The following is a 114,474-nucleotide window of genomic DNA, read 5'->3' as shown; positions in this document are numbered from 1 at the left end:
GAGGGCGCCTTCTCGTCCGGTTCCAGCCGGCCGATCAGCGCCCGCATCGCCCCGGTGCGCCACATCAGTTCCGGGAGCACCGGAAGCTGGAAGAGCAGGATGTAGTACGAGTGCAGGAACTGCCGCAGCGCGTTCACCAGCCGCTTCGGTGACGGGCTGCTGAGCTGGTCGCGGAACCAGGCGCCGGCGTGGTCGAGGCTCGGCCCGGAAATCGAGGTGTAGGAGGCGATCCGCCCGCGCAGCCGGTCACCGGTGACCGCGTGCCAGGCCTGGATCGAGCCCCAGTCGTGCGCGAGCAGGTGCACCCGGCCCCGGGGCTGGACCTCGTCCACCACCGCGGCCAGGTCGTCCACGAGCTGGTCGAGCAGGTACGCACGGCGCAGCCGCGGCTTGTCCGACTCACCGGCCCCGCGCACGTCGTAAGTCACCACGCGGTGTCGTCGCCCCAGGTCCGCGACCACGCCGTCCCACAGCGAGCTGTTGTCCGGGTAGCCGTGCACGAGCACGACAGTCGGCCCGTCCGGCACCCCGCGCACCCGGACCGAGAGGCGGACACCGTCACTGGCGATCACCTGCTTGTGAGACATGCCGTCATGTTAGACAACTAGTCAACAGTGGCGCCGGACCGACCACGTTCACCTCGACGGCGGTTGCCCTTCCCGCCGAGTTCGTTTCGCCGTCCGGAAAACCCGCTCATGACAGTGTTTTCGCTGGTTCCACGGGAAACCACGGCGTCGCTGTCCACCGTTCGGTGGACAGCCGGATTCCACTGGCCGGACGTCCCGGGACCACGTCGGCGGCCCCAGGATGAAGCCATGAGCACAGCGGTGCGAGTGCGCGGACTGCGCAAGGAGTACCCGGACCACCTCGCGGTGGCCGGAATCGATCTGGACATCCGCCACGGCGAGGTGTTCGCCCTCCTCGGCCCGAACGGGGCGGGCAAGACGACGACCGTGGAAATTCTGGAAGGACACCGGCGACGTACCGGTGGCGAGGCGCGCGTGCTGGGCGAGGACCCCGGCAGCGCGGGCCGGGCGTGGCGGGCGCGCCTCGGCATCGTGCTGCAGACGGCCACCGACGCGGCCGAGCTGACCGTGCGGGAGACCGTGCGCCACTTCGCGAGGTACTACCCGAACTTCCGTAACCCGGAGGAGGTGATCGAGCAGGTCGGGCTGAGCGCGAAGGCGGGGGCGCGGGTCAGGTCGCTGTCCGGCGGGCAACGCCGGCGGGTGGACGTGGCACTCGGCATCGTGGGCCGTCCGGAGCTGCTCTTCCTCGACGAGCCGACCACCGGCTTCGACCCGGAGGCCCGGCGGCAGTTCTGGACGCTGATCGACGGACTCGCCGACGACGGCACCACCATCGTGCTCACCACCCACTACCTCGACGAGGTCGAGGCGCTGGCCGACCGGCTCGCGGTGCTCGCCGGCGGCGGGCTCGTCGCGGAGGGGACCCCGGCAACGCTGGGCGGGCGCGAACGGGCCGATGCCATCGTGCGGTGGACCGACGAGCGCGGAAACCACGAGGAGCGCACCGCGTTCCCCGCGAAGCTCGTCACGCAGCTTTCCGGCGACGGCAGGGAGCTCGCCGGCCTCACCGTGACGCGGCCCAGCCTGGAGGACGTCTACCTGGACCTGATCGGGGAGAAACCGTGACCACGACCGCACCCGTTCCCGGCCCGCTGAGCCTCGGCCTCGCCCGCGGCTCGTTCGAGCTGCGGCAGTTCTTCCGAAATCGCGAGCAGGTGGTGTTCACCTTCACCCTGCCCGCGGTGCTGATGGTGCTGCTCGGCTCCATCCTCGACGGCCCGACCACACAGGCCGGGCTGTCCTCGGGGCAGCTGCTCGCGGCCGGCATGATCGGCGCCGGCATCGTGTCCACCTCGTTCACCAGCGTCGGCATCGGCATCGCCGCGGATCGGGAGACGGGTGCGCTGAAACGGCTGCGTGGCACGCCGATGCCCCCGGCGGCATACTTCATCGGCAAGGTGGTCATGGTCGCGGTGACCAGCGTGGCGCAGACCGTGCTGATGGCCGCGGTGGCCATGCTGCTGTTCGGCCTGGAGCTGCCAACGGACCCGGAGAAGTGGCTGACGCTGCTGTGGGTACTGGTGCTCGGCATCGTGTCCTCGACGCTGCTCGGGATCGCGATCAGCTCGCTGACCCGTACCGCCAACGGCACGGTGGCCGTGGTGCAGCTGGTGTACCTGGTGCTGCAGTTCATCTCCGGGGTTTTCATCACCCCGATCACCACCCTGCCGAAGATCATGGTCGACATCGCGTCCTTCTTCCCGCTGAAATGGATCTGCCAGGGCTTCCGGTCGGTGTTCCTGCCGCCGGAGGCCGCAACCCAGGAGATGGCGGGGACATGGGAACTGCCGATGGTCGCACTCGTTCTCGGCGTGTGGTGCGTGGCCGGGCTCCTGCTCGCGAGGGTGACGTTCCGGTGGACGAACGAAGTACGGTGAACCGCACGGACGACGCCTGGCGGCGTTCGTACTGGGCCTGGGAGGTGCTGTTCGCGGTCGCCTGCGTGGCGACCGCGCTCCTGGTGCTCTTCGACGATCCGGCGCCGGCGGCCAAGGCGGTCGCCGACGGCGCGATCGCGGCAATGGCGCTCGGCTACCTGGTGACCGGGCGGCACATCGTGCAGGGAGAGGACAACGGCACGGCCCGGGTCCTCGCCTCGACCGCGCTGCTCCTGCTCACCGCCACCGCGATCTTCGCGGCCACCACCGCCAGCTTCGTGCTGTTCTTCACCGCTCCGCTGCTGTTCATGCTGCTGGAGCTGCGCCCGGCAGTGGTGGCGACGACGCTGCTGATCCTGTGTGAACCGGCCTCGGCGGTCCTCGCCGGTGGCTGGGACTCCCCGAACCTGGTCATCCTGCTGCCGATGACCGCCATCCTCCTGGTTTTCAGCGTGCTGGCCGGCAAGTTCACCAGCGACGTGCTGCGGGAGAGCAGCGAGCGGGCCCGGCTGATCCGCGAACTCGAGGAGAGCCAGGCGGAGGTCGAGCGGCTCTCGCACGAGGCGGGCACCGCGGCCGAACGGGAGCGGCTGGCTCGCGAGATCCACGACACGCTGGCACAGGGCTTCACCAGCATCGTCGCGTTGACCCAGGCGATCGAGTCCGAACTGGACACCGACCCGGCCGCGGTGCGCAAGCATCTGGCGCTGGCCGGGGCGACCGCGCGGGAGAACCTGGCCGAAGCACGCACGATGGTCGCCGCGTTGACACCGTCCGAATTGGCCACCGGCTCGCTGCCGGATGCCGTACGGCGTCAGGTGAACCGGCTGGCCGAGGAGACCGGTATCGCCGTCGAGTGCGAAGTGGACAGTGTGCTGCCGCCACTGCGCACCGCGACCGAGGTCGTGTTGCTGCGGGCGGCGCAGGAGGCGCTGGCCAACGTCCGCAAGCACGCCAGAGCGTCCCGGGTGCACGTGCGCCTGTCCGCCGTGGACGGAACAGTACGGTTGCGTGTGGACGATGACGGCTGCGGTTTCTCCTCGCAGGCACCCACTTCCGGCTTCGGGTTACGCGGGATGCGCTCTCGGGCCGAAACGGTGGGCGGTCGGCTGACCGTGCGGGCGGGCGAGAGCGGCGGCACCGGGCTGGAACTGGAGGTGCCCGCATGATCACGATCATGCTCGTGGACGACCATCCCGTGGTCCGCGAAGGCCTGCGCGGGATGCTCGAAGCCGAGGCGGACCTCACTGTCGTCGGCGAAGCCGGTTCCGGTGACGAAGCAGTGGCGCTGGACCGCGTGAAGCAGCCGGACGTGGTGCTGATGGACCTGCGAATGCCCGGCCTGGACGGGGTCGGGGCCATCCGCGCGATCCTCGCCGAGACACCCGCGCGACGAATCGTCGTGCTGACCACTTACGAAACCGACGCCGACATCCTGCGCGCTGTGGAAGCTGGTGCGGCCGGCTACCTGCTGAAGGACGCTTCGCGCACCGAGCTGGCCGGGGCGATCCGCGCGGCGGCGCGTGGCGAAACCGTGCTGGCGCCGTCGGTCGCGGGCAGGCTGGTGCACCGGATGCGGAATCCGGAACCGGTGTCCCCGCTGTCCCCGCGGGAGGTCGAAGTGCTCCGGCTGGTGGCGAAAGGACTGACCAACGCCGAGATCGGCCGCGCTCTCCACATCGGTGAAGCGACCGTGAAAACCCATCTGCTGCGGGTGTTCGCCAAACTCGAGGTGTCCGACCGCACGGCGGCGGTGACGACTGCGCTGGACCGGGCTCTGCTCGGCTGACCCGTCCGGGCAGAATGGCCCGCATGCTGGACTCGACCGAACTTGCCCTGTACCGCCGGCTCGCGCGTGAACAGGCGGTCGGCCGCGCTCCATCACTGGTCGCGGCCGTGGTCCGGGACGGCGAGATCGCCTGGTCCGGCGCCCGCGGTCGGGTGGGCGCGGACCGTCCGACCGACGACACGCAGTACCGGCTCGGCTCGATCACCAAGACCATGATCGCGACCGCCGTGCTGCGCCTGCGCGACGAGGGCAAGCTCGAGCTGACCGATCCGCTGGAGCGGCACCTGTCGGGTACCGCCTTCGGGTCCGCGACCATCGCGCAGCTGCTTTCCCACACCTCCGGGCTCACGTCGGAATCGCCAGGCCAGTGGTGGGAACGCTCACCGGGCGCGGACTGGGCGGCGCTCGCGTCGAGCCTGGAGAAGGACGCGACGAAACTGCGGCCGGGCTTCAAGTTCCACTACTCGAACGTCGGCTTCGGCGTGCTCGGCGAACTGGTGGCACGCCACCGCGGCCGCTCCTGGTACGACGTCGTGCGCGAGGAAATCCTGACCCCGCTGGGCATGCACCGCACGACCCCGCACCCCGAAGGCGCGCACGCGGAGGGCTTCGCCGTGCACCCGTTCGCCGACGTGCTGCTGCCCGAACCGTCGCCGGACGCCGGCGCGATGGCCCCGGCGGGTCAGCTGTGGTCCACGATCACCGACCTCGGCCGCTGGACGTCGTTCCTCGGCGGGCACACCGGCGGGGTGCTGTCCGGGGGCACCCTGGCCGAGATGCGGACGATGAACACCGTCGACGACACCGAGGTGTGGACGACCGGTTTCGGGCTCGGCCTGATGGTGGCGCGCCACCAGGGCAGGCACCTGGCCGGGCACACCGGCTCGATGCCCGGTTTCCTCGCCGCGACCCTGATCGACGCGGCCACCGGCACCGGCGCGCTGTGCCTGGCCAACTCCACCTCCGGCGTGGGCATCACGACGCTGTGCCTCGACCTCATCGGCATCACCGAGGAACGGGAACCCGCGCTGCCCGCGGAATGGCAACCGTCCACTGTGGATCCGAAGCTGCTCGCGCTCACCGGACTGTGGCACTGGGGCCCGACCCCGTACCTGCTGCGCGTGCAGAGCGACGGGCTGCTGTCGCTCGATCCGGCCACCGGCGGCGGCCGCGCCTCCCGCTTCCACCCGACCGGCCCGGACCAGTGGCTGGGCCTGGACGGCTACTACGCGGGCGAAACGCTGACCGTCGGCCGCGGACCGGACGGAACGGCCGACCATCTGAACCTGGCCACGTTCATCTTCAGCCGCACCCCCTACGATCCGGCCGCCCCGATCCCGGGCGGGGTGGACGAAGCCGGCTGGCGCTGAGCCCGCGGACGTACCCCGGCCACCCGGTGATCCGGTTCTGCTCCCACATCGCGGACAGCGGGCCACCGCCGTCAGCAGCGTCGTCCCGACCTGAGAGACTGGCCACATGACCGACGCCGAGTTGAGCATCCCCGCAGACCTCAAGCCGGCCGACGGCCGCTTCGGCTGCGGACCCTCGAAGGTCCGCGAAGAGCAGCTCGTCAGCCTCGCCCGCTCCGGGTCCACCTACCTGGGCACCTCCCACCGGCAGAAGCCGGTGAAGTCCCTCGTCGGGCGGGTTCGGGCCGGCCTGTCCGAACTGTTCTCGCTGCCCGAGGGCTACGAGGTGATCCTCGGCAACGGCGGCACCACCGCGTTCTGGGACGCCGCCGCGTTCGGGCTCGTGCGGGAGCAGGCGCAGCACTTCACCTACGGTGAGTTCTCCTCGAAGTTCGCGACCGTGACGAACAAGGCGCCGTTCCTCAAGGACTCCGTCGTGGTCAAGGGCGAGCCCGGCAGCGCGCCGGAGATCGCCTACCAGGCGGGCGCCGACCTCGTCGGCTGGGCGCACAACGAGACCTCCACCGGGGTGGCGGTGCCGGTGCGCCGTCCGGCGGGCAGTGCGGGCGCGCTGGTCGCGATCGACGCCACCTCGGGTGCCGGCGGCCTGCCGGTCAAGGCCGAGGACTTCGACGTGTACTACTTCGCGCCGCAGAAGTCGTTCGCCTCCGACGGCGGGCTGTGGATCGCCCTCGCCTCGCCCGCCGCGGTCGAGCGGATCGGCGAGCTCGGCGGCGGCGACCGCTGGATCCCCGAGTTCCTGTCGCTGACCACGGCGCTGGACAACTCGCGCAAGGACCAGACCTACAACACCCCCGCGGTGGCCACGCTCTTCCTGCTCGCCGAGCAGATCGAGTGGATGAACGGCCAGGGCGGGCTCGACTGGACCACGGCGCGGACCAAGGAATCCTCGGGCCGGCTCTACGAATGGGCGGAGAAGACGTCCTACACCACGCCGTTCGTGACCGATCCGGCGCTGCGTTCGCAGGTCGTGGGCACGGTGGACTTCGCCGACGAGGTCGACGCCGCCGCGGTGGCGAAGGTGTTGCGCGCGAACGGCATCGTCGACACCGAGCCGTACCGGAAGCTGGGCCGCAACCAGCTGCGCATCGGCCTGTTCCCGGCGATCGACCCGGACGACATCACCCAGCTCACCCGCTGCATCGAGTACGTCGTCGAACGCCAGTCCTGACCCACCCCCTCGTGAGTGGTGAGAACCGGTCTCACCACTCACGAGGGTTCAGGCGAGGGCGCGGCTGGGTGGCAGCCGTGCGGCGCGGGCCGCGGGGTAGGCCCCGGCGACGGCGCCGACCACGGCGGACACCGCGATCCCGCCGATCAGCGCGAGCGGCGGCAGTACCGCGGGCCAGCCCTGGCTCAGTGCGTACCCGGCGGTCGCCAGCACGCCGATGAGCACCCCGACGATCCCGCCGAGCCCGGACAGCAGCACCGATTCCGCGAGGAACTGCCCGCGGACCTGCCGGCGGGTCGCGCCGAGCGCCCGGCGCAGGCCGATTTCCCGGCGTCGTTCCAGCACCGAGATCACCATCGTGTTGGCCACGCCGACGCCGCCGACCAGCAGCGCCACCCCACCCAGGCCGAGGAACAACGCGCTGTAGCTGTTTTCGGTCAGCTGCTGCGCTTCGAGCGCGTCGGAGGGACGGCGGACGTCCACCTCCTCCGGTGACGCCGGGTTCAGCGTCGCGCCGAGCACCTCACGCACCGCGGGCACCTGCGATTCGTCGGCACGGACGTACACGGTGGTCGGATGCCCGTCGAAGCCGAGCAGCGCCTGTGCGGTGCCCCAGCCCACCAGCACCGACCGTTCCACCTCGGGCGCGAGCGGCATCGGGCCGAGCACCCCGGCGACGGTGAACCAGCGTCCGGCCAGCCAGACCTGCGGTGGCCGGGCCGGGTCGACGTGGTCGACACCCAGCCGCGCGGCAGCCTCCCGGCCGAGTACGACGACCGGGAACTTCTCGTTCGCCGGCCCGAGGAACGCCCCGGACACGATCTCTCCGCCCAGTACGCCGAGCAGCTCCGGATGCGCCGCGTACACCGACAGCCCGGACGTCTCCTCGGCCGGTATGTGGTCGTTGCGGCGCACACTCTGGCTGGTCAGCCCGAGTTCCGCGGCGGCCTGCACCGGGCCGATCCGCAGTGCCCGGTCGACCGCGCCGTCGGGCAGCGTCGCGTCCTCCCCGAACAGGGTCTGCCCCGGCGCGGCGGTCAGCAGGTTGGTACCGAGCGCGGCGAGCCGGTCGTGGATCGCTTTCGCGCTCGACGCCGGGATCGCCAGCACCGCGACCATCGCGGCCACGCCGATGGCGATCCCGAGCGCCGACAGCACGGCCCGCACCGGGCGGGTCCGCATCCCGTGCGCCCCGAGCGCGAGCACGTCCCGCACCCCGAGCCGCGCGGGCGACGGCACCGGTGGCGGTTCCGGCGGCGAGGCGGGCGCGGATGGTGGTGGCGGTGGTGGTGGTGCGACCGTGGTCATCGCGGCCCGCCTTCCCCGCGGACGACCGGACCGGCCAGTGAAGCACTGTCGCCACCGGCAATCGGACCAGCGGTCGACCCGCCGTCCCCATGCACGAGCCGCCCCTCGGCCGGCGCGTCACCACCGGCACCACCGGCGATCGGCCGCGTGACCGGATGGCCTGCCGCGTCCCGCACCTCGCGGACCGGGACCGAGACGACCGGCGTGACGACCGGCGTGACGACCGGCGTCCGGTGCCGCGGCTGCCTCGGGGTTCCTCGGGTGCCGGGGTGGCCGGTTCCGGGGTGCCCGGTGTCGCGTTGCAGGGTGCCGTCGAGCAGTTCGATCTGGCGGGGCAGCCCGGCCGCGATCTCCCGGTCATGGGTGATCACGACGATCGTGGTGCCGTCCGCGCTCAGCTCGCCCAGCAGTGCGAGCACCGCGGCGCCGGTGCCGGTGTCGAGGTTCCCGGTCGGCTCGTCGGCGAGGAGGATGGCCGGTTCGCTGACCACCGCGCGGGCGATCGCCACCCGCTGCCGTTCGCCGCCGGACAGTTCGCCGGGCCGGTGTTCGGCCCGGTGCGACAGCCCGACCCGCTCCAGCGCGGCCATCGCCCGCCGTCGCCGTTCGCGACGCGCGACACCCGCGTACAGCAGCCCGGTGCAGACGTTGTCCACCGCGCCGAGCCCCTCGTCGAGGAAGAACTGCTGGAAGACGAACCCGATCCAGCGTGACCGCAGCGCGGCCAGCCTGCGGTCCGACAGCGTGGCGACGTCGTGCCCGCGTACCTCGATCCGCCCCGCGGTCGGCCGGTCGAGGGTGCCCATCAGCTGCAGCAACGTCGACTTGCCCGAACCGGACGGGCCCACGATCGCGGCGAGCTCGCCCTCCGCGAGCGACAGCGAGACGTCCCGCAGCGCGGCCACCCCGCCCGGATAGGTGCGTGCGGCCCCGCGCACGGCGAGCACCGGCGTCACGAGGTCGTCACCACCCGCATGCCCTCGGCCAGCCCGGTCCCGGAGACCTCCACCTTGCCACCGCTGAACAGCCCGGTCTCGACCCCGATCAGCCGCTGCTGCCCGTTCTGCTCGACCTGCACCGCGTATCCGCCCTCGGCGAGCGCCAGCAGCGCCCCGACCGGAACGGCCAGCACTCCCTTGTGGACGTCCTTGGTGAACCGTACGGTCACCGGTGCCGAATCGAGCGAACCTGCCGCCTTCGGGTCGTCCAGCCGCACGGTGACGGTGATGGTGAGCTTCCCGTTGGGCTGGCCCGCGGCGTCCTTGCCCGGTTCGGCGACGTGGCCGACGTCGGTGACCGTGCCGGTGGTCCCGGTCCCGTTCACGGTCACCGCGACCTTCGCGTCCACCTGCGCGAGCTGCTGTTTCTCCGCGTCGATCTTCACCTCCACCGAGCGCGCCGTACCGGTCGTCTTCAGTACCGACCCCTGCGCCGGACCGCCGAGCTGCCCGGAGGCCTCGGACACCCGCAGTTCACCGGCGGCGAGTACGACGTCGCCCTGGCCGAAGGTGCCGGTCCGCTCGGCGCCGAGCGACTTCTGCCACCGCTTCACCGCCGCGGCGGTCGCCGAGGTGAACGAGGTGTCCGGCGTGCCGAATCCGCCGAAACCCAGTGCCCGCAGGTTTTCTTCCAGTTCCTTGACGTCCTCGCCCTTGTCCACGCCCACCGAAAGGTCGCGGTAGAACGGCAGGCTGCCGTAGAACAACGGCACCGGCTTCGCGTCCACTCCGTACACGGTGTCGCCGCGGGAAAGCTTCGACCCGGGTGCCGGCAACCAGGTCAGCGTGCCGGATTTCCGTCCGTTCACCGCGGTTTCCGAGCCGTAGCCGAGGGTGCCTTCGGCCTCTTCCTCGTCGCTGAGGTCGGCCTTGACCACCTCGGTGGTCTCGACCGGCTTCGGTCCGGCGGCCGGGGCGGACGCGCCCTCGGCCACCCGCGTGAGCACCACGACAGTCGTCGTGCCCAGTACGACGACCGCCGCCGCGACCGCGACGAGCCAGCGGGCCCGCCGGGACTTTCCGGTCACTTCGAGCCCCCCGCCGCGGCCGGCGCGGCGTCACCCATACCGCAGGCCTTGGCCGCCTCGCTGAACTTGTCCTGCTCCCCGGCCTTGATCCCGGGCATCATCCGGGCACCGCCGTCCGGATTCGGGTCCGGCATGTCGACACCGTGCTCACGCATGCACTTGGCCTGCTCACGGGCCTCGTCCAGCTCCTGCGGGCTGAGCTTCTTCGGCTCGCCGCCGTTGGGCAGGAAGTGCTTGCAGGTCTCACTGGCCTTCTCCAGCTTGCCGTCGCCGCCACCACCCGGCAGGGCGATCGTGACGCCCTGGCCGTCCCCCTTCGGATCGGGCATGTCGATGCCGTTGTCCCGCATGCATTTCGCGTACTTCAGCATGGCCTGTTCACGGTCGGCGTCGGTGCCGCCGCTGCCGCCCGTGTCGCCGGCGGCCGACGAGCTCGGGGGCGACGAGATCGACGCGACCTTGTCCCCCTCGTCGCCGCCGCTGCCGCACGCCGACAGCACCAGCGCCGCCATTCCGGCCAGAGCGGCCACCGCTGACTTCCGCATTGCTCCTCCTTCGTCACCCCGGGTCGTCCGACCCGGTGGGCGAAGTTCTACGGAACCGGCGATTCCGGCGCGGTAAGCGAAACCGCTTATGCCGCGCTTATCCGCCACCCGGTAGAAATGAGCCGGTGCGGGTACTGGTGGTGGAGGACGAGCGGCTGCTCGCCGATTCGGTCGCCGAGGGCCTGCGCCGGCTGTCCATGGCCGTCGACGTGTGCTACGACGGGCGGCAGGCGATGGAGCGGGTGGGGGTGCACGGTTACGACGTGGTCGTGCTGGACCGGGATCTGCCGCTGGTGCACGGCGACCAGGTGTGCGGGGCGCTGCTGGAGCAGGGCGGGCAGGCGCGGGTGCTGATGCTGACCGCGGCCGCGGACGTGATGGACCGCGTCGCCGGGCTCGGCCTCGGTGCCGACGACTACCTGACCAAGCCGTTCGTGTTCGCCGAGCTGGTGGCCCGGGTGCAGGCGCTCGGCCGCCGCGCGCGGCCCGCGCTGCCGCCGGTGCTGGAACGCGGCGACGTGGTGCTCGACCTGCCCCGGCACCAGGCGTCCCGGGCCGGCCGGTTCCTCTCGCTCTCGCCCAAGGAGTTCGCCGTGCTGGAGGTACTGATGCGAGCCGAGGGTGCCGTGGTCAGCGCCGAGGAGCTGCTGGAGAAGGCCTGGGACGAGCACGCCGACCCGTTCACCAACGCGGTGCGGGTCGCCATGATGACCCTGCGCCGCAAACTGGGAGAACCGCAGGTGATCGAGACCGTGCCCGGCGCGGGCTACCGGTTCGGCGTGTGAAGCGCATGCGGCTGTCCATCCGTACCCGGCTCACCGCCCTGTACGGCGGGCTGTTCCTGCTCGCCGGGCTGGCCCTGCTGGTGATCAACTATCTGCTGGTGAACAGTTCGCTGCCGGAGGCGGCGGGGTTCGTCGCCACCCGCCCCGTCGTGGATCTCACGCAGTCGGCCGGCTCCGCCGTCCAGATCAGCCCGGCGCTGCCCGCGCGACCGGCGCCGTCCGACACCATCACAGCGGTGTCGGTGGTTTCGGACTACCGCTCCACCACGCTGTCCACGCTGCTCGTCGGGTCCGCGATCGCGTTGCTCGTCGCGGCCGCGCTGGCGGTGTTCTTCGGCTGGATCATGGCGAGCCGCACGCTGCGGCCGCTGCACACGATCACCTCCACCGCACGGAAGCTCGAAGCGGGACGGCTCGACCGGCGGATCAACCTCGACGGCCCGGGTGACGAGCTCAAGGAGCTCGCGGACACCTTCGACGGCATGCTCGACCGGCTCGGCGAGGCCTTCGACAGCCAGAAACGGTTCGTCGCCAACGCTTCCCACGAGCTGCGCACTCCACTCGCCGTGCAGCGCACGCTGATCGAGGTTTCGCTGGCCGATCCGCAGGCCGGTCCGGAGCTGCGCAAGCTCGGCGAGCACCTGCTGCTCACCAACGAACGCAGCGAACGGATGATCGAGGGCCTGCTGGTGCTCGCGCGCAGTGACCGCGGGCTGGCCAGCCGGTCTCCGGTACGGCTCGACCAGGTGGTCACCAGCGTGGTCGAAGCGACCGCCGGGCAGGCCGCGGAGGCAGGCGTGACCGTCGAGACCCGGTTGCCGGCACGGACCGTCGCGGGCGATCCGGTACTGCTCGAACGGCTCGTGACCAATCTCGTGGTCAACGCCATCACCTACAACACCCGCGGGGGCTGGGTGCACGTCGAGGTCGGCGGCGATCCGGCGCTCACCGTCCGCAACTCCGGGCCGGTGGTGCCCGCCGAGGCCGCAGCCGGGCTGTTCGAGCCGTTCCGGCGGCTGGACGCGGAGCGCACCGGGGATGCACGCAACGCGGGGCTCGGCCTGTCCATCGTCGCGTCGGTGGCGCGTGCGCACGACGGTGAGGCACACGCCCGGCCAGGCACGCGGGGCGGGCTGGTCGTCTCGGTCCGGCTGCCGCCGCACGGGTAATCCACTCGTTCGTGACGGAACGTGTCCGGCGTGTCACGGCACTCGCCTCACCGGCGCGGCTGAGAAGATGATCACCTGCGGCGGCGGACGCCGGGCGCCTCGGCGCGCCTCACCGGTCAAGCCGACGCGCCGTTCTAACGTGGACACCCACAAAGGTGAAGACCGGGGAGGCGAGAAATGCGGGCGTTGCGGGTGGTCGGGTTGCACGAGGACGGAAAGTCCCTCGTGCTCGAGGACCCGGCGAGCCGTACCCGCTTCCTGCTCCCGGCGGATGAGAGGCTGCGAGCAGCGGCGAGGGGGGACATCGCCCGGCTGGGCCAGATCGAGATCGAGTTGGAGAGCCAGATGCGGCCACGCGAGATCCAGGCGCGAATCCGCGCCGGCGAGTCCGTCGACCAGGTCGCGAGCAGCGCGGGTGTCTCGGCACAGCGCGTGGAGCGGTTCGCCTACCCGGTGCTTCTGGAGCGCTCCCGCACGGCGGAGCTGGCGCAGAGCGCGCACCCGGTCCGCGAGGACGGGCCGGACGTGCAGACCCTCGGCGAGGTCATCGCGTACGCCTTCGGGGTGCGCGGGCACGACTACGGCCAGGCCCAGTGGGACGCCTGGCGCGGCGAAGACGGCAAGTGGGTCGTGGTGCTGCGCTGGAAGGCCGGGCGCTCGGACAACCGCGCGCACTGGTCGTTCTCCCCCGGTGCACACGGCGGCACGGTGCACGCGCTCGACGAGAACGCCGAAGTCCTGCTCAACCCGAACGCCTACCGGGCGCCCCGCACCGTGCGCGCGCTCGAGCCCGCGCGCGATGCCGTGGTGCAGCCCACGCTCGACTCGACCGACGAAGTGCCGGAGATCGAGGGTCCAGGGGAACGGGACGAGGACGACGACACCCGCGAGATCCCCCGCGTGCCCGGTGACGAGGACGGCGCCGAGCAGCCGCGCACGAAGCCCAAGAAGAACCACCCGATCGTGCCGTCCTGGGAGGACGTGCTGCTCGGGGTCCGCACCCAGCGGGGCTGACCCTCAGCCGTCCAGCAGGGCGGCCAGCGACGGCGGCGCCACCTGCCGGTAGGCCTCGCGCACGATGTGGTCCACCTCGGCCCAGTCGACCTCCACGTCGAGGCGTACGCCGAGCCAGCCGCGGTGCCCGACGTAGGGCGGGCGGAAGAAGCGGTCCGGCTCGGTGCTCACCAGCTCCTCCTGCACATCGGGCGGCGCGGCGCACCAGAACGCGAGCCGGTCGTCGTGGTGGCGGGCGGCGTACATCACGAACGTCGTGCGCCCCCGGACGAACCAGGTCGGCTCACCGTGGCTCAGCCGCTCGGTGACCTCGGGCAGGGCCGTGCACAGGGCTCGCAGTTCCTCCAGCGGTGCCATCGGCCCAGTATCGGCCGCTCACCACACCGTCGCCAGCACACCGGCCCAGGCCACGACCAGTCCGCCACCCACGCCGTACACGGCCCAGCGCAGGATCGGCACGCGGCGGCCCAGCCACAGCGAGGGCACGATGCCGCCGGTCACCACGAGAGCGGCGACCACGGCGAGCCAGCCGCTCGTCTCGCGGGCGAGGGTGCCGGCGAGGGCAAGCATGGCGACGACGACCACGATGGCGGAGAACAACGACACCGTCAGACCGGTGAACCACGGCGTCGGCTCGGGAGCCGCGCTCGACCGGCCCGCCCGGCGTGGCCCCCGTTCGCGGGCCGGCGGCTCGATCACCGTCTCGGCTCCGGTCACCGGATCGACGAACCGGACCTGCGTGCCCATCACCGCCGCCAGGCGGACGGCGAGCTGACGGCCGCGCTGGGCCACCACCGCACGCGCGGCGTCGGTACCCGCTTCGGCTCGCGTCACGGCGGACGCGACGCGCGCCCATTCGTGCAACGCCTCGGCGAGGTCCGCACCGATCGCGAGCCGCCGGGGGTCGACCTCCCGCCCCTGCTCGCCGCCGGGCCCGGCGAGCACCGCGTGCTCGCCCCGGATCCGCAGCTCCATGGTGTCCTTCCGCGCCGGGAACGTCCGGCGAATGCCACCTTAGTGGGGGATGCCCCTGCCGGAATCGCTCAACCCGCGGCGACCTCGTGGAAGGCGATGGCCGCCGCGGTGGCCACGTTCAGCGAATCCACGCCGGCCACCATCTCGACCCGCACCGCGACGTCGGCCGCCGCGATCGCCTCCTCGCTCAGCCCCGGGCCCTCGGCACCCAGCATCAGCGCGATCGGGCCGGGCAGCTGGTCCCGCAGCCCGCGCAGCGGTATCGAATCCGGCCGCGGGGTGAGCGCCGCCACCCGGAAACCACGGTCGCGCAGGACATCCAGCCCGTCGGGCCACGCGTCGAAGGACGCGAACGGCACCCGGAGCACGTGCCCCATCGACACCCGCACACTGCGCCGGTACAGCGGATCCGAACAGCCGGGCCCGAGCAGCACGCCGTCCACGCCGAGTGCGGCCGCGTTGCGGAACAGCGCGCCCAGGTTTTCGTGATCTCCCACGCCTTCCAGCACCGCGAGCACCTTCGCGCGGTCGACGATCTCGCCCACCGTGGGCGGAACCGGACGGTCCGCCACCGCCAGCACGCCGCGGTTGAGATGGAAACCCACGACCCCGGCCATCGTCTCCGCGGACGTCACGTAGGCGGGTACGTCCAGATCCGTGAGCGCGCCCTCCAGCTCGCGGACCCGACGATGTACACCGAGCAGCGCACGCACCGGGTACCGCGACGCGAGCAGCCTGCCGACCACCACCGTGCCTTCCGCGATCACCAGTCCCCGCCCGCCCGGGCGGTCCGGACGGCGGTCCGCTGTGGACAGGTCGCGAAAGTCGTCGAGCCCCGGATGGGCGCCGTCCTCGGTGAAGATCAGTTCAGCCACATCGGACAGTCTCGCATCCGCGCCCAGCGGCGCCTGCTGGTCCGAACGACCGGCGCCCCGTGGTACGAACGGCGGATTCCGCTCCGGCGGTCCACCCCCCGTGACCGACAGCACCAGTTTGGCCGCTAGCCGCGGCGCACCGGCTGTGCGACGGTGGTCGGCCTGGCAGTCCCCGCCCCGGACATCCGCGGACAGCAGCCTAGGAGCGCGTCAAGACATGGGTACGGATCTATCGGCCACTCCACGCCTTCTCGACCGCGGACGGTACCGCCGCAAAGTGCAGCGATGTCTCGACACTCTCGCCCGGATGCTCACCGATGGGAGCTTTTCCTTTCCCCGCAAGAACATCGGGCTCGAGGTGGAACTGAACCTGGTGGACGGACGGCTGCGTCCGTCGATGACCAACTCGGCGGTGCTGGAAGCACTGGACGATCCGTCGTTCACCACCGAACTCGGTCAGCACAATTTGGAGCTGAACGTGCCGCCGCGGCCGCTGGCCGGAGATTCCGCGCTGCAACTGGAAAACGATCTGAACGCCTACCTCGGCAAGGCGGCGGGCACGGCGACCGACACCGGGTCCACCCTCGCCATGATCGGCATCCTGCCCACCCTGGCCCAGGAACACTTCGACCAGAAATGGCTCACCAACAAGACGCGTTACTCGTCACTCAACGACGAGATCTTCGCCGCCCGCGGGGAACGGCTCGCGCTCACCATGGACGGTGCCGCTCTGCCCGGCGCGCAACCGGAACGGCTGCGCAGCTTCGCCGAATCCATTCTCCCGGAGGCGGCCTGCACCTCGGTGCAACTGCACCTGCAGGTGGCCCCGGAAGAGTTCGCCGCGCACTGGAACGCGGCGCAGTGCCTGGCCGGCCCGCAGATCGCACTCGCCGCCAATTCGCCTTTCCTGCTGGGCAAGGCGTTGTGGCACGAAACCCGGATCCCGTTGTTCCAGCAGGCCACCGACACCCGTCCGGAGGAGCTGAAGAACCAGGGAGTCCGGCCGCGGGTGTGGTTCGGCGAGCGCTGGATCACCTCGATCTTCGACCTGTTCGAGGAGAACGTCCGCTACTTCCCCGGTCTGCTGCCGGAAACCGACGAGGAGGATCCGCTCGAAGCGCTGGAATCCGGGCAGGCACCACGGCTTTCCGAACTCCGCATGCACAACGGCACGATCTGGCGGTGGAACCGGCCGGTCTACGACGTGGTCGACGGCCTGCCGCATCTGCGGGTGGAGAACCGCGTGCTGCCGGCCGGACCGACGGTGGCCGACATCGTCGCGAACGCCGCCTTCTTCTACGGTGCCCAGCGCGCACTGGCCGAGCAGGAGCGTCCGGTCTGGACCCAGATGTCGTTCCAGGCCGCGGAGGAGAACCTGTACGCCGGCGCACGCAAGGGGTTCGACGCGCAGCTGTACTGGCCGGGCATCGGCTGGATCCCGCCGGACGAGCTGGCCCTGCGCGTCCTGCTGCCGCTGGCGCACGACGGCCTGCGGCGCTCCGGCGTTTCCGACGAGGCCCGCGTGCGTTACCTGGGGATCATCGAACGCCGGTGCCTCGCCCGGCGCAGCGGCGCGGCCTGGCAGCGGGACTACGTGCGCCGCGCGGAGGACCAGGGTGCCGACCGGGAGACGGCGCTGAACCGGATGCTCGGCCGGTACCTGGAGCTCTCGGCCGGCGGTGAACCGGTGCACACCTGGCCGCTCACCGACTGAGTACGGCACCTTTTCCCCTACAGTGTTTTTCACCGGAAGGGGGTGGGTGCATGCCGAAGGTGCTCGGTGGCTCACTCGAAGCCCATCGCCGCGAGGTGCGCACGCGGGTGTTCGCGGTGCTGCGCGAGCAGCTCTACGAACGCGGGTTCGACGCGGTCACGCTGGCCGGCGTCGCCGCGGCGGCCGGGGTCGGCCGCACCGCGCTGTACAACCACTTCCCGGACAAGGAAAGCCTGCTCGTCGCTTTCGTCGAGGAGGAGGCGGCGCGCTACGTCGACCGGCTGCGGGACGCCGTGGAGGCGGAACCGGACCCGGTCGCGCAGCTGGCCACGTTCGTCCGGCTGCAGCTGCGCGTGCTCGCCGAACACCACCTCCCGCCGGGCACCGCGCTGGAGTCGGCGCTCGCGCCCACGGCGTACCAGCGGATCAGCGCGCACGCCGACCCGATCACCGGACAGCTGCGGGCGGTGCTGCTGGCCGGCGTCGACGCGGGCAGCTGGCCCGCCCAGGATGTGGACGTGGTGGTCGCCATGATCACCGCGGCGCTGGGCAGCCGGCAGGTGATCGACGTGCCCCCGGAGCAGCTGCCCGAGGTGATGGAGACGGCCGTGCGGTTCGTGCTGCAGGCAGTCGGTTCGGTGGAGATTTCCGGCCCCGCGCCGGATTAGGCTGGCCTAAGCCGGAGTTGGGGCCTACGCTCTTTCTGACAGCTTGTCAGATCGACGCCGGAGGGCCACCATGTCGATGACCGCGGACCTCGACGCACCCCCGTTCTCCAAGCGCCTGCGCGCCTCCACCTGGACGGTGCACCAGAAGGCCAACCACTCGCGATACATGGGCGCGTTGTTCGGCGGGGAACTGCCGCTGGCGGGCTACACCCGGCTGGCTGTCCAGTACTACTTCATCTACCGGGCCATCGAGCGCGCCAGCGACGCGATGACCGCGGACGCGGTGGGTCGCGAGTTCGTGTTCGACGAGCTGCGCCGGCTGCCCGCGCTGGAGAGCGATTTGGCACATCTGCTCGGTCCCGGCTGGCGCACCGAGATCCGGCCACTGCCGGCCACCGAGGCCTACACCGCGCGGATCGCCGAGGCGTCCGGCTGGGCCGGCGGCTACGTCGCCCACCACTACACCCGCTACCTCGGCGACATCGCCGGCGGCCAGGCCATCCGGCGGCTGCTGGAGAAGAAGTTCGGGCTGACCGCCGACGGCGCGCGTTTCTACCACTTCGACGCGATCGGCAGCGCGCCCGCGTTTCGGGACCGGTACCGGGCGAAGCTCGACGTGGCACCATGGACCGACGCGGAACGCGACCGGGTGATCGGCGAATGCACCGTCGCGTTCGAACACAACATCGCGATCTTCGACGAGCTGGCCACCGAACTGGAGCTGGGTGCGGCCGCGGAGGGATGAACCCGGTCACACCACGTTGACCTCCAGCTAGCTGGAGGTACGAGGCTCGGTTTCACATCGCCCGCGTGCGGGTACGCCGTGTCGGTCCGTGGGACGACACTGCCCCCGCTCGCCGGGAACCCCGGTGTGCTACTAGGTTCGACAGTACGAACTTGCGTCGAAGACAGTTAGGAGGGCCAATGGCCCGCTACGAGCTGCCCGAACTCGACTACGACTACGGCGCCCTCGCGCCGCACATCTCGGGCGAGATCAACGAGCTGCACCACAGCAAGCACCACGCGACCTACGTCAAGGGCGCGAACGACACGCTGGACAAGCTGGAGGCGGCTCGCGAAGCGAACGACTTCGGTTCGATCGTCGGCCTCGAGACCACGCTGGCGTTCAACCTCGCGGGGCACGCCAACCACGTCGTCTGGTGGAAGATCCTCTCCCCGGAAGGCGGCGACAAGCCGACCGGTGAGCTGGCCGCCGCAATCGACGAGGCGTTCGGCTCGTTCGACAAGTTCAAGGCCCAGTTCACCGCGGTGTCCACCACGATCCAGGGCAACGGCTGGGGCGCGCTCTCCTGGGACCCGATCGGCAAGACGCTGATCACCCAGCAGCTGCGCGACCACCACAACAACCTGATCCTGCCGACCGTGCCGATCCTGCTGGTCGACGTGTGGGAGCACGCGTTCTACCTGGACTACAAGAACGTGAAGCCGGACTACGTCAAGGCCCTGTGGAACGTCTTCAACTGGGCGGAGATCAGCAAGCGCTTCGACAACGCGGTCGCCGGCGGCAACGGTCTGCTGCTGAGCTGAGCGCGTCACGCTTTCAGCCGAACGGGGCTCCTCCATCCGGAGGGGCCCCGTTCGTATTTCGCTTGACCTCGAGTGCACTCGAGGTGTGAGAGTGGGTGCATGGACGTCGACGCCTACCTCGCCCGCCTGGACCTGCCGGTGCCCGCCGCGGCCGATCTGGCCGCCCTGCGTGTGCTGCAGGAGCGCCATCTCGCCCGGGTCCCGTTCGAGAACCTGAGCGTGCACCTCGGCGAGACGATCGAGCTGACCGAGGAAGCACTGTTCGACAAGATCGTGCGCCACCACCGCGGCGGATTCTGCTACGAGCTGAACGGCCTGTTCGCCGCGCTGCTGCGCGAGCTCGGCTTCGTGGCCACCCTGCACGCGGCGCAGGTCTTCGACGACGACGGCGTGCCCGGTCCGCCGCTGGACCACGCCTGCGTGCTCGTCCGCATCGAGGGCGAGCAATGGCTCGTCGACGTCGGCTTCGGCCGCTTCAGCAGGCAGCCGCTGCGCTTGTCCGCAGTGGACCCGCAGCCGGACTCCGAAGGCGAGTACCTGCTGTTGGACGCACCCCACGGTGACGTGGACGTGCTCCAGGACGGCGTACGCCAGTACCGCGTGGAGCGCCGCCCGCGCCGGCTGTCCGACTTCGCGCCGATGGCCTGGTGGCAGTCGACGTCTCCGGACTCGCACTTCACGCAGAGCCTGACCTGCTCCCGCCCGACCGCGCAGGGCCGGGTGACGCTGTCCGGCGACCGGCTGATCGAGACGGTCGACGGCGTGCGCAACGAGGTGGAACTGCCCACGGAGGCCGCGGTCCGGCTGGCCTACCGCGTCTACTTCGGCCTCCGGCTGACCCGCCTGCCCGTACCACCCGGCGACCATCCCTTGACGACCCCGGCGCAGAACCCGACCATGAACCCGACCTGAGGCGGAGCTTCGCGAGCCGGCCGGCCTGATCGGCCGCGGACGCACGGAGCCGCATCCGACCGGAGTTGCACCTGAACGGAGCCGTACCTGAACGCAGGCCCCACATGAACGGAGCCCCGCACCCGGGGTTCCCAGGTGCGGGGCTCCGTCCGTTCCCGAACTGACTGCCGCTCCCACCACGAAGCGGACATGTATGAGGTTAGCCTAACCTCACCAGCCTCCGCAAGACCGTCTCTCCGGAGACCCGGGTCTCACTCGTCCGAGTGAGACCTTGGCATGCCGAAAAGCCGTGGAGGCCTCCTTCAGTTCCCGAAGGAGGCTCCACGGCCGGCAAGCGGGTGGGTCAGCGCTGGAGGATTCGCGGGCCGGTGCGGAAGCGGCGGACCGGCAGTGCCACGCCGCCGCGGCGGATCAGCACCAGCGCGCACACCACGGCCGCGATCAGCGAGAGCGCGCCGCCGATGTAGAACGGCGAGCGCCCGCCGAAGGTGTCGGCCATCCAGCCGGTCATCGGGCCGCCGATCGGGTTGCCGCCGATCAGCACCAGCACGTAGAGACCCATCACGCGGCCGCGCATCTCCGGGGACACGGACGTCTGCACCAGCGTGTTCGCGGTGTTCAGGAAGGTGATCGTCGCGAAGCCGAGCGGGATCAGGCCGATGCCGAAGGCGAGGTAGGTCGGCAGGAACGCGGTGATGAACTCGAACAGGCCGAGTGCCGCACCGGAGATCACCAGCAGCCGCACCCGCGGACGTCCCCGGATACCCCGCCGCGCGGACGCCAGTGCCCCGGTGAACGTTCCGGCCGCGACGAGCGTGGACAGCAGGCCGTAGCCGTCGGCCTCGGTGTGGAAGACGTTGGCGGCCACGATCGGCAGCGACGTGAAGTAGGTGATGCCGAACGTGCTGACGAAGAACACCAGCACCATCACCGTGATCAGGTCGGGCCGCCGTCGCACGTAGCGCAGGCCCTCCACCAGCTGTCCCTTCGCCCGCGGAACGGCAGGGCCACGGAACAGCTTCGCCGGATTCATCAGCGCGACGCCGGTGATCACCGCGATCGTGCTGACCGCGTTGGCGATGAACAGCCAGCCGGTGCCCACCCAAGTGATGGCGAACCCGGCGATCGCCGGCCCGACGATGCGCGCCATGTTGAAGATCGACGAGTTCAGCGCCACCGCGTTGGCCACCTGGTCGCGGCCGACCATCTCGGCCACGAACGACTGCCGCGTGGGCACCTCCATCGCGGAGGTGACGCCGAGCAGCACGCACAGCAGGTACACGTGCCACAGCTGGGCCACGCCGGCCAGGTCGAGCACGCCGAGCAGGACGGCCTGCACGCAGTTGGCCGCCTGGATGATCATCAGCAGCCGGCGCTTGTCGACCCGGTCGGCCAGCACACCGGCCCACAGCGACAGCAGCAGCGTCGGCGTGAACTGACACGCGACCGCGACGCCGAGCGCCACCGGGTTGTTGCCGGAGAGGGTGAACACCAGCCAGTCCTGGGCGATGCGCTGCATCCAGGTACCGATGTTCGAGATGACCTGGCCGGTGAAGAACAGCCGGTAGTTGCGCACCCGCAGCGAGGAGAACATGCCGCGCCGGTTCGTCTTCGCCCCGGGCTCCGGATCGGCCTCCCCGGCCGGCTGCGCCTTCGGCTCGGACTCCGGTCCCGGCTCCCCCGCCGGCGTTGCGTCCGGCCGCGACACGCGGCTCGGTCCCTCCGCCGCATCCGCTTCTCGCCGCGACGCGCGGTCTGGTTCACCTGTGGGTCCCGCTTCCGGCCGCTGTGCGCGGCCTGCCCCACCCGCCGGCGCCGCCTTCATCCCGGCGTCCGGCCGCGACGCGCGGTCTGTTCCCTCCGCCGGATCCGGTGCGGAGTCCGCCTCGGCGTCCGGGCGGTCCGTGGGGGCGGCGGGGCCTGGCGGGGCGGACGGTGGTGCCGTCTCCCGGGTAGCAATGGTTTCGGTCGGACGTCCTGTTTCGCTACCCGTGGCCCTCACCTGTGCTAGTTCCCCGCCATCCTGTCGATGATCTCCGCGGCCCGGGAGAGCACCTCGCGCTCTTCCTCGCCGAGTTCGGCCAGTTGCCGGTCCAGCCACGCCTCCCGTACCGAGATGGCCTTGCGCACGTACGCCAGCCCGTCGTCGGAGAGTTCGACGATGGCCTGCCGGCCGTCGGTCGGATGCGGGCGGCGCTCGACGAAACCCTTCTCCTCGAGCGCGGCGATCACCCTCGTCATCGAGGGCGGCTGGACGCCTTCCTTCGCGGCCAGCCGACCTGGGGTCAGCGGACCGCACTTGTGCAGGGTGGACAGCGCGGCGATCTGCGTCAGCGAGACGTCGTCGCCCACCCGCTGTGCCCGGAGCCGGCGGTTGAGCCGGACCACTGCGAGACGCAGGCGGCTCGCCAGGGAGCGCTCGTGCGGATCGCCGGACATATTAGTTAGCATACCTCACGACCCCGTCCGGCCGTTCCCACGAGTGAGCGAACTCGCGCCGGTCAGGACAGCGCGGCCTGGATCGGGCCGACCGCGAAGTAGGCGACGAAGGCCACCGCGATCACCCACAGCAACGGGTGCACCTGCCGGGCCCGCCCGGTCACCGCGCGGATCACCACGTAGCTCACGAAGCCCGCGCCGATGCCGTTCGCGATCGAGTAGGTGAACGGCATGACCACGATCGTCAGGAAGGCCGGCAGCGCCACGGAGAAGTCGGTGAAGTCGATGTCGCGGACCTGCGCCATCATCAGCGCGCCCACCACGACCAGCGCCGGCGCCGCGGCCTCGACCGGGATCACCTGGTAGAGCGGGGTGAGGAACATGGCCGCGAGGAACAGCACGCCGGTCACGACGTTCGCCAGCCCGGTGCGCGCGCCCTCGGCGATCCCCGACGCGGATTCCACGAACACCGTGTTCGAGCTGGCCGAGCCGAAGCCGCCGGCCGCACCGGCGAGCCCTTCCACGAACAGTGCGCGACCGACGTTCGGCAGCTGCCCGTCCTTGCCGACCAGCCCGGCCTCCTTGCCCAGACCGGTCATGGTGCCCATGGCGTCGAAGAAGTCGGCGAGCACGAGCGTGAACACCAGCAGCACCACGGTGATGATCGGCAGCCGCGTCCAGGCCCCGAAGGACACGTCGCCGACGAGCGACAGATCGGGCAGCCCGACGACGTTGTCCGGCAGCGCCGGGTAGCCGAGGTTCCACCCCTTCGGATCGGAGCCGTTCGACGGGCCTGCCTTGACGATCGCCTCCACCACGATCGCGAGCACGGTCGAGCCGAGCACCCCGATCAGGATCGCGCCCTTGACCCGCTTGGCGACGAGGATCGCGGTGAGCAGCAGGCCGACGACGAACACCGCGGTCGGCCAGGACGCGATCGAACCGTCGATCCCGAGACCGACCGGCACGGTGGTGTTCGCGGCGTCCGGCAGCCGGCGCACGAATCCGGCGTCGACCAGCCCGATGAAGCAGATGAACAATCCGATACCCACCGCGATGGCCGATTTCAGCTGCGGGGGCACCGCGCGGAACACCGCGGTGCGGAAGCCGGTGAGCACGAGCAGCACGATGATCACGCCCTCGATGACCACCAGCCCCATCGCCTCCGGCCAGCTCATCTGCGGGGCGATGGTGACCGCGAGCAGGCTGTTGATGCCCAGCCCGGCGGCGATGCCGAACGGGTAGTTCGCGACCAGGCCCATCAGGATGGTGAGCACCCCGGCGACCAGCGCGGTGACCGCGGCGACCTGCGGTACCGGCAGGATGTTGCCGAGCACGTCCGGGTGCGCGGACGGGGTGTTCGCGGCGAAACTGCCGATGATCAGCGGGTTGAGCACCACGATGTAGGCCATCGTCACGAACGTGACCACGCCGCCGCGGATCTCCCGCCCGGTGTTCGACCCGCGTTCGCTGATCCTGAAGAAGCGGTCCAGAGTGGACCCGGCCCGCCGCTCGCGCTGTTCCGCCATTTCCCTGCCTGTCTCGCTGATCGCCCGGGTAGGCTGCACCCCGTGGATGAACCGACCGATGCCCCGGACGTTACGGGCTCGTTGCGGCACACGCCGGAGCTGCCCAAGCGGCTGACCGACCTGACGCCGGTGGTGATCGTAGGTACCACGCTCTGGCTCGTCGCGCTGGTGGTGCTGTTCTTCTTCACCCACGGGGTCTGGGTGCAGACCGCGCTCGCCGGGGTCGTGCTCGGCCTGATCGGCTTCGGCATCATCTTCTGGCAGCGCGCGGCCGCCCGCCGCGGTTCGAGGTCCGCCCAGCGCCTCTAGCCACTCACGAGGTCAGTTCAGCAGCGTGCGAGGTGCCGGGTCCTCCAGCAGCGCGGTGATCCGGTAGCGCTCGGCCCACTGGTCGCTCGCCCAGGCGAACGCCCTCGCCAGGCCCTCTGAGGTGTCGGCGGCGTGCAGCCGGTCCTCCGACCACCACGCAGCGTCGTGCGCCCGGCCGTCGACGGTCACGCTCAGCGAGTCGTGCAGCAGCACCCCGCCGGACGGCAGAGCCAGCCCGAGCTGGTCTGCGACGAGCACGAGGGCGGGCAGATCCGCCCAGGCCGCGTATTCGCCGGCGCTGGTCACCTCGGCGGGCAGGCCACTCGCCGTGGGCAGGTCGAGCAGTTCGGCAAGCCGTTGCGGATCTTCCGGCGCGACCACCATCCGGCCGGGCGCCAGTACCGCGGCGAACCACGGAGCGTCGAGCACCACGGCGTCCCCGGTCACCGTGCCGTCCGCCGTCCGGACGCGGGCCGGCGCGTCGAGGTCGGCCACTTCGACCGGCGCGGACACCAGGGCGGCGTGCGCGCGGGCGACCAGACCGGGCGCCGGAGTACGCGCCGGATCGCCGAGCCGGTCGAGCAGGTCGCTGACGTCCTCGGCAGTGGTGAGGTCCAGTGCGGTCCGCACGCCGGCGACCTGCAGCAGATCGGTGCTGAGACCGAGATCCGGGACCACGTCGTACAAGCCGGCGAGCCCGGTGGCCGACGGCATCCGCCATGCGCCCGGCGGTTCCCCGGCCAGCAGAGCGTACTGGCCGAGCCACCAGGCGGCGTGCCCGTCCGGCGTGTGCAGCGCCTGCCAGGTCTCCGGACGTGCGGCCAGCAGCCGCAAAGCGGCGGGCCAGGCGTCGTCCGCGACGAGGTCGAGATCCCGTACCGCGACGACGGTCGCCGGCTCGTATGCCTCCCACCACAGGTCCTCGTCCGGCAGGTCGTGGTCGGGCTCGTGTGGTTCCTCGTCGCGGACCACGGCGAACGAATCGAGCACTCCCGTGGCCACGAGCGTCGCGGCCGGCCAGTCCTCGGCGAATTCCTCGTCGAGCACCGCGAGCGCACCATCGGGTTCGAAGACCTCGGGGTCGAAAATCTCCAGCAGCGGCGAAGTGGGCAGCACGAGTTCGGCGGCCCGGCGCCATCCGTCCACTGTGGGCAGCGCGAGCGCACTCGCCCAGCCGGGCGCCTGGTCACCACAGTCGGCGACAAGCCGGAGGACCGCACCGGCGAGCACCATTCCGTCCGAACCAGACCGAACGTCCTGCACACTGCGTTCCACGGCGTACTGCAGCTGCTCTGATTCCAGCAGCTGCCGCGCGTCAGCGTCCTTGGCGCCCAAGCGTTCCAGTAACGGATGCGCTGCCGCGGGATGAACAAGCCGCAGCCCCGGAACATCCACATCGGACAGAAGCTCGAGCAGTTCCCCGCTGCCTTCGAGAAGCAGCGCGCCCCGGGCGCCGGGCAGGGTACGACCGTCGGACATCGGCACCGGCAGCCCTTCGAGCTGCGCCGGAGCGAGCGCGTGACCCTCGACGGCTTCGGCCAGCATCGCGTAGAGCCGACGCCACCAGTCCGGCTCCCGGTCCAGCCCGGTCAGCAGTTCCAGGACGTCGTCGATTCCCCACTGTTGCACGGAAACCGGCTTCAACAGCGGCGCTGCCGACGGTGGAGTGACCACCAGCCCCGGCACCACGTCGGCGAGCAACCCGGCCAACCCCGGCAGATCGACGTCGAGCACCCGCGCCTTCCGGCCGGACACCAGATCACCGTCCACAGTGGATAACCACGGCTCCGAGGTCAGTACGCCGAAGAGTAGATCGCGGAGCTGGGAATCCACAGTGGATTTGGGGAATCCGGCCTTCGGCACGAGCGCGAATCGGTATTCAGGTGGCAGCGCCCGCAGCAAACCGGCGTACTCCGCGGCCGCGGTGTGCAACGCGTTCGTGAGCTCGTCACCGGGCTGGACTCGTCGCCGCGACGGCTCCAGCGGCACTGCCGCGATCAACCGGGCCGGGAGGGACAGTCCTTCGTCGGTGGGAGTCGGCGCGTGCAGCACGTCCTCCTCGAGTGGACGGGGCGCTCCTTCCTCGTCCACCGGGACCGCCCACGAACCGTGCATCAGCCAGCGGTCAACGCCACGCGGGCCACGGATCTCCACGACCGCGTCGCCCGTTCTGGTCCACACGCGACCGTCCACATCGGCCTCGCCGAGCCAGGGCAGGGCGAGCAGCAGGTCCCCGACCTCGGCGGCGAGCTCGTCGAGCAGTGGCCGTCCCGGCTCCCGCAGCGGCAGCCGGACTTCGGTGTCGTATCCGGCAGGTGGTTCCCCGGCAACCGGGAACGGCAGCCGCAGCACCGGAACCTCGCCCGGACGGCCGGATTCCTCCCGGGTGCGCCGGGCCGAAAAGCCGACCGCCCCGGTCGTGGACACCACGCGCGGTTCGTCGGTGACGGTGAGCACGGCGGCGAACCCGATTCCGAACCGTCCGACCGCGGCAAGCCGCTCCTTGCCGGACGCCCGCAACGAAGCCAGCGATTCGACCCCGCGCGCGTCCAGCGGCGCACCGGTGTTCGCGAACCGCAGCTCACCGTCCACAACGGACGCCCGGATTCGCCCGGGCACCCCCGCCGCCTGCGCCGCGTCGGCCGCGTTCTGCGCGAGCTCGACGAACAGCCGGTCCCGATAGGCGCCGACCCGCAGGTCCCGCTCGGAGTTGGCGTCCTCGGTGAACCGCGTCGGCGAATCCCGCCAAGCCGCCAGCACCGCAGAACGCAACCGCCCCGTCCCGAACGGATCCGGCGCCCCGGCGCCCAGCCCGACCTCACTCACCGGAGGGCGTCGCCCCCGGCAGCACCTTCACCCGCGGGGTTTTCGCCCGCGGGGTTTTCGCCCGCGGGGTTTTCGCCCGCGGGGTTTTCGCCCGCAGGTGCTTCGCCCGCAGGGTCTTCACGGCGAACTTCGGCACTGGCTGTGTCACCGGCTTCGCCATCGACACCCGCGGACGCCTTCGTCTCGGCTTCCGGCGCGTCGACAGTCTCCGGCTGAGCAGACACACCGGTGTCGGCCACCACGCCGGCCTCCGACGAGACAGGCGCACCGGGCTCCGCCTCGACCTCCAACGGCGCAGACACACCGATACCCGGCGCCTCGCCAACCTTCGGCTCGGCCTCCGCAGACGAGGCAGACGCACCGGCCCCCGCCTCGCCAGCCGCTGGCACCTCACCAGCCTCCGGCTGGGCAGCCGCCTCCGCTTCCGCGGGCTTTTCGGCGCTCGTTCCCGAGCCCGGTTCCGCGGTCGTCTCGCTCGCCTGCTCCGTCGGTTCTTCCGCCGTGCCGCCGGGCTTCGGCTCCTCGGCGCCGGCTTCCGACGCCCTGCCGTTCTCGGGGGCCGGCGCCGTGTCCGGGCTGAACTCGATCAGCGAGTCGTCGTACACGAGCTCGGCCACCGGGACCGAGGAGGTGACCTCGACCTGCACCTCCGAATGCGCGCCGCAGCCGTACTGGACGTCCACGACGTGGCCGTCGGCCGGGGCGATGTCGTTCGCGCAGGCACCGAACCCGGCGCGCAGCGAACCCGCGAGCGGAACGAAGAACCCGCAGGTACCGCAGGTCGCCGGGGCGCTGCGGGCCATGTCCGAGCGCGGGCCGAACTCGCCGCCGTGCCAGCGGGCCGCCGCGTCCAGCCGGCCGTGGCGCGAGAGCACGTGCACCCGGCCGAGACCGGCCTCCAGCGCCGCCTCCTCGACCGCCGGATCGTCCGACTGGAGGTACGCGGGCACGATCCGCGGGTCGTCCTTGTCCGTGGGGAAGAGGTCGCCCACCCCCAGGTCGCCCGCGCGCACCCGCTGGTCCCACGGCACCCACGTGGGCGCCACCAGCGCCTCCGGACCGGGACGAAGCGACAGCTCACTCACCGTGACCGGCTCGTCCGGTCCGGCCACCGCGACGGTGACCGACCAGCGCCAGCCTCGATACCCGGGCACCGAGGCCTCGAACAGGTGACTCAGCGAAACGGCGTCCTCCCGCTCCACCCCGACGTGGTCGCCGACCTGGTCGGGCGGAGCGTCCGCCAGCACGGCGGCCCGCGCGACGTCGTCGGCGTCGGCGAGCTTCCGGTGGAGAGAGCCGTCGTCCAGGGTCAACAGCAGCGTCATACCGTCAATTGTGCCGCACGCATCCGCGACGCCCGTGCCAGGCTGTTCCTCGTGCGAACCAGGAACGTCCTGCCCCTGCTGGCCATCGCTGTGCTCGGCGGCTGTGCCGGTACCCAAGCCACGCCCGCCCCGGCCGAACAGCTCGCCGTGCAGGTGCTCGCGACGCTGCCGCACGACACCTCGGCGTTCACCGAGGGCCTCGAATTCTCCGGCAGCACGCTGTACGAAAGCCGCGGGCTCACCGGTCAGTCCGCGCTGACGGCGGGGCCGGCCGGCGAGCGACCTGCCAACGAGGTGGCCCTGCCGCCACCGCTGTTCGCCGAGGGCGTCACCGTGCTCGGGCCGAAGCTGTGGCAGCTCACCTGGCAGGACGGCGTCGCCATCGAACGCGATTCGAGCACGCTCGCCGAGCTGCGCCGCGTGCCGTACGAGGGCGAGGGCTGGGGCCTGTGCCACCAGCCCAGCGGACGGCTGGTGATGAGCAACGGGTCATCGGAGCTGACTTTCCGTGACCCGCAAACGTTTGCTGCCACCGGTTCCGTCGACGTCGGCGAGGATCAGCTCAACGAGCTGGAATGCGTTGGTGACACGGTGTACGCGAACGTCTGGAAAACCGGCACCATCCTCCGCATCGACGCCAGGACCGGGCGGATCACCGGCCGGATCGACGCGAGCGGCCTGCGTACACCGGTCCGTCCCGGCGAGGACGTGCTGAACGGCATCGCCGCGGTACCCGGTACGGACGAGTTCCTGCTCACCGGGAAACTGTGGCCGTCGACGTTCCGCGTGAAGTTCGTCGGGGAAAATCGGCGAACCGGCACGTGAGCGGGCGGAACGACCCCCGGATGAGGCAGGATTGAACCGTGGCACTCTTCGGCTCGCGCTCCGGCTCCGGCAGCCCCCTCGGTGGGCGGCCGGGCAAAGGCCGTGGCCGCAAGAGCAAGCGCCGCTGGACCCCGGAGCCCAACGCCACCCAGGCCCGCTCCTGGCGAGAAGCGCCGCGGCCGACCAGGGTGGACCAGGCCGTCGACCCGCGCACGCGGCAGGTGCCGCCGGACTATGACCCACCGCTCCCGCCCGACCACCCGCAGCCCGGGTATGAACCGCCACCTGCCCAGTCCGGCTACGACCAGCCACGCGCTCAGCCCGTCCGCGACCAGCAGCGGTTCCAGCCGGAAGGCCAGCGGGCCCGGCCGGAAGGCGAGCAGCCCCGCGCGGGTCGCGACGCCTTTGCGCCCGAGCCGCCCCGCGCACGTCCCGACGGCTCCGCAGCCGAGCCGCCCCGCGCACGTCCCGAGACCTACGCAGCCGAACCACCGCGCGCACGCCCCGAAGACTTGTCGCGCCCTCGTCCCGACGCCTTTGCGGCCGAACCACCCCGCGCGCGTCCGGAGCGCATCCCCCCGGATCCGCCGCGGGCCCGGCCCGGAAGCTCCGCCGCGGAGCCGCACGTCGGTGCCGGTAACCGCGCTCCGCATGATCCGCGGGGCCGGACCGAGCACCTGCGTCCGGAGACGCGCAGTCCGTTCTACGACGATCGCCCGCCTCGGGCCACCGCCGACGAGGCGCCCACCGGCGAAGTTCCGGTGGGTCGCCGGCCACCGCCCTCGCGCGGGGCGCGGCCGTATCCTCCTCGCGACCACCGCACCGAGCCGGTCCGCCCGCGGCCGGACGACGATCGGCCCGGCAGCGGCGAGTACGAGCACTACGACACCGGTGGTTACGCCGGTGAGCCGCGGGTCGGGCAGGATGCGGAGGAAGCGTCGCGCACCACGGCGGTCCCGGGCGCCGGATCGGTGCCGAAGCTGCCGAAGAAGCTCACCGTCACGCGGGTGGCCGCGTTGCGCGGCCGTCAGCTGAGCGGGCAGGCCATCGGCGTGTTCCAGCGGGCCACCAAGGCCGACGGCGCGGACAAATCCGGGCTCACCTCCCTGATGTACGCGGTGATGCTGAACTACGCCAGCGACGCGGCCATGGCGATCGCGCTGGCGAACACCCTGTTCTTCGCCGCCACCAGCGGCGAAAGCAAGGGCAAGGTGGCGCTGTACCTGCTGATCACGATTGCTCCGTTCGCGCTCGTCGCGCCGGTGATCGGCCCCGCGCTGGACCGCATCCAGCGCGGGCGGCGGCTCGCCATGTGCGTTGCCTCGGTCGGCCAGGGCCTGATGGCCGTGGTGATGGCCCTGCACTTCGACGACTGGCTGCTCTACCCCGCCGCGCTCGGCATGATGGTGCTGTCGAAGTCGTTCACTGTGCTGAAAGCGGCTGTCACGCCACGCGTCGTTCCGCCGGAGATCACGCTGTCCAAGACCAATGCGCGGGTGACCGTCTTCGGTCTGATGGCCGGCGGCGTGTTCGGTGCGCTGGCCAGTGGGGTCAACAGTTTCTCCGGTTCGGCGGGGGCGCTCTGGTTCACCGCCGCGATCTGCGTGGCCGCCGCGGTGCAGTCGATGCGGATCCCGTCCTGGGTCGAGGTGACCGAGGGCGAGGTGCCCACGTCGCTGTCCGCGCATCCGGAGCCGAAGCAGCGCAAGCAGCGCCAGCCGATGGGTCGCCACATCGTGGTCGCCTTGTGGGGCAACGGTTCGGTGCGCGTGCTCACCGGTTTCCTGATGATGTTCGCGGCCTTCGCGGTCAAGGCGCAGACCGAAGGCAGCGGGCACAGCCCGTTCATGCAGCTGCTCCTGCTCGGGGTGATCGGTGCCGCGGCCGGGGCCGGCGGGTTCATCGGCAACGCGCTGGGCTCCCGGCTGCAGTTCGGCTCACCGGATCAGGTCGTGGTGGGCTGCGTGGCGGCCGCCACGCTCAGCACGCTCGTCGCGACGCTGCTGCCGGGGCTCGCCACGGCGGCGGTCGTCGGCCTCGTCGGCTCGACGGCCAGCGCGCTCGCGAAGGTCAGCCTCGACGCGGTGATCCAGGGGGACCTGCCGGAGCAGTCCCGGGCGTCGGCGTTCGGCCGTTCGGAAACGGTGCTGCAGCTGGCCTGGTGCTTCGGCGGGGCGGTCGGGCTGCTGCTGCCGCCCACGTACTGGATCGGCTTCCTGGTGGTCACGCTGCTGCTGGCGGTCGGGCTCACGCAGACCTACCTGGTGCGCCGCGGTGGTTCGCTGCTGCCCGGACTCGGCGGCAACCGCCCGCTGCGGCCCGAGCCCACCGGCAGCTTCCCCGTGCAGGGCCGCCGGTAATCTTCCGGGCATGCGACGTTCCCGTGTGGTGGCCGTGCTCGCGGCCGGTGGTTTCGCGGTGGCCGGCTGCTCCGCGCCCGGACCGGCCGAGGTGACGTTCTACGGCGACGGGCACACGATCCGCGTCGGCCCGATCGGCAACTGCGATGTGCGGACCGGCGTCTGCGGGGCCAATCCGGGTGCGGCGGGCACGCTCACGGTGCGCCCGGGCCGTTCGGTGCAGATCTCGGTGCCCAAGGAGGTCGCCGAGACGCCGTGGAAGGTCACCGTGCAGTACGTGGACGGCGAAGGCAGGCCGCAGCCGCTCAAGGAGGAGATCATCACCTCCGGCGACCGCTACGCCTACACCGCGGCACCGCCGTCGAAGGATGACCGGATCGTGGTGGTGGAGATCGCCCAGGCCTCGGTGATCAGCCGCACCGGCGACCCGAACGACGCCGAGGCGATCACCACCGCGCTGTGGTCACTGCAGGTGCGGCCGGACTGAGCCGGCACCGATCACGGGTCGAGGTCGCGGGCGACCGCACGCATGATCTCGGCGATCTGCTTGGTGTGCTTGCGGTCCGGGTAGCGGTTGCGGCGCAGGTCGGGCTGCACCTTCAGCTCGAGCAGCTTGATCATGTCCTCGATGAGGCCGTGCAGCTCCTCGGCCGGACGGCGGCGCGCCTCGGCCACCGACGGCGGCGGATCGAGCAACCGGACGGAAAGCGCCTGCGGCCCGCGGCGGCCGTCGGCCACCCCGAACTCGAGCCGCTGGCCGGCCTTGAGCCCCTCGACCCCCTGCGGCAGCGCACCCTTGGGGATGTAGACGTCCGCGCCACCGTCCTGCGTGACGAACCCGAACCCCTTCCCCGCGTCGTACCACTTGACCCTGCCGGTCGGCACTTCCCTCACCAGTCCTTCTGCTGTGCTGCTCACGACGAACGCGCCCCGGGCGTACCCGAGGCGCGCGTTCGGTCAAGCTTATCTCGCCACAGCCACTGGGGAGAAGCGGATACGGCGGTTACCCTCGCCCCATGGACAACGCAGCGAAACAGACCGGCAAGCCGTTCCTGATGCGGATCGGCATCGGCCTGTTCGGCGTCGGCATGGTCGCGGTGCTGGCGGTGTTCGTGATGTTCGCCGCAGGTCTGGAGAACCTGCCGGTGTGGCTGAGCGCGGCTGCCGGGCTCATCACGCCACTCGGCCTGCTGCTCGGCCTGATCGCCCTGGTCCGCGAGGCCCGCTCGGCCAAAACCGGCTGACCTCCGCCTCGCCGGGACCCGCCGCCGCGACCACGGCCTTCGCCTGCCGCTGCGGCCACGGCCGTCGACCCAGCCCGGCGCGACCACGCCGTCGACCGCCGCTGCGGCAACGGCCTTCGCCCGCCGCCGCGGTCACGGCCGTCGACCCAGCCCGGCTGACACCTCGGCCACGACCACTGATCCAGCCGGCCACGGCCACACAGCCAGCCCACACAGCCAGCACCGCCGCCGAACCAGCCCGCCACTTCCACACGGCCAACTCGGCGACGGCCACCTCCAGCCCTGCCGCCGAACCAGCCCGCCACTTCCAGTCCGACTACCAGCCCAGCCCGACGACAACCTGGGCCCCGGCCACTGACCCGGCGAGCCACGGCACCACGGCACCACGGCCACCTCCAGCCCCGCCACAAGCCCCGCCCGGCGAGGGTGCGGCCACCTGCCAGACCACTTCCGGAACGCAGCCCGGCGCGACTACACCCCGGTGCAACGCCTTCCCCGCAGCGAAACCACGACCGACTCACCGTCCGGCCGATCCCCCTGGGACCAGCCCGGACTACCGCCCGGTCACCACACCCAGCCGCTCAGGCGAACTCCCCCTCCTCAAGCTGCCTGTCCGGCGAACCGGGCGGCGAACCACTCCGGGAACTCCGTCAGCGAGTCGAACACCACGTCCGCACCCTCGGCCGACAGTTCCTCGCGCGTGCACGGTCCGGTGGCGACCGCCACCGCGGTCGCGCCGGCGGCGCGGGCTCCGCGGATGTCGCCCAGGTGGTCGCCGACGTAGACCTGTGCCTCGTGGTCCAGCAGGGCTTCCGCCTTGCGGGTGGACCACAGTTCGCCGATCACCTCGTCGACTTCGAAGCCCAGTGCGTCGACGTGCAGCTGCGCGTTGGGGCCGTACTTCCCGGTGACGACGATCGTGTGCCCGCCTGCCGCACGCACCGCGCGCAGCGCCTCGGCCGCGCCGGGCAGTGCGACCGTGACCGGCACGACCACGTCCGGGTACAGCGCACGGAACCGGTCGATCAGCCACGGAATCCGCTCCTCCGGCGCCTCGAAACCCCGCAGGGCGTCGTCCAGCGGTGGGCCCAGATTCGCGGCGAACCGCTCCCCGTCGAGCGGCAGGCCTGCCTCCACGCCGAGCGCGTTCATCGCCGCGGCCATCCCCGGTCGCGGATCGATCAGTGTCATGTCGAGGTCGAAGCCCACGGTCAGTCCCACACCCGCCACGGTAACCGGCCCCACCGACAATTCCGGAACCGCTGTACACAGCCGTCGGACAGGTAAAGGTTCTTGACACCGTCCTGAAGCGTGTCAAGCTGTTCGTGTGACGAGCTTCACCGAGCGCACCAAGGCTTCGCTGCGCGAAGCCCTCCTCGACGCGGCCGCGGAACTCCTGCCCGACCACGGCCACCGCGCGCTGCGGATGGCCGACGTCGCGGCCCGTGCCGGTGTCAGCAGGCAGACCGTCTACAACGAGTTCGGCAACAAAGCTGCACTCACCCAGGCGGTCGCGCTGCGCACCGCGGCAGAGTTCCTCGACGGCATCCGCTGCCGATTCGAGGCCGCCGGAAGCCTCACCGCGGGGATGCACAGCGCGGTCGTCTACACGATCGAACACGCCCGGGAAAACCGTCTCGTCGCCGCGGCACTCGGCACCGAGGCCGGCGAGGACCTGCTGCCGCTGCTCACCACGCGGGGCGAGCCGATCCTCGCCGCGGCCGCCGATCTGGCGGCCAGGCAGTACCTCGAACACGAACCGCGGCTGTCCGCCGAAGCCGCCGCGCTGCTCGCGGAAACCGCGGCGCGGCTGTCACTCAGCCACCTCGTGCTGCCCACACACTCCGCGACCGACGCGGCGGACGCCGTGGTCGCGGTGCTCACCCCCGCCATCGACCAGTTCGTCCACAATGGAGTGCAACGGAAGGGCCAGCCATGACCGAGACGCTTCCCGAACTGCGCAGCGGGTTCTCGTCGCTGCGCAGGGGCGGGCTCAACTGGGATTCGTTCCCGTTGCGCCTGTTCGTCAAGGGCAACAAGAAGTTCTGGAACCCGGCGGACCTCGACTTCAGCCGTGAGCGCGAAGGATGGGAAACGCTCACCGCGGAACAACAGCGTTCCACCATTTACCTGGTCGCGCAGTTCATCGCCGGCGAGGAGGCGGTCACCGAGGACATCCAGCCGTTCCTGCGGGCGATGTCGGCCACCGGGCGCTTCGGCGACGAGATGTACCTCACCCAGTTCTGCTTCGAGGAGGCCAAACACGTCGAGGTGTTCCGGCGCTGGATGGACGCGGTCGGGCTGACCGACGACCTGCACCCCTACGTCGCGGAGAACCCGCACTACCGCAAGCTCTTCTACGAGGAGCTGCCGCGGTCGCTCCGTGCGCTGGAAGACGATCCCAGCCCGCTCAACCAGATCCGCGCGAGCGTCACCTACAACCACGTGATCGAGGGCAGTCTCGCGCTCACCGGTTACTACTCGTGGCAGCTGATCTGCACGCAGAACCAGATCCTGCCCGGGATGCAGGAACTCGTGCGGCGCATCGGCGACGACGAACGGCGGCACATGGCCTGGGGCACCTTCACCTGCCGCCGGCACGTCGCCGCGGACGACGCGCTGTGGGACGCGGTGCAGGAGCGGATGGGTGAGCTGCTGCCGCACGCGTTGAACATGATCCAGTGGGTGCAGGACCAGTTCGAGGAAGTCCCGTTCGACAACGATCCGGAGGAGCTCGTCCGGTACGCCGCCGATCGCGCCCAGCGCCGGCTCGGCGCCATCGAATCGGCGCGCGGAACACCGGTCGAGCAGATCGATCTGGACTACTCGCCCGAACAGCTGGAGGACACCTTCGGCGAGGAGGACGAGAAGGCGCTGGCCGAGGCGGCCGCCGCCGCGAAAGCCTGACCACGCGGCGGCCGTCCACTCGGTACGTCCACTCCGGACGTCCACTTCGGACGGCCGCCGTCCGGTCAGGCGTGTCGCTGCGCCGCGACCTGCTCCAGCCCGAGCAGGGTCACGGACTGCTGGCGCATCTCGACCTTGCGCACCTTCCCGGTGACGGTCATCGGGAACTCCTCGACCACGTGCACGTAACGCGGGATCTTGTAGTGCGCCAGCTTGCCCTGGCAGAACTCGCGCACCGCTTCGGTGGTCAGCGGCTCGGCGCCTTCGCGCAGCCGGACCCAGGCCATCAGCTCCTCGCCGTACTTCGCGTCCGGTACGCCGATCACCTGTGCGTCCAGCACATCCGGGTGAGTGTAGAGGAATTCCTCGATCTCGCGGGGGTAGACGTTCTCGCCGCCGCGGATGACCATGTCCTTGATCCGGCCGGTGATGTTGACGTAACCGTCGTCGTCCATCACCGCGAGGTCACCGGTGTGCATCCAGCGCGCGGCGTCGATCGCCTCCGCGGTCTTGTCCGGCTCCTCCCAGTAGCCGAGCATCACCGAATAGCCGCGGGTGCACAGCTCGCCCGGCGTTCCGCGCGGCACGGTGAGCCCGCTCTCCGGGTCGACCACTTTGGACTCCAGATGCGGACCGACCCGGCCCACCGTGGACACCCGGCGCTCCACCGAATCGTCCGCGCGGGTCTGGGTGGACACCGGGGAGGTCTCGGTCATGCCGTAGCAAATGGACACTTCCGCCATGCCCATCCGGTCGATCACCTGCTTCATCACCTCGACCGGGCACGGCGAGCCTGCCATGATCCCGGTTCGCAGCGACGACAGGTCGTGCGTGGCGAAGTCCGGATCGTTGAGTTCGGCGATGAACATGGTCGGCACGCCGTAGAGCGAGGTGCACCGTTCGGCCGCGACCGCGGCGAGCGTCGCCTTCGGGTCGAACCCGGGGGCCGGGATCACCATGCAGCAACCGTGGCTCGTGCACGCGAGGTTGCCCATCACCATGCCGAAACAGTGGTAGAAGGGCACCGGGATGCACACCCGGTCCGCTTCGGTGTAGTTGCACAGCTCGCCGACGAAGTAGCCGTTGTTCAGGATGTTGTGGTGGCTGAGCGTGGCGCCCTTGGGAAAACCCGTGGTGCCGGAGGTGTACTGGATGTTGATCGGATCGTCCGCGGACAGGCCCGCCTGCAGCTTCGCCAGCAGCGCCGGATCACCGCCGCGGCCGGCGTCCATCAGCTCCGCCCACGAGTGCGTGCCCAGCAGGACGACGTACTCCAGGCCAGGACACTTCGGGCGGACCTGCTCGATCATGCCCGCGTAGTCGGAGGTCTTGAAGCTCTCCGCGGCCACCAGCATCCGCACGCCCGCCTGGTTCAGCACGTACTCGAGTTCGTGCGACCGGTAGGAGGGGTTGATGTTGACCAGGATGGCGCCGATCTTGGCCGTGGCGTACTGCAGGATGGTCCACTCCGCCCGGTTCGGCGACCAGATGCCCACCCGGTCGCCCTTGCCGATGCCGGTCGAAACCAGCCCGTGGGCCAGGGTGTCGACGTCGGCGGCCAGCTCGCGGTAGGTCCAGCGTTTCCCCGGATCCCGGTCGACCAGCGCGTCCCGGTCGCCGAACGCGGCCACCGTGCGGTCGAAGTTGTCGCCGATCGTGTCCCCGAGCAGGGGGACGTCGGAGGTTCCGGAGGCGTAGCTCGGCAGGGCGGGGGTGGCGGGCATGAAGTCCTCCCGGACGGTCGTCGTCGACGCGGCCGAGTCTAGCTCCGCACCACCGGCCCGGCCGACGACCGGCGGGGTCCGGTGCCGGTTCCGCTACGCTCGGTGCGGGTTGTTTCGCATTGTTCGCGCGGGAGGGGACGGGGACGTTGCCGGAGGAATTCTCCCTGGGCTGGACCGAGATCGACGTGGCGGTGCAGCGCAGCGGCCTGCCCGCGGCCTGGCATCCGTTCGAGATCCGCAGCGCGGGCCGGACGATGACCGAGCATCGCCGGCTGGCCGAGCAGGCGTGGCAGTCCCTGCGCTCACGGGGCCTGGCGGACGCCGAAAAGCTCGACCCGGACGTCGCGGACACGCTGCGCGCGTGGACCCGTCCCGAGGTGCTGATCATGGTGCGTGCACTCGAGGTACCGGAGAACTCGGTCCGCTACCGGGCGTGTATCGGCGACGGCCTGGGCGTCTTCTCGGAAGAAGTGGACGGCGGGGTGCATTTCCGGCAGATCCGGCCGGAACGGCTCGTGGAGACGGTGCTGAGCATGTTCCCGGACTACCTGCCGCTCCCGGTCCCGCCGATCGCGATCGCGCAAGCCGCACCGAGCCGCGCGCAGACAGCGTCGGACCACTCCGACCTGGACTTCACCTCCGACGCACCGACCGTGTCGCGCCGTGACAAGGCCACGCTCGCCGAGTACTCACGGTGGCCGCTCCACCGCTTCTGCACCGTCGACCTCGCGCTGCGTCCCCGCAACAGCACCCTGAACGCGCTCCCGACCGTCACCGTCGTGGACACCGACGGCGGCCGGTACCTGATCTTCTCCGAACCTCTTCGAGACGGCGGATTCCGCCGCCAGTTCACCCCGTCCAACGGCTCCCACCTGCGGAAGTGGCTGTTCGAAACCATCAGCGACGGGGTTCGGTAACGCGGGACCATGCGCCGAGGCACCTCGGGCGGCGCCTGCGCCGATCCCCACGTTTCACCCCCACCGCGCCCGCTTCACCCGTAGTGTGCACTGTGTGACTCGCCGCTTCGTGATCCTCGCCTGCCTCGCCGCACTCGGCTGCACGCTGGCCGCCTGCGACAGCTCCACCGACGGCAGCGCCAAGCCGGCACCGTCGAGCTCGCCCGCCCGGTCGAGCACGCCTCTGGCCGGCTTGGACCCTTGCCAGACCCTGGACAAGGCGCTGGCGGGGCAAGGCTTCCCGCCCTCGGAGCCGTCGGCGGCCTACCCGAAGCAAGGCTGTATCGCGACCAAACCGACTTTCGGTAGCGCCGGCTTGCTGCTCCAGGACGGCCGCAGCTACAAAGACAACATCTCCGATCCGAGCACGACAAGCACCGGCGACGTCAATCATCGGGCTGCGATCCTCGAACGTAAGCCCGTGGACTCCGTTGGTGACTGCGTGGTCGATCTGGAAGTCAAGCCGAAATCACGTGCAGTAGTCGGAATGTCTCTCTCCAGCGGCTCGACCGACCAGTCCTGCACATCAGTCCGTCAGCTCGCCGAAGCAGCAGAACCCTTGTTGCCCAAGTAGAACCACTCGGAACAGGATCCGATGCCGCGGAACGAAGCCCTAGTACTCCAGCCGGACTTCGTGATCGGGGCTGGTGGGGGGGGGGGGTGCCTGGAGATGGGTGCGGCCGACAGTTGATCATGGTTGGTTGTGTGGACTTCCCAAGATCGCCTGACGGCCGCAGGTGTGAGCATAGACCCTGTCCGGTGGCGGGCGATGTTCGATGAGCTCATGGGGCGGATCGCGGGCCGGTTCGGGCGGGTCGAACCGCGTCGTGGGGCGGAGAAGTTGTTGCTGGGGTTGATGTCTGAGTTGCCGCGGAAGAATTGCTGGACCATCGCCGAGTATGTCGGGGACCCGAGCCCGGACAGGTTGCAGCATGTGCTGGCGCGGGCGGTGTGGGACGCCGACGCGGTACGCGACGACCTGCGTGACTACGTGGTCGAGCACCTCGGTGAGACTGACGCGGTCCTGATCGTGGACGAGACCGGGGATGTGAAGAAAGGCAGCCACACGGTCGGGACGCAGCGCCAGTACACGGGCACTGCTGGGCGGATCGAGAACTCCCAGGTCGCGGTCTATCTGACCTACGCCACCACCGCGGGACACGCCTTCGTGGACCGGGCCCTGTATCTGCCGAAGTCCTGGACCAGCGACCCCGAACGCTGCCACGCGGCCGGAATCGACGAGAACATCGCGTTCGCGACCAAACCGGCGCTGGCCACCGAGATGATCGCCCGCACCCTCGACGCCGGAATCACGGCGTCCTGGGTGACCGGCGACGAAGTGTATGGCGCCGACCCGCACCTGCGCACGGAACTGGAACACCGTGGTGCCGGCTACGTGCTGGCCATCGGACGCGACCGCCGCGTCGCGACCGGAGTCGGCACCTTCCGCCCCGACGACCTCGCGGGACGGCTGCCGAAACACGTGTGGCAACGCTTCTCCGCCGGTGCGGGCGCGAAAGGACACCGCTACTACGACTGGGCCCTGATCGACATCGACCCTGACACCACACCGGCGGGACACCGGTGGCTGCTGATCCGGCGCAACCGCCGCACGAAAGAACTCGCGTTCTACCGCTGCTTCGCAGCCACTGCCACCGCGCTGCCCGTTCTGGTGCGGGTGGCCGGAACCCGATGGCGCGTCGAGGAATCCTTCCAAACCAGCAAAGGACTCACCGGACTTGACCAGCACCAAGTCCGCCGCTGGACCTCCTGGCACCGCTGGACCATCCTGGCGATGCTCGCCCACGCCTTCCTCACCATCGTTGCCGCCACCGAGCGCACCCGGCAAGCGACCTCGACCGACTGGATTTCCTTGACCTGCAACGAAGTCCAGCACCTATTCGCCACACTCGCCATCACACCGATCACCGACATCGCGCACCGACTACGCTGCTCGATCTGGCGCAGACAACACCAATACCGAGCACGGCAGGCCCACTACCAGCGACAAGCCACCCGAGAACCATGAACATCACGATCTACGGCTGGAGTACTAGAATGAAAACAAGTCCGTGGCGCACGCACTCAGGAGGGTGGGAACATGGCAAGCGAATCGAACTTCGACGGTCCGCCCGTCGACACCGGTGCGGTCAATCCGGCCGACCCGGGCAGTCTGCTGGCCATTCCGACTGACGCGGCAGGAGCACAGCGACTCAACGAGGGGGCCAAGCAATTCAAGGCGCTGGCGCAAAGCGGCGGGTTCTCGATCAACGAAGCGGGTTTTCGCGCCTACGAGAAGATCTGTCACGAGTTCCTTGATGGGTACAGCGGAATGAACTTGGAGCTTGCCTTCCTCAGGAAGCCGGCAAAAATGGGAAGCAGCGACTACTCGGTCCAGGTTGCGAACTTCAACACACAGATCGCCGATGGGGAACCCGTAGACCAAGCGCTCATTCCGAATATGAACCTTCTCAAAGAGGGTTTCGAGAAAATCCTGGAAGCCCTGAAGATCGCCCGCAAGAACTACAGGGAAACCGAGGACGCGCATCAGCAGGTCTTCGCGAAGGGCTTGGGAGAGGGGTCATGAACGAGCCACGGGCACAGCACCGCGAATACGAGGCGGACTACTACAGTCACACGCACTCCCAGCTGTCGCAGCAGGCGGCTCCCGGCCGTTTCGGCGCGGAGGACCAGCAGAACGTCCGGGACGGGGTCGACGCGCGGACGCAGCAGGCGGCCGCGAACTACTCCGTCACCCAGGGGCAGCATCTCGTCGAGGGGCAGACGCTGCGGGGTGACGGGCCGGCACCCGACGCCAATTACGCGTCGCACGATCACCAAGAGCTGTACGACATGGTCCACACCGACATGGACGCGGGCGATATCGACGCGAAAGGGCGGGTCGCCAACAAGCTCGGCAACTGGCTCGCCGACATTTCCAGTTCGCTCAGCAACGCCTCCAGCGCGGCCGGCATCGAATGGCAGGGCAGCGGCGCGGAAGCGGCTCACGGGTTCTTTCAGCAAACCGCGAAGTACACCACGCAGACCGCCAATGCCGCGCAGTTGAGTTCGAACCGCTATTCACAGCAGTCCGCGGCCGCCGACTACGCGCAGAAGAACATGCCCGAGCCGACGGGGTTCAACCAGGACGCCGAGATGAAGAACGTCATGCAGGCGTTCTCCGGCGGCGACCCGCTCAAAGGCGCGGCCATGGCCAGCCAGATGCAGGCCAAGCAGCAGCAGGCGGACGCCGCGCACCAGCAGGCGACGCAGGTCATGCACGGACTCGACAGCACGTACCACGAGACGTCGACCAGCCAACCGGCCTACACTCCGCCTCCGCAGCTCGGCGGGACGGACAACAGCACGCACATCAGCAGCGCGTCACCGGTGACCGCGACCGGCGGAAGCGCCTACAGCGGCCCCGGCGGCGGCGGGAACTTCTCGGCCACGGGCCAGCCGGTCGGTCCCGGCGGCAGCGGCTTCACCCCGCCCGGCAGCACTGTCGGCGGCGGCAACGGCGTCGCCCCGGGCCCCGGTGCCAGCACCGGCTCCGGCGCGTTCAACCCCACCGGCACGGGCCCCGGCGGCTTCCGCGGCCCGACGGCGCCTGGCGGGATCGGCGGACGGCTCGTCCCCGAAGCCCTCGGCCTCGGAGCCGGCGGCGGGAACCTGGGCAACGCGGGGCAGGACACCCCACGCAGCCGGCCCGGCATCGGCACCGGACGCTCGGGCGGCGGCTACGCCGGCAACCGCGTCGCCGGCGGCAGCAAGGGACCGGGTGGCGTCCCGGAAGAAGGCGGCGGAAACCGCAGCGGCAGCGGCAAGGCCGCCGGCCTGGAGCGCGGCGCCACGGCGGCCTCCGAAGCAGCCAAGGCCGGCAAGAACGGCGTCGCCGGCGGAGCAGCCGGAAACGGCAAGAAGAAGGAAGAGGACAAGGAACACAAGAACAAGGTCCCCACCCAGATCGACCCCGACGAGGTCTTCGAGATCCGCCCGGAACGCGGCCCCGACGGCGAGAAGATCACCCCGCCGGTCATCGGCGGCTGACCCCCAGCCGGGCCGGCGGGATGGCGAGCCCGTCCCGCCGGCCGCCGAGCCGGGTTCTACGGCCTGTCCACCGCGAAGACCCGCCGGTAGCGCTCTCGTGAGGTCCGGCGTGCGGTTTTCGCCCGCGAGGTGCAAAGGCCCCGCCAGTGCCGAGTGAATGCAGCCGATCCCCGCGACGAGCGGTATTTGAAGTAGATGGAGTACCTCCCGCACGCAAGACAGACCGGCAAAACCCGGGGAAACCCCTGAGGTTTCGTCGGTTGCTCGCCGGTAGCGTGCACGGTATGCGGTTCTACGTGGTGGACGCCTTCACCGGTGATGCGTTCGCCGGGAATCCGGCTGGGGTCGTGGTGCTCGACGGGCCCGCTGATCCTGGCTGGATGCAGCGGGTGGCGGCCGAGATGAAGCATTCGGAGACCGCGTTCGTGCTGCCCTCCGGAGACACCACCGGGCTGCGCTGGTTCACGCCGGCCACCGAGGTCGATCTCTGTGGGCACGCCACCGTGGCCGCCACGCAGGTGCTCGGCGGGGAGCAGACCTACGACACCCGTTCCGGTCTGCTGCGCTGCACCAAACATGCCGACGGCTGGATCGAGCTCGACTTCCCCGCCGACGAACCGCGCGCGACCCAGGACGACGTCAGCCGGATTCTTCCCGGGTACACGCCGAGCTACGTGGGGCGCGCCAGGGAGAACCTGTTCGTCGAGCTGGGCACCGCCGAAGAGGTCCGCAGGGCCGAGCCGGACCTCGACGCGCTCCGGGACACCTGGACCGGGCGCCTGGTCGTCACGGCCAAGGGTTCCGGCACCGATTTCGTCAGCCGGTTCTTCGGGCCCGGGGTCGGCGTGGACGAGGACCCGGTCACCGGGTCCGCGCACTGCTGCCTCGCGCCCTACTGGAGCCGGAAACTGGGCAGGACCGCGCTGGTCGGCGCGCAGGTATCGGCACGGGGTGGCGTCGTCGCGACCACCGTCGACGGCGACCGGGTGCGGTTGCGCGGACAGGCGGTCACCGTCGTGAGTGGGGAGTTGCACGTCTGATGCGTCTGGTCCTGAACCTCATCTGGCTCGTCTTCTCCGGCCTGTGGATGGCGCTGGGCTACCTGGTGGCCGGCGTCGTCTGCTGCATCCTGATCGTCACCATCCCGTTCGGCATCGCGTCGTTCCGGATCGCCGCCTACGCGCTGTGGCCGTTCGGACGGACGGTGGTGGACCGCCGGGACGCGGGCGCCGGCTCGCTGCTGGGCAACGTCGTCTGGTTCGTCTTCGCCGGGCTGTGGCTCACCATCGGGCACATCCTGAGCGGGATCGCGCTGTGCATCACGATCATCGGCATCCCGCTCGGCCTGGCGAACTTCAAGCTGATCCCGGTTTCCCTGATGCCGCTGGGCAAGGAGATCGTGGACCTGCCCTAGTTGCGTGTCTGACAGATGTTTCCGTCGGTTGCCGCTGGCCGTGTGGTGGTCTCAGTTGCTCTCGGATGCGCAGTGGGCGTTGGTCGAGGATCTGCTGCCGGTTCGCACCGGTCGGCGTGGTCGTCCGTTCTCTGATGCTCGGGCGATGGTCGAGGGGATCATCTACCGGTATCGATGCGGGTTGGCGTGCCGGGATGTGCCGGCGGTGTTCGGTCCGTGACAGACGATCTGGACCTGGCATCGCCGGATGACCGGCGACGGTATCTGGGACCTCGTGCTGCCGCGCCTGCTCGCCGAAGCAGACGCGGCGGGTCTGGTGGATTGGTCGGTGTCGGTGGATTCGACGATCGCGCGGGCGCATCAGCACGCCACCAACATCACCCGACTCACCAGGGGGCGGCGACAAGGCTTACTCCTCGCGGACGATCCGTGGGCATCTGCGCGACCGCGGGATCACCGGAACGTGGTCGAGTGACGATTCAACCTGCTCAAGCAATGGCGTGGTCTGGCCACTCGCTACGACTGTCTCGCCATCGTCTACCGATCAGCGGTAGTCCTGCATGCGGTGATCACCTGGACCAGAGCATTGTCAGACGCACCCTAGTCCACCGGGACGAACGGCAGTCGCACCACCAGGCACGGGCCGCCGACGAACAGGCCGCCGTCGATGCCGAGGGCCTTGCCGCCCGCGTACAGGTACGGGGCCTCGATCTGGGTCGGGTGGATGCCCAGCTGGTCGGCGATCACGCTGTGGCCGTGCACGATCCGCGTGCCGCCCAGTGCGTCCAGCAGGTGCTGGGCGTTGTCCTCGCCGTCCGGGCCGCGGAAGGCGTAGCGGGTCGTCATCCGCCGCCACACGTCCCACCACGCGGCCAGGTCGTTGCCGGTCAGGATCTCGTGCACGGAGGCGTTGATCGACTCCAGGTCGTCGCCCCAGTCGAGGTACTCCAGGGTGTCGGAGTGCATCAGCAGGTGGTCGTCGGCCAGTGCCATCAGCGGCCGTTCGGTGAGCCATTCGATGTGCTCGGGAGTCAACCGGTCCTGATCCGACAGCAGGCCGCCGTTGATCTCCCAGCTGCGGGCGAAGCTGCGCGGGCCGAAGTCGGACGGCACCGCGCGATCGCCGAAGTGGTACATCCCCAGCAGCAGGATCTCGTGGTTGCCCAGCAACATCTGCACCGACCCGCCGGCGTCGGCCGCCTGCTCCTGCAGATCCCGGACCAGGTCGATGACCCCGACGCCGTCCGGGCCGCGGTCGGTGAAGTCGCCGAGGAAACACAGCCGGTCCTGCTCGCCGGTCCACGTGCCGTCGCCGTCGACCAGTCCCTCGGCGCGCAGTGCGTCGACGAGTGCGTCCCGGTGTCCGTGGACGTCCCCCACCACGTACAAGCTCATCGTTCGACGATAGGCCCTGTTCTCGTCCGGGTGGCGGTCAGCCTTGGCCGAACGGGTCCTCGGTTCGCCCGATCAGGTCGGCGACCGAGTCGAGCACCATGGTCGGACGGTACGGGTAGCGGTCCACCGACTCCTCGGTGGAGATGCCGGTGAGCACGAGGATCGTCTGCAGCCCGGCCTCGATGCCCGAATGCACGTCGGTGTCCATCCGGTCGCCGATCATCAGGGTCGACTCCGAATGCGCGCCGAGCCTGCGCAACGCGGACCGCATCATCAGTGGGTTCGGTTTGCCCACGTAGTACGGCGAGCGTCCGGTGGCCTTCTCGATCAGCGCGGCGACCGACCCGGTGGCCGGCATCGAGCCCTCCACGCTGGGACCGGTGGCGTCCGGGTTCGTCGCGATGAACTTCGCGCCGCGTTCGATCAGCCGGATCGCGTTGGTGATCGCGCTGAAGCTGTACGTGCGGGTCTCACCCAGCACCACGTAGTCCGGATCGCGTTCAGTGAGCACGTAACCGACCTCGTGCAGCGCCGTGGTCAGCCCGGCCTCGCCGATCACGAACGCGGTGCCGTTCGGCCGCTGCGAGTCCAGGAACCGCGCGGTGGCCAGCGCCGAGGTCCAGATCGACTCCTCGGGGATGTCCAGGCCGGTGCGCAGCAGCCGCGCACGCAGATCGCGCGGGGTGTAGATCGAGTTGTTGGTGAGCACCAGGAAGTCGATCTCGTTGCGACGCAGTTCGGCGAGGAACTCCTCGGCCCGTGGCACGAGCTGCTCCTCGCGCACCAGGACACCGTCCATGTCGCTCAGGTACGTCCAGCGGCGTTCGGTCACCTTCTCGTGCCCTCGTTTCTCGATCACGCCAGCCCAGCTTCTGAACCGTATCAGTCGGCGGCCGGGTGTACAGCCACCGTCGCGGCCTTGACCGACAGCGTGACCGGCGATCCCGGCTCCAGTTCCAGGTCCGCGACCGCAGCCGGCGTGAGGTCTGCCGACAGCCCCGCCGCCCACGGCGGGCCGCCGGCGACGCGCAACCGGATCACCGGTCCGTGTGGTTCCAGCCCGGCGACGGTGACCTCGACGGTGTTGCGCGGGCTGCCGTGGTGCTCCCCGTCGTGCGGGTACACCGACACCGCGCTGGGCTCGAACACCGCGACGGCCGCCTGGCCCACCACGACGTCCGGGGCCGGCAGTCCGGTGATGACCTCGCCGGACGCGGTGCGCAGCCCGTCCTCGGTGGCGACCCCGGCGACCAGGTTCAGCCCGGCGATCCGGGCGGTGAACGCGGTGCGTGGCGCACCCAGTACCTCCCGGGTCGGACCGCGTTCGACGATCCGGCCGCCGGCCAGCACGGCGACGTGGTCGGCCAGCGCCAGTGCGTCGAGCGGATCGTGGGTGACCAGCACGGTCGTCGGCCCCTCGCGCAGCACCCGGCGCAGCAGCCCTCGGATCGCCGGTGCCGAGTCGACGTCGAGGGCCGCGAACGGTTCGTCCAGCAGCAGCAGCTCCGGCGACGAGGCCAGTGCACGGGCGATCGCCACCCGCTGCTGCTGCCCGCCCGAGAGCTGCCCCGGCCGGCGTTTCGCGAACTCCGCCGCGTCCACTTCGGTCAGCCACCGGAGCGCGGCCTCGCGCGCCCGCGCACGGCTCTGCCCTGCCGAACGCGGGGCGAACGCGACGTTGTCCACGGCGGACAGGTGTGGAAACAGAAGCGCGTCCTGGGAAAGCAGCCCGATCCGGCGCTCGTGTGGTGGCAGGTCGACGCCGGGGCCCACCAGCTGCCGTCCGGCCAGCGTCACGTCGGCGCCGTGCACCGGCAGCAGCCCGGCGAGGCTGCCCAGCACGGTGGACTTTCCGGAACCGTTGGGGCCCAGCAAGGCGAGCACGGAACCGGCAGGCACGGTGAACTCGACGTCGAGGGCGAAGGTGCCCCGGGAAAGCGCGAGGCGCGCCGAGAGCGTCACCGCAGACCGCCTTCCCACGAACGCGGCCGGGCCACCGCGATCACCACGATGGCGACCACGATGAGCAGCAACGCGAGCGCCACCGCGCTGTCGATGTCCACCTCGGCCTGGTTGTACACCTCGAGCGGCAAGGTACGGGTGACGCCTTCCAGGCTTCCGGCGAAGGTGATGGTCGCCCCGAATTCGCCGAGCGCACGCGCGAAACTCAGCACCATGCCGGAACCGAGCGCGGGCAGCAGCAGCGGCAGCGTGACCCGGCGGAACACCGTCCACGGGCGCGCGCCGAGCGTGGCCGCGACCTGTTCGTAGCGGTCCCCCGAACCACGCAACGCACCTTCCAGGCTGACCACCAGGAACGGCATCGCCACGAACGTCTGCGCGATCACCACCGCGCCTGTGGTGAACGGCACCTGCTCGCCGATCAGCCAGTTCACCAGCTGACCGAGAAAACCCTTGCGGCCCAGCAGATACAGCAGCGCCAGCCCGCCGACCACCGGCGGCAGCACGAGCGGCAGCAGCACGACCGAGCGCAGCAGCCGTACGCCGGGTACGCGGGAGCGGGCCAATACCACCGCCAGCGGCACCCCGAGCACGACACACGCCACAGTGGACAGTGCGGCGGTCGTCACCGACAGCTGCAGCGCGTGCAGTGACGACGGAGTCACCAGCAGCGAGGGGAACCTGGTCAGATTCGTGCGCACCAGCAGGCCGACGACCGGCAGCACCACCAGCGCCAGCGCGAGGACGGCGGGGAACCAGAGCACGAGGGGAAGACGCGAATGCGGCGGCCGGGAACCGGCCGCCGCACCCGAACCGCCCCTACCGGGCCGTGCCAAACCCGACCTTGGTCAGCTCCGCCTTGCCCTGCGCACCGAGCACGAAGTCGGTGAACTGCTTGGCCAGCGCCGCCTGCGGCGCGTCCTTCACCGAGGCGATCGGATAGTTGTTGACCGCGCCCGCCGACTCCGGGAAGTCGACCTTGTCCACCTTGCCCGACGCGGACGTGGCGTCGGTCACGTACACCAGCCCGGCGTCCGCGTCCCCGGACTGGACCTTCGTCAGGACCTGCTTCACGTCTTTTTCCTCGCTCGCCGGCTTGAGCGTGGTTCCGGTGCTCTTCTCCACCTTCTCGGTGGCCGAACCACACGGCACCTGCGGCGCGCAGACCACGACGGTGAGCCCGTCCCCGGCCAGGTCGGCGAAGGACTTGATGCCCTTCGGGTTGCCCTTGGCCACCGCGATGGCCAGCTTGTTGGTGGCGAACACGGTGGGCTGCCCGTCGATCACGCCACCGTCGACCGCCTTGGTCATGTTCTTCTCGTCGGCCGAGGCGAACACGTCCGCCTTGGCCCCGTTGTCCAGCTTCTGGACCAGGGACGAGGAGCCCTCGAAGTCGAAGGAGACCTTGACCCCCGGGTGCGCGGCCTCGAACTGCTTGCCCAGCGCGGTGAACGATTCGGTCAGCGAGGCCGCGGCGAACACGGTCAGCGTGCCGCTGCTCGGCGCGGGCGCCGCGCTCGATCCCGGACCGGCACTGCTGCTGGGCTCGTCGCCCGAACTGCACGCACCCGCGAGCAGGGCGACCGCCGTGGTGCCGGCAGCGACTAGGGCGAGCTTCTTCATCTGCTTCCTTCCGGGGTTTCCACCACGACGGTGGTCGCCTTCACCACGGCCACCGCGAGCACGCCCGGGCGCAGCCCGAGCTCGCGAACGGCTTCGGTGCTCATCAGTGACACCACTCGGTGCGCCCCGCACTGGAGCTCGACCTGGGCCATCACCTTGTCGGCGACGACCTCGGTGACCAGCCCGACGAAGCGGTTGCGTGCGGAGCGCCCGACCGCCGACGGATCCTCGGGACCGGCCGCCTGCGCTCGGGCGAACCCGGCGAGCTGGGCCCCGTCGACCACCTTGCGGCCGGCCGCGTCCTCGGACGCGGTCAGCTGGCCGGCCCGGACCCACCGGCGAACCGTGTCGTCACTGACGCCGAGCAGCCGGGCGGCCTCGGACAACCGAAATTGCGGCATGGCCGGAACATTATCGCCGCAGATGCGGAAAAGCCATGCGGTCGCCGATTTTCCGGGTAACGCTTCGATCATTCAGCGCGGCCCCGACGGCAGGCTTTCCCGTGCCCGCCGCGACCGGCCCGATCCGGCGCTGGACAAGGGATTCCGCACCGGTCCCACCACGTGGAAACCTGGCACGGAGAAAACCGGTGACTTCGGACACGATGCACCTCTGCTTTTCCGCTCCGGCCGAGCTATCCTGGGCACAATGACCGCAGTACATCTCGGGTTTCCTCGCGTCCCCGGTACACGAGGTCCCGCCAGCGCGCCCCGTCCCGAGCATCCCGGTCTCGTCGACTCCTTCGGTCGCGTGGCGACCGACCTGCGAGTCTCCCTCACCGACCGGTGCAATCTGCGCTGTACCTACTGCATGCCGGCCGAGGGGCTCGACTGGCTGCCCGGCGACCAGGTGCTGACCGACGACGAGCTGGTGCGGCTGATGCGCATCGCGGTCGAGCAGCTGGGCATCACCGACATCCGGCTCACCGGCGGCGAACCGCTCCTGCGCCCGGGCCTGGAGGACATCGTCGGACGGGTCACCGCACTGCGCCCGCGCCCGCGGGTCTCGATGACCACCAACGGGATCGGACTGGCCAAGCGCGCGAGCGGGCTCGCCGCGGCGGGGCTGGACCGGATCAACGTCTCGCTCGACACGATCGATCGCGCACGGTTCGCGGAGCTGACCCGCCGCGACCGGCTCCCGCACGTGCTGGCCGGGCTCGCCGCCGCGCGCGACGCGGGCCTCACGCCGGTGAAGATCAACTCGGTACTGATGCGCGGGCTGAACGAGGACGAGGCCGCGCCGCTGCTGCGATTCTGCCTGGACGAGGGCTACCACCTGCGGTTCATCGAGCAGATGCCGCTGGACGCCCAGCACGGCTGGGACCGCGCGGACATGATCACCGCCGAGGAGATCCTGGCCAAGCTCGGCGAGCAGTTCGAGCTGTCGCCGTTCCCGGCGGCCCGCGGTGGCGCCCCGGCGGAACGCTGGCTGGTCGACGGCGGACCCGGTGACGTGGGCGTGATCGCGTCGGTGACCAGGCCGTTCTGCTCCGCCTGCGAGCGCACCCGGCTGACCGCGGACGGCGCGGTCCGCTCCTGCCTGTTCTCGAACGACGAAACGGATCTGCGTTCCCTCGTGCGCGCGGGCGCGCGCGATGAGGAGGTGGCGGACGCGTGGCGGGCGACCATGTGGCGCAAGCTCGCGGGCCACGAAATCAACGAGGCCGGCTTCGCGCAGCCGATCCGGCCGATGAGTGCGATCGGCGGATGACCATGCCAGCTCAGCAGGCGGTGACGGTCGTCGTCCGCTACTTCGCGTCCGCACGGGCCGCGGCCGGCCTGGACGAGGAGAAGGTGGAGCTGCCGGCGGGCACCACGGTGACCGGCGCGATCGACGCGGTGCGCGCGTTGCACCCCGGGCAACTCGCCCGGGTCCTCGAAGCCGCCAGCTTCCTCGTGAACGAGGTCGCGGTACGTGACCGATCTCGCACCCTCGGTGACGGTTGCCGGCTCGACGTCCTCCCGCCGTTCGCCGGCGGCTGAGATTCCCGCATCCCGCCACTCACCCGGCTGAGTGCCGCACAGAACGGCGAAGTGCCGCGATCCGGCCGGTTGGTCCGGACCACCGCAGAGCGCGTCGCAGCCACGCTGAGCGGCATTCGCGTTTAAACCTACTCTCCGAAGCAGTTCGCTCACGGCGTATTCAAGCAGTTTCCCCAGAACCACTCCGACTGCACTGGCGAGGCACTACGGCAATGGTTAAGGTACCCGCGCTTTAGCGGTACGAATGGCCCCTTGACGTCTTATGGACGTGACCCAAGCCTCACGATCCGTGAAATATCTCGGCCAGAAAACGGCCTGATAACGGCGCTCTGACCTGGGAGAACATGCGGATCGAAGGAAGGTTGCGCGTGTTACTGTGATGTAGGTCACGGTCCATATGATTTCCGATCACGGCCATCGTTACGTACCGTCGCTTTTCGGTTGGCCCCGAACCGACCAAGCAACACCGGGATTCCGTAGCGCCCAGCCCTGTCCGACGGATCCCGGACCCATACCCCGAGCGAAAGCATTTCCGGACAGGGACGAGGGGACGAGGACGACACGCCGTGTGCCGTCCGCGTCTGCCGCCCGGCAACGGGCGGACGGGCTCCCAACCCGACCCACAGCAGCAGGCTCGTAGGCGCAGGAAGCGAGATGTTTTCAAATGTCGTACCGAGGCAAGCACCGCAAGATGTCCGCTGCCACCCGCACGATCGCCCGCGTCGCTGTCGCGGGTATCGCGGTCGGCGCGCCCCTCGCCATCGCCACGACCCCCGCGTCGGCGACCGACTGGGACGCCATCGCGCAGTGTGAGAGCAGCGGCAACTGGAGCACCAACACCGGCAACGGCTACCACGGTGGTCTCCAGTTCTCGCAGAGCACCTGGAAGGCCTATGGCGGCAGCGGCAGCGCGGAGAACGCTTCGCGTGAGCAGCAGATCGCCGTGGCCGAGCGTGTCATGGATGCCCAGGGCCCAGGCGCGTGGCCGGTGTGCAGCAAGAAGGGTGGCAGCACTTCGTCGTCCTCCTCGCACCACACGACCAAGCACAGCACCAAGTCGTCGTCCAAGTCCACGAAGAGCACCACGCCGAAGAAGGTGACCAAGCCGGTCGCCGCGCTCGGCAGCTCGAACCCGAACGGTGACTACACCGTCGTGGCCGGCGACACGCTGACCAAGATCGCGCAGAAGTTCAACGTCCAGGGCGGCTACCAGAAGCTGCAGGACCTGAACGAGAAGTACGTGCCGAACGCCGACATGATCGCGGTCGGCCAGAAGCTCGCCACCAAGTGATCCTCGGCCTCCTCGGGAGGCCGGCACCGGTGCAGCTTCCGCTGTAGTCCGAACGAAAGGGCCCCACCGCGTCAATCCCCTGGCGGTGGGGCCCTTTTCGGCGTCAAGGCCGGCTCAGGGCGAGTTGACCCATTCGTCGGTGCCGTCGGTGAAGTGCTGGTGTTTCCACACCGGCAGCCGGGCCTTGACCTCGTCGACGAGGTCCGCGCAGGCGGTGAACGCCGCCCGGCGGTGGTCGGCGGCGACGGCGCAGGCCAGCGCGATGTCGCCGATGGTCAGCGCGCCGACGCGGTGGCTCACGGCGACCGCCCGGACGCCGGTCCACCGGGCAGCCAGCTCGGCGACCACTTCGGTGAGCACATCGCGTGCCGTGGGGTGTCCTTCATAGGTCAGGTCCCGCACGCCCTTGCCGCCGTCGTGGTCGCGGACCACGCCGGCGAACGTGACCACGGCGCCGGCCGCGTCGTCCGACACGAGCCGGGCGTGCTCGTCCACCGACAACGGCTGGTCGCTCACGTCGGCACGCAGGATCCGCACCCCGTGCCCGGTCGCGCCGGCAGCAGGACCGGGCCGCGGGTGGTCGCCGCCGGCGAGCTGGTCGACGGCGTGGCCGAGAATGTCCTCGAGCACGCGCAGTCCGTCCTTCACGCCGCCGCTCGACCCCGGCAGGTTCACCACGAGCGTGCGGCCCGCGACCCCGGCCACTCCACGGGAGAGGACCGCGGTGGGGACCTTGGGCAGACCGGCAGCCCGGATGGCGTCCGCGACGCCGGGCAGCTCGTGGTCCAGTACGCCGCGGGTGACGTCCGGGGTCCGGTCGGTCGGCGAAATGCCGGTGCCGCCGGTGGTCAGCACGACGGCGACGGGCTCGGCCACCGCGGCCCGCAACGCCACGCCCACCGGATCGCCGTCCTCGACCACCACCGGCGCGGGCACGTCGTAGCCGCGCTCACGCAGCCACGCGACGATCACCGGACCGGTCTTGTCCTCGTAGACACCCCGCGCGGCGCGGTTGGACGCCACGATCACCCGGGCACGCCGAGGCGCGGCCGACGCCACCCCTTCCGCGGCCGAGGTACCCACGGCGGGAGACGGTGCGTCGCCGCTGCTCGGCACCGTTCCGCCACCGCTCTCCGCCGACGTCCCAGGCACCACCCCGCCGCCCGTCGCTCCGGAAGAAGGTTCGTCGCCGATGGTCATGACTGCCGCTCCCAGGTGCCGGTTTTGCCGCCGTCCTTGCGGAGCAGGCGGACCGCGTCGAGACTCGCGGCCGGGTCCACCGCCTTGATCATGTCGTGCACGGTGAGGCCGGCGACCGCGACCGCGGTGAGAGCCTCCATCTCGACCCCGGTGACGTCGGTGGTCTTGGCCGTGGCCGTGATGTGCACCGCGGACCCGGCCAGCTCGAACTCGACCTTCACCCCGGACAACGCGATCTGGTGGCACAGCGGGATCAGCTCCGGCACGCGTTTGGCCGCCATGATCCCGGCGATCCGCGCCGTGGCCAGCGCGTCGCCCTTCGGCAGGCCGCCCTCGGCCAGCAGGCCCACCACCTCGGTGGTGGTGTGCACCGTGCCACCGGCCAGCGCCGTGCGGGCGGTCGCCGTCTTGCCCGAAACGTCGACCATCCGGGCAGCGCCGGTTTCGTCGACGTGGCTGAGTTCACTCACGCCGCCGAGGCTACTGCGCCGGGGTCAGCGCGGGACGGCCTGCTCCGCGCGCACGGCGTTGCGCACCGCCTCGGCGACCGCGGGCGCGACCGCGTTGTCGAACACACTCGGCACGATGAACGACGCGTTGAGCTTGCCGTTGTCCACCACGTCGGCGATCGCGTCCGCGGCGGCCAGCAGCATGGTGTCGTCGATGTTGTGCGCGGCGGCGTCGAGCAGACCGCGGAACACGCCGGGGAAGGCCAGCACGTTGTTGATCTGGTTCGGGAAGTCGCTGCGGCCGGTGGCCACCACGGCGGCGTGCTTCTGCGCCTCCAGCGGGTCGACCTCCGGGTCCGGGTTGGCCAGCGCGAAGACCACCGCGTCGGAGTTCATCGTGGCCACCTGCTCGGCGCCGAACAGGTTCGGGGCGGAAACGCCGATGAACACGTCCGCGCCGACGAGCGCGTCGTGCAGCGTGCCGGTCTGCTTGCCGGTGTTGGTGTGCTCGGCGATCCAGGCGAGGTTGTCGTCCAGGTTGCCGCGGTCCGGGTGGACGATGCCGTCGATGTCCGCGGCGACGATGTCGCCCGGGTTCCGGCTCAGCAGCAGCCGGATGATCGCGGAGCCGGCCGCGCCGACCCCGCTGACCACGATCTTGCAGTCCTCGAGCCGCTTGCCGACCACCCGCAGCGCATTGCGCAGCGCGGCCACCACCACGATCGCGGTGCCGTGCTGATCGTCGTGGAACACCGGGATGTCGAGCTGCTCGCGCAGCCGCTTCTCGATCTCGAAGCACCGCGGCGCGGCGATGTCCTCGAGGTTGATCCCGGCGTACACCGGGGCCAGTGCCTTGGCGATCGTGATGATCTCCTCGGTGTCCTGGGTGTCCAGGCACACCGGCCAGGCGTCCACGTCGGCGAACTTCTTGAACAGCGCCGCCTTGCCCTCCATCACCGGCAGCGCCGCGGCCGGGCCGATGTTGCCGAGGCCGAGCACCGCGGACCCGTCGGTGAGCACGGCCACGGTGTTGCGCTTGATGGTCAGCCGGCGCGCGTCCTCCGGGTTCGCCGCGATCGCCTGGCACACCCGCGCGACACCCGGCGTGTAGGCACGGGAGAGGTCGTCACGGTTGCGGAGCGCGACCTTCGGGCTGACCTCGATCTTGCCGCCGAGGTGGATCAGGAACGTCCGGTCGGAGACCTTCCGCACGCGCACACCCGGCAGCGAGTCGAGCGCCTGGGTGATGTCCTGCGCGTGGTTCTCCGACAGCGCGTTGGCGCTGATGTCGATCACGATGGTGTCGGCGTGCGATTCGACGACGTCGAACGCCGTCAGCACCCCACCGACGCGCCCGACGGCGGTGGTGAGATCACCGGCGGCGCTGGACGAAGCCGGGGCCTCGACCCGGACAGTGATGGAATACCCGGGACCGGGAACCGGCATGGCACTTCTCCCCGCTGAGCCTGGAAAGGTAGGACGGTGCCGAATTTAGTCCCGTGACCACGGCCACCCGACGCCAACCGGGTGACTCGCCGGTAACTTCGCGCTCGTGAGTGCCGGGTCCGGTGAGCACCGGCTCTGCCACTGACGAGGTGGGTCAGCGGTTGATCTCGGTTTCCGGGTGCACGTAGGGCACCTGCTCCAGGGGGAAGGTCAGGTCGCCGAAGGGGGACAGCGCGCCCTGCCGGTCGGACGACAGCTCGGTGACCGGGTGCTCGCCCGGTTCGGCCGGCCAGGTCGGGTCGATGCCCTTGTTCGTGCGCTTCTCGCCGTTGGCCACTGTGTCCTCCCGAGACCCTCTTCCGACTGCTCACCCACAGTCTGCCCGAACGCCGCCCGCGCCCGCGCACCCGCCCGGTATCCTGGAGTTCTATGCCCGCGACCTCTCTGGCGGACTGGCTGCGTGCGGAGCCCGACGAGGCACTCGCCGAGCTGCTGCGCACGCGTCGCGATCTGTCCACGCCCCCACCGTCCGACACCACCGTGCTCGCCACCCGCGCCGGGACCCCCGGATCGGTCGCCCGAGCCTGCGAAGACCTCGACACCGCCACCCTCGCGGTCCTCGACGCGCTGCTGGTCGCGGGCGCCGACGCGGCGACCGTGCCGGTGTCCGAGGTACGCGCGCTCGTCGGCCGCGACGTCGCGGGCTCGCTCGCGAAGCTCCGTGCCCGGGTACTCGTGTGGGGCGCGGACGACGCGCTCCGGGTGCCGCCCGCGGCCCGCGACGCGCTGGGGCCGTTCCCGGCCGGGCTCGGTGCGCCGTCGCCCGCGCTGGCGGCCACCGACGTCGAGGCCCGGCTGGCCGAGGCCGGGGAGGACGAACGGGCCGTGCTCACCGCGCTCGCCGCCGGCCCGCCGATCGGCCGCACCCGGGACGCGAGCTTCGATGTGTCGCTTTCGGACGCGGCCACGCCGGTGCAGAAGCTGCTCGCCCGCGGCCTGCTGCTGCGCCGCGACGACCAGACCGTGGAGCTGCCCAGGGAGCTGGGACTGCTGCTGCGCGGCGGGGTCGCGTTCGAACCGGCCACGCTGACCGAACCGGAGCTGCCGGTCCATCCACATCGGACGGACACGGTGGACGAGACCGCGGCCGGCGAGGCGATGGAACTGCTGCGGCAGGTGGAATCCCTGCTCCGGTCCTGGTCGCAGCTCCCGCCGCCGGTGCTGAAGGCAGGCGGGCTCGGCGTGCGCGAGCTGAAGAAGCTGGCCAAGGACCTCGATGTGGACGAACCACGCGCGACGCTGCTGGCCGAGCTGGTCGTGGGCGCCGGGCTCGTGGCCGACAGCGAGAACACCACGCCGGAATGGGTGCCGACCACGCTCACCGACAGCTGGCTCGCTTCACCGGCGGTGCAGCGCTGGATGACGCTCGCGCAGGCGTGGCTCGAACTGCCGCGGCTACCGGGCCTCGCCGGCGGGCGGGACGCCAAGGACAAGCCGATCGCGCCGTTGTCGGAAGAGCTGCGGCGGCCGTTGGCCCCGGCCGGGCGGCGGCGGGTGCTCGCCGCGCTGGCCGAACTGCCCGAAGGCGCGGGAGTGAAGAGCGTCGACGAGCTGGTCCAGGTGCTGGCTTGGCGGGCGCCGCGGCGTGGCGGCCGGCTGCGGGACGAGACCGTGCGGTGGACGATGGCGGAGGCGACCGCACTCGGGCTCGTCGGCCTCGGCGGACTGACCACGGGCACCCGGCTGCTCCTGGACGACGACCGCGCGGGCGCCGTGGAAGCCCTGCACGACGCGTTGCCCACGCCGGTGGACCACGTACTCGTGCAGGCCGACCTGACGGTGGTCGCGCCGGGCCCGCTCGAGACCGACCTTGCCGCCGCCATGGCCGCGGTCGCCGACGTCGAATCGGCCGGGCACGCCACGGTCTACCGGGTCACCGAAACGTCCGTGCGCCGGGCACTCGACACCGGGCGCACCGCGGACGAGCTGCACGCGATGTTCCGCGACAAATCGGCCACCCCGGTACCGCAGGGACTCACCTACCTGATCGACGACGTGGCCCGCCGCCACGGCCGGTTGCGCGGCGGGGCGGCCGGATCGTTCCTGCGCTGCGACGACGAAGCGCTGCTGGCCGAAGTCCTGGCCCATCCGGTCGCCGGAGAGTACGACCTGCGAATGATCGCGCCGACCGTGCTGATCAGCTCGGCCCCGCTGGCCGACGTGTTGGAAGCGTTGCGGGGGGCGGGTTTCGCCCCGGCCGCCGAAGGACCGGACGGCCGCGTGGTCGACCTGCGTCCGAGCGGGCGCCGGCTGCCGGGCCGCGCCCGCACCGCCCGCGCGCGCCCCGGCGAACCCGCGGTGCTGTCCGAAGAACAGGCCACCCGCATCGTGTCCAACCTCCGTGCCGGTGACCAGGCGGCGGCCCGCCGGCGCGGTTCCGCGGTACGGGCGCCCGGAGGTGGCGGCAAGGACACCACGGCGACCCTCGACCTGCTGTCCCGGGCGACCCTGGAACAGCGTGAGGTGTGGATCGGTTTCGTCGACTCCCGCGGCACGGCCAGTCAGCGCGTGGTGCGCCCGCTGCGCGTCGGCGGCGGCGTGCTGGAAGGTGCGAACCAGGAGCGATATCCGTTGCACCGCATCACTTCCGCGGCGCTGGTGGAAGACTGACCGGCGCAGTTCGGGCCGGCTGAGGGAGTTCGGCCTTCGCGAGTCCTGGAGGGAAGATGATCCTGCCGGCAGTGCGTGATCCCCGCATGGTGACCATCCGCCGAGGTGGCTCGCTGACCGACTCGGATCACCAGTTGCTCGCGCTGTGGGCGGCGATGTGCGCTGAGCACGTCCTGGACTGGTTCGAACGCGAGCAGCCCGGCGATGCACGACCACGGGAAGCGATCGCGGCCGCCCGGGCCTGGGCGAGCGGCGACCTGCCGATGATGCGGGCGCGCGCGCTGGGCGGGCACGCGATGGGGGCCGCTCGGCCCCTCGCCGGGGCAGCCCGCTTCGCCGCCTACTCGGCCGGGCAGGCCGCCTGCGTCGGCCACGTCGCGGAACACGACCTCGGCGCCGCGGCGTACGCGATCAAGGCCGTGCGCAGCGCGCACCCGGACGCCCCCGAGACAGGCCGGGCCGAACGCGACTGGCAGCGCGACCAACTACCCGACCCGATCCGCACCCTGGTCCTCGAAGACCAGGCCCGCCGCGACAGCATCTGCTGGTCGGCCTTCTCCGCCTGAAACGCCGACGGCGGTCAGAGACCGCGCAGACCCAGCAGGACCCGTTCCATGAAATCGCGCGAGGATCGGTCTCCCAGGATGAGTTCGGTCTGGTGCAGCAGGACCAGGCCGATGTCCGCCATGTCGCCCACGAGTACCTTCACCACGCCGAGCGGCAGGTGCAGGTGGGCGGCGATCTCGGCGACCGACCGGGTGTCCAGGCACAGGTCGCAGATGCGCCGGTGCTCGATGGAGCGCACCCCGCGGTAGCGGCGGCCACTGTCGCTGGTCGAGACGAGTGCTTCGAGGGCCAGGTTGTGGTCCGAGCGGGTCCGGCCCCGCGTGCGGGCGTACGGGCGGACGCGCGACCTCGGTTTGGCCGGCGCCGGGTCATCCGGCTCCGGCCCGCCCCCGCTCTCCACGGCAGCGGACCAGAACTGGTCCAGATCGGACGCCGCCCGGTCCTCCGGCTCCTCCGCGAGCGCGTGCCGGCTGAGGCCGGACGGCGGCGGCTCCTCCGCGCGGTGGCGGCGGTACGCGGACTCCTCCGGGACCATCCGATCGTCCGCACCCGGCGACCCGGAGCTGTCGGCGTACTCGTCGAACGAGTAGGGGTCGGCTGCCGGCGGAGCGGGCACCGGCTCCTCTGCCAGCGGCGGGGCGGGCGCTGGTGGAGCGGGCACCGGCGGGGCGGGCGCCGGCTCCTCGGTCAGCGGTGGAACGGCCCGGCGCCGCCGCCTTGCCGGCGGTGGTTCGGGGGCCGCGTGGTGACCGCGGGACTCCGCGGGTTCCTCGCTGTGGCCGGATTCCCCGGTGTCCCAGCCGTCGTCGTAGTCCGGAGGCGGGGGTGGTGGCGGGGTGGGACGGGGCGGATGCGGGCGGCGATGCGGCAGCATCGTCTTCAGCGTGCTCAGCTCGTAGTGGCTGGGTGAGTCGAACGACTCACGGTCGGTGCCCCGGTGCAGTGCGTCCCAGGCACCCGTCTCCTGCTCGCCGAAACCCGAGATCCTCACCCACGCACCCCACCTTGCAGCTGGGCCCGCAGCTCGGGCGTGATCTGCTGGCCGACCCGCTCCACGAGCAGCGTCATCTCGTAGGCCACGGCCCCGATGTCGCACGAGGGCGCGGCCAGCACGGCCAGCGACGACCCGTCGGACACCGCCATCAGGAAGAGGTACCCGCCCTCCATCTCCACCACGGTCTGGTTGACCCCGCCCGCCTCGAAGCAGCGGGCGGCGCCCTGGGTGAGGCTCACCAGCCCGGACGCGACCGCGGAGAGCTGCTCGGCGCGGTCCTGCGGCAGGCCGTCGGACGGGGCCAGCAGCAGCCCGTCGGCGGACACCAGCACTGCGTGCGCGGCACCCGGGACCCGGCGCACGAAGTCCGAGACGAGCCAGCCGAACGTGCCCTGTTCCGCCGGCCGGCCGGAATCGGTCCCGGGATAGGTCACTGGCCCTCCAAGCTGTCGAACGCTGCCGCGCACCCGCCCGTCACCCGGGCGGTCCTGTCCGCCCGGCCGGCGTGCGGACGCCGTCCCAGCGTATTCACCTGCCCGGCCATGTCGAGCGTGCGCCCGGGCAGGGTACGCGTACTTCCGCGCCTACGTCGTGGGGACGCAGGCGCGACCACGCCATCGCGGGTCACTCGGTCGTGCCGCCGGAGGGCCCGCGCGGAGGGGTGTCCACGCAGGTCACCAGCGTTCCGGCAGCCCGATCGAGGTCCTGCCGGCTCCGGCCGGGGCGAGCGGGAGACAGTCTCCCGGCTCCGGCCGGAGGCACCACTCCCCGAAGCGGGTGAAGACCGCGGAGTTCACTCCAACGGCCGCATCCGGCTCCGGGTACCCGGGTTCAGCCTGCCCGCAGTGCCGTGTCGTGCGCGATCGCGTGCTGGACGACGGAGATCAGCACCTGCTTGGCCGAGTCCCGTTCCCGCGCGTCGCAGGCCATGATCGGCACCGACGGGGAGATCGTCAGCGCGTGCCGCACATCCTCGATCTGGTGGTGCAGCAGGCGGTCGAAACAGTTGATCGCCACCACGTAGGGCAGCTTCCGGTTCTCGAAGAAGTCGATGGACGGGAAGGCGTCGGCCAGCCGCCGGGTGTCCACCAGCACCACCGCGCCGATCGCCCCGACCGCGAGGTCGTCCCACATGAACCAGAACCGGTGCTGGCCCGGCGTGCCGAACACGTACAGCACCAGGTCCGAGTCGAGCGAGATCCGGCCGAAGTCCATGGCGACCGTGGTGGTCGTCTTGTCGGGCGTGGCCGTGACGTCGTCGTGCCCGACACTCGCCTCGGTCATCATGGCCTCGGTGGTCAGTGGATCGATCTCGGAGATCGCCCCGACCATAGTCGTCTTACCCGAACCGAACCCACCCGCGACGACGATCTTGGCCGACGAGGTCGGACCTGTGTGCGGTGTGTTCGCGTCGGAGTCAAATTCTCCGAAGCCCACTGAGCACCCTTTCCATGAACTCGATACTGGGGCGGTCGCCCGCGGTCGTGCTGCTGGAGGTGTGCACCAGCACCAGGCCGAGTCCCGCCACGTCACCAATCAGCACCCGCACCACGCCGAGCGGCAGCCGCAACAGCGCCGCGACCTCGGCCACCGACCGGGTGTCCAGGCACAGATCGCAGATCGACCGGTGCTCGGGTACCCGGACCCGGTCCAGCACCCGACCCTGGTCACTGGTCGAGACCAGTGCTTCGATCGCGAGGTCGTAGGTCGGCTTGGTCCGGCCGCGCGTGCGGAAGTAGGGCCGCACGAGCCCGGAGGTCTCCACCTCGGTCACCGGCGGCTCGCTCGCGGCCTGCGCGGGCAGTGCCGCGGCGAGGTCGTTCGACGAGGGGCCGGGCGAACCGTCGTGGGCCGCGCTGAACGCGGCGAACTCGGCCGAATCGTAGAGCGGCCCGCTGGCACCGCCGAACAACTCCGAACCGGGTCCGCCGAGCAACCGGTCGCGGTACCCGGGCACGGCGGTGATCCCCGGCTGCTGCCCGGCGTTGGAATCGGTCACCCAATTCGGCGGCTCGCGCTCCGGCTCCGGTTCGGCATCGGATTCGGCGCGGGCGTGCCGGGCCCGCCACTCGCGGTCGACCCGGTCGCGGAAGGACTTCCAGTCCTCCCGTTCCCGGTCCCGCTCACCCCACCCACCGGTGGAGTCGTCCCCGAGCCGGCCATCGCCCCGCAAGCGCCCGTCGTCCACGGCTCACTCCCTGGTTCCCGGCCCGCCTAGCGGCGGACCGCAGCGCCCTGCAGTTGCGCGCGCATCTCCGGGGTCAGCTGCTGCCCGACCCGTTCGACGAGCAACGTCATCTCGTACACCACCAGGCCGATGTCACTTTCCGGCGAACCCAGCACAGCCAGGCACGAACCGTCGGACACCGACATGAGAAAGAGGAAGCCGTTGGCCATCTCGACCACGGTCTGCGCGACCGGGCCGCCTTCGAACACCTTCGCCGCACCCCGCGCGAGGCTGGTGAGCCCGGAGGCCACCGCCGCGAGCTGGTCCGCGCGGTCCTTCGGCAACCCGCGCGAAGCCGCGAGAAGCAGACCGTCGGCCGAGACGACCACTGCGTGCGCCGCACCGGGAACCCGGTGCACGAAATCCGTGATCAGCCACGCGAAGCTACCCGCCGCGCCGCCGGCCGCCCTGCCGTTCGGCTGCGTCGAGCCGCCTCCCGGCTGCACTGCACCCGCCCGTGTCACTGTCGCTCCTCACTGCTGTCGCTCACGTACCCGGCCCCGGTGACTCGCACCTCGTCCTCGAGCCGGGCCTCCGCCGGCCGTTCCTTCAATGCGTGCCGTCCGGAGGTGTACCCACGCTGGAAGCTTGCCATCCGGCTGCGTGCCGCTGTCGCCGAGCGGGTGATAGCACCCGTTCCGGGCAGTCCGGCGGTCTCGTCGGTGAACGAGTTCTGCGGTTCGGCCTGCGCCTGGGAAGGGGTGATCGACCCGGGGACCAGGTACGCGTTCGGGATGCGCTTGGGCAGCCCGGCCGACGTCACTTCCTCGTTCTTCGACTCGAGCAGCGACTGGGCAGCCTGCCAGCCCTCGTCCGAGGCACTGTGCCAGCCTTCGTCGCCCGGGCCCTCCGGACCGGGGTAGAGCGGCGTCGCTTCGATCGGCTCCTCCTCGCGCGCGCCGGCCGGTTCGGCCGGCGCGACCGGTTCGCGCGGGGCGGCCGGTCCGGCGGGTTCCGCCGCTGCCGCCGTCTCGTCGCCGGTGGTGGGAACAGGACCGGGTTCGCCCTCGTCCCCGCCTTCCCCGGCTTCACTGCCCTCACTGAACCAGCGGGAGAGTACCGACTGGTAGATCGGGAGCCGCCGGGTCGGCACTTCGTCCTCGAGCGCGGACGCGCCGTCGTCGGCGGCCGGTTCGGGGGCCTTCGGCTCCTCCGGTGCCACGTACTTCGGTTCGCGCTTCGGCAGAACCAGCGGCGCGAACTGGGTTTCGGCCATGCTCGCCCCGTCGCCGTTGGAGTCCCGGGTGAGCGGGGCCAGGTCCTCGGCCGTCGGCCACGCCGGCGCCTCCGCGGCCGGGGTCTCCGGGCTCAGGAACGGTCCGGCCGCCCGGTTGCCCGCGACCAGGTCGTCGAGGCTGATCGGCTGGTCGAGCGGCACCAGGCCGCCGACCGACTGGGCAGGCACCGCGGGGGGCTCCGGCGCCGGTTCCGGTTCCCGGTTGACCGGCGGGAAGCTCGGGTGCGACACCTCGTTGCGGTTCGGCGGCGGCGGGGTGTGCCGCGGCGCCGACGGCACCGGGGCGGCGATCCGGAGTTCGGTGAGCAGTTCGGCGGGGACCACCACGCGGGCGATCACGCCGCCCTCGATGTCCTCGTTCTCCCGCAGCCGCACCTCGATACCGTGCCGCTGGGCCAGCCGGGCGACCACGTACAGACCCATCCGCCGGGTCACCGACACGTCCAGGTCCGGCGGATCGGCCAGCCGGGAGTTGATCTCGGCGAGCCGGTCCTCGCTCATGCCGACACCGTGGTCGGTGACCTGGACGGCGAGCGCCTTCTTGCGGGTCACCACGGCCCGTACGGTGATCTTCGTCTCCGGCTCGGAGAAGTAGGTCGCGTTGTCCAGCAGCTCAGCCAGCACGTGCACCAGGTCGTGGATCGCCAGGCCCTGCACCGCGACCTCGGGGACGGCGCCGACCTCGATCCGGGCGTACTGCTCGATTTCGGACACCGCGGCACCGATCACGTCGGCGGCGGGCACCGGCTTCGGCACCGACTTCGCGAGTCCGGCGCCGGACAGCACCAGCAGCGATTCACCGTTGCGCCGCAGCCGGGTGGCCAGGTGGTCCAGTTCGAACAGGCTCGCCAGGTGGTCCGGGTCCTGCTCGTCGGCCTCGAGCCGGTCGATCACGCCGAGCTGGCGTTCCACCAGCCGCTGCGAACGCCGGGAGAGGTTCACGAAGATGCCGTTGACGTTCTCGCGCAGCAGTGCCTGTTCCGCGGCCATCTTCACGGCCTGTTCGTGCACCACGTCGAACGAGCGCGCCACCTCGCCGATCTCGTCGCGGGAGGCGACCGGCACCGGGTCCACCGCCTTCTTCGAGGCGTTGACCGGATCCGGATCGTCCAGGATCGACTGCACGGTCTCGGGCAGCCGGGTGTAGGCCACGTCGAGCGCGGTGCGCCGCAGCACCCGCAGCGGGCGCAGCATCAACCGGGCGATCGCGAGCATCAGGATCAGGGCCGCGATCAGGGCGGCGAGCACGACCACGCCCCCGATCCAGGCGGAGCGCACCGCCGTGCCGGCGAGGCTGTCCGCCTGCGCGCGCAGCTGGGTCAGCAGGTTGCTCTCGACCGCGCGGAGCTTGTCCGAGGCGATCGTGGAGTCCTGGCTCAACCGCGTGGGGTCGATGTTGAGCGCCTGGTTCTGGGTCTGCTGGGCGACCGAGAACGCGGACGTCTCGATCCGGCGCCGGTCGTCGACCTCCGGACCGGAGTAGGTGTCGTTGTACAGCTGGACCTGGTCGTCGGTGGCGTTGGCGAGGAACACCGAGATCGAGGCGTCCCCGCTCGCCTCCGCGGCGCGGGTCTCGTCGAGCAGGCTGCCGGGGAAGCTGTTGCGGAACGCGGAGATCTGCAGTGCGCTGTCCCCGCGCAGGATGAATTCCTTGGCCTCGCTGATCGACTGCGTGCTCGTGCCGAGCCGGAGCAGGTCACGGTCACTGGTCGCGGTGGTCACCTCGCGGCCCAGCTGCACCAGCGAGTCGAGAATGGACGAATAGGTGTCCAGCGCGGCGAGGTCGGAATAAGAGGAGGAGCCGATCGCCGCGCGCAGCGGGCGCAGCGCGTCCAGCCGCTGCAGGCCGCGGGCGTAGCGGTCGCTGGTGGCCTGGTCGTCGGTGTGCAGGTTGACCGCCGCGTCCCGCAGGTCGTCCACCCCGCGGTCGACCTTGGCCACCTGCGCGTCGAGGCCGGCCTGGCGCAGTGGGTCACCGGAGGCGATCCGGGCCACCGCCAGCGCCCGCTCCCCTTCCAGGTCGTGCACCACGCCGGTCACCTTCTGCGCGAACGCGACCTGGTCGGCGGTCCGTCCCAGCTGCGCGGCCTCCCGTACGTCGTCGACCACGCGCAGCACACCGAGCACCAGCGCGGTGAGCGTCGGGATGATCAGGATGAGGGCGAGCTTCGACCGGAGCCGCCAGTTGCCCAGCGCGAAGAAGGAGCGTCGTCCGCTCGATCCGCTCTCTCGCGCAGGGGCCCCTCCCGCCCCCGCGGCGTCTTCGTTCGGCACCGCCGCACCACCATCGTCGTCCGGGCCCGAGGGACCCTGTGCTTCGAAACCTGCCGTGCCCGCGGTCACTCCCCGCACGCCTCCGGCAGCAGGCCCGGACCCGCCATGGTCCAGGCCACTGACCAGGTCATTACACCCTTACGGGTGAAAAGATCGACTTTCAGGTGCGGTTTCCCGTCACCCCGGGTGCGGAATCGGTTCAGCTCTGGCATGACGTTCGGTCCCCGCACGTGGTCGGTCGCTGGTCCATTCGGCCGAGGCCACCCTTGACCGGCTTCGCGCCGGCGTGCGCGGAGTACCTCTTCACAAGGCTGCCGCTCACTACATCGGTGGTCCACACCTCACTTGCAGGAGCAGAGGGTAGCGAACGCTTGGCGCATTTGTAACCCTCCAGATGTCGGCCCAGGTGTACCCGGGCAGCGGATCAAGGCATTCAGGCATCCACGGCTTGTCCGCACGACGCGCCACAGCAGCACAATCGCTCACCTGATCGAGTGACGCGAACCACCTCTGAACCGTTACTGACCACCCATTGTGAGTAACGAGGGTGGTTCTCTACAGTAGCCGCGTGACTCCGGACGATGAGCCACATACCTCCACCCACACATCTGGTACCCCAGGCGTGACCTCATCCGCATAGGAGCGACCTTGTTTGAAGCAGCCGCGAGCAACCAGCGTAGATACGGCAGGCGCGGTTTCCTGTCCCTCGCCATGGCGAGCGGCGTCGCGCTGACCGCGAGCGGCTGCGGCCTGCTCGGCGGTTCGGATGACTCGGGCAGCACGAGCGGCGGATCCGGCCTGGAGAAGGCGAAGATCAAGGTCTCCATCATGCCGACGATCGACGTGGCCCCGTTCCACCTCGCGGTGCAGAACGGCTACTTCCAGCAGGAAGGCCTCGACGTCGAGGCGGTCAACGCGGCCAGCGGCGCGGCCTCGCTTCAGAAGTTGCTCTCCGGTGAGGTCGACATCGCCTACGGCAGCTACACGCCGTTCTTCGTCGCCAAGAGCAAGAGCAACGCCGACATCAAGTTCGTCGCCGACGCCTCTTCGGCCGGGCCGAAGAGCACCGAGATCGTGGCGATGCCGAACAGCACGGTGAAGAACGTGCACGACCTGGCGGGCAAGAAGATCGCGATCACCGCGACCGACACCATCTGCGACACCCTGACCAAGTCCGTGATGCGCGACAACGGCGTGGACTTCACCGGCGTGAAGTGGGTGCCCATCGGCTTCCCGCAGATCGGCGCCGCGGTGAAGCGTGGCGACGTGGACGCGGGCTTCCTCACCGAGCCGTTCATCACGCAGTCGGCCAAGGACGACGGCACGGTGGAGATCATCGACACCGCGACCGGCGGCACGAAGGACTTCCCGACCGCGGGCTACGGGTCGCTCGGCAAGTTCACCTCCGGCAGCCCGAAGACCGTCGCCGCGTTCCAGCGTGCGATGGCGAAGGCCACCAAGGACGCCGCTGACCGCTCGAAGATCGAGCCGCTGCTGGTCAAGTTCTCGAAGGTCGACCAGGACATCGCCTCACTGACCAAGCTGCTCACCTTCCAGTCCACTTTGGACGCCCGGCGGATCCAGCGGGTTCCGGACCTGATGCAGCAGTTCGGCTCGATCCCGGCCAAGATCGACGTGGCCACGATGATCGTCCCGCAGGCGAACGCATCCTGACGTGCGTGTTGTCCGCAATCTGACCGGCCTGCTCGGTTTCCTGCTCATCTGGGAGGCGATCGTGCGGGCCGGCTGGGTCGATCAGACCGATCTGCCGCCGCCGACCGTGGTGTTCGCGCGGATCGGCCAGCTGCTCGGTGACGTCGAGTTCGTCCGCGACGTGGTGGCCTCGGCGCTGGCCTGGTTGATCGCGATGGCGATCTCGATCGCCATCGCGGTACCGGCCGGGCTGCTGCTGGGCAGCGTGCGCTGGCTGCGCGAGGCGACCAAGGCGATCGTCGAGTTCCTGCGGCCGATTCCTTCGGTGGCGCTGATCCCGCTCGTCCTGATCGTGATCGGCGGCGGCCCCGAGGCGAAGATCTTCCTCGCGGTGTACGCCTCGGTGTGGCCGATCCTGTTCAACACCATCTACGCGATGGCCGAGGTCGACCCGCTGCTCGTCGAGACCGCCCGCAGCTACGGCACCCCGCGATCGCGGATCCTCAGTTCGGTGGTTCTGCCGCACTCGGCGCCGTTCGTGTTCACCGGCATCCGGATGGCCGCGGCGATCTCGTTGATCCTGGTGATCAGCACCGAGTTCCTGGCAGGCGCGAAACTCGGCATCGGGCAGTTCGTGCTGGAGGCCAGCTCCGTCAGCGGACGGATGGACCTGGTACTGGCGGGCACCGTCGTCGCGGGACTGCTGGGCTTCATCGTCAACGAGGGGCTGGAACGGCTGGGCCGCAGGCTGTTCCGCTGGAACGAGGCCGACGAAGGAGCCACCGCGTGAGTGTGCTGGAAAGGCCCGTCCCGGCACGCTTGCGCGGCCGGGTGAGCCGCGGGATCAGCGGGTTCGCCCGCAAATGGCTGTTGTTCGTGGTGCTCGTGCTGCTGTGGGAGCTCGCGACCCGGCTGAGTGAGAGCGTGTTCTTCCCGCCGCCGAGCAAGATCGCGACGGCCGCGGTGAAGCTGTGGTTCTCCGGCCCCGGTTCGCAGCTGTTCCTCGGTGACGCGGTGTTCGAGCACGTCCTGCCCAGCCTCGCCAGGGTGCTCGGCGGGTGGCTGCTCTCGGTGGTGGTGGGTATCGCGCTCGGCACTGCACTCGGCCGCTCGCGTACCGGGATGGACTACGTGGGCCCGCTGTTCGCGTTCTTCCGCGCCATTCCACCGCCCGCGCTGGTACCGGTGTTCATCGTGTTGTTCCACATCGGACCGGGCATGCAGATCGCCACGATCATCTTCGGTTCACTGTGGCCGGTGCTGCTGAACACAGTGGACGGTGTGCGCTCGGTGGACAAGGTGAAGGTGGAGACCGCGCGTGCGTTCCGCACTCCGCGTCGCTACTGGATCGGGATGGTGGTGCTGCCCGCGGCACTGCCGAAGATCTTCGCCGGGCTGCGGTTGTCGCTGTCCATCGCGCTGATCCTGATGGCGATCTCCGAGCTGGTCGGTGCGCTCAACGGCATCGGCTACGCACTGTCAGCCGCCCAGCGGGCCTTCGACTACGACCAGATGTGGGCGTGGGTCGTGCTGCTGGGCATCCTCGGATACGGGTTCAACGCCGCCCTCCTCGCCGTCGAGCGGCGAGTGCTCGGGTGGCAGCCCGGCCGGAACTAGCACCTCTTCGGAAGGTTTTCTGATGTCGACCATGCTCGAGGTCTCCGGGGTTGGCCACCGCTACGGCACCGGCGACACCGCGCACGTGGCGGTGGACGAGCTGTCGTTCACCGTGGAAGCCGGGCAACTCGCCTGCATCGTCGGGCCGTCCGGCTGCGGCAAATCGACGCTGCTGCGCGCGATCGCCGGGCTGCTCCCACCGACCGCGGGCACGGTGAGCCTGCACGGTGACCGGGTGACCGGCGTGCCGGACGACCTCGCGGTGGTGTTCCAGGACTACAGCCGTTCGCTGTTCCCGTGGCTGACTGTGGGCAAGAACGTCGAGTTCCCGTTGCGCTGGAGCAAACTCGACAAGGCGACCCGGCGCGACAGGGCCCGCGAAGCGCTGTCGGCGGTCGGGCTGGCCGGCGTCGAGGGGAAGTTCCCGTGGCAGCTCTCCGGCGGTATGCAGCAGCGGGTGTCCATCGCCCGCGCACTGGCGAGTCGTCCCGCGCTCCTGCTGATGGACGAACCGTTCGCCTCGGTGGACGCCCAGACCCGGTTCGATCTGGAGGACCTGCTCCGCCGCGTGCAGACCGAACAGGGCACCACGGTGCTGCTCGTCACGCACGACATCGACGAGAGCGTCTACCTGGGCGACCGGGTGCTGGTGCTGTCGAAGTCGCCGGCGCACATCGTCGCGGACCTGCCGGTGGACCTGCCCGCCCAGCGTGACCAGATCACCACCCGCGAGTCCCCGCAGTTCGTGTCCCTGCGCGGCGAGGTGGCGCGGCTGCTGCACGGGCCCGCCGTGACCGCGGCGGCGGACGCGGCCGAATGGGAAGCCGCGGAGAAGGCCGCTTCGTCCACTGTGGAGAACGCGAAACGCTGATCAGGCCCCGGGAAACCACACCGACACGTCGGCGAGCGCATCGAGCGTACCGGCGTCGAGGTGCCCGGTGATCGTCTCGACCTCGGCGATCACCAGGGTCCGGCGGTCGATGCGGGAGCGGTAGTGGTGCCCGGAGAACGACAGTCCGGCCAGACCGAGTGCGGCTGAACCCAACGGCTTGACGTCGCCGCTGCCCTGGATCTTTTCGACCTTCTCGCAGCCGGTGGCGTCGCTCTTCTTGGGGAATCGCACTCGCACCAGTGAAATCGCCGCGGCGTCGCCGTGGCCGTCGCCCACTGCGTAGAGGCCTCGGTCCAGCGAGGTGCACCGGTGCCGGGCGAGGTACTCCCGTACCCGGTCGGTCGAGGCCGCAAGGCATTGCGCCTCGTGTTTCACGGCTTGGTCGAGCTGCTTGAGCTTGAACCGTCCGAACGTTTCGCTCTTCCGCCCGCGCTGCGCCGACTTGCGGCCTTCGGAAGTGCGGGTTTTCAGGCTTCGCCCTGGCAGCGAATCCGCGACTTCGCCGGAGAGGTTGCCGGGCAACGCTTCCGCCGCGGACCCGGCTTCCATCCCCGCCCCGCCCAGCCCGGCCACGCCGGATCCGACCGCCGTGCCGCTGCCGACGACGGTCACCAAGGCGACCGCGCCTACGAAGAGCTTTGCCCCGCCGCCCTTCTTGGGCGTGATCGGATAACGCGTGCCGTCCGGTCTCGTACGGATTTCCTGCTTCGCCATTGGTCCCTCCCCGGACACCGTGGTCGAAGCGGTCACCGTAGTCCGGGAAGGCGGCGGTGATCACGTTTCACCGCCGGAATCACCCGTTCGCCAGATGCTCAGTACAAGGTCTGCGGGTTCGGATCCACCTTCACGTGCACCAGGCTCGGGCCCTCCTCGGCCAGCGCGGCGGCCAGCGCCGGACGCAGTTCCGCGGCCTCCTTGACCGTCCTCGCCGAGCAGCCCATGCTCTGCGCCAGCGTCGTGAAGTCGATCCCGCCGAGGGCGGTGCCCGGAACCTTCCGGCCGCCGGCTGTCTCGCCGAGGATGCGGACCGCGGCGTACTGCTCGTTGTCCAGCACCACGAAGGTCACCGGCACGTGCTGCTGCGCGGCCGTCCAGAGCGCCTGCACGCAGTACATGCTGGAACCATCGCCGAGCACGGCGACCACCTTGCGGTCGGGCCGGCCGAGCGCCGCGCCGACCGCCGCGGGCAGGCCGTAACCGAGGGTTCCGCTGGCGACAGTGAGGAAGCCGGTGTCGGTGGCGGTGATCGGCAGCTGCTCGTGCAGCACGTTCCGGTGACTCGGCGTCTCCTCGACCACGATCCCGTTCTCCGGCAACAGTTCCGCGACCACAGAGTAGGCGAACGCCGGGGAGATCGGCGTGGTTTCGGCGGGTGCATCCGCTGGCGCGGGCCTGCCGGTCGCGGTCCGCTCGCCGACCGCGACCCGCTCGGTCAGCGCCCGGACGGCGTGCCCCGGCGTCGACCGGATCCCGGTGCCCTCGCCCGCCCGCGCCAGCACCTGCTCGTCGTCGCTCACCAGGTACAGCGGCGGGAGCGCGCGGTCCGGCTCACCTCGGTAGACGTGGTAGGTGAACGCCGGCGCGCCGAGCACCACCACGAGGTCGTGGTCCCGCAGTGCTTCCGCGACGGCGATCCGTTCCGGCTGCAGGAAACCGAGGAACAGCTCGTGGTCCTCCGGGAACGAGCACCGCGCGGACATCGGCGCCGCCCACACTCCGGCGCCGAGTTTCTCCGCCAGGGCAACGACATCGGGCACCGCGCCGTCCTGGTCGACGCTCGCGCCGACCACCAGCGCGGGCCGCCGCGCCTCGTCCAGCGCGGTCACCAGTTCGGCCAGCGCGTCCGGGTCGGGCGCGAAACCGGGCACCCGGTGCCCGGCCGGCAGCGGCATCGTCGCCTCGGCGTCCCAGTCGTCGACCGGCACCGAGACGAACACCGGGCCCTGCGGCGCCTGCGTGGCCACGTGGTGGGCGTGCGCGATGGCGGCGGGCACGTCCTGCGCCCTTGCCGGTTCGACGCTCCACTTCACGTACGGCTTGGGGAAGTTCGCCGCTTCCACCGCGCCGAGGAAGGGCTCGTCGGGCAACAGGGACCGGGTCTGCTGACCGGCCAGCACGATGAGCGGGGTCCGGTTGCGGTAGGCGGTGAACACGTGCCCGAGCGAATGCCCGACCCCACCCGCGGAGTGCAGGTTCACCAGCACCGGCCGGCGGGTCGCCTGCGCGTAGCCGTCGGCCATCGCGACGACGGCCGACTCCTGCAGCCCGAGCACGTAGTGGAAATCGTCGGGCCACTCGGTGAGGAACGCGATCTCGGTGGTGCCCGGGTTACCGAACACCGTGGTGAGACCGAGGTTCCGCAACAGCTCGCGAGTGGCGTCCCGGACAGTGCGAGTACCCATTGGCAGTCAGGGAGCCCGACGGGCCGGCTCCCCACCCCCTTTCCTCGGTACGTGCGGTCACCCCGCATCCGACTTGAGCACACCACCCTCGGCGGCGGCCACCGTCCGATGCTATGCCCCGCCCGGTGGTCCACGTTCACCCGCTCGGGAGTCTGGCGTCCTCACTTGCCGACACGAACGGTGACGTTCACCCCGCGCGTCGCGGTAAATGCACGTGCATGCGCATCTGCGCATTCGGCAAATGGAGGAATTTCTGCAATTTTCCATGTGCACAACAGCTCTGCATGTTACGTTCAGGAGTCCGGGAATTCGAACCGCCAGGGGAGGGCGCGTGCAACCGGACCCGAAGAACTCCCGCGCAATCCACTCGTCGTACTCGTCGGCTGCGGAGCTGTTCGATCCGGCGCACGCCCGACCGGCTGCCGGTTACCTCGTCGAACCGGACGAACTGAAGCGACACATCACGTCGCTCGAAGCTCTGCTCGATCGGGCCAAAGACGCACATTACCTGCTGACGAGTGCATACGAGAATAACACCCGCACCTCGGCTGACGAACCCGCGGCGACCCACGCGCTTTCGGCCGCCCGATCGCTGGGCAGGGCGTCCCAAGCGTCATTGGCCGCGATCGCATACCTCGGTTCACTCACCGACTCACTCCGGCGTGCGGCCGGTGAATACCAGAACACCGAGGAAGCGACCGGAAAGCTCTTCGAGAAATGAGGTTCCGGAGATCCGCAGCAGTGGCGTTCTGGAGTGCGCTGACTGTTTTCGGCACCGCCGCGTGCGGAAATCAGGCAATCGACGGGGTGGCGAAATCCGCGAACTCGAACAACGCCCCGCAGATCGCCGTGCCTCATCCACTCGACGTCACCCGCTACGCCGCCGCCCCCTGCAGTGCGATGGACGCGGCGCACCTCAGGAAGTTCAACGGACGAGCACCGGGCAGACCGGCCCGATCGTTCACCGGCGATCCGGCGTGCAGCTGGGATTTCGGCGGCCCACACGTCGTCGGCGGAGTCATCGTGGCACACGCCGACGACGGACTTCGGCTGCTCTACCGGCTCCAGCTGGTGGGTGAATACCTTGAAGGCTATTTCTCCCCGACCGAGGTCGCCGATTATCCCGCCGTCTTCCACAGCCGGGACGACGGTCGTCCAGACGGCGCCTGCACGCTCGGCGTGGGGGTGAACGCCCAGTGGTACCTCGTGCTCACCGTCATCGGCCGGCCCGGTGACGACTCGTGCACCGCGGTGCGGAACCTCGCGGGGGCCGTCCTCGACCGGATCGAGCAGGGAGGCTGAACCGTGGCGATGACCGGTCAGGAGATCTACCAGAACTTCGCCGAGGCGAACGGGACCGCCGCGCTCGTCGCGGTCGCCGATCTGCTCGGGCGGGTGCGCGGGCAGTACCAGCAGCTCGCCGGGGACCTGCGCGCGGCCGCGGCTCGGCTGGACGAGTCCTGGCAAGGCGGCGGCGCCGACGCCGCGCAGCGCGGGGCCGGCCCGCTGCCGCCCGCGTACCTGCAGGCGATGGACGGGCTGCAGCGGATGGAACAGCTGCTGCACGAGCACGCCGAGAACTTCCACCGGGCCCGCAACCAGGTCCAGCCCGTTCCCGAGCTGCCAGGATTCGCCGACGCGGTGCTCGGCGGTCCCGTCTCCGGCGTGAGCTACCTCGACCGGGTCGTCAAGGCACAGGAGACCGCGGCGAACAACGTCGCGGCGATGCGGACCTGGACGGAGCAGGCCACGCGCGGCGCCGCCGCCATGCCGGACGGCTACGGCACCACCACGACCGGTGAGACGTCCGTCCAGCAGAAACCGGCCCTGCCGCGGCAAGGCGCGCGCCATCCGGCAACACCACGGCCCGCCCCGGCCCACGACGACGTCTCACCGATCGATCACCGTGGCGGCACCCGGTCGCCGGACAACGCGGCCCCGGCCACCCACGGCCGAGACGAGACCACCTCGCGAACGGCGGGGACCAGCCTGATCCCAGATCCCGCGCAGGTCACCGAGACGGCAAGCACACCCGAGGGCGAGGTCCGCACACCCGACCGTCTCGCTCCGCCGGGCCCGGACAGCCCGCGTCGGGGCCCCGGGATCGACATGGGTCTTGACGCACCCCGGGCCCGCACCGCCGGCCACAGCCCCGTTCGCACCGCCGGGCAACGCCTCCCGTACCCCGCCACCCGGCAGTACCTCCCGAAACCCGCCACCCGGCAACGCCTCCCGTACCCCGCCACCCGGCAGCACCTCCCGAAACCCACCATCCGGCAACGCTTTCCGCACCGCGCCGCCCGAACCACCCGGCAACACGCCCCGCCACACCACCCCGCCCGGCGGCGAACCGCGCGGCGGCGGGGGTACGCGAGCCGCCGGCCAGTCCGGGCCGGCGACCCGTCCGGCAGCCACGGACAAGTCCTCCGCGCTGGCCGGCACTCCGCCGCCGTCACGAGGCAGGTCCGAGGAGAACGAGCACCGGCGTCGCTATCCCGTACGGGGCGAGGATCCGTTCGGGGCGAAGGAGGTGTCGTCCGAGAGCGGGGTGAAACCGGTGCCACCCGTCATCGGCGAGTGATGGTGTGGTTCGCCCGGCCCGCGGTCTTCCGGGACACCGAGCTGGCCGATCTGGTCACCACCCTCACCGGCGGCGAACTGCATCCGGTGCTGGCTCCGCAGCCGGTCTGGCGGGACTCGCAGGAGTCCCGGCACGCCGAGCTGGCGGTCCGGGAGCTGGTGCTCCGGCACGGCATACCTCCGTTCGACGCCGACGAACCCGAGCTGGCCGACCTGACCGCGCTGCTGACCCGGCCGCCGGAAGCCCGGTTCGGCTGGTTCGCGGACACGGTCCGCGACGTGCGGCTGGGCGTGCTCGTCTCCGGCAACCGGTGGTTCCGCGTCATCGCCGTACGCGACGAGGACGAGATCTTCGTCCGCACCTTCCGCGAGACCAATCTCGCGCGAGTGCTGGCCGACGTCCTGCCAGCCGGCGCCGAAGCGATCGGCGAGCCGCGACCGTTCAGGCCCGGCCTCTTCGACGCTCCGCCGGTCATGGTGGCCGAACTGTACGTCGAGTCCCGCGCGCCGGACGGCCACCACCTGTGCAGCGCACCGCTGCGCGTCTGCGACACCCCGGAGGGACGTTGGCTCCTGACCGGGTCCGGAGCCGAAGCCACCCTCGCACCGGCGGATCGCACGGATGTCGCAGCCGCGTTGGAAGCGGCCCGGGACCGGCTCGGATGACTCCCGCGTGCGTGTCCGCGCTGGGCAGGCACGCACGCGGGAGCGAGCGGGTCAGCTGCCGAGCAGACCGGAGAGCCCGGCGCCCTTGAACGAACCCCAGCCGGTGACCTGGTCGTAGCCGGTTCCGGCGCTGAAGCCGGTCGTGCCGTTGAAGTCGTTGTTGCCCTCGGTCACGTCGTTGAAGCCGCTGCCGTACTGCGCGCCGTTGCCGATGTCGTAGAACTTCGGGTTCAGGTTGCCCAGCGGGCCCCCGCTGACCTCGTTCTGCAGCACGGTGAAGCCCGCCCACAGCGGAGCCGCACCCGAGGTGCCCCACACGTTGCCGGTCTGGCCACCGGAAACGATGGTGTAGGCCGAGCCCTGCGCGGCGTCCGCCGAAACGTCCGGAACCTCGCGCTTGGTCGTGCTCTGCTTGCCCTGCCAGGACGGCGCGTCGAAGATCGTGGACGTGCCACCACCGCCGGCGCCACCGGAGGCGCCGTCGTTCCACGCGACCTCACCGTCGTAGCCGTTCGACGAGTCCACCGACAGCTGCGTGCCGCCGACGCCCGAGACATTCGGGCTGGACGCGGGGAAGTCGACCGCCTTGTCCTTCGAGCCGTTCTGGCGAGCGCAGTCGGTGGTGCCGTCGTCGCCCGCGGCGGCGAAGTAGCTGATGCCCTCCGCGGTGCCGGTGGCGATCGCCTTGTCCACGCTGTTGGCCGCCGAAGCACCCTCCGCCGCTTCGCAAGCACCCCACGAGATGGAGACCACCGAGACCTTCTTGTCCGACGCGATCTGCTGGTACATCGCCAGCTCGCCGGCGCTGGAGTTCTCCGCCTCGTACACGTAGGAGTCCGCCGCGGCGGCCACCGCGTGCACGACCTCGACGTCCAGGTCGACCTCGGTCTCCCCCTGACCCGGGCTGTCGTCGTAGCTCGTGCCGTTGACCGGTACGGTGGTCACCGAGCCGCCCTTGAGGCCGTACTTCGAGTCGTAGGCCGTGATGTCCGACTTGTCGTACCCGTCGAACTCGACGAAACCCACGCTCACCCCGGCACCGGTGGCCGAGAGATCGCCGGTGCCGTACGCCTTCTTGAGGATGTCCGGGGTCACCGCTTTGGCCGCGTGCGGGGCCTGTTCGGTTGTGGAGTGCTGCTGGACCGCGTGGTTGTCGAGCCCGACCACGGAGTCGACCACCGACGCCACCGACTTCGGCAGCGCCGGAGCGGAGTCGTTGGCGAAGAAGGTGCGGCCGGTGACCGTGTCGAGGTAATTCCCGATCCCGGTGTGGAACGCGGATTCCAGCTGGGCCGCGGTACCGGAGAAGGTGACCGCCTGACGGTTACCGGAAACCGTGATCCCGGTGGCGCCATTGTCTTTCAGGAATTCGACCGCCTGATCCGCCTCGGCCTGGGTTGGGCCGAATGCAGTAGTGAACTGCTGCGGGGTGAGGAAGTGGTGGTAGTTCGGCGAGGCCGGATTCTGCACGTCCGCGAGGAACTGCCGCAGCGCTTGCTGGTTGTGCAGCTTCAACGACAACGCGGCGGTGATCTGCCTGGCACCGTCGACATCGCCACTGCGTGCACTGGCGACGAGCGGCGCGTCATTGCCGGACAAGGAAATCAGCGGATCGGCGTTGGCCACACCGGTCAGCGAAAGGCACAGCAACGCCGGCAGCGGGACGGCCGCGGCGACGAGCTTGCGCATGCGCATGGCGATTCCTTCCATGGGGGACCGGGTCGAAACACTCCCGGCGGACCCGGAGCTCGACCCTGTTTCGCCGAGCATAAGAAACCGTCCGGACCGGAGGAACCTACTTTTGGCTGACCTTCGGAGTGGTTGGTTTTTGTTTCACCACGGCAATTTCCGGCCGTTTTAGGCGAGGTCGTCCCGATTCGCCCGGCTACCCCGGTGGGCCGGAACGGAAATATGCGGACAATCCGGTCCTCCGGGAGAAAAACCCGTTCCCGGATCCCGGGAATTCGGGGTGACGCGGGGTTTCAGCCCTTGACCAGCTCGGCCCACTCCCGCACCGCGGCCGCGTCGACCGGCGCTTCCCAGCCGTCCGGACGCACCGCGCCCCCCACGTGGAACCCGCGCACCCCACCGGCGCGCAGCAAGTGGACCTGTTGCGCACGCAGCCCGCCACCGACCAGCAGCTCCGGTCCGGCTGCGCGCCTGGCGAGCTGCTGCAACACCGGCAGACCGCTGCCGACGCCGTTCGGATGCCCCGCGGCGAGCACCGTGTCGCAGCCCAGTTCGGCCAGCACGCCGCACGCGGCGAGTGGGTCCAGGGCTCGGTCGATGGCGCGATGGAACGTCCACGGCTGCCCGTCGATCTCCTTCAGCAGCACGCGACAGGCGTCCACGTCGACCTCGGAATCCTCGGTCAGGAAGCCGAACACGAACTCACGGGCGCCGGCGTCGAGCAGCCCGGCCACGATGGCCCGCAGCGCGTCGATGTCCCCGGCAGCGAACGAGTTCTCCGCGCGGAGCATCACGCGGACCGGCAGGTCGGTGGCCGCGAGCACAGCGCGCACCGTCTCCACGGACGGGGTGAGGCCGTCGGAAGCCATGTCCGCGACCAGTTCGAGCCGGTCCGCGCCGCCCTCCTGCGCGCGCTCCGCGTCCTCGGCGCTCAGCGCGATCACTTCCAGCAGGGCGGTCGTCGAGCTCATCGGTCTTCCGTTCAATCCGAGTGCGGGGTGTCGTCCCCCCGGGAGTGCCGGCCGCGCCGGAACCCGCCTTGCAGGCTCGTCATCCGCTCGCGCACCGCTTCGGGGGAAAGCGAGAGTATCGGCCGCTGCTCGGGCACCTGCCCGGGGTCCACCACCTCGGCGACGCGCAGGAACGGCCAGGTGTCCTCGGCGCCGTCCTCCTGCTCCAGCTCATCCGGCGTCGGCCACAGCGGCAGCGACGCCGGCGCCGGCCCGTCGGCCGGCCCGTCCGGATCCACAGTGGGGAACGCCACGTCAGCCGGTTCGGGCGCCACCGGCGGCCACGGCGGCGGTTCGTTCTCCGGCACCACCCCCGGATCGCGGAACGCCTCGAACACCGGCTCTGACAACGTTTCTGACGGCGGCCCCGACTCACGCAGCGGTTCCGGCACGGACTCGGGCTCCGGCGGCAACGGTCCCGGCGGCAGCGGCTCCTGCGGCACCATTTCCGGCGGCAACTCCGCCGCAGGCTCCGGCGGCAACTCCGGCGGCACCGCCACCGCGGGTACCCACTGCGGCTCCGGCAACGACTTCGGCTCCTGCTGTTCGGCCAGCAGTTCCGGCGCCACCACGCGCGGTTCCGGCGGCGCGGGCGGCTCCCCCTCCGGCGCGGCGGAGTCGAACCAGCGCGACAGCACGTCGCGGTAGGCGGGCATCCGGTCGGTCGGCGCGTCGAGGTCCAGGTGAGACCGCTCCTCCTGCGCCGGTGGCCACTGCGGGACGTTCTCGACGACCGGTGCCCGCCGCGGCGGGCCTTGCTCCAGCACCGGGGTGAGCAGGGCGCCGGGCTCTTCCGGCTCGACCGGGATGAGCGGGGCGAGCAGCTCCGGCTCCGGCGCGGGTTCCGGTTCGGCCGGCTGCGGCAGTGGGGGTGCTTCGACGATCAGCGCGGCAGGCACGAGCACGGCCGCGGTCAGCCCGGCACCCCCACCCGGGCGCAGCGAAACCCGGATGTCGTGCCGGAGCGCCAGAGTCGCCACCACGTACAGGCCCATCCGCCGGGACACCTCGACGTCGACCTCCGGCGGATCGCCCAGCCGCTGGTTGGTGCGGTCGATCTCCGCCTGCGGCATGCCCGCACCACGGTCGGTGATCTCGATCCGCCACGCGCGCTCGGCGGTCCACTCGCTCTCGACGGTGACCGGGGTCGCCTCGCCGGAGTAACGGGTGGCGTTCTCCAGCAGTTCGGACACCACGTGCACGAGGTCGTTGACCACCTCGCCACGTACCGCCAGCGCGGGCGCCGGGCCCAGTTCGATCCGCTGGTAATCCTCCACTTCGGACAGTGCCGCGCCGATGATCTCGTCCGCGACGACCGGTCCGGAGTCCTCACGCACGAGGTCGGTACCGGAAAGCACGAGCAGGTTCTCGCTGTTGCGCCGCATCCGGGTGGCAAGGTGGTCCAGCTCGAACAGGCCGGCGAGCGTGTCCGGATCCTGCTCACCGGCTTCCATCCGGTCGAGCACCGACAGCTGCCGTTCGACGAGATCCTGGCTGCGCTGCGAGAGGTTCACGAACATCGCGTTGACGTTCTCGCGCAGCATCGCCTGTTCCGCGGCCAGCCGCACCGCCTCACCGTGCACCGCGTCGAACGCGCGCGCGACCTGGCCGACTTCTTCGCGCGTGAAGACCGGCACCGGCGCGACCGCGGCACGGTGGCGCAGGTTCTCCGGTCCGGGGTCGGGCTCGGTGAGCAGCCGCTGCACGGCTTCCGGCAGCCGATGGTCGGCCACGTCGAGCGCGGTGCGCCGCAGCACGCGCAGCGGCCGCAGCAGCGAACGCGCGATGATCACCGACAGCACCCCGGCGACCAGCAGCACGGCCAGCACGACGCCGCCGTCCCAGATCGTCGACGTGCGGGCGCGGGCGGCGAGCGTGTCGGTCTCCTGCTGCAGCTGGACGAGCAGCGCCTGCTGCACCTGGTGGGCCAGGTTGACCGTGTAGGTCGACGCGGTGTCCCAGCGGTCCGGGTCGAGCCCGGACAGCGACTCGTCGTTCTCCGCCTGGACCAGCGCCGATTCGACCATGTCGTTGCCGATGTCCACGACGAGCCCGATCACCGTGTCGTCGTACATCCGCTGCTGGTCGGGGGTGGCGAAGGTGCGGTAGTCGTTGCGGGCGGCGGCCAGCTCCGCCTCGGCGCCGAGCAGCGAACGGGTGCGGTCCCGGCTGAGCGTGCCCTGGGCCAGTGCCTCGGACATGACCGCCCGCTTGACCGACATCTGGTCCTTGATCCGGGCCAGCGCGTTGCCGGCCAGGCGCAGCCGCGCCAGCCCCCCGTTCGAGACGTCCGCCGCCGCAGTGTCACTGATGTCGAGCAGACCGGAGATCAGCTCGCTGTAGGAGCGGAGCACGGCGTCGGCCGGGAAGGCGGAATGCTCGGCGGAGTAACGCAGGCCGCCGAGCACGCCGAGCCGGTCGTCGCTCTGCTGCAGACTGCCCGCGGCGGTGGTGTCGAGCCGGGGCGCACTGTCGGAGAAGGTCTTCTGGAACGTGCCGATCGCCTGGTCCACCCGGGTGCGCTGGGCTTTGAGACCGGTCGTCGGGCCCTTCCGGCCGCCGGCCACGAACCGCACCGTGACGTCGCGTTCCCGCTGCAGCTGGTGCACCATTTCGGCCACCGTCGCGTCGACCCGGCTGCGCGAGGCGAACTCGGCGAGCTGCTGCGCGTCCCCCAGATCGCTGGTGATCCGCAGGCCGACCAGCACGACCACGGCGAGCGCGGGGATCAGCAGGACGGCGAAGAGCTTGGTGCGCAGGTGCCAGTTGCGCAGCCGCCACCGGCCGCCGACCCGCCGCACAGCGGGCTCCGTCGCGTCGCCCGATCGGGGACGCTCGTCGCGACGGATCACCTGTGCTTCCTTTTCACCGTGAGACCCCTACCCACGGACGTCATCGAGGGTGTCCGACCGCGACCCTACTGACGAGTAGGCCAGATGAGTGGAACGGAAAACCACCCTGGCGAGGGTACGGCCCTGCCCTGGATCGTATGGGTAGCGGCCCATACGATCCAGCACAAGGCGAAGATTCTCCCGGTAGGTGAGAGCACATGAAGGTGATCGGTCCGGCGTTCGCGCTGGTCGCGCTGCTCTTCGCGAGCACGGGCTGCGGGCTGTTCCAGTCTGCTGACAGTCCGCAACCACCTCCGCCCGAACGGACTACCTTGCGCGTCGGGGTAGCCACTCCGATAGACACCGCGCCGTTACGGATCGCAGCCGCCTCCGGGAAGTTCCGGGAGGCCGGCCTGAACGTCGAACTGGTCGACCTCGGCACCGACGACGGCGTGGCCAAGCTGACCTCGGGCAGGGTCGACGTCACGTTCGCCAGCGACGTCTCACTGTTCCGCGCTGCCGCGGCGGGCACCGCACTCCAGCTGCAGGGCGAGGCCTACACCTCGGGCGACAACACGATCGCCCTCGTCACGCTCCCCGGCTCGGACTACCGCGAGCCCACCTCGAAGAAGTCCCCGAAGATCGCGGTCGACCGCACGGACGACGTCGGCGCGCTGACCGCCCGCTCGGTGCTCGCCACCGCGGGCGTCGACCCGGCCAAGGTCCGCCTGCAGGCGAGCCCGTTCTCGCAGATGCCGGAGGTCCTGCAGTCCGGCGGAGCGGACGCGGCGGTGATGGTGGAACCCTTCATCACCCAGGCGGAGAAGGAGCTGGGCGCGCAGATCCTTGCCGACGGATCGAGCGGGGCGACGCTCGATTTCCCGGCCTCCGGCTACGCGGCGACCGGCGCCTTCGCGGCGGCGAACCCGCGTACGCTCGCCGCTTTCCGCCGCGTGCTCACCCAGGCCCAGCTCGCCGCGGCGGACCCGGCCACGGTCCGCGACGCACTGCCGTCGTTCTCCGACATCGACGCGACCACTGCGGCATTGATCTCTCTCGGCAGCTACCCGACCACGCTGTCGGCGACGCGGCTGCAACGCGTGGCCGACCTGATGCACAGCTCCGGGCAGATCCCGAACCGGCTCGACGTACAGGCCATGTTGCCCGTGGAAAACCAGCCGTAACTAGATGTTCTCGCCTGTCGGCTGAAGGCACACCGTACGGACGGGCGGCCCCGCGTACACGAGCACTGCGTCCTCTTCGCCGCAGCTTCTGCTCGACCGTTTGCCGTTGTGGACCACGGCGCGGGCTTCCGCGGACGGATCGCTGCACGCCACCTTGCTGATGGACGACTCGTCGTCGACGTCACGCAGGCACTCGCCGTTCGACACGTTCAGGGCCAGACACAACGTCCGCTGCGGCGTACGCGACGTACGCGAGGTGCCGTAGATCTCGAAGCGCACGTAGTCCTCGCCGTGACAGGAGGAGCGGCCGCGTATCACGTCGTCGACCCGGTACGTGGCACGGCTGTCCGAGCAGGCGGCGTCGTGGTAGCTCTGCGTGTCGAGGCCCGCCTGGCTGAGGTAGAGGCAACTGCCGGCGGACGGCGGACCGGCCGAGCGCGCGATGGCACCGACACCGAACGCAGCCAGCACGCCGAGCCCGAGCGCCAGCACGATGGCGCCCGCGATGAGCCCCTTCACCTTGCCCGAGAGCCTTCGCCGCGGCCCCGGCGACGAGAAGTGCCCCGGCGGCTGGAACGGGTTCGGAGCCGGCGGCGCGCCGAACGGTGGTGTGGTCACGGGGTCCCTCCTGCACAGGCCTCCGGGTCATCTTGGCATCCCCGCGACCCGGCGCGGGAGGGAACGTATAAAGGAGAGGTGACCGATGGCCCCTTGATCGTGCAGTCCGACAAGACCGTGCTGCTCGAAGTCGACCACCCGAAGGCAGGCGACGCGCGGATCGCGATCGCCCCGTTCGCCGAGCTCGAACGGGCGCCCGAGCACGTGCACACCTACCGGATCACGCCGCTGGCGCTGTGGAACGCACGGGCAGCCGGGCACGACGCCGAGCAGGTCGTGGACGCGCTCACGACGTATTCGCGGTTCCCGGTGCCGCAGCCGCTGCTGATCGACGTGGTCGACGTGATGGGCCGGTTCGGCCGGCTGCAGATCGCCCACCACCCGGCACACGGCCTGGTCCTGTCCACCACCGACCGCGCAGTGCTGGAAGAGGTGTCGCGGAACAAGAAGATCAGCCCGATGCTGGGCGCGCGGATCGATCCGGACACCGTGGTCGTGCACCCGTCCGAACGCGGCCGGCTCAAGCAGGCGCTGCTGAAGGTCGGCTGGCCGGCCGAGGACCTCGCCGGCTACGTGGACGGCGAGGCGCATCCGATCGCGCTGGAGGAGAGCGACTGGCAGCTGCGGGACTACCAGCGCGGGGCGGCCGAGGCGTTCTGGGCCGGCGGCTCCGGTGTCGTCGTGCTGCCCTGCGGCGCGGGCAAGACGCTGGTGGGCGCGGCCGCGATGGCGCAGGCCCAGGCGACCACGCTGATCCTGGTGACCAACACCGTCGCCGGGCGCCAGTGGAAGCGCGAGCTGATCGCGCGCACGTCGCTGACCGAGGAGGAGATCGGCGAGTACTCCGGGGAGAAGAAGGAGATCCGGCCGGTCACGATCGCGACCTACCAGGTCATCACGCGCAGGCAGAAGGGTGAGTACAAGCACCTGGAGCTGTTCGACACCCGCGACTGGGGCCTGGTCGTGTACGACGAGGTGCACCTGCTGCCGGCTCCGGTGTTCCGGATGACGGCCGACCTGCAGTCCCGCCGCCGCCTGGGGCTCACCGCGACGCTGGTGCGCGAGGACGGACGCGAGGGCGACGTGTTCTCCCTGATCGGGCCGAAGCGTTACGACGTGCCGTGGCGCGACATCGAGGCACAGGGCTGGATCGCCCCCGCGGAATGCACCGAGGTCCGGGTGACCCTCACCGAGGCCGAGCGCCTGTCGTACGCGACCGCGGACTCGGACGAGCGCTACAAGCTGGCCGCCACCGCGATGACCAAGATCCCGGTGATCAAGTCCATTGTGGACCGGCATCCCGGCGAGCCGACCCTGGTCATCGGCGCGTACCTGGACCAGCTGGAGATGCTGGGCGCGGAACTGGAGGCCCCGGTGATCCAGGGCGCGACCCGGAACAAGGAGCGCGAGGAACTGTTCGACCGCTTCCGCCGCGGCGAACTGCGCACCCTGGTGGTGTCCAAGGTGGCGAACTTCTCGATCGACCTGCCGGAAGCCTCGGTGGCGATCCAGGTGTCGGGCACGTTCGGCTCCCGCCAGGAGGAAGCACAACGCCTCGGCCGCCTGCTGCGCCCGAAGGGAGACGGCCGACAGGCCCACTTCTACTCGATCGTCTCCCGCGACACCGTGGACACCGAATACGCCGCCCACCGCCAGCGTTTCCTGGCCGAGCAGGGCTACGCCTACCACATCGTGGACGCAGAGGACCTCCGCCGACCACTCTGAACCGCGCCGGTCCGCGCCGGTTCGCGTCGGTTCGCGGCGGCCCGTCGGTTCGCATCGGTTCGCGCCTACCTGTGGTGGCCCGCGGCGGTTCGCGGCGGCCCGTCGGTTCGCATCGGTTCGCGCCTGCCCCGCACCCGCGTCTGCGGCGGCCCCCGATTCGAACCCGTACGCGGCGGTCCGCCGGTCCACACCTGCCTGCGGTGGCCCACGGCGGCTCGCCGGTCCGCATCTGGCCGCGTCGGTCCGCATCTGCCCGCGGCGGTCCGCTTCCCCGGTCCGCACCCGTCCCCGGCGGCCCGCGCCGGTCCCGGCGGCCCACCGATTCGCGACGGCCCGCCGGTCCACGTCGGGCCAACCGTGCGCCACCACACTTTCGGCCCAACGGCTGCCTCACACCTCACTTTCGCCACAGCCGTCCCACAAGCACCTCGCCACCTGCACTTTCAACACTTCACTCGAACGGATGAGCGACCAACCCTCTGGAAATTGTCGTACCCTCGAACTACTGTTCGACAAGCAGGAAGGCCGAACACCAGTTCGAGGGGAAGCTCATGACGATCGCACCGTTCCACCCCACCGGCGTCGCGGTCCCGCCGGTCCAGACGTTGCCGCCCGGGCGGTGGCACGGCCGGATCTGGGTCTCCGACGAGCCACTCGCGCGGCCCCAGCGATACCTCGAGTGCGTCGCGGAATTCGGCCGGTCCGGGTTGTGGCCGGTGCTGGTCCCGTTCGACCAGCGGTTCGCCGCGCGGGGTGAGGACTGGCTCGACGACCGGGGCCGGCTCGCGCCCGCCGGGCACCGCGTCGGTTCCGTGGATCCCGAGGCCGTCCTCGCGCGATGGTGGGACGCATCTTGTTGCGACGGTGCCTGCCTGCGCCCGTTCGGCGCCCAGTTCCCCGGCCTCGCCCGGCGTTCGCACCGCCGATGCGATCCGCTCGCCGAGGCCGGCAACACCGGCACCGTGCTCGCCGGGCGCTCGCCACATCGGCTCGGTCTGGTCCAGGCCGAGCGGCCGGCCGACCTCCCCGCGCTGATCGGCTGGACAGGCATGATCAAGTCCACCGACCGGGTCGCCGAACTGTCCGCCGTGCTCCGCAGCTGGGAGGACCGCTTCGGTGCCACGCTCGTCACGCTCGGTTTCGATGCACTCGAGCTGTCCGTCTCCGCCCCGCCGCGCACGCAGGCCCGCGCGCTCACCGTCGCAGCCGAGCACCGCGCGTTCAGTTTGCCGACCTACCTCGCCCAGCCCGGCAACCTGCGGGAGTACGCGAGCACTCTGGTCCACACCCGGCGCTGGCGGTTCTCGTGGGCGTGAGCACGCGGGCCGGTGAGCCGAAGTCATGAGACGGACGTCCGCGCGGCTGGGACAGCCGTCCCAAGCTCTGGTTCGACTGTCCGGAACCCGGCCGCGCGGTCGCGTTTACCGCAACCGTCCGCGCGGGAAAACCCGCCGGGGGAAGGCGGTGGTCGCGATCGCGGACATACGGGTCGGCACATCCGGATGGCGTTACCCACCGTGGCGCAAGCAGTTCTACCCCGAGGGCCTGGCGCAGCGACGCGAGCTGGAATACCTGTCGCGGCGGCTGAACTCCGTGGAGATCAACGGCTCGTTCTATTCACTCCAAGCACCGGGGAGTTACCGCGCGTGGCACGACGAAACTCCCTCCGGGTTTCTGTTCGCGGTCAAGGGCGGGCGGTTCATCACGCACCTCAAGCAGCTGCGTGACGTCGAAACCGCGCTCGCGAACTTCTACGCCTCCGGGGTGCTCGCGCTCGGGGACAAGCTCGGGCCGTTCCTGTGGCAACTGCCCGCGCGGCTCGCGTTCGACCCGGACCGGGTCGCCACGTTTCTCGCCGGCCTGCCCCGCACCACCACGGAAGCGGCCGCCCTCGGTGCGGGCCACGACGACAAGCTGAAACACGCGCCCTTCCTGGACCCCGGCACGGAACGCCCGCTCCGGCACGCTCTCGAGGTGCGGCACCCGAGTTTCGTCACCGGCGAAGCCCTCGCACTCCTGCGCGAACACCGGGTCGCACTCGTCACCGCGGACACCGCCGGCCGGTGGCCCTACCGAGAGGACCAGACCACCGACTTCAGCTACGTCCGCCTGCACGGCGCCACCGAACTGTACGCAAGCGGGTACCCGGAGTCCGAACTACGCGACTGGGCAGCGAAAATCACCGAGTGGCACGACCGAGGTCACCGCGCCGTCCACGTGTACTTCGACAACGACATCAAAGCCGAAGCACCGCACAACGCACACACACTCACCCGTCTGCTCGATCTCGCGGTCCCCGAAAGAGGTGAACCCCGCACACAGTGAGCGCACAGTGAGCGGCATCCGGTTGGCTAGGGGTAGCGGTGCAGGTGGTCTGCCTGTCGTCGCTGGGGGTCGGCAGGCAGATCACCGCACCGGACCCACCCCGAGACCACCACCCGACTGCGAACGCCACCCGCACCCCGCGGCGGGAGACGCACCCTCCCACCAGCCGCACGCGTGGCCCGTCCATGCTGGGGTGGCCGGTGGGGCGAGGCCGTTCCCAGCACCCGCCGACGCCGCCCGACCATCCGGGCTCGCGACGCCCGCCGCCCGGATCACGGGCACCGAACCGCACCCCGGAATCCGAGGTCGGACGCCGACCTCCAGACTCCGGAGGTCGGACGCCGGACTCCGGAGGTCGGACGCCGGACTCCGGAGGTCGGACGCCGGACTCCGGAGGTCGGAGGTCGGAGGTCGGTGCCTCCCGATGCCCACAACCCGCTATCAGGTGCCTGACACCCGGCGCCTACCCCGCTATCCGGTGCCTGACACCCGGCGCCTCCAGGCCGCTACCCGATGCTTGCCACCCGGTGTCCCCAAACCCACTCGACACCGCCAGCCGGAGTCCGGCGTCAGTCGCACGCCATCCGGCATTCGGTCTTTCAGCCACACCCTGCGTCCGCCACCTGGCGTGCCCACACCACCCGGCGCACCCACACACACGCCACCAGCACCGCCCACCGGCACCGGCACCGGCACCACCCGACCATTCGGGCGCACCCGACCCCACCCTCAGGCAACCGGCTCACCCCGCGTACTCAGCCCAGCCAAGGAACCCGCGCCGGAGAGATCGGCCTCAGCCGCCCACCAAGGTGGCCAGTTTCGCTCGTACGGTGTCCGCGTCCGGGTGGGACAGGGTGGTCAGCAGGCGGACCGAGCGCAGCCAGCAATCGCGGGCGGCGGCGGGGCGGCCTTGGCTCAGGTGGGCGCTTCCGAGGTCCGACAGGACGTCCGCGGCCTCGTACTCCTCGTCCATCGCGAAGAACATGTCCACTGCCTCGGACATGCACTCGATACCCTCCGTGTGCCGGCCCAGCCCCAGCAGCGCCCTGGCGCGCGTGGTGAGCGCGAAGCGGCCGATGCGCGGGTTTTCCGGCGGAACGAGCGACAGCGCTTCCTCCGCCAGCGACAGAGCTTGCGGATGGTCACCCATCGTCGCGCACAGGTCGCCCAGGGCGCGCAATACGTTCGTCTCGAAGCCGTCCAGGCGCAGTTCGCGGGCGATCTCCAGGGCGCGCATGCCATGCCGATACGCGGCGGGGAAGTCCTCCAGGTCGTGTGCGCTTTGCGAGAGGTTGTAACGAGCCCGTGCCTCGCCTCGCAGGGACCCGAGTTCCTGTTGCACGGCAAGGGCTTCTTCCAGATGACGCCGCGCCGACGGGTAGTCGCGGACGACCGCGTCGATCACGCCCAGTCCATTGAGGATCGCCGCTTCCCCAGCGCGATCGCCGGAGTCGCGGGTCGCACGCAGGGCCACCTCGTGCACCGCACGCCACTCGTCGACCCGGCCGCGGCCGGCGAAATAGGTGAAGAGCAGCCACGCCACCTTCCAGCAATGCGCGTACTGCTGGATCCGGAACGACCAGTTCACCACCGAAACCAGGTTCTCGTGCTCCGCGGAGAACCAGGCAAGACCCTCGTGATAGTCAGCGAATTCCAGACCACCACGCAGATCCTCGATCCCCAGGCTGTCCTGGAACCGGTCCGGCCGCATCGCCCAGGCCGCGTTCCGCGCGGTCACCAGGTACCAGTCGAGCAGCCGTCCGCACGCGGCGGCGCGCTCCTCGGCACTGTCCACTTGGTACGACAGTTCGAACGCGTACTCCCGGATCAAGTCGTGGAACCGGTACTGCCCCGGCTTCGGCTGGGCGAGCAGATGCGCGGAGACGAGCGCGCCCAGCGCCTCCCGGGTCTCCTTGCCCGTCCGGCCCGCGAGCACGACGGCAGTGTCCACATCGAACACCGGAACCACCGGCAACCCCAGCAGCCGCAACAGTCTGGCTGCGGGTGCCGGCAAAGCCCGGTACGAACAGGAGAACACCACACGGATGTTCGTCTCGTCCCCGTCCCCCAGGTCGAACGTGCCGAGGCGGCCGTGTTCCGCCGGCAGGGCAGCGACGAACTCATCCAGCGGAAGGTCCGGGAACTGCGCCAGCCGCACGGCGAGGATCCGGATCGCCAGCGGCAACCCGCCGCAGTACCGCACGAACCGCTCCGCCGCGGCCGGATCCGCTCTCACCCGCTCGACACCGACTGCCGACGCGAGCAGCTCCACCGCTTCTTCGTCGTCCAATTCGGACAGTGCGATGCGCCGGACACCGTGCGTGGCGGCGAGACCGCGCAGCTGCAGCCGGCTGGTGGCCACGACAAGGCAGCCCGGTCCTGGCACCAGCGGACGCACCTGCTCCGAGCTGTTCGCGTTGTCCAGCACCACGATCAGCCGCCGGCCCGCGGTGTGCGTGCGCCAGGTCGCCGCCCGCTCGTCGAGACCGCACGGAATCCGGTCGGCGGGCACCCCGAGCGCGGTGAGCATCGCCTCCAGGGCCGCGAGCGGATCCAGCGGATCACCGGCACCGAAACCACGCAGATCCAGAAACACCTGACCGCCGGAGAACCGGTCCGCGATCTGGTGTGCGAAGTGCACGGACAGCGTCGTCTTCCCCTGCCCGCCAAGGCCTTCCACCGAGGCAATCGGAGTGGACGTACCTTCGTCGAGCGCCTCGGGCACCAACGCGCGCAACGTCTTCAACGCCGCGGTCCGCCCGGCGAACGCACGAAGGTCCGCCGGCAGCTGGTGGGGCACCTGCGGTTCGACCGCCGGCCGGTAGCGCGTGGCATCGTCCCCGCCCAGTACGAGCCGGTGAGCACGCTGCAGTCCGGCGCCGGGATCGAGGCCCAGCTCCTCGGCCAGCACGGCGCTGATCCGCTGGTAGGTGTCCAGCGCCTCGGCCTGCCGCCCGGCGCGGAACAGGGCGAGCATCAACTGCTCGTGCGGGCGTTCGCGCAACGGATGTTCCCTGGTCAGCCGGCTCAGCTCCGGCACGATCGCGTCGTACTCGCCGACCGACAGCAGCGCTTCGGCCCACTGTTCGCGCACCCGCGCGCGCTCCTCGGCGAGCTGGCCCGCTTCCTCCCGGTGCAAGGCGTCCGATTCGACGTTCTGCAGTGCCGGCCCGCGCCATTCGGCCAGCGCGTCCTCGAACAACTCGGCCGCCCGCCGGTGTTCACCACGCTCGGCGGCCGCGCGGCCCCGTCCGGTGAACTGCCGGAAACGCAGCAGGTCCACCGCGTTTTCGTCGACTTCGAGCAGGTATCCGCCACGCTCGGTGCGGATCGAGACGCCCTCACCGAGCGCGCGGCGCAACCGCAGCACGTACGTCTGCAAAGCGCCCTTCGAACGACGCTGGTCGTCGGTCCACAGCCAGTGGCTCAGCAGGTCGACCGAGACGAGCCGGTTGGCCCGCAGCAGGAGCCCGGTGAGCACGATCAGCGGGCGGCTGCCGCCCAGCGGCACCACCTGGTCGCCGGCCAGCACCTCGGCCGGGCCGAGCACCCGGAAGTCCATTGGTTCCATTGTGAATGTCCGACGACCCGGACGGCACCCGGGTTCCCCGCCGCGATGGCATGATCGGCAGTCATGCAGGTCTACGCGCTGCCGCTGCGCAACCGATTCCGGGACATCACCGTGCGTGAGGGCGTGCTGCTCCACGGGCCCGCCGGATGGGGAGAATTCTGCCCGTTCGCGGACTACTCGGACACCGAGAGCGTGCCCTGGCTCGCCGCCGCCGTCGAAGCGAGCGACCGGGGTTGGCCGGCCCCGGTCCGGGACCGGATCGAGGTGAACACGACAGTCCCGATCGTGGCGCCCGAACGTGCCCACGAGCTGGTGCTCGCCTCCGGCTGCCGCACGGCGAAGGTCAAAGTCGCGGACAAGCGCGCCACGCTCGCCGAGGACTGCGCCCGCCTGGCGGCGGTCCGCGAAGCGCTCGGCCCGTCCGGCGCGATCCGGGTGGACGCGAACGCGGCCTGGGACGTGGACACCGCCGTGCACGCCCTCGGCGAACTGGACCGGGCGGCCGGCGGCCTGGAATACGCCGAGCAGCCCTGCCCCACGATCGACGACCTCGCCGCCGTCCGCCGCCGGGTTTCCGTGCGCATCGCGGCCGACGAGTCGATCCGGCGGGCCGAAGACCCGCTGAAAGTGGCCGTCGCCGGAGCGGCCGACGTCGCCGTGCTCAAGGTCGCGCCGCTGGGCGGGGTGCGCCGCGCCCTCGAGGTCGCCGAAGCGTGCGGGCTGCCGTGCGTGGTGTCTTCGGCGGTGGAGACCAGTGTGGGGCTGGCGGCCGGGCTGGCCCTCGCGGGCGCCTTGCCGCGGCTCGATTTCGCCTGCGGTCTCGGCACAATGTCGTTGCTGCAGGGGGATGTCAGCACGACCACGCTGTCTCCTGTGGACGGTTACCTCCCGGTGCTGACCCAGGCGCCGGAGCCGGACGCGTACGCCCCGTTCGCCGCGTCTCCCGAGGTGCGGCAGGCTTGGCAGGACCGGCTGGCGCGGGTACGAGCCGAGTTCCGCCGAGCGCCGCGGTGACCACCGGGCAGGCCAGAGCAGCAGACCGCCCCTGACGGGTTCCGCGACCTCAGCCGAACCAGCGCTGGGTGACCGCGGCGTATGTCCCGTCCTCCCGGATCGCGCGCAGCCATCCGTTCACGTAGTCCAGCAGTGGCCCGGGATTTCGCGGCAGCAGGTAGGCCTTCTCGTCGTCGGTGAACGGATGGTCCGGGTGCACTGCGCACAGCTGCGGATGCTGCCGGGCCTGCCAGCGCGTCTCGGACGCGTCGGTGATCATCAGGTCGGCCCGACCGGCGAGCAGCTCACCGAAGATCGTGTTGTTGTCCGGATACGGCACGACAGTGGCTCGCCGCAGCTGCGTGCGCACGTACTTTTCGTTGGTACCACCAGGATTGACCACGACGCGAACCTCCGGGCGATCGATCTGCTCCGGCGTCCCGAATCGTGCCACGTCCGCGCAGCGCGTGATCGGCGTCTTGCCGTCGCGTTGGTAGGACGTGCTGTAGGTGGCCAGCCGCGCCCGCTCCGCCGTGACCGAGATCCCGCCCATCGCGAGGTCACAGCGGCTTCCGACGTCGTGGGCGAGCTGCGCCCAGGTGGTCTGGACCAGGGTGGGCCGGACTCCGAGCCGGTGCGCGAGGTCGCCGGCCAGGTCGACGTCGATACCGCTCCACCGTCCGGCCGGATCGCGGTAGGTGAACGGCCGGTAATCCCCGGTACTGCACACGCGCAGTTCGCCGCGGGCGAGCACGGCGGCGGGCCGGCCGGGTTCGCCGCGCCCGGTCGCGGACGCCGCCGCGACACCGAACACGGCCAGCAGCACGACCACGAGCGCGACGATCTTCATCCGGTCATCTTCCCCGGCAAGCGCCCCGCGTCCAAGGGCTTTCCCGGGGTCTTTCAGGGTTGCCGGACCAGGGCCTTCTCCGGGCCGTTCCCGGATGTGGCCGGGGTGGTCCGGGGCGCAGGATTACCGGCATGACGAACCCGACGGACACCACCTACCAGCCGCAGACCAAGAAGCTCCACCGCAGCCGGACCGACCGGATGATCACCGGGGTCTGCGGCGGATGGGCCGACTACCTCGGCGTGGACCCGGCGATGGTCCGCATCGCCACGGTCGCCGCCACCGTGCTTTCCGCCGGGGTGATGATCCCGGTGTACCTCGCCGCCGTCTTCCTGACCCCCGAGGCCGGGGCCTGAGCCCCGGCCGGCCCCGGACGCGGAGGGGGCGACCGGGCCCGGCCGGGGAACCGGGGGCGGCAGGGAACCGGAGCGACGGGGAACCGGAGGCACAGTGAGCCGGGACGCGGGGAGACCCGGAGCGGCAGTGAGCCGGGACAGCAGGGAAACCCAGGGCAACAGTGAGCCGAGCGCACGGAACCGGGGCGGCGGGAGCCGGAACGACGTGGAACCGGCGGCACTGTGAGCCGGGGCGGGAGGGAAATTCGGGGCAGCAGTGAGCCGAGGCGCGGGAACCCGGGGCGGTGGAATACGTCTTCCCGGACATGAGTCCTCGATTGCCGGCAACGGCCTCGGTCGCGTTCGCGAGGATCGGGGTCTGTCTGCTCGGCGGGCTGCTGATCCTCGCGGCCGGCTGGGCGTCGCTGCTTTTCCTGGGCGTCAGCGCGACATGCTCGGACGACGGGGATTCGAGCGGTTGCGTCGGTGCCGTGCTGGCGGTGACGATCCCGATCGCGGTGGTCCTGCCGACGGCAATGGCCGCGATCGTGGTCGTCTGCCGCACACGGCAGCCCGCGGTGGCCTGGCGCAGGGGGCTCGGACTGCTCGCGGCGGGGGTGCTGACGACGATGCTGCTCTCGCAGCGGCGGGCTCTGACTTCGTGAACGGGCGAAACCCAGCCAGGGGAACGGGCGGCGCGAGAACGGGCGGTCGAGCGACCGGCGAGGCCGGGCGGGCCGGAAAGGGGAGCCCGGAAACCGACAGTGCGGGACCAGGCGACCAAGAACGGGCGGGGTAGAACGGGGAGCCCAGAAACGGACGGCGTGGCAACAGGCGACCAAGAACGGACGGCTGTTGCCCCACGCAGCCCGGGAAAGGGCGGCGCGGCAACACGCAAGCCCAAGAAAGGGCGACGCGCAGCAACACCCAGCCCAAGAACGGGCGGCCCGGCAATACGCGAGCCCGAGAAAGGGCGACGCGCAGCAACACCCAGCCCAAGAACGGGCGGCCCGGCAATACGCGAGCCCGAGAAAGGGCGAAGCCCGGCCCACCGGAGGGTGGACCGGGCTTCGCCGGGTAGTGCAGCCGAACTCAGAAGTCCATGCCACCCATGCCGCCGGTCGGGTCGCCGGCCGGAGCGGCCGAGGCCTTCTCCGGCTTGTCGGCGACGACCGCCTCGGTGGTCAGGAACAGCGCCGCGATGGACGCGGCGTTCTGCAGCGCGGAACGGGTGACCTTGGTCGGGTCCGGCACGCCGGCCGCGAGCAGGTCCTCGTACTCGCCGGTGGCGGCGTTCAGGCCGTGGCCCTGCGGCAGGCCCTTGACCTTCTCCGCCACGACGCCGCCCTCGAGGCCGGCGTTGACCGCGATCTGCTTGAGCGGGGCCTCGACGGCAACCTTGACGATGTTGGCGCCGGTGGCCTCGTCACCGGTCAGCTTCAGGCCCGCGAACGCGGCCTCGGCAGCCTGGATCAGGGCCACGCCACCGCCGGCGACGATGCCCTCTTCCACAGCGGCCTTGGCGTTGCGCACCGCGTCCTCGATGCGGTGCTTGCGCTCCTTCAGCTCGACCTCGGTCGCGGCGCCGGCCTTGATGACGGCCACGCCGCCGGCCAGCTTCGCGAGCCGCTCCTGCAGCTTCTCCCGGTCGTAGTCGGAGTCCGAGTTCTCGATCTCCGCGCGGATCTGGTTGACCCGGCCCTGGATCTGGTCCGCGTCGCCGGCACCCTCGACGATGGTGGTCTCGTCCTTGGTGATGACGGCCTTGCGGGCCCGGCCCAGCCACGACAGGTCGGCCTTGTCCAGGCTGAGGCCGACCTCTTCCGAGATGACCTGGCCACCGGTCAGGATCGCGATGTCCTGCAGGATGGCCTTGCGGCGGTCACCGAAGCCAGGGGCCTTGACGGCCACGGACTTGAAGGTGCCGCGGATCTTGTTGACGACCAGGGTGGCCAGGGCCTCGCCCTCGACGTCCTCGGCGATGATCAGCAGCGGCTTGCCGGACTGGATGACCTTCTCCAGCAGCGGCAGCACGTCCTTGACGTTGGAGATCTTGGAACCGAACAGCAGGACGTACGGGTCCTCCAGCTCGGACTCCTGACGCTCCGGGTCGGTGACGAAGTAGCCGGAGATGTAGCCCTTGTCGAAGCGCATACCCTCGGTCAGCTCGAGCTCGAGCCCGAAGGTGTTCGACTCCTCGACGGTGACGACGCCTTCCTTGCCGACCTTGTCCAGCGCCTCGGCGATCAGCTCACCGATGGTGCGGTCCGCGGCCGAGATCGAGGCGGTGGCAGCGATCTGCTCCTTGGTCTCGATCTGCACGGCGGCCTTGTGCAGCTGCTCGGTGATGGCCTCGACGGCGGACTCGATGCCGCGCTTGAGGCCGATCGGGTCGGCACCCGCGGCGACGTTGCGCAGGCCCTCGCGCACGAGCGCCTGGGCGAGCACGGTGGCGGTGGTGGTGCCGTCACCCGCGACGTCGTCGGTCTTCTTGGCAACTTCCTTGACGAGCTCGGCCCCGATCTTCTCCCAGGGGTCCTCGAGCTCGATCTCCTTGGCGATGGAGACACCGTCGTTGGTGATCGTCGGCGCGCCCCACTTCTTTTCGAGCACGACGTTCCGGCCCCGCGGGCCGAGGGTCACCTTGACGGCTTCGGCGAGGGTGTTCAAGCCGCGCTCAAGACCGCGGCGGGCGTCCTCGTCGAACGCGATCAGTTTGGCCATTGCGGTGTGGTCCTCCGGTATTGGGCGCCACCGCCGCGCTGTGCTTCGAGTATCTCAGCAGCGGCGGCAGCAGGACTCTTCCTCGGCCAGGCTCGGTGCCCGCGACGGACGACTGACCGGGTGGATCAGCCTCACCGTCCCGACCTTCAGGCGGGCGATCGGTGACCGCCTGCCTGGCACTCGACGGCGTCGAGTGCCAATACCGTGTTTAGCACTCCCCGGGGGCGAGTGCAAGAAGCGCAGGTCAGCGGCTCGGCTGGATCGGAATCGACGAGGGCGGTGGCTGCCGCGAGGACGACGGCCCTGGCGTCTGTGAACCGCCGGGACCGACCGGGATGTTCGGCGCGGTCGAAGTGGGGGTGTCGCTGCCACTGTCCCCGTCGTTCCCGCCGAACAGCAGGATCCCGCCGACGACGAGCCCGGCCACCACGACGACACCGAGCACGATCCACAGCCAGGTGAGCTTGCCGCTCTTGGCCGCGGGCTGGAACGCTGCGGCCCCGGTGACCGGTGACGGCGGACGCAGCCGCATCGGATCGCCGTAGGCCGGGTTCTGGTTCGGGTAGCCGTAGCCGGGCGGTGGAACCGGCTGGCCCGGGTAGCCGTAGCCGGGCTGCGGCTGGCCGGGGTAACCGGACGGGTTCTGCCGCGCCGGGTAGCCGGGCGCGGGCGGGGCGCCGTATCCGCCGAGGCCGGGAGCCACGGGCTGGCCGGGACTGCCGGGCGCGGGGTAGCCGCCAGGCTGCATGGGCATGCCGGGGTGCGTGGAAGTGCCGGGCAGACCGGGAGCGCCTTGGTACCCCGAAGGGGCGGCGTTGTTCGGACCACCTGGCGGGACCGGACCACTCTGCTGGACCGGTCCGCCTTGCTGGACCGGGCCGCCTTGCTGAGTCGGTCCGCCCGGCTGGGCCGGGCCACCGGACTGAACGGAACCAGCGGACTGAACGGGCCCACCCGGCTGCCCCGGCCCACCCGGCTGGCCCGAACCACCTGGCGCGGCGAAACCGGCGGCGACCGGCGGGCCGCCCGCGGGCTCGACCGGTGGGTGCTGCCCGGCGGGGCCGGGCGGGGTGTCCGAGCCGGCGAGCGGGCCGAGGGCGACGCGGGCCGCCGCGATCATCGCCACGCAGTTCGGGTAGCGGTCGGTCGGGTTCTTGGCCATGCCCTTGCGGATGACCTCGTCCACGGCGGGCGGCAGGGCCACGGCGCGGGACACCGACGGGGGTTCTCCGCCGAGATGGCCCTTGATGACCGTCGGCACGTCGCCGCGGAACGGCGGGTTTCCGGTCAGGCAGGCGAAAAGCACGCAGGTGAGCGCGTACTGGTCGGTGCGCCCGTCGAGCGGCTCGCCGCGCAGGTGCTCGGGGGCGGCGTAGGTGGGCGAGCCCAGGAAGTCACCGCCGCGGGTGCGGTGGCCGGTCGCGCCACGGCGGGTCAGGCCGAAGTCGGCGACGTACACGTGCTCGCGGGAGGTCTCGCGGCTGGTGACCAGCACGTTGGCCGGTTTCACGTCGAGGTGCACCAGTCCGTGGTTGTGCAGGGTGTCCAGTGCGTCGGCCACCTGGTCGAGCAGCGTCAGCGCACGCGACGGCGCGATCGGACCGCCGGAGACCAGGCCGGCGAGGTCGCCGCCGTCGACCATCCGCATGGCGATGTAGAGCATCCCGTCGAGCTCGCCGAAGTCGTACAAAGGCACGACGTTGGCGTGGTCGATCGCGGAGGTGTTGCGGGCCTCGTCGACGAAGCGTTCGCGGAACTCGGCGTCCGTGCCGAGGTGGTCCCCGATGACCTTCAGCGCCACCTTGCGGCCGAGCCGCACGTCGGTGGCCTGGTAGGTCACGCTCATGCCGCCCTTGCCGAGCACCGAGTCGATGCGGTAATTGCCCAGCCGCCGACCGGTGAGGTCCCCCGACACATCGCCTGTCACGCAGCGCAGCTTAACGCGCCGGTATCCGCTGCCACTGGCGGTTCGCCCAACCGGTCAGCAGGGTTGCCTCAGGACACCTTGCGGACGTCCGCGGCCTGGCTGCGGCCGTCGCGGCCGGACTGGACCTCGAACTCCACCCGGTCGCCTTCGTCGAGCGTGCGGAAACCCTCGGCCTGGATGGCCGAATAATGCACGAACACGTCCGGCCCTTCGGGGGATTCGATGAATCCGTAGCCCTTTTCCGAGTTGAACCACTTGACGGTGCCGACAGCCACGGCGCCCTCCCTCGAAACAACGATCCGCTGATCTTCCAGCGGTGCGGAAGTGCAGCTCACGCTACCGGAATCAGCGCACTCGGCAATGGGCAATCCGGCAGATTCCCCCTACCCCTTCGGGACCCGCCTGCTGCGTGCCTGGACCAGAACGGTGCCCGGACCGGCGAAGTCGAGGACCAGTCCTTCGCCGGTGCGCAGGGACTGCGGACCGCTCGGGTCGACCGCGCGCAGCCGGACCTGCAGGGTGTCCGGATACGCCAGCACGTACTCCGGCCGCACGGTCACCACCTCGCGCGGCGAAAGCGTGAACGAATCCACCGGACCGGGTGTGGTCAGCACGAGCGGCCCGGTGCCGCTGTAGTGCTCGAGGAACCCGGAGTCCGAGCCGAAGAGCTGCTGCAGCGGCGCCCATGCCGGGTCGTGGCGCACCGAGCCGGGCCGCGCGAGGACCGCTTCGCGGTGCACCGACCACCCGGTGCCGCCGGTCAGTTCGAGCGGGTAGACGTCGCCGGGACCGCTCGGGGCGAGGTCCACCCAGCCGCCGCCGGACGGCGCGGTGAACACCGTCCGGCCGGTCTTGCGTCCGCCGCGGGCCGGCGCGGACTCGACCACGCCGAAGCTGCTCGCCAGCATCGTCTCGGTGGCCGACTGCACGGCCTCTCCCGGCGCCAGCATGACCCTGGCCACGCCGAACCCGGGAGTGTGTCTGGTGTGCACCCGCATGTCAGCGTGCGGGGAGCGCCGTGACGAGCCGGCTCGCCAGCGGGGACGGATTGCGCGTCCGGGGGTGCACCGTGCCCGGCCCGGTGGAGTCGGACACGAGTCCCTCCCCGGCCCCGGCGGACTGGGCCGCGCCCTTCGCGACCTCGCGCGCCTGCCGCCGCACGCTGCCGGCAATGGCGGGCGACGGCTGCTGCCGAACCTGGACCTGCATGCGAACTCCCAGTACTCCCCGACTGTGCCGGGAGAGTGTTGCACGAGCGGGTGAGGGAGGCAGGATGGTCCAGGTGATCTCCGTCGACGCCTACCGGGAGATCGTGACCGACCTGCTCGGTCACGCCCCCGTCACGACTGTTCCGCTCGCCGAGGCCGCCGGGCTCGTGCTGGCCCGCGACGTCTTCGCCGGGGTGGCGCTGCCACCGTTCGACAACTCGGCGATGGACGGTTACGCGGTCCGCGCCGCCGACCTCGCCGGAGCGCCGGTGACCCTGCCGGTCGCCGACGACATCCCAGCCGGGCGCGTGGACATCAAGCCGCTGGCGCCGGGCACCGTGCACCGGATCATGACCGGGGCGCCGATGCCACCCGGCGCGGACGCGGTGGTGATGGTGGAACACACCGACGGTGGCACGGCCGACGTCCGGATCGACCGTGCCGCGACGGCGAACGACCACGTGCGCCGTACCGGCGAGGACGTGGAGAAGGGCAGCCTCGCGCTGCACGCGGGCACCGTGCTCGGGCATGCACAGCTGGGGCTCGCCGCGGCGATCGGGCTCGCCGAGCTGCCGGTGTACCAGCCGCTTTCGGTCCTCGTCGTGTCCACCGGGACCGAGCTGGTGACCGCGCCGGATCCGTTGCGGCACGGGCAGATCTACGAGTCCAACAGCGTGATGCTGGCCGCCGCGCTGCGGGAGCTCGGATGCCGGGTGGAGGTCGTGCGCAGTGTGGTCGACGACGTCGAGGAGTTCCGCGGGATCGTCGAGCCGAAGCTCGCCGGGGCCGATCTGCTGGTCACCTCGGGCGGGGTCTCCGCCGGCGCGTACGAGGTGGTCAAGGACGCGCTGACCGCACGCGGGGTCGAGTTCCGCAAGATCGCCATGCAGCCGGGCGGACCGCAGGGCAACGGCCGGTGGAACGGCGTGCCCGTGGTGACGCTGCCGGGGAACCCGGTGAGCGTGCTGGTGTCGTTCGAGGCGTTCCTGCGCCCGGCGCTGCGCACGGCGATGGGGCACTCCGGACCCGGTCGCCGCCACGTCCGCGCGCGGCTGACCGAGGACCTGTCCTCGCCGCCGGGCCGTCGGCAGTACCGCCGCGGTTTCTACCTCCAGGCCGAAGGCGAGGTGACCGGTGTCGTCGGCCCCCGTGGCGGGCCCGGTTCCCACCTGCTCGCCGCGTTCACCCAGGCCAACTGCCTGATCGTGCTGCCGGAGGACGTCAGCGAGGCCGCCGAGGGCGACGAGGTCGACGTCCTGCTGCTCTAGGCTCGGGGCATGGGCATCATCCTGTGGATCGTCTTCGGCGCGCTGGTCGGCTGGCTCGCGAACCTCGTGGTCGGCGGGCGGGAACGGCGCCGGCAGGGCTGCCTGGTCAGCGTGCTCGTCGGGGTGCTCGGCGCGGCGCTCGGCGGGTTCGTCTACCGGCTGGCCACCGGCGAACAGCGGCAGTTCGACTTCGACTTCCCCAGCTTCGGCGTCGCGATCCTCGGCGCGATCGTGCTGCTGCTGGTGTTGCGGCTGGTCAGCGCGGTGGCAGGCGGGCACCGCGACCGTGACCGCCGGTGATCATCTCCCGACGATCTGTCATAACGGGCGCACACAGGCTAGACTGGCCAGTTCCGCGCCCGGGTGCGTGCATCGTCGGGGGACGCATGCACCCGGGCGGCTTCCCGGATCAGCCGCGCGCCGTGTTCCGCGTCCACCAGCATCGGCACGGGTACCGAAGCGATGTCCCGGCGCCAGGCGCACAGCAGCCGGGTCAGCGAATCGGGTACCGCCATGGTTTCCTCGCCCTCTCGGCCCGGGCACCGGTCCCGAGCGGCGTTGACTACCGGGTGTCATCGGACTGTTCGACGCGGCGTTAGCGGGTTGTGGCCGTGGACACCGCCGCGGTCGCCCCCGGCACCGGGTACCCGCAGGCCGCCGGGCCAGGGGCGGACGGGTTCGCCCACCGGCGGGCGGTAGCGTGGGACGCCTGAATCGCAGGAGTACGACTTCCTTTCCACCCGGACGAAACGAACAGCGGGGAACCGACCCATGAGCGGCCAGTCCACTGGCAACCCCCTCGCGCACGCCATCGAGCTCGCCCGCGAGACCGTGCCGCCGATGCACCCCGCGGGACGCCCGTTCGTCTTCGGCGGTCTGGCCGCGACGCTGCTGTTGCGCCGGCTGTGGAAGCCGCTCGGCGTGGCGGGCGCGCTCACCACGGCCGCCACCGCGGCGTTCTTCCGCGAGCCGAAACGCGTACCGCCGCCGCGCGAGAACGTGGCGATCGCTTCGGCGGACGGGCTCGTGTCGCTGATCGAGGAGGCCGTGCCACCACCTGAGCTGGGCCTGCCCGCGCAACCGCGGATGCGGGTGAGCGTGTTCCTGTCGGTGTTCGACGTGCACGTCCAGCGCACTCCGGCGGCCGGGGTCGTGGAGAAGGTGGCTTACCGGCCGGGCAAGTTCCTCTCCGCCGATCTGGACAAGGCGAGCGAGGACAACGAACGCAACTCCGTGCTGCTGCGCACCGTCGACGGTCACGAGCTCGTCGTCGTGCAGATCGCCGGCCTCGTCGCACGCCGGATCCGGTGTGACGTCGCCGAGGGCGAGAAGGTGCCGGCCGGGCAGACCTACGGCATCATCCGGTTCGGCTCGCGGGTCGACCTGTACCTGCCGCCGGGCAGCCGCGTGCTGGTGGCGAAGGGTCAGCGGACGGTCGGCGGGGAGACCGTGCTCGCCGAACTGCCCCCGCTGGGAGAAGGCTGACCATGGTCCGCGTGACCACCCCGGGCATCCGGCTGCTGCCGAACGCCATCACTGTGCTCGCGCTGTGCGCCGGCCTGTCCTCGGTGCAGTTCGCGCTCACCGGCAACTACGCGATGGCGATCGGCTCGATCGGCATCGCCGCGGTGCTCGACAGCCTCGACGGCCGCATCGCCCGGCTGCTCGACGCCACGTCCAAAATGGGCGCCGAGCTCGACTCGCTGTCCGACGCGATCTCCTTCGGGGTGGCCCCGGCGCTGGTGCTCTACGTGTGGCAGTCGCACGGCGACCGGATCGGCTGGGTCGCGTCGCTGATCTTCGCGGTGTGCATGATCCTGCGGCTCGCCCGGTTCAACACCCTGCTCGACGACACCGACCAGCCGCCGTACGCCTCGGAGTTCTTCGTCGGCGTGCCCGCACCGGCCGGTGGACTGGTCGCGATGCTGCCGTTGATCCTCACGATGCAGTGGGGTACGGGCTGGTGGTCGCAGCAGTACGTGGTGCTGATCTGGACGATCGCGGTCGCCGTCCTGCTGATCAGCCGCATTCCGACGCTGTCGTTGAAGACCATCAAGGTGCCGGCGAAGGCGATCGCCCCGCTGCTGGTCGGGGTGGGCCTGCTGGCCGCGGCGATCATCCAGTTCCCGCTGGTGGCGCTGGCCGCCGCGCTGGTGCTGTACCTGCTGCACATCCCGTATTCGGTGTACCGCAACCGCTGGCTCGCCGCGCACCCCGAGGCGTGGACGGTGCCGCCGCGCGAACGCCGGGCGATCCGGCGGGCCCGCAGCCACCGCCGGCTGCGGCTCCGGCCGGCCTCACGCCGGGTGGCCGGGGCCGCGATGCGCGCGGTCCGGCTGCCGCGCTCCGGCACCGACGTCGTGCGCACGCGCACCCTGCGCGAACGGGACCACGGAAGCACCCCGGTCGGCACGTCCAGCCCCGGGCAGCGGCGGCGCAGCTGGCGGCGGATCGGGATCCGGCGCCGGTAGCCGGCGAGTGGCCGTCCGGGCGGTTGGGTCGAGCTTGCGCATGACAGTGCGGAAATCCCGTGAGTGCAGGCGTACTACCGTGCCGCGCCGAGCATCTGCTCGCGGGAAAGCGTCTCCCTGACCACCACTGGAACTCACGTCGTGGGTGCTAGCGTCCGCGGCATGGACTCTCTTGATCTTGCCTGGATCGACGCGACCGAACTGGCCCGGTTGATCGCCGCGGGCGAGGTCACCGCGACCGAGGTCGTGCAGGCGCACCTCGACCGCATCGAGGCAGTCGGCGAGCGGACCAACGCCTTTGTCACGGTGCTGGGCGAGCAGGCGCTCGCCGCCGCGCGGGATCCGCGGCCGGGGCCGCTGAGTGGCGTGCCGTTCACGATCAAGGACGCGTTCGACACCGAGGGAGTGCGGACCACGCGCGGGTCCGCGTTGTTCACCAGCTACGTGCCGGACCGCGACGCGGTGGCGGTGGCCCGGCTGCGTGCGGCGGGCGGGATCCCGCTGGGCAAGACGAACCTGCCGGAGCTGGCGGTGTGGACCGAGACGGACAACCTGGTCACCGGCCGGACGCTCAACCCGTACGACCCGGAGCGCACGCCGGGCGGATCCAGCGGGGGCGAGTCCGCCGCGATCGCCTCCGGCATGTCCCCGTTGGGCCTGGGCAGCGACCTCGTGGTCTCGCTGCGCGGACCGGCGCAGAACACCGGGATCGCCGCGCTCAAGCCGACGCACGGACGGGTGCCGTGCACCGGGCACTTCTCCGAAGTGCTGCTGCGCCTGTGGCACGTCGGCCCGCTGGCCCGCAGCGTGCGCGACCTGCGCCTGGCACTGTCCCTGTTGGAGGGCCCGGACGGCGCCGATCCGTACGCGGTCGCGCTCCCCGCCGCCCGGCCGGTGGCCCGGCCGAGGATCGGCTGGGTCACCGACGCGTTCGGCCCGATCGATCCGGAGGTCGCGGCCACCGTCGCGGCCGCCGCGACCGCGCTGGCCGACCTCGGCTACGACGTCGAACAGGTCGAGCTGCCGTGGCTGGCCGAACAGGACTGCACCGAGCTGGCAACTCCGTTGCTGCTTGCCGAAACCCAGTCCTACGTGCGCGCTCGCTGCCGGACGGGAGGCGGAACTGCATCCGTCGACCGCGATCTCCCTGGCGCTGCCGGCAACCACGCTGGAGGACTACGTCGCGGCCGAGCAGGGCGCGGAACGGCTGCGGTCCTCGTTCGCCGGCTGGCTCGAGGACTACGACGTGCTGCTCTGTCCCGTGGTGCCGTTCCCGGCTCAGCCGCACGCGCAGCCGGCGCACCTGGTCGACGGCGTCGAAGTCCCCTCCACTGCCGTCGCGCGCGCGACCGTGCCGTTCAACCTGACCGGGATGCCCGCCGTCGCGCTGCCCTTCGGCGCGACCACGAGCGGCCTGCCGATCGGCGTCCAGCTGGCCGGCCGCTGGTGGACCGACCGGGACCTGCTCGACGTGGCCGAACGGCTGGAGACGGTGAGCCCGGTGCGCGGACGGCGTCCGGCGTTCTGACGACCGGCCACGCCACGCGGTAGTTTGGCCCCGTGAGCGACCCGCAGATCACGCTGACCGTCCGGCACACGCCGTCCGCGCTCGACTCCCGGCGGGGGGTCGTGCGGTTGCACCCGGAAGTGCTCGACGCGCTCGGCCTGCGGGCCTGGGACGCGGTGCACCTGACCGGCGCGCGCCGCAGTGCCGCGCTCGCCGCGCCGTCCGGCGAGGAAAGCACGCCCGGGGTGGTGCTGACCGACGACGTGACCATGTCGAACCTCGGGATCACCGAGGGCGGCGAGGTCGTGGTCGCGCCTGTCGAGGTCTCGGCGGCGCGCACGGTCACCGTCTCCGGATCGCGGCTCGCGTCCGCGTCGGTGTCCCCGCAGACGCTGCGGCTCGCGCTCACCGGCAAGGTGCTCACCCGCGGCGACGCGGTTTCCTTGCTGCCACAAGACCTTTCGCCCGCACCGGGGTCGGACGTGGCCGCCGTGCGCGGGCAGCTGTCCCGGGTGATCGGCGCGACCTGGACCAACGAACTGCTCACCGTCACCGCCACCGAGCCTGCCGGGGTGGTCGTGGTCGGGCCGTCCACAGTGGTCAGCTGGCGGGACGGAGCACGCACCGGCGAACCGGCCGGCGTCTCCCAGCCGCCCACGCAGAACGCGACCGCGCTGGTGCGCAGCACGGCGGTGACCGCGGACGAGGACTACCTCGAAGCGGAGATCGTCGAAGACGTCATCACCGAGGGGCGCGAAGAGGAGCAGCCCGTGCCCCCGGTCTCGGACCTGGTGGGCGCGGAGAGCACGGCACGCAAGCTCGCCGAGTGGTTCGACCTGGCCTTCCACCGTCCCGATCTGCTGGCGCGGCTGGGCACGTCGGCGCAGCTGGGCGTGCTGCTGTCCGGGCCGGAAGGCGTCGGCAAGGCGACGCTGGTGCGCTCGGTCGCGAAGGCGGAAAGCGTGCGGGTGGTCGCGCTGACCGCGCCGAACATCGCCGTGCTGGAGCCCGGTGCCGCGCACAGCCGGCTGCGGGAAGCCATCGAGCGCGCCGCCGAGGGGGACGGCCCCGGCGTGCTGCTGATCAACGACATCGACGCGTTGCTGCCCGCGACCCAGCCACCGCCGGTGGCCACGGTGGTGCTGGAGGAGCTGCGTGGTGCGCTGCGCCGCGACGGGCTGGCGGTGGTGGCCACGACCGCGCGCGCCGAGTCGGTCGATCCGCGGCTGCGTGCGGTCGACCTGCTCGACCGCGAGCTGAGCCTGCCGCTGCCGGAAGCGAAGACCCGGGTCGAGCTGCTGCGCATCCTGTTGCGTGACGTCCCGGTGGAATCCGGTGCCGACCTGGGCGTGCTCGCCGAGCGGACGCCCGGGTTCGTGGCCGCCGACCTGCTCGCGCTGCGCCGGGACGCGGCGCTGCGGGCCGCGTTGCGCCAACGTGAGGCCGACGAACCACAGATCTCCCAGCAGGACCTGCTGGACGCCCTCGCCACGGTCCGGCCGATCTCGCTGTCCACTTCGGACAACCTGGCCACCGGCGGCCTGACCCTCGACGACGTCGGCAACATGACCGCGGTGAAGGAAGCGCTGACCGAGACGGTGCTGTGGCCGCTGCGCTATCCGGACTCGTTCGCCCGGCTGGGGGTCGAGCCGCCGCGCGGCGTGCTGCTCTACGGCCCGCCCGGCGGCGGCAAGACGTTCCTGGTCCGGGCGCTCGCGGGAACCGGCGCGCTGAACGTGTTCGCGATCAAGGGCGCCGAGGTGCTCGACAAGTGGGTCGGCGAATCTGAACGCGCGGTGCGGGACCTGTTCCGCCGCGCCGCCGAAGCGGCGCCGTCGCTGATCTTCCTCGACGAGATCGACGCGCTGGCCCCGCGCCGGGGCCAGTCGTCGGACTCCGGCGTCGCCGACCGGGTGGTCGCGGCCCTGCTGACCGAACTGGACGGAGTCGAGCCGATGCGCGAGGTCGTCGTGCTGGGCGCGACGAACCGGCCCGAGCTGGTCGACCCGGCGCTGTTGCGTCCCGGCCGGCTGGAGCGGCGGATCTACGTGCCGCCGCCGGACGCGGAGTCCCGTGCGGCCATCCTGTCCGCGACCGCGAAGAACACCCCGTTGGCGTCCGATGTGGACCTGGCCGCGATCGCCGATGCGCTGGAGGGCTATTCGGCGGCGGACTGCGCGGCGCTGATCCGGGAGGCGGCGCTCACCGCGATGCGCGAGTCACTGGACGCCCGCGAGGTCACCGCCGCGCACCTGGAAAAGGCCCGCTCGGTCGTGCGCCCGTCACTGGACCCGCAGCAGCTGGCCGAGCTGGCCGCGTACGCGCAGGCCCAGCAGCAACGCTGACGCACCCTCGTGAGTGGCGAGTCAGGTTCTCTCGCCACTCACGAGGTCAGCCGCCTTTGGTGTGGTTCTGGTAGTCCTTGGTGACGATCACGACGACGCCGGGGCTGGCCTTCTTGATGCCTTCGAACCGCGGCTGCGCGTCGAAGCCGAACTCGGCGGCCAGCTGCTTGGCGGCGGCCTCCTCGTCGGTGCCCGGGCGGAAGTACGCGGTGGTCCTCGGGATCACGCCCTCGGAGTAGTTGCTGACCTCGGCGACGTTCCAGCCCTGGTTGCGGAAGTCGTCCGCGGCCTGTTCGGCGAGGTGCTTGACCAGCGAGTTGTTGTAGACCCGCAGGGTGACCCACTTGTTCGAGGCCTGCTGGTCGGTACCCGACTGACCCGGCCGGCCGCCCGGCTGCCCCTGCTGGTCACCCGGCTGGCCCCCGGACTGACCCGGCTGCCCCGGCTGGTCGCTGGGCGCGGTGGACGACGCCGGAGCCGAGGACGACGAGGGCGGTGCGGACGAGGAACCAGGCGCCGAGCTGGACGCCGGCCCCCCGGAGCTGGGCGGCGGGCCCGAAGTGGTCGGGCCGGCGTTGTTCTCGCTGTCCGAACCGGAGGTGTTGAGCACGGTCACGCCGCCGATCACCGCGGCGACCACGGCGAGCCCGATCAGCGCGACACCCGCGGCGCGCAGCGGACGGGACAGGCCCGAGAAGAAGTTCATGACAGCTCGATCCCCAGGCGGCGGGCGCCGCGTTTGCGCTGGCGCGCCGCCCGGGACTTGCGCAGCCGCTTGACCAGCATCGGGTCCGCGGCCACCGCCTCGGGCTTCGCCAGCAGCGCGTTCAGCAGCTGGTAGTAGCGGGTCGAGGACAGCCCGAAGCGCTCCCGCACGGCGTTCTCCTTGGCGCCGGCATGCCGCCACCACTGCCGCTCGAACGCGAGGATGTCCAGCTCACGCTCGGTCAGGCCGGCCACGGTGTCCGGCCGCGACGGCTGATCCTCAGCCATCGGCTCCGCGGCGTCCATGCGGTCCTCGCAATCGCTGTCGGTGCTCGCTTCCGCGGGCGTCATTCAACCACGCAACCCCCGCCCGACATGGGTATCCGGCACGGCGCGTCACGGTCGGTTCCAGGTGTAGCAGAAGGGTCCGACTAAACTCGGCGGCGTGACCGTCCACCCCATCCGCATCGCCGGCGATCCCGTGCTGCACCAGCCGACCCGGGAGATCACCGAGTTCGACGAGAAGCTGCGTACGCTCACCGAGGACATGTTCGAGACCATGTACGCGGCCGAGGGCGTGGGCCTCGCGGCCAACCAGATCGGTCTCGACCTGCGCCTGTTCGTGTACGACTGCCCGGACGACGAGGGCGTGGAACACCGCGGCGTGGTGGTCAACCCCAAACTGGAGACCTCGCAGGTTCCGGAGACGATGCCGGACCCGGACGACGACTGGGAAGGCTGTCTGTCCGCCCCCGGCGAGTCGTACCCGACCGGCCGGGCGAGCTGGGCCAAGGTGACCGGCTTCGACGTGACGGGCGCCCCGATCGAGGTCGAGGGCACCGGCTACTTCGCCCGCTGCCTGCAGCACGAGACCGACCACCTGGACGGCTTCCTCTACCTCGACCGGCTGATCGGCCGGCACGCCAGGGCCGCGAAGAAGATGCTCAAACACAACAAGTGGGGTGTCCCCGGCCTGAGCTGGCTCCCGCCGAAAGCCCCCGCCGACGCCTGACCTCCGCCCCCGCCGACGCCCGCACTCCCTGTTCCACGCTCGCCCGGCACCTACCTCCGCGCGCCGCCGCGCTCCCCGCTCGCCCGGCACTTGCTCCGCGGAGGTCCGTGAAGGCCTCCTTCAGGGACCTAGACTCCCTGAAGGAGGCCTTCACCGACTTGCTCCGGCGGGCAAGGCAAGGCGGGTGGGCAAGGTCGCGCGCGTCATTCGGTGCGCATCGAGGCCAGCCGGGCCGCGCCGCGTAGTGAGGGGAGCGTCACGGTGGTCACCAGAAGCACCAGGGCGGCCGCGGCGGCGCTCAGGACCCCGACCGCGAGCCAGTCGACGGTGAAATCGGCGTGGGTGAGGCGGGCGCCGAGTGCCGAGAGGCCGACTCCGGTGGCCACCGCGGTCGCGATTCCCAGCAGCAGCGGGATCGCGTTCTGCCACACCACCGACCGGGCCAGTACCCACACCGGAACGCCGGTCGCGGCCAGCATCGCGATCGTGCGGCGGCGTTCCCGCAGCTGCTCCAGGCCGAGCACCAGCAGGCTGACCCCGGCCAGCAGCAGGGTGAACACCGAGCCGGCGAGCAGCCCGGCGCGGATCGCCAGGTAGGACCGCTGGCTTTCGGTCAGCCGGACCGGGTCCGGGAGGTACAGCGAGGCGTGCCAGGTGAACGGGGCGATCGCGTTGCGTGCGATCTCGCCGAAATCCGGGTCGTCCGAGGTGACCCGGACCTCGCCGGTCAGCGGGACCGGGCTCAGGTCCAGCCCGGCCAGCGCGCCGGGGGTGGCCAGGACGCCGGAGTACCGGGCATCGGGCGACAGGGTCACCGGAACGAGGTCCGGCACCGTCCAGGTGCCCAGTGGCGCCTGCTCCTCGTTGTAGTAACTGACCGGATAGGACTGTCCGGAGTGGACGAGCGTGGTCGCGCTGTGATCCGCGTACACGGCACCGTCCCGGCAGTCCCGGAGCAGGCCCAGCGCCTGCCAGGTCGGGCAGCTGGCCACCGTGATGCCGAACGACCGGGACGGATCCGGGCCCTGCAGCTGCACCGAGCGCGTCAGGTGCACGGCACTGACCCCCGGCACCTCATCGAGTGCGGCCGCCACCTCGCCGGCCGCGACGGAATCGGTGTCCACGCTCAGCTGCTGGGCGCCGGGTTGCCGCAGCGGGCCGGGATCGAGGCCGGACTGACCGGCCAGCAGCGACTGCACCGCGATCGCGCCGGCCAGCACCACCGCGAGCCCGGCGACCACCCGCGCCGGGGTGCCGCTGTCGAGCTGCAGCCGCCGGACCGCGAGCTGGAACGCCGGACGCCCACCGGACAGCCGCCCGACCGCACGCTCCAGCAGCCACGGCAGCAGCACCGGAACACCGATCAGCAAGCAGCTCACGGCGATCACGATGACGATCGTGGTCAGGCTGGAGTTGTCGTCCCGCAGCGAAAGCGTGCACAGCGCGAGTACACCGGCGAGCACCGGGACCAGCCGCCACCACAGCCGCCGCCGGACCGGCCTCGCGTGGCGGACCACGCCGAGCGGCTCGATCGTCGTACCGCGCAAGGCAAGCAGGGAACTCAGCACGGACAGCACGGGGACCGCCACCACGATCAGAACCACCAACGGCCAGGGCGGCGTGACGTCGCTGACGAACAACCCGCCCTGGCGCACTCGGACAGACGGCGCCAGTTGCCGCAGGGAGAGAAACGCCGCGGCACCGAGCACCAGCCCGGTCACCACGGTGACCAGCGACTCCGCGGCGGCGATCCGGCGCACCTGTGGCAGGTCCGAGCCGACCAGCCGGAGCGCGGCGAGGCGCCGGTCCCGCTCGGCGCCGGCAATCCGCGCCGACGTGGCCACGAAGACGAACACCGGGGACAGCAGGGACACGATGCCGATCAGCAACAAGGTGAGCAACCCGGGATCGAGGCCGTCCGGCTCGGCGGTGCCGCCAAAGGCGTAGACTTGCTTGCCCTGCAGGAAACTGTCGGCGCCGACGTAGGCACGCAGATCGTCCGGGTTGACCAGGCCCGGCTGGCCGATGGTCCCGGAGATCGGTTCGGAGAACCGGGGACGCAGCAGCGTTCCGCTGTCGGACCGGAGCAGCTCGGCCAGCGCCGGAGACAGCACCGTCTCCCCGGGGGCGGGAACGCGGTCGAGACCCGGCGGGACCGGCGCGGACGGAGCGTCCGCGTGCACGTACCGGACCGAAATAGTCTCACCCCGGAAGGAAGTCGGGGTGTCGCGCATGGTCAACGGCTGCGCTCCGGCAACCGGCATTTCGTCGACGGCAAGGGCGAGCTGCCGGTTGCCGCGTTCGGAAATCGCGTGACCGGCCGACGCGGCGAACAACAGCACGGTCACCGCGACGCCGACGCCGACCGTGCCGAGCAGGAGCCGGACGATCGAGGTCGGCGAGGCCCGGCCGCCCCCGACGGCCAGCCGGACCCCGAATGCCAGATCGCCGGTCCAGGCGGCGAACCACCCGCGACGACGGATCGGCGCGCTCATCGCCGGAGCACGGGCGCGAACCCGACCTGCCGCGATTTCCCGTCCCGTACCACGATTTCGCGATCGGAGTAGGCGGCCACCCGTGGCTCGTGGGTGACCAGCAGCACGGCCGCACCGCTTTCCTTGGCGGCGCCGACGAACAATCGCATGACGCGTTCGCCGTTGAGCGAATCGAGTGCGCCGGTCGGCTCATCCGCGAACAGCACTCGCGGTTCGGTGACCAGCGCCCGCGCGATGGCTGCCCGCTGCCCCTGCCCGCCGGACACCTCGCCAGGGCGCTTGTCCGCGGTGTCACCGACCTCCAGCCGGTCCAGCCATTCGCGGGCGAGCTTCTCGGCCGGACGGCGGCGGACACCGTCCAGCCGCAACGGCAGCGCGACGTTCTCCAGGCAGGTCAGCTCCGGGACGAGCTGGCCGAACTGGAAGACGAAGCCGAAGTCGGTGCGCCGCAACGCACTTCGTTCGCGGTCCGGCATCGCCGAGAGCATCCGCCCGGCGTAACGCACCTCACCGGCCTCGGGCTGGACGATCCCGGCCAGACAGTGCAGCAGCGTCGATTTTCCCGAGCCCGAAGGCCCCATCACCGCGACGACCTCGCCGGAATACAGCTCCATCGCGGCACCGTCGAGCGCCTGGGTCTGCCCGAACGTTTTACGCAGACCGGTACCGCTGAGCAGTGGCGTCACCTCGCTGGCCGCCACGGGACTTTCCTCGTTCGTCGTGCCGTTCATGGCTTCAGCTGCCCCGCCAGGTCGTCCAGCCGGGCCGCGGTGAGTTCGAGCCAGCGCAGGTCCGCCTCGAGATGGAAGAGCGCGTGATCGCAGATGAGCTGGTCGGCCAGGTCGCCATCACCCTTGCGGGTGGTCAATTTCCGCATCTCGCGCAGGTGCGCGCCGCGCTGCGCGTCGAGTACGTCGGCGGCGTCGCGCTCGGAGAGAAGGGCGAGAACCACCTTGGTGTACAAGGTGTTCTGCAGGTACAGCGACGGATTTTCCGGAGTGCTGAGCCATTCGTCGACGTTCGTCACGCCGGCGTCGGTGATCGCGTACCGCTTCCGGTCCGGACCACTGCCCGGCTCGATTCCCTTCTCCTCGACGAGCCCGTTGCGCAGCAATCGCGAAAGCGTCGAATAGACCTGCCCGTAGTGCAGTGGGCGATCTTGCTGGAACCGCTCGTCGTGGAGCCGCTTGAGGTCGTAGCCGTACTTCGGCCCGCCCTCCAGCAGCCCGAGCAGGGTGTTGGCGATGGACATACGGCGAGACTACACCAGGTGTATACCTCGGGTTTATACACCTCGTATATAGCCGCGGCGGACGGGCGACCCGCGCGGCGGCAGGGTTGTGCCGACCCGATCCGGCGTGGCATGGTCGAAGCGCAAGCTCAACTCCACAACCGCGGGAGCTCGCGCCTTGGCGGGCTGAGAGGGCGGCTGGTGTCTGTCTCGTGGACACCCGGTGCCGCCGACCGCATGAACCTGACCGGGTAATGCCGGCGTAGGGAGTGAACGTCGTTGACGACGCTGGAAAACAAGCACGATGGCCAGGCTGACATCGCCCCGTCGGTGACCACCGGCCCGATCACCGGTTCCCGCAAGGTCCACCACCAGACCGAGTCCGGCCTGCGGGTGCCCGTGCGGCGGATCGACCTGTCGAACGGGGAGCACTTCGACGTGTACGACACGTCCGGGCCCTACACCGACCCGGACGCGACCATCGACGTCCACAGTGGACTTCATCCGCTGCGGACCGGCTGGGCCGACGGGAGAACGCCGGACACCCAGCTCGGCTGGGCGAAAGCCGGGGTGATCACCAGGGAGATGGAGTTCGTCGCGGCACGGGAACGGTGCTCGCCGGAGTTCGTGCGCGACGAGGTGGCCCGCGGGCGCGCGGTCATCCCGGCCAACCACCGGCATCCGGAGAGCGAGCCGATGGTGATCGGCAAGAACTTCCTGGTGAAGGTCAACGCCAACATGGGCAACTCGGCCGTCTGGTCCTCGGTGGAGGAAGAGGTCGACAAGATGGTCTGGGCCACCCGCTGGGGTGCGGACACGATCATGGACCTGTCCACCGGCAAGCGGATCCACGAGACCAGGGAATGGCTGCTGCGCAACTCCCCGGTCCCGGTCGGCACCGTGCCGATGTACCAGGCGCTGGAAAAGGTCGACGGGGACCCGGAAAAGCTTTCCTGGGAGGTTTACCGCGACACCGTGCTCGAGCAGTGCGAGCAGGGTGTGGACTACATGACCGTGCACGCCGGCGTGCTGCTGCGCTACGTGCCGCTCACCGCGAAGCGGGTCACCGGCATCGTCAGCCGCGGCGGGTCGATCATGGCAGCGTGGTGCCTGGCGCACCACCAGGAATCCTTCCTGTACACGCATTTCTCCGAGCTGTGCGAGATCCTGCGCGAGTACGACGTCACGTTTTCCCTCGGCGACGGACTGCGGCCCGGCTCGATCGCGGACGCGAACGACCGCGCGCAGTTCGCCGAACTGGAGACGCTCGGCGAGCTCACGCACATCGCCCGCGAGCACGACGTGCAAGTGATGATCGAAGGCCCGGGTCACGTGCCGATGCACAAGATCAAGGAAAACGTGGAGCTGGAGGAAAAGCTCACCGGTGAGGCGCCGTTCTACACGCTCGGCCCCCTCGCCACGGACATCGCCCCTGCTTACGACCACATCACCTCCGCGATCGGCGCGGCGCAGATCGGCTGGTACGGCACCGCGATGCTGTGCTACGTCACGCCGAAGGAGCACCTGGGCCTGCCCAACCGCGACGACGTGAAGACCGGCGTGATCACCTACAAGATCGCCGCGCACTCCGCGGATCTGGCCAAGGGCCATCCGCACGCGCAGGAGTGGGACGACGAGCTGTCCAAGGCCCGCTTCGAATTCCGCTGGAACGACCAGTTCAACCTGTCGCTCGACCCGGACACCGCCCGGTCGTTCCACGACGAGACGCTGCCCGCGGAACCGGCCAAGACGGCACACTTCTGCTCCATGTGCGGGCCGAAGTTCTGCTCCATGCGGATCACCCAGGACGTGCGCAAGTACGCCGAGGAACACGGTCTGTCCACTGTGGAGGCCATCGAGGCCGGGATGGCCGAGAAGTCCGCGGAGTTCTCCGACCAGGGCGGCAAGGTCTACCTGCCCGTGGTCGGACAGTGACCGCCACTCCCCGCACCGCCCTCACCATCGCCGGATCCGATTCCGGCGGTGGTGCAGGCATCCAGGCGGACCTGCGCACGTTCTTCGCGAACGGCGTGCACGGGCTCGTCGCGCTGACTGCGGTCACCGTGCAGAACTCGCTGGGCGTACAGGGTTTCACCGAGATCCCGGCCGACGTGGTCACCGCGCAGGTCAAGGCGGTCGCCGGGGACATGGGCGTGCACGCGGCGAAGACCGGCATGCTGGCCACCGCGGAAATCATCCAGGCGGTGGCGAAGACACTCGACGAGGTCCACATCGGACGTGGCACGGACACCCCGTTCGTCGTGGATCCGGTGGCCGCGTCGATGACCGGGCACGCCCTGTTGCGCGAGGAGGCGCTGGAGGCGATCCGCACCGAGTTGTTCCCGAGGGCCACGGTGATCACGCCGAACCTCGACGAGGTACGCCTGCTCACCGGGATCGAGGTCGTCGACGCGGCGAGCCGGCGTGCCGCGGCGGAGGCGTTGCTGGAGTTCGGCGCGCAGTGGGTGCTGGTGAAGGGCGGGCACCTGCGCGACGGCGAGGACTGCGTGGATCTGCTCACCGACGGCACCCAGCCGATCGAGCTGTCCGGCCCGCGCATCGCGACGAACAACACCCACGGCGGCGGCGACACGATGGCGTCGGCGATCACGTCGTCGCTCGCCAAGGGCGCGGACGTGCCCACCGCGGTGACCGAGGCGAAGCGGTTCATCGAGCGATGCGTTGCCGAAGCGTATCCACTCGGCGCCGGAGTCGGCCCGGTGTCACCGTTCTGGCGTCTCGGCGACGCCTGAAGCCCGGCGACCCGGCGCGGTTCGCCGAAAGCGGTACGGCCGCTGCTCCAGCGCACCCGGCACGAGCGCTGTCCACTTGCCGGCGAACAGTGACTATCTCACCGACGATCGGGAACACCACCGGAAACGATCGAAGAGGAGAAGGACCGACATGCGGATGGTGACCCAGCGGGAGTTCGGCGGGCCCGAGGTGCTGCGACTGGTCGAGGTGGACCGTCCGGAGCCGGGTCCGACCGAGGTGCTGGTGCGGGTGCACGCTGCCG

General features: G+C 70.7%; 109 protein-coding genes and 3 pseudogenes (2 of these 112 cut by a window edge). 60 read left to right on the top strand and 52 right to left on the bottom strand.

Going from position 1 to position 114,474, the window contains the following annotated elements:
• Positions 1-587: the start of an SDR family oxidoreductase gene (locus BJY18_RS27300; protein ID WP_221457979.1), read on the bottom strand. Its footprint begins 1,138 nt before the window's first position; the window shows 587 of its 1,725 coding nt (coding positions 1-587); its start codon is at positions 585-587; its stop codon lies beyond the left edge, outside the window.
• Between the two features lie 228 nt (positions 588-815).
• Between BJY18_RS27300 and BJY18_RS27295 the strand changes: the two genes are divergently transcribed.
• The 6 genes from BJY18_RS27295 to serC all read left to right on the top strand — a co-directional run bounded on the left by BJY18_RS27295 (position 816) and on the right by serC (position 6,857).
• Positions 816-1,655, top strand: coding sequence for an ABC transporter ATP-binding protein (locus tag BJY18_RS27295; RefSeq protein ID WP_184782790.1), 840 nt, complete (start codon positions 816-818; stop codon positions 1,653-1,655).
• Positions 1,652-2,467 (top strand): ABC transporter permease, encoded by an 816-nt coding sequence (locus tag BJY18_RS27290; protein WP_184782789.1) that lies wholly within the window; start codon positions 1,652-1,654, stop codon positions 2,465-2,467. Before BJY18_RS27295 ends, BJY18_RS27290 begins: the two co-directional genes overlap by 4 nt.
• Positions 2,446-3,636: a sensor histidine kinase gene (locus tag BJY18_RS27285; RefSeq protein ID WP_312873972.1), complete on the top strand. Its 1,191-nt coding sequence runs from the start codon at positions 2,446-2,448 to the stop codon at positions 3,634-3,636. The genes BJY18_RS27290 and BJY18_RS27285 overlap by 22 nt, the downstream gene beginning before the upstream one ends.
• Positions 3,633-4,256 (top strand): response regulator, encoded by a 624-nt coding sequence (locus BJY18_RS27280; protein ID WP_184782787.1) that lies wholly within the window; start codon positions 3,633-3,635, stop codon positions 4,254-4,256. Before BJY18_RS27285 ends, BJY18_RS27280 begins: the two co-directional genes overlap by 4 nt.
• A 23-nt stretch (positions 4,257-4,279) precedes the next feature.
• Positions 4,280-5,626, top strand: a complete 1,347-nt coding sequence (locus BJY18_RS27275) for a serine hydrolase domain-containing protein (protein WP_184782786.1) — start codon at positions 4,280-4,282, stop codon at positions 5,624-5,626.
• 106 nt (positions 5,627-5,732) lie between these two features.
• The gene (gene serC, locus BJY18_RS27270; RefSeq protein ID WP_184782785.1) at positions 5,733-6,857 is read left to right on the top strand and encodes a phosphoserine transaminase; all 1,125 of its coding nucleotides are present in this window, start codon (positions 5,733-5,735) and stop codon (positions 6,855-6,857) included.
• A gap of 48 nt (positions 6,858-6,905) precedes the next feature.
• Here the strand turns inward: serC and BJY18_RS27265 are convergent, their stop codons facing one another.
• The 4 genes and pseudogenes from BJY18_RS27265 to BJY18_RS27250 all read right to left on the bottom strand — a co-directional run bounded on the left by BJY18_RS27265 (position 6,906) and on the right by BJY18_RS27250 (position 10,736).
• Positions 6,906-8,039 (bottom strand): ABC transporter permease, encoded by a 1,134-nt coding sequence (locus BJY18_RS27265; protein ID WP_246460341.1) that lies wholly within the window; start codon positions 8,037-8,039, stop codon positions 6,906-6,908.
• Between the two features lie 413 nt (positions 8,040-8,452).
• A pseudogene (locus tag BJY18_RS36400) lies at positions 8,453-9,121 on the bottom strand (ABC transporter ATP-binding protein); the annotation flags it as partial.
• Positions 9,118-10,191, bottom strand: coding sequence for a peptidoglycan-binding protein (locus BJY18_RS27255; protein WP_184782783.1), 1,074 nt, complete (start codon positions 10,189-10,191; stop codon positions 9,118-9,120). The gene BJY18_RS27255 and the pseudogene BJY18_RS36400, both read right to left, overlap by 4 nt.
• Positions 10,188-10,736 (bottom strand): hypothetical protein, encoded by a 549-nt coding sequence (locus BJY18_RS27250; protein WP_184782782.1) that lies wholly within the window; start codon positions 10,734-10,736, stop codon positions 10,188-10,190. The genes BJY18_RS27255 and BJY18_RS27250 overlap by 4 nt, the downstream gene beginning before the upstream one ends.
• A 125-nt stretch (positions 10,737-10,861) precedes the next feature.
• Here BJY18_RS27250 and BJY18_RS27245 point away from each other — a divergent pair, with 125 nt between their 5' ends.
• From BJY18_RS27245 to sepH, 3 genes are all read left to right on the top strand, one after another.
• On the top strand, positions 10,862-11,521 hold the full coding sequence (locus BJY18_RS27245) for a response regulator transcription factor (RefSeq protein ID WP_184782781.1): 660 nt from the start codon (positions 10,862-10,864) through the stop codon (positions 11,519-11,521).
• Positions 11,522-11,526: 5 nt separating this feature from the next.
• A complete protein-coding gene (locus BJY18_RS27240; protein ID WP_184782780.1) occupies positions 11,527-12,690 on the top strand; it encodes a sensor histidine kinase in 1,164 nt (387 codons plus the stop codon).
• 177 nt (positions 12,691-12,867) lie between these two features.
• Positions 12,868-13,704 (top strand): septation protein SepH, encoded by an 837-nt coding sequence (gene sepH, locus BJY18_RS27235; RefSeq protein WP_184782779.1) that lies wholly within the window; start codon positions 12,868-12,870, stop codon positions 13,702-13,704.
• A gap of 3 nt (positions 13,705-13,707) precedes the next feature.
• On the opposite strand, the gene BJY18_RS27230 is transcribed toward sepH, so the two are convergent.
• The 3 genes from BJY18_RS27230 to BJY18_RS27220 all read right to left on the bottom strand — a co-directional run bounded on the left by BJY18_RS27230 (position 13,708) and on the right by BJY18_RS27220 (position 15,554).
• Positions 13,708-14,061 (bottom strand): MmcQ/YjbR family DNA-binding protein, encoded by a 354-nt coding sequence (locus tag BJY18_RS27230; protein WP_184782778.1) that lies wholly within the window; start codon positions 14,059-14,061, stop codon positions 13,708-13,710.
• 18 nt (positions 14,062-14,079) lie between these two features.
• Positions 14,080-14,679: a DUF2537 domain-containing protein gene (locus BJY18_RS27225; RefSeq protein ID WP_184782777.1), complete on the bottom strand. Its 600-nt coding sequence runs from the start codon at positions 14,677-14,679 to the stop codon at positions 14,080-14,082.
• A 68-nt stretch (positions 14,680-14,747) separates the two neighbouring features.
• Positions 14,748-15,554: a TrmH family RNA methyltransferase gene (locus tag BJY18_RS27220; protein WP_184782776.1), complete on the bottom strand. Its 807-nt coding sequence runs from the start codon at positions 15,552-15,554 to the stop codon at positions 14,748-14,750.
• A 217-nt stretch (positions 15,555-15,771) separates the two neighbouring features.
• Between BJY18_RS27220 and BJY18_RS27215 the strand changes: the two genes are divergently transcribed.
• From BJY18_RS27215 to BJY18_RS27195, 5 genes are all read left to right on the top strand, one after another.
• The gene (locus tag BJY18_RS27215; RefSeq protein ID WP_184782775.1) at positions 15,772-17,268 is read left to right on the top strand and encodes a glutamate-cysteine ligase family protein; all 1,497 of its coding nucleotides are present in this window, start codon (positions 15,772-15,774) and stop codon (positions 17,266-17,268) included.
• A 50-nt stretch (positions 17,269-17,318) separates the two neighbouring features.
• The gene (locus tag BJY18_RS27210) at positions 17,319-17,936 is read left to right on the top strand and encodes a TetR/AcrR family transcriptional regulator (RefSeq protein WP_184782774.1); all 618 of its coding nucleotides are present in this window, start codon (positions 17,319-17,321) and stop codon (positions 17,934-17,936) included.
• A gap of 70 nt (positions 17,937-18,006) precedes the next feature.
• Entirely contained in the window at positions 18,007-18,681 is a 675-nt protein-coding gene (locus BJY18_RS27205) for a biliverdin-producing heme oxygenase (RefSeq protein WP_184782773.1), read from the top strand.
• Positions 18,682-18,860: 179 nt separating this feature from the next.
• Positions 18,861-19,484 (top strand): superoxide dismutase, encoded by a 624-nt coding sequence (locus BJY18_RS27200; protein ID WP_184782772.1) that lies wholly within the window; start codon positions 18,861-18,863, stop codon positions 19,482-19,484.
• A 99-nt stretch (positions 19,485-19,583) separates the two neighbouring features.
• Entirely contained in the window at positions 19,584-20,396 is an 813-nt protein-coding gene (locus BJY18_RS27195; RefSeq protein ID WP_184782771.1) for an arylamine N-acetyltransferase family protein, read from the top strand.
• 343 nt (positions 20,397-20,739) lie between these two features.
• Here BJY18_RS27195 and BJY18_RS27190 read toward each other — a convergent pair whose 3' ends face one another.
• From BJY18_RS27190 to BJY18_RS27180, 3 genes are all read right to left on the bottom strand, one after another.
• Positions 20,740-21,990 carry an MFS transporter gene (locus BJY18_RS27190; RefSeq protein ID WP_184784869.1) on the bottom strand — a complete coding sequence of 417 codons (1,251 nt, stop codon included), beginning with the start codon at positions 21,988-21,990 and terminating at the stop codon, positions 20,740-20,742.
• A 413-nt stretch (positions 21,991-22,403) separates the two neighbouring features.
• Entirely contained in the window at positions 22,404-22,835 is a 432-nt protein-coding gene (locus BJY18_RS27185; RefSeq protein WP_184782770.1) for a MarR family winged helix-turn-helix transcriptional regulator, read from the bottom strand.
• Positions 22,836-22,897: 62 nt separating this feature from the next.
• Entirely contained in the window at positions 22,898-24,364 is a 1,467-nt protein-coding gene (locus BJY18_RS27180) for an NCS2 family permease (RefSeq protein WP_184782769.1), read from the bottom strand.
• 81 nt (positions 24,365-24,445) lie between these two features.
• Between BJY18_RS27180 and BJY18_RS27175 the strand changes: the two genes are divergently transcribed.
• The gene (locus BJY18_RS27175) at positions 24,446-24,673 is read left to right on the top strand and encodes a DUF2530 domain-containing protein (RefSeq protein ID WP_184784868.1); all 228 of its coding nucleotides are present in this window, start codon (positions 24,446-24,448) and stop codon (positions 24,671-24,673) included.
• A 12-nt stretch (positions 24,674-24,685) separates the two neighbouring features.
• Here the strand turns inward: BJY18_RS27175 and BJY18_RS27170 are convergent, their stop codons facing one another.
• Together BJY18_RS27170 and BJY18_RS37830 are read right to left on the bottom strand one after the other, a co-directional pair.
• A complete protein-coding gene (locus tag BJY18_RS27170; protein ID WP_184782768.1) occupies positions 24,686-27,499 on the bottom strand; it encodes a sacsin N-terminal ATP-binding-like domain-containing protein in 2,814 nt (937 codons plus the stop codon).
• The gene (locus BJY18_RS37830) at positions 27,496-28,824 is read right to left on the bottom strand and encodes a DUF3027 domain-containing protein (RefSeq protein WP_184782767.1); all 1,329 of its coding nucleotides are present in this window, start codon (positions 28,822-28,824) and stop codon (positions 27,496-27,498) included. Before BJY18_RS37830 ends, BJY18_RS27170 begins: the two co-directional genes overlap by 4 nt.
• A gap of 51 nt (positions 28,825-28,875) precedes the next feature.
• Between BJY18_RS37830 and BJY18_RS27160 the strand changes: the two genes are divergently transcribed.
• The 3 genes from BJY18_RS27160 (at position 28,876) to BJY18_RS27150 (ending at position 32,496) form a co-directional block, all read left to right on the top strand.
• On the top strand, positions 28,876-29,649 hold the full coding sequence (locus BJY18_RS27160; RefSeq protein ID WP_184782766.1) for a glutaminyl-peptide cyclotransferase: 774 nt from the start codon (positions 28,876-28,878) through the stop codon (positions 29,647-29,649).
• Between the two features lie 572 nt (positions 29,650-30,221).
• Positions 30,222-32,009, top strand: a complete 1,788-nt coding sequence (locus tag BJY18_RS27155; protein WP_376774771.1) for an MFS transporter — start codon at positions 30,222-30,224, stop codon at positions 32,007-32,009.
• A gap of 10 nt (positions 32,010-32,019) precedes the next feature.
• Positions 32,020-32,496: a DUF2771 family protein gene (locus BJY18_RS27150; RefSeq protein ID WP_184782765.1), complete on the top strand. Its 477-nt coding sequence runs from the start codon at positions 32,020-32,022 to the stop codon at positions 32,494-32,496.
• An 11-nt stretch (positions 32,497-32,507) separates the two neighbouring features.
• Here the strand turns inward: BJY18_RS27150 and BJY18_RS27145 are convergent, their stop codons facing one another.
• Positions 32,508-32,894 (bottom strand): cold-shock protein, encoded by a 387-nt coding sequence (locus tag BJY18_RS27145; protein ID WP_184784866.1) that lies wholly within the window; start codon positions 32,892-32,894, stop codon positions 32,508-32,510.
• 131 nt (positions 32,895-33,025) lie between these two features.
• On the opposite strand from BJY18_RS27145, the gene BJY18_RS27140 reads away from it, so the two are divergent.
• A complete protein-coding gene (locus BJY18_RS27140) occupies positions 33,026-33,253 on the top strand; it encodes a hypothetical protein (RefSeq protein ID WP_184782764.1) in 228 nt (75 codons plus the stop codon).
• 600 nt (positions 33,254-33,853) lie between these two features.
• Here the strand turns inward: BJY18_RS27140 and BJY18_RS27135 are convergent.
• Positions 33,854-34,474, bottom strand: coding sequence for an HAD family hydrolase (locus BJY18_RS27135; RefSeq protein WP_184782763.1), 621 nt, complete (start codon positions 34,472-34,474; stop codon positions 33,854-33,856).
• A gap of 106 nt (positions 34,475-34,580) precedes the next feature.
• On the opposite strand from BJY18_RS27135, the gene BJY18_RS27130 reads away from it, so the two are divergent.
• Positions 34,581-35,192: a TetR/AcrR family transcriptional regulator gene (locus BJY18_RS27130; protein WP_184782762.1), complete on the top strand. Its 612-nt coding sequence runs from the start codon at positions 34,581-34,583 to the stop codon at positions 35,190-35,192.
• Entirely contained in the window at positions 35,189-36,160 is a 972-nt protein-coding gene (locus tag BJY18_RS27125) for a R2-like ligand-binding oxidase (RefSeq protein WP_184782761.1), read from the top strand. Before BJY18_RS27130 ends, BJY18_RS27125 begins: the two co-directional genes overlap by 4 nt.
• A gap of 65 nt (positions 36,161-36,225) precedes the next feature.
• Here the strand turns inward: BJY18_RS27125 and BJY18_RS27120 are convergent, their stop codons facing one another.
• Positions 36,226-37,884: an AMP-binding protein gene (locus BJY18_RS27120; protein WP_184782760.1), complete on the bottom strand. Its 1,659-nt coding sequence runs from the start codon at positions 37,882-37,884 to the stop codon at positions 36,226-36,228.
• Between the two features lie 146 nt (positions 37,885-38,030).
• On the opposite strand from BJY18_RS27120, the gene BJY18_RS27115 reads away from it, so the two are divergent.
• The 9 genes from BJY18_RS27115 (at position 38,031) to BJY18_RS38100 (ending at position 44,779) form a co-directional block, all read left to right on the top strand.
• Positions 38,031-38,801: an ESX secretion-associated protein EspG gene (locus BJY18_RS27115; RefSeq protein ID WP_184782759.1), complete on the top strand. Its 771-nt coding sequence runs from the start codon at positions 38,031-38,033 to the stop codon at positions 38,799-38,801.
• A 94-nt stretch (positions 38,802-38,895) separates the two neighbouring features.
• Positions 38,896-39,414: a hypothetical protein gene (locus BJY18_RS27110; protein ID WP_184782758.1), complete on the top strand. Its 519-nt coding sequence runs from the start codon at positions 38,896-38,898 to the stop codon at positions 39,412-39,414.
• 195 nt (positions 39,415-39,609) lie between these two features.
• Positions 39,610-40,869: an IS701 family transposase gene (locus BJY18_RS27105; RefSeq protein WP_446680338.1), complete on the top strand. Its 1,260-nt coding sequence runs from the start codon at positions 39,610-39,612 to the stop codon at positions 40,867-40,869.
• A 72-nt stretch (positions 40,870-40,941) separates the two neighbouring features.
• Complete coding sequence (locus tag BJY18_RS27100; RefSeq protein WP_184782757.1) at positions 40,942-41,427, top strand: hypothetical protein; 486 nt, start codon at positions 40,942-40,944, stop codon at positions 41,425-41,427.
• Complete coding sequence (locus tag BJY18_RS27095) at positions 41,424-42,890, top strand: hypothetical protein (RefSeq protein WP_184782756.1); 1,467 nt, start codon at positions 41,424-41,426, stop codon at positions 42,888-42,890. Before BJY18_RS27100 ends, BJY18_RS27095 begins: the two co-directional genes overlap by 4 nt.
• Before the next feature lie 284 nt (positions 42,891-43,174).
• Positions 43,175-43,930, top strand: a complete 756-nt coding sequence (locus BJY18_RS27090) for a PhzF family protein (RefSeq protein ID WP_184782755.1) — start codon at positions 43,175-43,177, stop codon at positions 43,928-43,930.
• Positions 43,930-44,304: a YccF domain-containing protein gene (locus BJY18_RS27085; protein ID WP_184782754.1), complete on the top strand. Its 375-nt coding sequence runs from the start codon at positions 43,930-43,932 to the stop codon at positions 44,302-44,304. Before BJY18_RS27090 ends, BJY18_RS27085 begins: the two co-directional genes overlap by 1 nt.
• Positions 44,305-44,308: 4 nt before the next feature.
• Positions 44,309-44,524, top strand: coding sequence for a transposase (locus BJY18_RS38105; protein ID WP_376774733.1), 216 nt, complete (start codon positions 44,309-44,311; stop codon positions 44,522-44,524).
• 27 nt (positions 44,525-44,551) lie between these two features.
• The gene (locus tag BJY18_RS38100) at positions 44,552-44,779 is read left to right on the top strand and encodes a hypothetical protein (protein ID WP_376774732.1); all 228 of its coding nucleotides are present in this window, start codon (positions 44,552-44,554) and stop codon (positions 44,777-44,779) included.
• A 125-nt stretch (positions 44,780-44,904) separates the two neighbouring features.
• On the opposite strand, the gene BJY18_RS27075 is transcribed toward BJY18_RS38100, so the two are convergent.
• From BJY18_RS27075 to BJY18_RS27050, 7 genes and pseudogenes are all read right to left on the bottom strand, one after another.
• Positions 44,905-45,699 (bottom strand): metallophosphoesterase, encoded by a 795-nt coding sequence (locus BJY18_RS27075; protein ID WP_184782753.1) that lies wholly within the window; start codon positions 45,697-45,699, stop codon positions 44,905-44,907.
• Between the two features lie 37 nt (positions 45,700-45,736).
• Positions 45,737-46,531: an HAD-IIA family hydrolase gene (locus BJY18_RS27070; RefSeq protein ID WP_184784865.1), complete on the bottom strand. Its 795-nt coding sequence runs from the start codon at positions 46,529-46,531 to the stop codon at positions 45,737-45,739.
• A gap of 50 nt (positions 46,532-46,581) precedes the next feature.
• Positions 46,582-46,824, bottom strand: coding sequence for a TOBE domain-containing protein (locus tag BJY18_RS38270; protein WP_446680366.1), 243 nt, complete (start codon positions 46,822-46,824; stop codon positions 46,582-46,584).
• 267 nt (positions 46,825-47,091) lie between these two features.
• Positions 47,092-47,661: pseudogene (locus BJY18_RS38265) on the bottom strand (sulfate/molybdate ABC transporter ATP-binding protein); the annotation flags it as partial.
• Positions 47,658-48,425 (bottom strand): ABC transporter permease, encoded by a 768-nt coding sequence (locus BJY18_RS27060; protein WP_184782751.1) that lies wholly within the window; start codon positions 48,423-48,425, stop codon positions 47,658-47,660. The gene BJY18_RS27060 and the pseudogene BJY18_RS38265, both read right to left, overlap by 4 nt.
• Before the next feature lie 55 nt (positions 48,426-48,480).
• Positions 48,481-49,284 (bottom strand): molybdate ABC transporter substrate-binding protein, encoded by an 804-nt coding sequence (gene modA / locus BJY18_RS27055; protein WP_184782750.1) that lies wholly within the window; start codon positions 49,282-49,284, stop codon positions 48,481-48,483.
• Positions 49,281-49,685, bottom strand: coding sequence for a TOBE domain-containing protein (locus BJY18_RS27050; protein ID WP_184782749.1), 405 nt, complete (start codon positions 49,683-49,685; stop codon positions 49,281-49,283). Before BJY18_RS27050 ends, modA begins: the two co-directional genes overlap by 4 nt.
• 247 nt (positions 49,686-49,932) lie before the next feature.
• Between BJY18_RS27050 and moaA the strand changes: the two genes are divergently transcribed.
• From moaA to BJY18_RS27035, 3 genes are all read left to right on the top strand, one after another.
• Positions 49,933-50,997 carry a GTP 3',8-cyclase MoaA gene (gene moaA / locus BJY18_RS27045; protein ID WP_184782748.1) on the top strand — a complete coding sequence of 355 codons (1,065 nt, stop codon included), beginning with the start codon at positions 49,933-49,935 and terminating at the stop codon, positions 50,995-50,997.
• Positions 50,994-51,269: a MoaD/ThiS family protein gene (locus BJY18_RS27040; RefSeq protein ID WP_184782747.1), complete on the top strand. Its 276-nt coding sequence runs from the start codon at positions 50,994-50,996 to the stop codon at positions 51,267-51,269. The genes moaA and BJY18_RS27040 overlap by 4 nt, the downstream gene beginning before the upstream one ends.
• Positions 51,270-51,933: 664 nt before the next feature.
• Entirely contained in the window at positions 51,934-52,560 is a 627-nt protein-coding gene (locus BJY18_RS27035; RefSeq protein WP_184782746.1) for a transglycosylase family protein, read from the top strand.
• A 114-nt stretch (positions 52,561-52,674) separates the two neighbouring features.
• On the opposite strand, the gene BJY18_RS37530 is transcribed toward BJY18_RS27035, so the two are convergent.
• The 4 genes from BJY18_RS37530 to BJY18_RS27015 all read right to left on the bottom strand — a co-directional run bounded on the left by BJY18_RS37530 (position 52,675) and on the right by BJY18_RS27015 (position 55,992).
• Complete coding sequence (locus BJY18_RS37530; RefSeq protein ID WP_312873970.1) at positions 52,675-53,643, bottom strand: molybdenum cofactor biosynthesis protein MoaE; 969 nt, start codon at positions 53,641-53,643, stop codon at positions 52,675-52,677.
• Positions 53,644-53,756: 113 nt separating this feature from the next.
• Positions 53,757-54,230, bottom strand: coding sequence for a cyclic pyranopterin monophosphate synthase MoaC (gene moaC, locus BJY18_RS27025; RefSeq protein WP_184782744.1), 474 nt, complete (start codon positions 54,228-54,230; stop codon positions 53,757-53,759).
• A 24-nt stretch (positions 54,231-54,254) separates the two neighbouring features.
• Positions 54,255-55,655 (bottom strand): NAD-dependent malic enzyme, encoded by a 1,401-nt coding sequence (locus BJY18_RS27020; protein WP_184782743.1) that lies wholly within the window; start codon positions 55,653-55,655, stop codon positions 54,255-54,257.
• 154 nt (positions 55,656-55,809) lie between these two features.
• Positions 55,810-55,992, bottom strand: a complete 183-nt coding sequence (locus tag BJY18_RS27015) for a hypothetical protein (protein ID WP_184782742.1) — start codon at positions 55,990-55,992, stop codon at positions 55,810-55,812.
• Between the two features lie 92 nt (positions 55,993-56,084).
• Between BJY18_RS27015 and BJY18_RS27010 the strand changes: the two genes are divergently transcribed.
• On the top strand, positions 56,085-58,325 hold the full coding sequence (locus BJY18_RS27010) for a helicase-associated domain-containing protein (protein ID WP_184782741.1): 2,241 nt from the start codon (positions 56,085-56,087) through the stop codon (positions 58,323-58,325).
• 56 nt (positions 58,326-58,381) lie between these two features.
• Positions 58,382-58,891, top strand: coding sequence for a putative immunity protein (locus BJY18_RS27005; protein ID WP_184782740.1), 510 nt, complete (start codon positions 58,382-58,384; stop codon positions 58,889-58,891).
• A gap of 14 nt (positions 58,892-58,905) precedes the next feature.
• On the opposite strand, the gene BJY18_RS27000 is transcribed toward BJY18_RS27005, so the two are convergent.
• The 6 genes from BJY18_RS27000 to BJY18_RS26975 form a co-directional block, all read right to left on the bottom strand.
• A complete protein-coding gene (locus BJY18_RS27000; RefSeq protein WP_184782739.1) occupies positions 58,906-59,883 on the bottom strand; it encodes a DUF742 domain-containing protein in 978 nt (325 codons plus the stop codon).
• Complete coding sequence (locus tag BJY18_RS26995; RefSeq protein ID WP_184782738.1) at positions 59,880-60,320, bottom strand: roadblock/LC7 domain-containing protein; 441 nt, start codon at positions 60,318-60,320, stop codon at positions 59,880-59,882. The genes BJY18_RS27000 and BJY18_RS26995 overlap by 4 nt, the downstream gene beginning before the upstream one ends.
• A 397-nt stretch (positions 60,321-60,717) precedes the next feature.
• Positions 60,718-61,323: a GTP-binding protein gene (locus tag BJY18_RS26990; protein WP_184782737.1), complete on the bottom strand. Its 606-nt coding sequence runs from the start codon at positions 61,321-61,323 to the stop codon at positions 60,718-60,720.
• The gene (locus BJY18_RS26985; protein WP_184782736.1) at positions 61,304-62,074 is read right to left on the bottom strand and encodes a DUF742 domain-containing protein; all 771 of its coding nucleotides are present in this window, start codon (positions 62,072-62,074) and stop codon (positions 61,304-61,306) included. The genes BJY18_RS26990 and BJY18_RS26985 overlap by 20 nt, the downstream gene beginning before the upstream one ends.
• Before the next feature lie 26 nt (positions 62,075-62,100).
• Positions 62,101-62,577 carry a roadblock/LC7 domain-containing protein gene (locus BJY18_RS26980; RefSeq protein WP_376774731.1) on the bottom strand — a complete coding sequence of 159 codons (477 nt, stop codon included), beginning with the start codon at positions 62,575-62,577 and terminating at the stop codon, positions 62,101-62,103.
• On the bottom strand, positions 62,574-65,624 hold the full coding sequence (locus tag BJY18_RS26975; RefSeq protein WP_184782735.1) for a sensor histidine kinase: 3,051 nt from the start codon (positions 65,622-65,624) through the stop codon (positions 62,574-62,576). The genes BJY18_RS26980 and BJY18_RS26975 overlap by 4 nt, the downstream gene beginning before the upstream one ends.
• Positions 65,625-66,335: 711 nt before the next feature.
• Here BJY18_RS26975 and BJY18_RS26970 point away from each other — a divergent pair.
• From BJY18_RS26970 to BJY18_RS26955, 4 genes are read left to right on the top strand one after another with little or no spacing between them, the layout of a single operon-like run.
• Positions 66,336-67,298, top strand: a complete 963-nt coding sequence (locus BJY18_RS26970) for an ABC transporter substrate-binding protein (RefSeq protein ID WP_184784863.1) — start codon at positions 66,336-66,338, stop codon at positions 67,296-67,298.
• Position 67,299: 1 nt separating this feature from the next.
• A complete protein-coding gene (locus BJY18_RS26965) occupies positions 67,300-68,067 on the top strand; it encodes an ABC transporter permease (protein WP_184782734.1) in 768 nt (255 codons plus the stop codon).
• A gap of 2 nt (positions 68,068-68,069) precedes the next feature.
• Positions 68,070-68,894, top strand: coding sequence for an ABC transporter permease (locus BJY18_RS26960; protein ID WP_376774770.1), 825 nt, complete (start codon positions 68,070-68,072; stop codon positions 68,892-68,894).
• 22 nt (positions 68,895-68,916) lie between these two features.
• Positions 68,917-69,765 carry an ABC transporter ATP-binding protein gene (locus BJY18_RS26955; protein ID WP_184782732.1) on the top strand — a complete coding sequence of 283 codons (849 nt, stop codon included), beginning with the start codon at positions 68,917-68,919 and terminating at the stop codon, positions 69,763-69,765.
• Here BJY18_RS26955 and BJY18_RS26950 read toward each other — a convergent pair whose 3' ends face one another.
• Both BJY18_RS26950 and mdlC read right to left on the bottom strand, forming a co-directional pair.
• Positions 69,766-70,500 (bottom strand): hypothetical protein, encoded by a 735-nt coding sequence (locus tag BJY18_RS26950; RefSeq protein WP_184782731.1) that lies wholly within the window; start codon positions 70,498-70,500, stop codon positions 69,766-69,768.
• A gap of 98 nt (positions 70,501-70,598) precedes the next feature.
• Positions 70,599-72,188 (bottom strand): benzoylformate decarboxylase, encoded by a 1,590-nt coding sequence (mdlC, locus tag BJY18_RS26945; protein WP_184782730.1) that lies wholly within the window; start codon positions 72,186-72,188, stop codon positions 70,599-70,601.
• Positions 72,189-72,519: 331 nt separating this feature from the next.
• Here mdlC and BJY18_RS26940 point away from each other — a divergent pair, with 331 nt between their 5' ends.
• From BJY18_RS26940 to BJY18_RS26930, 3 genes are read left to right on the top strand one after another with little or no spacing between them, the layout of a single operon-like run.
• The gene (locus BJY18_RS26940; protein WP_184782729.1) at positions 72,520-72,909 is read left to right on the top strand and encodes a hypothetical protein; all 390 of its coding nucleotides are present in this window, start codon (positions 72,520-72,522) and stop codon (positions 72,907-72,909) included.
• A 20-nt stretch (positions 72,910-72,929) separates the two neighbouring features.
• Positions 72,930-73,490, top strand: a complete 561-nt coding sequence (locus BJY18_RS26935; protein ID WP_184782728.1) for a DUF3558 family protein — start codon at positions 72,930-72,932, stop codon at positions 73,488-73,490.
• A gap of 9 nt (positions 73,491-73,499) precedes the next feature.
• A complete protein-coding gene (locus BJY18_RS26930) occupies positions 73,500-75,434 on the top strand; it encodes an ESX secretion-associated protein EspG (protein WP_246460332.1) in 1,935 nt (644 codons plus the stop codon).
• Between the two features lie 51 nt (positions 75,435-75,485).
• On the opposite strand, the gene BJY18_RS26925 is transcribed toward BJY18_RS26930, so the two are convergent.
• From BJY18_RS26925 to BJY18_RS26915, 3 genes are all read right to left on the bottom strand, one after another.
• Entirely contained in the window at positions 75,486-77,129 is a 1,644-nt protein-coding gene (locus tag BJY18_RS26925; RefSeq protein WP_184782726.1) for a S53 family peptidase, read from the bottom strand.
• A 287-nt stretch (positions 77,130-77,416) separates the two neighbouring features.
• A complete protein-coding gene (locus tag BJY18_RS26920; protein ID WP_184782725.1) occupies positions 77,417-78,094 on the bottom strand; it encodes a copper homeostasis protein CutC in 678 nt (225 codons plus the stop codon).
• Between the two features lie 11 nt (positions 78,095-78,105).
• Positions 78,106-80,985 carry a sensor histidine kinase gene (locus BJY18_RS26915; RefSeq protein ID WP_184782724.1) on the bottom strand — a complete coding sequence of 960 codons (2,880 nt, stop codon included), beginning with the start codon at positions 80,983-80,985 and terminating at the stop codon, positions 78,106-78,108.
• 197 nt (positions 80,986-81,182) lie between these two features.
• Between BJY18_RS26915 and BJY18_RS26910 the strand changes: the two genes are divergently transcribed.
• On the top strand, positions 81,183-82,148 hold the full coding sequence (locus BJY18_RS26910) for an ABC transporter substrate-binding protein (RefSeq protein ID WP_184782723.1): 966 nt from the start codon (positions 81,183-81,185) through the stop codon (positions 82,146-82,148).
• Here the strand turns inward: BJY18_RS26910 and BJY18_RS26905 are convergent, their stop codons facing one another.
• Positions 82,149-82,766, bottom strand: a complete 618-nt coding sequence (locus BJY18_RS26905) for an LppU/SCO3897 family protein (RefSeq protein ID WP_184782722.1) — start codon at positions 82,764-82,766, stop codon at positions 82,149-82,151. It lies immediately after the preceding gene.
• A 78-nt stretch (positions 82,767-82,844) separates the two neighbouring features.
• Here BJY18_RS26905 and BJY18_RS26900 point away from each other — a divergent pair, with 78 nt between their 5' ends.
• The 3 genes from BJY18_RS26900 (at position 82,845) to BJY18_RS26890 (ending at position 86,816) form a co-directional block, all read left to right on the top strand.
• Entirely contained in the window at positions 82,845-84,491 is a 1,647-nt protein-coding gene (locus tag BJY18_RS26900; RefSeq protein ID WP_184782721.1) for a DNA repair helicase XPB, read from the top strand.
• Between the two features lie 551 nt (positions 84,492-85,042).
• A complete protein-coding gene (locus BJY18_RS26895; RefSeq protein WP_184782720.1) occupies positions 85,043-85,807 on the top strand; it encodes a DUF4253 domain-containing protein in 765 nt (254 codons plus the stop codon).
• A gap of 25 nt (positions 85,808-85,832) precedes the next feature.
• Positions 85,833-86,816: a DUF72 domain-containing protein gene (locus tag BJY18_RS26890; RefSeq protein ID WP_221457977.1), complete on the top strand. Its 984-nt coding sequence runs from the start codon at positions 85,833-85,835 to the stop codon at positions 86,814-86,816.
• Between the two features lie 793 nt (positions 86,817-87,609).
• On the opposite strand, the gene BJY18_RS26885 is transcribed toward BJY18_RS26890, so the two are convergent.
• A complete protein-coding gene (locus BJY18_RS26885; RefSeq protein WP_246458984.1) occupies positions 87,610-90,378 on the bottom strand; it encodes an AfsR/SARP family transcriptional regulator in 2,769 nt (922 codons plus the stop codon).
• Positions 90,379-90,450: 72 nt separating this feature from the next.
• Here BJY18_RS26885 and BJY18_RS26880 point away from each other — a divergent pair, with 72 nt between their 5' ends.
• Positions 90,451-91,401, top strand: coding sequence for an o-succinylbenzoate synthase (locus BJY18_RS26880; RefSeq protein WP_184782718.1), 951 nt, complete (start codon positions 90,451-90,453; stop codon positions 91,399-91,401).
• A 49-nt stretch (positions 91,402-91,450) separates the two neighbouring features.
• Here the strand turns inward: BJY18_RS26880 and BJY18_RS26875 are convergent, their stop codons facing one another.
• Positions 91,451-92,230: a transporter substrate-binding domain-containing protein gene (locus BJY18_RS26875; RefSeq protein WP_184782717.1), complete on the bottom strand. Its 780-nt coding sequence runs from the start codon at positions 92,228-92,230 to the stop codon at positions 91,451-91,453.
• A 131-nt stretch (positions 92,231-92,361) separates the two neighbouring features.
• Between BJY18_RS26875 and BJY18_RS26870 the strand changes: the two genes are divergently transcribed.
• The gene (locus BJY18_RS26870; RefSeq protein ID WP_184782716.1) at positions 92,362-92,586 is read left to right on the top strand and encodes a PspC domain-containing protein; all 225 of its coding nucleotides are present in this window, start codon (positions 92,362-92,364) and stop codon (positions 92,584-92,586) included.
• A 305-nt stretch (positions 92,587-92,891) separates the two neighbouring features.
• Positions 92,892-93,230 carry a hypothetical protein gene (locus BJY18_RS26865; protein ID WP_184782715.1) on the top strand — a complete coding sequence of 113 codons (339 nt, stop codon included), beginning with the start codon at positions 92,892-92,894 and terminating at the stop codon, positions 93,228-93,230.
• Between the two features lie 427 nt (positions 93,231-93,657).
• Here the strand turns inward: BJY18_RS26865 and groL are convergent, their stop codons facing one another.
• From groL to BJY18_RS26840, 5 genes are all read right to left on the bottom strand, one after another.
• A complete protein-coding gene (gene groL, locus BJY18_RS26860) occupies positions 93,658-95,289 on the bottom strand; it encodes a chaperonin GroEL (RefSeq protein ID WP_184782714.1) in 1,632 nt (543 codons plus the stop codon).
• Positions 95,290-95,533: 244 nt separating this feature from the next.
• The gene (locus tag BJY18_RS26855; protein ID WP_184782713.1) at positions 95,534-97,216 is read right to left on the bottom strand and encodes a serine/threonine-protein kinase; all 1,683 of its coding nucleotides are present in this window, start codon (positions 97,214-97,216) and stop codon (positions 95,534-95,536) included.
• A 68-nt stretch (positions 97,217-97,284) separates the two neighbouring features.
• On the bottom strand, positions 97,285-97,491 hold the full coding sequence (locus tag BJY18_RS26850) for a cold-shock protein (protein WP_184782712.1): 207 nt from the start codon (positions 97,489-97,491) through the stop codon (positions 97,285-97,287).
• A 108-nt stretch (positions 97,492-97,599) separates the two neighbouring features.
• Positions 97,600-98,214 carry an AIM24 family protein gene (locus BJY18_RS26845; protein ID WP_184782711.1) on the bottom strand — a complete coding sequence of 205 codons (615 nt, stop codon included), beginning with the start codon at positions 98,212-98,214 and terminating at the stop codon, positions 97,600-97,602.
• Between the two features lies 1 nt (position 98,215).
• The gene (locus BJY18_RS26840) at positions 98,216-98,425 is read right to left on the bottom strand and encodes a hypothetical protein (protein WP_184782710.1); all 210 of its coding nucleotides are present in this window, start codon (positions 98,423-98,425) and stop codon (positions 98,216-98,218) included.
• 73 nt (positions 98,426-98,498) lie between these two features.
• Here BJY18_RS26840 and moeA point away from each other — a divergent pair, with 73 nt between their 5' ends.
• Positions 98,499-99,692 carry a molybdopterin molybdotransferase MoeA gene (gene moeA, locus BJY18_RS26835; protein ID WP_184784861.1) on the top strand — a complete coding sequence of 398 codons (1,194 nt, stop codon included), beginning with the start codon at positions 98,499-98,501 and terminating at the stop codon, positions 99,690-99,692.
• Between the two features lie 9 nt (positions 99,693-99,701).
• Positions 99,702-99,992: a GlsB/YeaQ/YmgE family stress response membrane protein gene (locus BJY18_RS26830; protein ID WP_184782709.1), complete on the top strand. Its 291-nt coding sequence runs from the start codon at positions 99,702-99,704 to the stop codon at positions 99,990-99,992.
• A 38-nt stretch (positions 99,993-100,030) separates the two neighbouring features.
• Here BJY18_RS26830 and BJY18_RS26825 read toward each other — a convergent pair whose 3' ends face one another.
• Positions 100,031-100,207, bottom strand: a complete 177-nt coding sequence (locus BJY18_RS26825) for a hypothetical protein (RefSeq protein WP_184782708.1) — start codon at positions 100,205-100,207, stop codon at positions 100,031-100,033.
• 256 nt (positions 100,208-100,463) lie between these two features.
• On the opposite strand from BJY18_RS26825, the gene BJY18_RS26820 reads away from it, so the two are divergent.
• The 5 genes and pseudogenes from BJY18_RS26820 to BJY18_RS26805 all read left to right on the top strand — a co-directional run bounded on the left by BJY18_RS26820 (position 100,464) and on the right by BJY18_RS26805 (position 106,015).
• A complete protein-coding gene (locus BJY18_RS26820; RefSeq protein ID WP_184782707.1) occupies positions 100,464-101,177 on the top strand; it encodes a phosphatidylserine decarboxylase in 714 nt (237 codons plus the stop codon).
• A gap of 2 nt (positions 101,178-101,179) precedes the next feature.
• The gene (gene pssA, locus BJY18_RS26815) at positions 101,180-102,163 is read left to right on the top strand and encodes a CDP-diacylglycerol--serine O-phosphatidyltransferase (protein ID WP_184782706.1); all 984 of its coding nucleotides are present in this window, start codon (positions 101,180-101,182) and stop codon (positions 102,161-102,163) included.
• A 162-nt stretch (positions 102,164-102,325) separates the two neighbouring features.
• Positions 102,326-103,201: pseudogene (locus BJY18_RS37525) on the top strand (amidase); the annotation flags it as partial.
• Positions 103,202-103,235: 34 nt separating this feature from the next.
• Positions 103,236-103,691, top strand: a complete 456-nt coding sequence (locus tag BJY18_RS37520; RefSeq protein WP_281393882.1) for an amidase family protein — start codon at positions 103,236-103,238, stop codon at positions 103,689-103,691.
• Positions 103,692-103,723: 32 nt separating this feature from the next.
• A complete protein-coding gene (locus BJY18_RS26805) occupies positions 103,724-106,015 on the top strand; it encodes an AAA family ATPase (protein ID WP_184782705.1) in 2,292 nt (763 codons plus the stop codon).
• Positions 106,016-106,061: 46 nt separating this feature from the next.
• On the opposite strand, the gene BJY18_RS26800 is transcribed toward BJY18_RS26805, so the two are convergent.
• Both BJY18_RS26800 and BJY18_RS26795 read right to left on the bottom strand, forming a co-directional pair.
• The gene (locus BJY18_RS26800; RefSeq protein ID WP_184782704.1) at positions 106,062-106,721 is read right to left on the bottom strand and encodes a LytR C-terminal domain-containing protein; all 660 of its coding nucleotides are present in this window, start codon (positions 106,719-106,721) and stop codon (positions 106,062-106,064) included.
• On the bottom strand, positions 106,718-107,026 hold the full coding sequence (locus tag BJY18_RS26795; protein ID WP_184784860.1) for a DUF3263 domain-containing protein: 309 nt from the start codon (positions 107,024-107,026) through the stop codon (positions 106,718-106,720). Before BJY18_RS26795 ends, BJY18_RS26800 begins: the two co-directional genes overlap by 4 nt.
• Before the next feature lie 139 nt (positions 107,027-107,165).
• Between BJY18_RS26795 and BJY18_RS26790 the strand changes: the two genes are divergently transcribed.
• Positions 107,166-107,732, top strand: a complete 567-nt coding sequence (locus BJY18_RS26790) for a peptide deformylase (protein ID WP_184782703.1) — start codon at positions 107,166-107,168, stop codon at positions 107,730-107,732.
• A 203-nt stretch (positions 107,733-107,935) separates the two neighbouring features.
• Here the strand turns inward: BJY18_RS26790 and BJY18_RS26785 are convergent, their stop codons facing one another.
• The 3 genes from BJY18_RS26785 to BJY18_RS26775 are packed head-to-tail and all read right to left on the bottom strand — an operon-like array spanning position 107,936 to position 111,479.
• Positions 107,936-110,227 (bottom strand): ABC transporter permease, encoded by a 2,292-nt coding sequence (locus tag BJY18_RS26785; RefSeq protein WP_184782702.1) that lies wholly within the window; start codon positions 110,225-110,227, stop codon positions 107,936-107,938.
• A complete protein-coding gene (locus tag BJY18_RS26780) occupies positions 110,224-110,958 on the bottom strand; it encodes an ABC transporter ATP-binding protein (RefSeq protein ID WP_184782701.1) in 735 nt (244 codons plus the stop codon). Before BJY18_RS26780 ends, BJY18_RS26785 begins: the two co-directional genes overlap by 4 nt.
• Positions 110,955-111,479 carry a PadR family transcriptional regulator gene (locus tag BJY18_RS26775; protein ID WP_184782700.1) on the bottom strand — a complete coding sequence of 175 codons (525 nt, stop codon included), beginning with the start codon at positions 111,477-111,479 and terminating at the stop codon, positions 110,955-110,957. The genes BJY18_RS26780 and BJY18_RS26775 overlap by 4 nt, the downstream gene beginning before the upstream one ends.
• A gap of 258 nt (positions 111,480-111,737) precedes the next feature.
• Between BJY18_RS26775 and thiC the strand changes: the two genes are divergently transcribed.
• The 3 genes from thiC to BJY18_RS26760 form a co-directional block, all read left to right on the top strand.
• A complete protein-coding gene (thiC, locus tag BJY18_RS26770; protein WP_281393708.1) occupies positions 111,738-113,393 on the top strand; it encodes a phosphomethylpyrimidine synthase ThiC in 1,656 nt (551 codons plus the stop codon).
• Positions 113,390-114,211, top strand: coding sequence for a bifunctional hydroxymethylpyrimidine kinase/phosphomethylpyrimidine kinase (gene thiD / locus BJY18_RS26765; RefSeq protein ID WP_184782699.1), 822 nt, complete (start codon positions 113,390-113,392; stop codon positions 114,209-114,211). Before thiC ends, thiD begins: the two co-directional genes overlap by 4 nt.
• 151 nt (positions 114,212-114,362) lie before the next feature.
• Positions 114,363-114,474: the beginning of an NADP-dependent oxidoreductase gene (locus BJY18_RS26760; protein ID WP_184782698.1), read on the top strand. 812 nt of this gene lie beyond the right edge of the window; the window shows 112 of its 924 coding nt (coding positions 1-112); the start codon lies at positions 114,363-114,365; its stop codon lies off the right edge, out of view.

It is taken from the genome of Amycolatopsis jiangsuensis (assembly GCF_014204865.1).
Classification (GTDB): Bacteria; Actinomycetota; Actinomycetes; order Mycobacteriales; family Pseudonocardiaceae; genus Amycolatopsis; species Amycolatopsis jiangsuensis.
The sequence above is the reverse complement of the archived record's forward strand: the minus strand, read 5'-3'. Positions and strand labels throughout refer to the sequence as shown.

Coding starts and splice junctions, on each gene's coding strand:
- BJY18_RS27295 (WP_184782790.1), top strand. CDS start 816: ATGAGCACAGCGGTGCGAGTGCGCGGACTGCGCAAGGAGTACCCGGAC.
- BJY18_RS27280 (WP_184782787.1), top strand. CDS start 3,633: ATGATCACGATCATGCTCGTGGACGACCATCCCGTGGTCCGCGAAGGC.
- BJY18_RS27275 (WP_184782786.1), top strand. CDS start 4,280: ATGCTGGACTCGACCGAACTTGCCCTGTACCGCCGGCTCGCGCGTGAA.
- serC (WP_184782785.1), top strand. CDS start 5,733: ATGACCGACGCCGAGTTGAGCATCCCCGCAGACCTCAAGCCGGCCGAC.
- BJY18_RS27265 (WP_246460341.1), bottom strand. CDS start 8,039: ATGCGGACCCGCCCGGTGCGGGCCGTGCTGTCGGCGCTCGGGATCGCC.
- BJY18_RS27250 (WP_184782782.1), bottom strand. CDS start 10,736: ATGCGGAAGTCAGCGGTGGCCGCTCTGGCCGGAATGGCGGCGCTGGTG.
- BJY18_RS27240 (WP_184782780.1), top strand. CDS start 11,527: ATGCGGCTGTCCATCCGTACCCGGCTCACCGCCCTGTACGGCGGGCTG.
- sepH (WP_184782779.1), top strand. CDS start 12,868: ATGCGGGCGTTGCGGGTGGTCGGGTTGCACGAGGACGGAAAGTCCCTC.
- BJY18_RS27230 (WP_184782778.1), bottom strand. CDS start 14,061: ATGGCACCGCTGGAGGAACTGCGAGCCCTGTGCACGGCCCTGCCCGAG.
- BJY18_RS27225 (WP_184782777.1), bottom strand. CDS start 14,679: ATGGAGCTGCGGATCCGGGGCGAGCACGCGGTGCTCGCCGGGCCCGGC.
- BJY18_RS27215 (WP_184782775.1), top strand. CDS start 15,772: ATGGGTACGGATCTATCGGCCACTCCACGCCTTCTCGACCGCGGACGG.
- BJY18_RS27210 (WP_184782774.1), top strand. CDS start 17,319: ATGCCGAAGGTGCTCGGTGGCTCACTCGAAGCCCATCGCCGCGAGGTG.
- BJY18_RS27205 (WP_184782773.1), top strand. CDS start 18,007: ATGTCGATGACCGCGGACCTCGACGCACCCCCGTTCTCCAAGCGCCTG.
- BJY18_RS27200 (WP_184782772.1), top strand. CDS start 18,861: ATGGCCCGCTACGAGCTGCCCGAACTCGACTACGACTACGGCGCCCTC.
- BJY18_RS27195 (WP_184782771.1), top strand. CDS start 19,584: ATGGACGTCGACGCCTACCTCGCCCGCCTGGACCTGCCGGTGCCCGCC.
- BJY18_RS27190 (WP_184784869.1), bottom strand. CDS start 21,990: ATGTTCTCCTCGCTGCGGGTGCGCAACTACCGGCTGTTCTTCACCGGC.
- BJY18_RS27185 (WP_184782770.1), bottom strand. CDS start 22,835: ATGTCCGGCGATCCGCACGAGCGCTCCCTGGCGAGCCGCCTGCGTCTC.
- BJY18_RS27180 (WP_184782769.1), bottom strand. CDS start 24,364: ATGGCGGAACAGCGCGAGCGGCGGGCCGGGTCCACTCTGGACCGCTTC.
- BJY18_RS37830 (WP_184782767.1), bottom strand. CDS start 28,824: ATGACGCTGCTGTTGACCCTGGACGACGGCTCTCTCCACCGGAAGCTC.
- BJY18_RS27150 (WP_184782765.1), top strand. CDS start 32,020: ATGCGACGTTCCCGTGTGGTGGCCGTGCTCGCGGCCGGTGGTTTCGCG.
- BJY18_RS27140 (WP_184782764.1), top strand. CDS start 33,026: ATGGACAACGCAGCGAAACAGACCGGCAAGCCGTTCCTGATGCGGATC.
- BJY18_RS27125 (WP_184782761.1), top strand. CDS start 35,189: ATGACCGAGACGCTTCCCGAACTGCGCAGCGGGTTCTCGTCGCTGCGC.
- BJY18_RS27120 (WP_184782760.1), bottom strand. CDS start 37,884: ATGCCCGCCACCCCCGCCCTGCCGAGCTACGCCTCCGGAACCTCCGAC.
- BJY18_RS27105 (WP_446680338.1), top strand. CDS start 39,610: ATGTTCGATGAGCTCATGGGGCGGATCGCGGGCCGGTTCGGGCGGGTC.
- BJY18_RS27100 (WP_184782757.1), top strand. CDS start 40,942: ATGGCAAGCGAATCGAACTTCGACGGTCCGCCCGTCGACACCGGTGCG.
- BJY18_RS27095 (WP_184782756.1), top strand. CDS start 41,424: ATGAACGAGCCACGGGCACAGCACCGCGAATACGAGGCGGACTACTAC.
- BJY18_RS27090 (WP_184782755.1), top strand. CDS start 43,175: ATGCGGTTCTACGTGGTGGACGCCTTCACCGGTGATGCGTTCGCCGGG.
- BJY18_RS27085 (WP_184782754.1), top strand. CDS start 43,930: ATGCGTCTGGTCCTGAACCTCATCTGGCTCGTCTTCTCCGGCCTGTGG.
- BJY18_RS38100 (WP_376774732.1), top strand. CDS start 44,552: ATGACCGGCGACGGTATCTGGGACCTCGTGCTGCCGCGCCTGCTCGCC.
- BJY18_RS27075 (WP_184782753.1), bottom strand. CDS start 45,699: ATGAGCTTGTACGTGGTGGGGGACGTCCACGGACACCGGGACGCACTC.
- modA (WP_184782750.1), bottom strand. CDS start 49,284: ATGAAGAAGCTCGCCCTAGTCGCTGCCGGCACCACGGCGGTCGCCCTG.
- BJY18_RS27050 (WP_184782749.1), bottom strand. CDS start 49,685: ATGCCGCAATTTCGGTTGTCCGAGGCCGCCCGGCTGCTCGGCGTCAGT.
- moaA (WP_184782748.1), top strand. CDS start 49,933: ATGACCGCAGTACATCTCGGGTTTCCTCGCGTCCCCGGTACACGAGGT.
- BJY18_RS27040 (WP_184782747.1), top strand. CDS start 50,994: ATGACCATGCCAGCTCAGCAGGCGGTGACGGTCGTCGTCCGCTACTTC.
- BJY18_RS27035 (WP_184782746.1), top strand. CDS start 51,934: ATGTCGTACCGAGGCAAGCACCGCAAGATGTCCGCTGCCACCCGCACG.
- BJY18_RS27020 (WP_184782743.1), bottom strand. CDS start 55,655: ATGCCGGTTCCCGGTCCCGGGTATTCCATCACTGTCCGGGTCGAGGCC.
- BJY18_RS27010 (WP_184782741.1), top strand. CDS start 56,085: ATGCCCGCGACCTCTCTGGCGGACTGGCTGCGTGCGGAGCCCGACGAG.
- BJY18_RS27005 (WP_184782740.1), top strand. CDS start 58,382: ATGATCCTGCCGGCAGTGCGTGATCCCCGCATGGTGACCATCCGCCGA.
- BJY18_RS26970 (WP_184784863.1), top strand. CDS start 66,336: ATGGCGAGCGGCGTCGCGCTGACCGCGAGCGGCTGCGGCCTGCTCGGC.
- BJY18_RS26955 (WP_184782732.1), top strand. CDS start 68,917: ATGTCGACCATGCTCGAGGTCTCCGGGGTTGGCCACCGCTACGGCACC.
- BJY18_RS26950 (WP_184782731.1), bottom strand. CDS start 70,500: ATGGCGAAGCAGGAAATCCGTACGAGACCGGACGGCACGCGTTATCCG.
- mdlC (WP_184782730.1), bottom strand. CDS start 72,188: ATGGGTACTCGCACTGTCCGGGACGCCACTCGCGAGCTGTTGCGGAAC.
- BJY18_RS26930 (WP_246460332.1), top strand. CDS start 73,500: ATGACCGGTCAGGAGATCTACCAGAACTTCGCCGAGGCGAACGGGACC.
- BJY18_RS26925 (WP_184782726.1), bottom strand. CDS start 77,129: ATGCGCATGCGCAAGCTCGTCGCCGCGGCCGTCCCGCTGCCGGCGTTG.
- BJY18_RS26920 (WP_184782725.1), bottom strand. CDS start 78,094: ATGAGCTCGACGACCGCCCTGCTGGAAGTGATCGCGCTGAGCGCCGAG.
- BJY18_RS26910 (WP_184782723.1), top strand. CDS start 81,183: ATGAAGGTGATCGGTCCGGCGTTCGCGCTGGTCGCGCTGCTCTTCGCG.
- BJY18_RS26895 (WP_184782720.1), top strand. CDS start 85,043: ATGACGATCGCACCGTTCCACCCCACCGGCGTCGCGGTCCCGCCGGTC.
- BJY18_RS26890 (WP_221457977.1), top strand. CDS start 85,833: ATGAGACGGACGTCCGCGCGGCTGGGACAGCCGTCCCAAGCTCTGGTT.
- BJY18_RS26885 (WP_246458984.1), bottom strand. CDS start 90,378: ATGGACTTCCGGGTGCTCGGCCCGGCCGAGGTGCTGGCCGGCGACCAG.
- BJY18_RS26880 (WP_184782718.1), top strand. CDS start 90,451: ATGCAGGTCTACGCGCTGCCGCTGCGCAACCGATTCCGGGACATCACC.
- BJY18_RS26875 (WP_184782717.1), bottom strand. CDS start 92,230: ATGAAGATCGTCGCGCTCGTGGTCGTGCTGCTGGCCGTGTTCGGTGTC.
- BJY18_RS26870 (WP_184782716.1), top strand. CDS start 92,362: ATGACGAACCCGACGGACACCACCTACCAGCCGCAGACCAAGAAGCTC.
- BJY18_RS26865 (WP_184782715.1), top strand. CDS start 92,892: ATGAGTCCTCGATTGCCGGCAACGGCCTCGGTCGCGTTCGCGAGGATC.
- groL (WP_184782714.1), bottom strand. CDS start 95,289: ATGGCCAAACTGATCGCGTTCGACGAGGACGCCCGCCGCGGTCTTGAG.
- BJY18_RS26845 (WP_184782711.1), bottom strand. CDS start 98,214: ATGCGGGTGCACACCAGACACACTCCCGGGTTCGGCGTGGCCAGGGTC.
- BJY18_RS26840 (WP_184782710.1), bottom strand. CDS start 98,425: ATGCAGGTCCAGGTTCGGCAGCAGCCGTCGCCCGCCATTGCCGGCAGC.
- BJY18_RS26830 (WP_184782709.1), top strand. CDS start 99,702: ATGGGCATCATCCTGTGGATCGTCTTCGGCGCGCTGGTCGGCTGGCTC.
- BJY18_RS26825 (WP_184782708.1), bottom strand. CDS start 100,207: ATGGCGGTACCCGATTCGCTGACCCGGCTGCTGTGCGCCTGGCGCCGG.
- BJY18_RS26820 (WP_184782707.1), top strand. CDS start 100,464: ATGAGCGGCCAGTCCACTGGCAACCCCCTCGCGCACGCCATCGAGCTC.
- pssA (WP_184782706.1), top strand. CDS start 101,180: ATGGTCCGCGTGACCACCCCGGGCATCCGGCTGCTGCCGAACGCCATC.
- BJY18_RS26800 (WP_184782704.1), bottom strand. CDS start 106,721: ATGAACTTCTTCTCGGGCCTGTCCCGTCCGCTGCGCGCCGCGGGTGTC.
- BJY18_RS26795 (WP_184784860.1), bottom strand. CDS start 107,026: ATGGACGCCGCGGAGCCGATGGCTGAGGATCAGCCGTCGCGGCCGGAC.
- BJY18_RS26785 (WP_184782702.1), bottom strand. CDS start 110,227: ATGAGCGCGCCGATCCGTCGTCGCGGGTGGTTCGCCGCCTGGACCGGC.
- BJY18_RS26780 (WP_184782701.1), bottom strand. CDS start 110,958: ATGAACGGCACGACGAACGAGGAAAGTCCCGTGGCGGCCAGCGAGGTG.
- BJY18_RS26775 (WP_184782700.1), bottom strand. CDS start 111,479: ATGTCCATCGCCAACACCCTGCTCGGGCTGCTGGAGGGCGGGCCGAAG.